The sequence below is a fragment of the Enterobacter cloacae complex sp. R_G8 genome (genome assembly GCF_024599795.1).
GTDB lineage: Bacteria > Pseudomonadota > Gammaproteobacteria > Enterobacterales > Enterobacteriaceae > Enterobacter > Enterobacter dissolvens.
The window spans coordinates 113,891-229,233 of sequence record NZ_CP102246.1 but is presented as its reverse complement, the minus strand read 5'-3'; the positions used below and the strand labels follow the sequence as shown (position 1 = coordinate 229,233).

106 protein-coding genes, 1 tRNA gene, 3 rRNA genes, 1 pseudogene and 1 other annotated feature (1 of these 112 cut by a window edge) are annotated in these 115,343 nt (G+C 54.9%); of the genes and pseudogenes, 67 read left to right on the top strand and 44 right to left on the bottom strand.

The window, feature by feature from the left end; genetic code table 11:
- The 3 genes from glnL to NQ842_RS01105 form a co-directional block, all read left to right on the top strand.
- Positions 1-110, top strand: partial view of a nitrogen regulation protein NR(II) gene (gene glnL, locus NQ842_RS01115; RefSeq protein WP_014833802.1) — the final stretch only. It extends 940 nt beyond the left edge of the window; 110 of the gene's 1,050 nt are visible here — the last part of the coding sequence; its start codon lies beyond the left edge, outside the window; its stop codon occupies positions 108-110.
- Between the two features lie 11 nt (positions 111-121).
- Positions 122-1,534, top strand: a complete 1,413-nt coding sequence (gene glnG, locus NQ842_RS01110; protein WP_013099377.1) for a nitrogen regulation protein NR(I) — start codon at positions 122-124, stop codon at positions 1,532-1,534.
- 110 nt (positions 1,535-1,644) lie between these two features.
- Positions 1,645-1,755 (top strand): YshB family small membrane protein, encoded by a 111-nt coding sequence (locus tag NQ842_RS01105; protein WP_032670298.1) that lies wholly within the window; start codon positions 1,645-1,647, stop codon positions 1,753-1,755.
- A gap of 67 nt (positions 1,756-1,822) precedes the next feature.
- On the opposite strand, the gene hemN is transcribed toward NQ842_RS01105, so the two are convergent.
- Both hemN and yihI read right to left on the bottom strand, forming a co-directional pair.
- Entirely contained in the window at positions 1,823-3,196 is a 1,374-nt protein-coding gene (gene hemN / locus NQ842_RS01100) for an oxygen-independent coproporphyrinogen III oxidase (protein WP_163281722.1), read from the bottom strand.
- Between the two features lie 188 nt (positions 3,197-3,384).
- On the bottom strand, positions 3,385-3,900 hold the full coding sequence (gene yihI, locus NQ842_RS01095) for a Der GTPase-activating protein YihI (RefSeq protein ID WP_046889542.1): 516 nt from the start codon (positions 3,898-3,900) through the stop codon (positions 3,385-3,387).
- A 578-nt stretch (positions 3,901-4,478) separates the two neighbouring features.
- Between yihI and yihA the strand changes: the two genes are divergently transcribed.
- On the top strand, positions 4,479-5,108 hold the full coding sequence (gene yihA, locus NQ842_RS01090) for a ribosome biogenesis GTP-binding protein YihA/YsxC (protein ID WP_014833806.1): 630 nt from the start codon (positions 4,479-4,481) through the stop codon (positions 5,106-5,108).
- A gap of 312 nt (positions 5,109-5,420) precedes the next feature.
- Here yihA and polA read toward each other — a convergent pair whose 3' ends face one another.
- Positions 5,421-8,213, bottom strand: a complete 2,793-nt coding sequence (gene polA / locus NQ842_RS01085) for a DNA polymerase I (protein WP_257256426.1) — start codon at positions 8,211-8,213, stop codon at positions 5,421-5,423.
- 439 nt (positions 8,214-8,652) lie between these two features.
- Here polA and NQ842_RS01080 point away from each other — a divergent pair, with 439 nt between their 5' ends.
- Positions 8,653-9,561 (top strand): acyltransferase, encoded by a 909-nt coding sequence (locus NQ842_RS01080; protein ID WP_014833808.1) that lies wholly within the window; start codon positions 8,653-8,655, stop codon positions 9,559-9,561.
- Positions 9,562-9,584: 23 nt separating this feature from the next.
- On the opposite strand, the gene dsbA is transcribed toward NQ842_RS01080, so the two are convergent.
- The 3 genes from dsbA to NQ842_RS01065 all read right to left on the bottom strand — a co-directional run bounded on the left by dsbA (position 9,585) and on the right by NQ842_RS01065 (position 11,567).
- Positions 9,585-10,208 (bottom strand): thiol:disulfide interchange protein DsbA, encoded by a 624-nt coding sequence (gene dsbA, locus NQ842_RS01075; protein ID WP_014833809.1) that lies wholly within the window; start codon positions 10,206-10,208, stop codon positions 9,585-9,587.
- A gap of 27 nt (positions 10,209-10,235) precedes the next feature.
- The gene (locus tag NQ842_RS01070) at positions 10,236-11,222 is read right to left on the bottom strand and encodes a serine/threonine protein kinase (protein WP_257256425.1); all 987 of its coding nucleotides are present in this window, start codon (positions 11,220-11,222) and stop codon (positions 10,236-10,238) included.
- Positions 11,223-11,297: 75 nt separating this feature from the next.
- Positions 11,298-11,567, bottom strand: coding sequence for a YihD family protein (locus NQ842_RS01065; protein WP_013099387.1), 270 nt, complete (start codon positions 11,565-11,567; stop codon positions 11,298-11,300).
- Between the two features lie 68 nt (positions 11,568-11,635).
- Between NQ842_RS01065 and mobA the strand changes: the two genes are divergently transcribed.
- Positions 11,636-12,220, top strand: coding sequence for a molybdenum cofactor guanylyltransferase MobA (gene mobA / locus NQ842_RS01060; RefSeq protein ID WP_182380903.1), 585 nt, complete (start codon positions 11,636-11,638; stop codon positions 12,218-12,220).
- Positions 12,217-12,720 carry a molybdopterin-guanine dinucleotide biosynthesis protein MobB gene (gene mobB, locus NQ842_RS01055; RefSeq protein ID WP_063411865.1) on the top strand — a complete coding sequence of 168 codons (504 nt, stop codon included), beginning with the start codon at positions 12,217-12,219 and terminating at the stop codon, positions 12,718-12,720. Before mobA ends, mobB begins: the two co-directional genes overlap by 4 nt.
- 79 nt (positions 12,721-12,799) lie before the next feature.
- Here the strand turns inward: mobB and rrf are convergent.
- From rrf to NQ842_RS01035, 4 genes are all read right to left on the bottom strand, one after another.
- Positions 12,800-12,915, bottom strand: a 5S ribosomal RNA gene (gene rrf / locus NQ842_RS01050).
- Between the two features lie 69 nt (positions 12,916-12,984).
- Positions 12,985-15,889 (bottom strand): 23S ribosomal RNA (locus NQ842_RS01045).
- A gap of 181 nt (positions 15,890-16,070) precedes the next feature.
- Positions 16,071-16,146: transfer RNA gene (locus NQ842_RS01040), tRNA-Glu, on the bottom strand.
- Between the two features lie 84 nt (positions 16,147-16,230).
- A 16S ribosomal RNA gene (locus NQ842_RS01035) occupies positions 16,231-17,770 on the bottom strand.
- The 16S, 23S and 5S rRNA genes sit together here with 1 tRNA gene alongside, the layout of an rRNA operon.
- 455 nt (positions 17,771-18,225) lie before the next feature.
- On the opposite strand from NQ842_RS01035, the gene NQ842_RS01030 reads away from it, so the two are divergent.
- Both NQ842_RS01030 and mdtD read left to right on the top strand, forming a co-directional pair.
- On the top strand, positions 18,226-18,933 hold the full coding sequence (locus NQ842_RS01030) for a FadR/GntR family transcriptional regulator (RefSeq protein ID WP_014833813.1): 708 nt from the start codon (positions 18,226-18,228) through the stop codon (positions 18,931-18,933).
- Complete coding sequence (gene mdtD, locus NQ842_RS01025; RefSeq protein WP_014833814.1) at positions 18,930-20,363, top strand: multidrug transporter subunit MdtD; 1,434 nt, start codon at positions 18,930-18,932, stop codon at positions 20,361-20,363. The genes NQ842_RS01030 and mdtD overlap by 4 nt, the downstream gene beginning before the upstream one ends.
- On the opposite strand, the gene rbsR is transcribed toward mdtD, so the two are convergent.
- The 7 genes from rbsR to kup form a co-directional block, all read right to left on the bottom strand.
- Positions 20,329-21,321 carry a ribose operon transcriptional repressor RbsR gene (rbsR, locus tag NQ842_RS01020; RefSeq protein ID WP_014833815.1) on the bottom strand — a complete coding sequence of 331 codons (993 nt, stop codon included), beginning with the start codon at positions 21,319-21,321 and terminating at the stop codon, positions 20,329-20,331. The genes mdtD and rbsR overlap by 35 nt on opposite strands.
- 3 nt (positions 21,322-21,324) lie before the next feature.
- The gene (rbsK, locus tag NQ842_RS01015; protein WP_257256950.1) at positions 21,325-22,254 is read right to left on the bottom strand and encodes a ribokinase; all 930 of its coding nucleotides are present in this window, start codon (positions 22,252-22,254) and stop codon (positions 21,325-21,327) included.
- Between the two features lie 107 nt (positions 22,255-22,361).
- Positions 22,362-23,252, bottom strand: coding sequence for a ribose ABC transporter substrate-binding protein RbsB (gene rbsB / locus NQ842_RS01010; RefSeq protein ID WP_013099394.1), 891 nt, complete (start codon positions 23,250-23,252; stop codon positions 22,362-22,364).
- A gap of 27 nt (positions 23,253-23,279) precedes the next feature.
- Complete coding sequence (rbsC, locus tag NQ842_RS01005; RefSeq protein WP_029883505.1) at positions 23,280-24,245, bottom strand: ribose ABC transporter permease; 966 nt, start codon at positions 24,243-24,245, stop codon at positions 23,280-23,282.
- Between the two features lie 4 nt (positions 24,246-24,249).
- Positions 24,250-25,755: a ribose ABC transporter ATP-binding protein RbsA gene (gene rbsA, locus NQ842_RS01000; protein ID WP_014833818.1), complete on the bottom strand. Its 1,506-nt coding sequence runs from the start codon at positions 25,753-25,755 to the stop codon at positions 24,250-24,252.
- Positions 25,756-25,762: 7 nt separating this feature from the next.
- Positions 25,763-26,182, bottom strand: a complete 420-nt coding sequence (gene rbsD / locus NQ842_RS00995; protein WP_257256424.1) for a D-ribose pyranase — start codon at positions 26,180-26,182, stop codon at positions 25,763-25,765.
- Between the two features lie 194 nt (positions 26,183-26,376).
- Positions 26,377-28,245 (bottom strand): low affinity potassium transporter Kup, encoded by a 1,869-nt coding sequence (gene kup, locus NQ842_RS00990; RefSeq protein ID WP_014833820.1) that lies wholly within the window; start codon positions 28,243-28,245, stop codon positions 26,377-26,379.
- A 223-nt stretch (positions 28,246-28,468) separates the two neighbouring features.
- On the opposite strand from kup, the gene ravA reads away from it, so the two are divergent.
- Positions 28,469-29,965, top strand: coding sequence for an ATPase RavA (gene ravA, locus NQ842_RS00985; protein WP_047360515.1), 1,497 nt, complete (start codon positions 28,469-28,471; stop codon positions 29,963-29,965).
- Positions 29,959-31,410, top strand: coding sequence for an ATPase RavA stimulator ViaA (gene viaA, locus NQ842_RS00980; protein WP_257256423.1), 1,452 nt, complete (start codon positions 29,959-29,961; stop codon positions 31,408-31,410). Before ravA ends, viaA begins: the two co-directional genes overlap by 7 nt.
- On the opposite strand, the gene asnA is transcribed toward viaA, so the two are convergent.
- Positions 31,411-32,403, bottom strand: a complete 993-nt coding sequence (gene asnA / locus NQ842_RS00975; RefSeq protein ID WP_257256422.1) for an aspartate--ammonia ligase — start codon at positions 32,401-32,403, stop codon at positions 31,411-31,413.
- 151 nt (positions 32,404-32,554) lie between these two features.
- On the opposite strand from asnA, the gene asnC reads away from it, so the two are divergent.
- The 20 genes from asnC (at position 32,555) to phoU (ending at position 52,509) form a co-directional block, all read left to right on the top strand.
- Positions 32,555-33,013, top strand: a complete 459-nt coding sequence (gene asnC / locus NQ842_RS00970) for a transcriptional regulator AsnC (RefSeq protein WP_008500198.1) — start codon at positions 32,555-32,557, stop codon at positions 33,011-33,013.
- A 90-nt stretch (positions 33,014-33,103) separates the two neighbouring features.
- On the top strand, positions 33,104-33,553 hold the full coding sequence (mioC, locus tag NQ842_RS00965) for an FMN-binding protein MioC (protein WP_257256421.1): 450 nt from the start codon (positions 33,104-33,106) through the stop codon (positions 33,551-33,553).
- 374 nt (positions 33,554-33,927) lie between these two features.
- A complete protein-coding gene (gene mnmG / locus NQ842_RS00960) occupies positions 33,928-35,817 on the top strand; it encodes a tRNA uridine-5-carboxymethylaminomethyl(34) synthesis enzyme MnmG (protein WP_046888855.1) in 1,890 nt (629 codons plus the stop codon).
- Between the two features lie 107 nt (positions 35,818-35,924).
- Entirely contained in the window at positions 35,925-36,548 is a 624-nt protein-coding gene (rsmG, locus tag NQ842_RS00955; protein ID WP_046888854.1) for a 16S rRNA (guanine(527)-N(7))-methyltransferase RsmG, read from the top strand.
- 616 nt (positions 36,549-37,164) lie between these two features.
- The gene (atpI, locus tag NQ842_RS00950) at positions 37,165-37,545 is read left to right on the top strand and encodes a F0F1 ATP synthase subunit I (RefSeq protein WP_008500194.1); all 381 of its coding nucleotides are present in this window, start codon (positions 37,165-37,167) and stop codon (positions 37,543-37,545) included.
- 8 nt (positions 37,546-37,553) lie between these two features.
- Positions 37,554-38,369 (top strand): F0F1 ATP synthase subunit A, encoded by an 816-nt coding sequence (gene atpB, locus NQ842_RS00945; protein WP_045285346.1) that lies wholly within the window; start codon positions 37,554-37,556, stop codon positions 38,367-38,369.
- Between the two features lie 49 nt (positions 38,370-38,418).
- Positions 38,419-38,658 carry a F0F1 ATP synthase subunit C gene (atpE, locus tag NQ842_RS00940; protein WP_000429386.1) on the top strand — a complete coding sequence of 80 codons (240 nt, stop codon included), beginning with the start codon at positions 38,419-38,421 and terminating at the stop codon, positions 38,656-38,658.
- A 48-nt stretch (positions 38,659-38,706) separates the two neighbouring features.
- A complete protein-coding gene (atpF, locus tag NQ842_RS00935) occupies positions 38,707-39,177 on the top strand; it encodes a F0F1 ATP synthase subunit B (protein ID WP_013099406.1) in 471 nt (156 codons plus the stop codon).
- A 14-nt stretch (positions 39,178-39,191) separates the two neighbouring features.
- Complete coding sequence (atpH, locus tag NQ842_RS00930) at positions 39,192-39,725, top strand: F0F1 ATP synthase subunit delta (protein ID WP_013099407.1); 534 nt, start codon at positions 39,192-39,194, stop codon at positions 39,723-39,725.
- Between the two features lie 12 nt (positions 39,726-39,737).
- Complete coding sequence (atpA, locus tag NQ842_RS00925; RefSeq protein ID WP_257256420.1) at positions 39,738-41,279, top strand: F0F1 ATP synthase subunit alpha; 1,542 nt, start codon at positions 39,738-39,740, stop codon at positions 41,277-41,279.
- Positions 41,280-41,330: 51 nt separating this feature from the next.
- Complete coding sequence (gene atpG, locus NQ842_RS00920; RefSeq protein ID WP_003862364.1) at positions 41,331-42,194, top strand: F0F1 ATP synthase subunit gamma; 864 nt, start codon at positions 41,331-41,333, stop codon at positions 42,192-42,194.
- A gap of 31 nt (positions 42,195-42,225) precedes the next feature.
- Positions 42,226-43,608, top strand: a complete 1,383-nt coding sequence (gene atpD, locus NQ842_RS00915) for a F0F1 ATP synthase subunit beta (protein WP_003862362.1) — start codon at positions 42,226-42,228, stop codon at positions 43,606-43,608.
- Positions 43,609-43,628: 20 nt separating this feature from the next.
- Positions 43,629-44,048 carry a F0F1 ATP synthase subunit epsilon gene (locus NQ842_RS00910; protein WP_006177560.1) on the top strand — a complete coding sequence of 140 codons (420 nt, stop codon included), beginning with the start codon at positions 43,629-43,631 and terminating at the stop codon, positions 44,046-44,048.
- 137 nt (positions 44,049-44,185) lie between these two features.
- Positions 44,186-45,556: a bifunctional UDP-N-acetylglucosamine diphosphorylase/glucosamine-1-phosphate N-acetyltransferase GlmU gene (glmU, locus tag NQ842_RS00905; protein ID WP_063412646.1), complete on the top strand. Its 1,371-nt coding sequence runs from the start codon at positions 44,186-44,188 to the stop codon at positions 45,554-45,556.
- A 223-nt stretch (positions 45,557-45,779) separates the two neighbouring features.
- Entirely contained in the window at positions 45,780-47,609 is a 1,830-nt protein-coding gene (glmS, locus tag NQ842_RS00900; protein WP_047360521.1) for a glutamine--fructose-6-phosphate transaminase (isomerizing), read from the top strand.
- Between the two features lie 320 nt (positions 47,610-47,929).
- Positions 47,930-48,970, top strand: a complete 1,041-nt coding sequence (pstS, locus tag NQ842_RS00895; protein WP_014833830.1) for a phosphate ABC transporter substrate-binding protein PstS — start codon at positions 47,930-47,932, stop codon at positions 48,968-48,970.
- A gap of 128 nt (positions 48,971-49,098) precedes the next feature.
- Complete coding sequence (gene pstC, locus NQ842_RS00890; RefSeq protein ID WP_013099411.1) at positions 49,099-50,058, top strand: phosphate ABC transporter permease PstC; 960 nt, start codon at positions 49,099-49,101, stop codon at positions 50,056-50,058.
- Entirely contained in the window at positions 50,058-50,948 is an 891-nt protein-coding gene (gene pstA, locus NQ842_RS00885; RefSeq protein ID WP_014833831.1) for a phosphate ABC transporter permease PstA, read from the top strand. Before pstC ends, pstA begins: the two co-directional genes overlap by 1 nt.
- Positions 50,949-50,995: 47 nt before the next feature.
- Positions 50,996-51,769, top strand: a complete 774-nt coding sequence (gene pstB, locus NQ842_RS00880; RefSeq protein ID WP_014833832.1) for a phosphate ABC transporter ATP-binding protein PstB — start codon at positions 50,996-50,998, stop codon at positions 51,767-51,769.
- Between the two features lie 14 nt (positions 51,770-51,783).
- The gene (gene phoU, locus NQ842_RS00875) at positions 51,784-52,509 is read left to right on the top strand and encodes a phosphate signaling complex protein PhoU (RefSeq protein WP_008500182.1); all 726 of its coding nucleotides are present in this window, start codon (positions 51,784-51,786) and stop codon (positions 52,507-52,509) included.
- 50 nt (positions 52,510-52,559) lie between these two features.
- Here the strand turns inward: phoU and yieH are convergent, their stop codons facing one another.
- Positions 52,560-53,225 (bottom strand): 6-phosphogluconate phosphatase, encoded by a 666-nt coding sequence (yieH, locus tag NQ842_RS00870; protein WP_063412647.1) that lies wholly within the window; start codon positions 53,223-53,225, stop codon positions 52,560-52,562.
- A gap of 165 nt (positions 53,226-53,390) precedes the next feature.
- Here yieH and adeP point away from each other — a divergent pair, with 165 nt between their 5' ends.
- Positions 53,391-54,728 carry an adenine permease AdeP gene (gene adeP, locus NQ842_RS00865; protein ID WP_014833834.1) on the top strand — a complete coding sequence of 446 codons (1,338 nt, stop codon included), beginning with the start codon at positions 53,391-53,393 and terminating at the stop codon, positions 54,726-54,728.
- Positions 54,729-54,818: 90 nt separating this feature from the next.
- On the opposite strand, the gene NQ842_RS00860 is transcribed toward adeP, so the two are convergent.
- The 9 genes from NQ842_RS00860 to rpmH all read right to left on the bottom strand — a co-directional run bounded on the left by NQ842_RS00860 (position 54,819) and on the right by rpmH (position 62,338).
- Positions 54,819-55,385 carry an NADPH-dependent FMN reductase gene (locus NQ842_RS00860; protein WP_047360522.1) on the bottom strand — a complete coding sequence of 189 codons (567 nt, stop codon included), beginning with the start codon at positions 55,383-55,385 and terminating at the stop codon, positions 54,819-54,821.
- A 36-nt stretch (positions 55,386-55,421) separates the two neighbouring features.
- Positions 55,422-56,168, bottom strand: a complete 747-nt coding sequence (locus NQ842_RS00855) for a 4'-phosphopantetheinyl transferase superfamily protein (protein ID WP_014833836.1) — start codon at positions 56,166-56,168, stop codon at positions 55,422-55,424.
- Between the two features lie 122 nt (positions 56,169-56,290).
- Complete coding sequence (gene yidZ, locus NQ842_RS00850) at positions 56,291-57,262, bottom strand: HTH-type transcriptional regulator YidZ (protein ID WP_014833837.1); 972 nt, start codon at positions 57,260-57,262, stop codon at positions 56,291-56,293.
- Positions 57,231-58,406, bottom strand: coding sequence for an MFS transporter (locus NQ842_RS00845; protein WP_014833838.1), 1,176 nt, complete (start codon positions 58,404-58,406; stop codon positions 57,231-57,233). Before NQ842_RS00845 ends, yidZ begins: the two co-directional genes overlap by 32 nt.
- Positions 58,407-58,517: 111 nt before the next feature.
- Positions 58,518-59,882 (bottom strand): tRNA uridine-5-carboxymethylaminomethyl(34) synthesis GTPase MnmE, encoded by a 1,365-nt coding sequence (gene mnmE, locus NQ842_RS00840; RefSeq protein WP_047360523.1) that lies wholly within the window; start codon positions 59,880-59,882, stop codon positions 58,518-58,520.
- 72 nt (positions 59,883-59,954) lie between these two features.
- Positions 59,955-61,598 (bottom strand): membrane protein insertase YidC, encoded by a 1,644-nt coding sequence (gene yidC, locus NQ842_RS00835; protein WP_014833840.1) that lies wholly within the window; start codon positions 61,596-61,598, stop codon positions 59,955-59,957.
- A gap of 2 nt (positions 61,599-61,600) precedes the next feature.
- Entirely contained in the window at positions 61,601-61,858 is a 258-nt protein-coding gene (gene yidD, locus NQ842_RS00830; RefSeq protein ID WP_001307474.1) for a membrane protein insertion efficiency factor YidD, read from the bottom strand.
- Positions 61,822-62,181 (bottom strand): ribonuclease P protein component, encoded by a 360-nt coding sequence (gene rnpA, locus NQ842_RS00825; protein WP_257256419.1) that lies wholly within the window; start codon positions 62,179-62,181, stop codon positions 61,822-61,824. Before rnpA ends, yidD begins: the two co-directional genes overlap by 37 nt.
- A 16-nt stretch (positions 62,182-62,197) precedes the next feature.
- Positions 62,198-62,338, bottom strand: coding sequence for a 50S ribosomal protein L34 (rpmH, locus tag NQ842_RS00820; protein WP_000831330.1), 141 nt, complete (start codon positions 62,336-62,338; stop codon positions 62,198-62,200).
- 637 nt (positions 62,339-62,975) lie between these two features.
- Between rpmH and dnaA the strand changes: the two genes are divergently transcribed.
- From dnaA to gyrB, 4 genes are read left to right on the top strand one after another with little or no spacing between them, the layout of a single operon-like run.
- The gene (gene dnaA, locus NQ842_RS00815) at positions 62,976-64,373 is read left to right on the top strand and encodes a chromosomal replication initiator protein DnaA (RefSeq protein WP_014830027.1); all 1,398 of its coding nucleotides are present in this window, start codon (positions 62,976-62,978) and stop codon (positions 64,371-64,373) included.
- Positions 64,374-64,377: 4 nt separating this feature from the next.
- The gene (gene dnaN, locus NQ842_RS00810; protein ID WP_014830028.1) at positions 64,378-65,478 is read left to right on the top strand and encodes a DNA polymerase III subunit beta; all 1,101 of its coding nucleotides are present in this window, start codon (positions 64,378-64,380) and stop codon (positions 65,476-65,478) included.
- Entirely contained in the window at positions 65,478-66,551 is a 1,074-nt protein-coding gene (gene recF, locus NQ842_RS00805) for a DNA replication/repair protein RecF (RefSeq protein ID WP_014830029.1), read from the top strand. The genes dnaN and recF overlap by 1 nt, the downstream gene beginning before the upstream one ends.
- 28 nt (positions 66,552-66,579) lie before the next feature.
- Complete coding sequence (gyrB, locus tag NQ842_RS00800; protein ID WP_014830030.1) at positions 66,580-68,991, top strand: DNA topoisomerase (ATP-hydrolyzing) subunit B; 2,412 nt, start codon at positions 66,580-66,582, stop codon at positions 68,989-68,991.
- 33 nt (positions 68,992-69,024) lie between these two features.
- Here gyrB and NQ842_RS00795 read toward each other — a convergent pair whose 3' ends face one another.
- Positions 69,025-69,960, bottom strand: a complete 936-nt coding sequence (locus tag NQ842_RS00795) for a LysR family transcriptional regulator (protein ID WP_257256418.1) — start codon at positions 69,958-69,960, stop codon at positions 69,025-69,027.
- Between the two features lie 110 nt (positions 69,961-70,070).
- Between NQ842_RS00795 and NQ842_RS00790 the strand changes: the two genes are divergently transcribed.
- The 8 genes from NQ842_RS00790 (at position 70,071) to NQ842_RS00755 (ending at position 78,358) form a co-directional block, all read left to right on the top strand.
- On the top strand, positions 70,071-71,096 hold the full coding sequence (locus NQ842_RS00790) for an NAD(P)-dependent alcohol dehydrogenase (protein ID WP_257256417.1): 1,026 nt from the start codon (positions 70,071-70,073) through the stop codon (positions 71,094-71,096).
- Positions 71,097-71,210: 114 nt separating this feature from the next.
- Entirely contained in the window at positions 71,211-72,023 is an 813-nt protein-coding gene (gene yidA, locus NQ842_RS00785) for a sugar-phosphatase (RefSeq protein WP_257256416.1), read from the top strand.
- A 226-nt stretch (positions 72,024-72,249) separates the two neighbouring features.
- Positions 72,250-72,939 carry a D-galactonate utilization transcriptional regulator DgoR gene (dgoR, locus tag NQ842_RS00780; protein WP_003861109.1) on the top strand — a complete coding sequence of 230 codons (690 nt, stop codon included), beginning with the start codon at positions 72,250-72,252 and terminating at the stop codon, positions 72,937-72,939.
- On the top strand, positions 72,936-73,814 hold the full coding sequence (locus tag NQ842_RS00775) for a 2-dehydro-3-deoxygalactonokinase (protein WP_257256415.1): 879 nt from the start codon (positions 72,936-72,938) through the stop codon (positions 73,812-73,814). The genes dgoR and NQ842_RS00775 overlap by 4 nt, the downstream gene beginning before the upstream one ends.
- A complete protein-coding gene (locus NQ842_RS00770) occupies positions 73,798-74,415 on the top strand; it encodes a 2-dehydro-3-deoxy-6-phosphogalactonate aldolase (protein WP_020685439.1) in 618 nt (205 codons plus the stop codon). The genes NQ842_RS00775 and NQ842_RS00770 overlap by 17 nt, the downstream gene beginning before the upstream one ends.
- Positions 74,412-75,560, top strand: coding sequence for a galactonate dehydratase (gene dgoD / locus NQ842_RS00765; RefSeq protein ID WP_014830036.1), 1,149 nt, complete (start codon positions 74,412-74,414; stop codon positions 75,558-75,560). The genes NQ842_RS00770 and dgoD overlap by 4 nt, the downstream gene beginning before the upstream one ends.
- A gap of 180 nt (positions 75,561-75,740) precedes the next feature.
- Entirely contained in the window at positions 75,741-77,078 is a 1,338-nt protein-coding gene (locus NQ842_RS00760) for an MFS transporter (protein ID WP_161496901.1), read from the top strand.
- Positions 77,079-77,128: 50 nt separating this feature from the next.
- Complete coding sequence (locus tag NQ842_RS00755; RefSeq protein ID WP_257256414.1) at positions 77,129-78,358, top strand: DUF3748 domain-containing protein; 1,230 nt, start codon at positions 77,129-77,131, stop codon at positions 78,356-78,358.
- Here NQ842_RS00755 and NQ842_RS00750 read toward each other — a convergent pair.
- Positions 78,355-78,687 carry a YceK/YidQ family lipoprotein gene (locus NQ842_RS00750; RefSeq protein WP_020685435.1) on the bottom strand — a complete coding sequence of 111 codons (333 nt, stop codon included), beginning with the start codon at positions 78,685-78,687 and terminating at the stop codon, positions 78,355-78,357. The two genes, NQ842_RS00755 and NQ842_RS00750, sit on opposite strands and share 4 nt — an antisense overlap.
- A 248-nt stretch (positions 78,688-78,935) precedes the next feature.
- Positions 78,936-79,008 (top strand) — a sequence feature (ROSE (Repression Of Heat Shock gene Expression) occurs in the 5'-region of heat shock genes and acts as an RNA thermometer to modulate expression.).
- Here NQ842_RS00750 and ibpA point away from each other — a divergent pair.
- The 3 genes from ibpA (at position 79,002) to NQ842_RS00735 (ending at position 81,804) form a co-directional block, all read left to right on the top strand.
- A complete protein-coding gene (gene ibpA, locus NQ842_RS00745) occupies positions 79,002-79,412 on the top strand; it encodes a small heat shock chaperone IbpA (protein ID WP_006177605.1) in 411 nt (136 codons plus the stop codon). It overlaps the preceding feature by 7 nt.
- 136 nt (positions 79,413-79,548) lie before the next feature.
- The gene (gene ibpB, locus NQ842_RS00740; RefSeq protein ID WP_013094790.1) at positions 79,549-79,977 is read left to right on the top strand and encodes a small heat shock chaperone IbpB; all 429 of its coding nucleotides are present in this window, start codon (positions 79,549-79,551) and stop codon (positions 79,975-79,977) included.
- 165 nt (positions 79,978-80,142) lie between these two features.
- Positions 80,143-81,804 (top strand): putative transporter, encoded by a 1,662-nt coding sequence (locus NQ842_RS00735; protein ID WP_013094791.1) that lies wholly within the window; start codon positions 80,143-80,145, stop codon positions 81,802-81,804.
- Here NQ842_RS00735 and NQ842_RS00730 read toward each other — a convergent pair.
- Positions 81,772-82,518 (bottom strand): GntR family transcriptional regulator, encoded by a 747-nt coding sequence (locus NQ842_RS00730; protein WP_013094792.1) that lies wholly within the window; start codon positions 82,516-82,518, stop codon positions 81,772-81,774. The two genes, NQ842_RS00735 and NQ842_RS00730, sit on opposite strands and share 33 nt — an antisense overlap.
- A gap of 222 nt (positions 82,519-82,740) precedes the next feature.
- Here NQ842_RS00730 and NQ842_RS00725 point away from each other — a divergent pair, with 222 nt between their 5' ends.
- The 4 genes from NQ842_RS00725 to NQ842_RS00710 all read left to right on the top strand — a co-directional run bounded on the left by NQ842_RS00725 (position 82,741) and on the right by NQ842_RS00710 (position 86,459).
- Positions 82,741-84,363: an alpha-glucoside-specific PTS transporter subunit IIBC gene (locus NQ842_RS00725; protein ID WP_014830043.1), complete on the top strand. Its 1,623-nt coding sequence runs from the start codon at positions 82,741-82,743 to the stop codon at positions 84,361-84,363.
- Complete coding sequence (locus NQ842_RS00720) at positions 84,360-85,682, top strand: 6-phospho-alpha-glucosidase (RefSeq protein WP_047360532.1); 1,323 nt, start codon at positions 84,360-84,362, stop codon at positions 85,680-85,682. Before NQ842_RS00725 ends, NQ842_RS00720 begins: the two co-directional genes overlap by 4 nt.
- Before the next feature lie 92 nt (positions 85,683-85,774).
- On the top strand, positions 85,775-86,122 hold the full coding sequence (locus NQ842_RS00715; RefSeq protein WP_014068263.1) for a YidH family protein: 348 nt from the start codon (positions 85,775-85,777) through the stop codon (positions 86,120-86,122).
- On the top strand, positions 86,112-86,459 hold the full coding sequence (locus NQ842_RS00710; protein WP_046888835.1) for a DUF202 domain-containing protein: 348 nt from the start codon (positions 86,112-86,114) through the stop codon (positions 86,457-86,459). The genes NQ842_RS00715 and NQ842_RS00710 overlap by 11 nt, the downstream gene beginning before the upstream one ends.
- A gap of 34 nt (positions 86,460-86,493) precedes the next feature.
- Here the strand turns inward: NQ842_RS00710 and dsdA are convergent.
- Both dsdA and dsdX read right to left on the bottom strand, forming a co-directional pair.
- A pseudogene (gene dsdA / locus NQ842_RS00705) lies at positions 86,494-87,781 on the bottom strand (D-serine ammonia-lyase).
- Positions 87,782-87,798: 17 nt separating this feature from the next.
- Positions 87,799-89,136 (bottom strand): D-serine transporter DsdX, encoded by a 1,338-nt coding sequence (gene dsdX, locus NQ842_RS00700; protein ID WP_046888833.1) that lies wholly within the window; start codon positions 89,134-89,136, stop codon positions 87,799-87,801.
- A gap of 204 nt (positions 89,137-89,340) precedes the next feature.
- Here dsdX and dsdC point away from each other — a divergent pair, with 204 nt between their 5' ends.
- Complete coding sequence (dsdC, locus tag NQ842_RS00695; RefSeq protein WP_257256949.1) at positions 89,341-90,267, top strand: DNA-binding transcriptional regulator DsdC; 927 nt, start codon at positions 89,341-89,343, stop codon at positions 90,265-90,267.
- Positions 90,268-90,351: 84 nt separating this feature from the next.
- On the top strand, positions 90,352-91,440 hold the full coding sequence (locus NQ842_RS00690) for a cellulase family glycosylhydrolase (protein WP_048338802.1): 1,089 nt from the start codon (positions 90,352-90,354) through the stop codon (positions 91,438-91,440).
- Here the strand turns inward: NQ842_RS00690 and emrD are convergent.
- The 4 genes from emrD to tisB all read right to left on the bottom strand — a co-directional run bounded on the left by emrD (position 91,343) and on the right by tisB (position 94,199).
- Positions 91,343-92,527: a multidrug efflux MFS transporter EmrD gene (emrD, locus tag NQ842_RS00685; protein WP_014830051.1), complete on the bottom strand. Its 1,185-nt coding sequence runs from the start codon at positions 92,525-92,527 to the stop codon at positions 91,343-91,345. The two genes, NQ842_RS00690 and emrD, sit on opposite strands and share 98 nt — an antisense overlap.
- A gap of 175 nt (positions 92,528-92,702) precedes the next feature.
- On the bottom strand, positions 92,703-93,536 hold the full coding sequence (locus NQ842_RS00680; protein WP_014830052.1) for an EamA family transporter: 834 nt from the start codon (positions 93,534-93,536) through the stop codon (positions 92,703-92,705).
- 62 nt (positions 93,537-93,598) lie between these two features.
- A complete protein-coding gene (locus tag NQ842_RS00675) occupies positions 93,599-94,045 on the bottom strand; it encodes a GNAT family N-acetyltransferase (RefSeq protein WP_047360536.1) in 447 nt (148 codons plus the stop codon).
- A gap of 64 nt (positions 94,046-94,109) precedes the next feature.
- Positions 94,110-94,199 carry a type I toxin-antitoxin system toxin TisB gene (gene tisB, locus NQ842_RS00670; RefSeq protein WP_020684667.1) on the bottom strand — a complete coding sequence of 30 codons (90 nt, stop codon included), beginning with the start codon at positions 94,197-94,199 and terminating at the stop codon, positions 94,110-94,112.
- Positions 94,200-94,824: 625 nt separating this feature from the next.
- Between tisB and NQ842_RS00665 the strand changes: the two genes are divergently transcribed.
- From NQ842_RS00665 to NQ842_RS00620, 10 genes are all read left to right on the top strand, one after another.
- Positions 94,825-95,529: a hypothetical protein gene (locus tag NQ842_RS00665; RefSeq protein WP_083021660.1), complete on the top strand. Its 705-nt coding sequence runs from the start codon at positions 94,825-94,827 to the stop codon at positions 95,527-95,529.
- 205 nt (positions 95,530-95,734) lie between these two features.
- Entirely contained in the window at positions 95,735-96,214 is a 480-nt protein-coding gene (locus NQ842_RS00660) for a type VI secretion system tube protein TssD (RefSeq protein WP_153908078.1), read from the top strand.
- Between the two features lie 107 nt (positions 96,215-96,321).
- The gene (gene ivbL / locus NQ842_RS00655; RefSeq protein WP_071830013.1) at positions 96,322-96,420 is read left to right on the top strand and encodes an ilvB operon leader peptide IvbL; all 99 of its coding nucleotides are present in this window, start codon (positions 96,322-96,324) and stop codon (positions 96,418-96,420) included.
- A gap of 163 nt (positions 96,421-96,583) precedes the next feature.
- Positions 96,584-98,272: an acetolactate synthase large subunit gene (gene ilvB / locus NQ842_RS00650; protein ID WP_014830055.1), complete on the top strand. Its 1,689-nt coding sequence runs from the start codon at positions 96,584-96,586 to the stop codon at positions 98,270-98,272.
- 3 nt (positions 98,273-98,275) lie between these two features.
- Entirely contained in the window at positions 98,276-98,563 is a 288-nt protein-coding gene (gene ilvN, locus NQ842_RS00645; protein WP_001171659.1) for an acetolactate synthase small subunit, read from the top strand.
- 82 nt (positions 98,564-98,645) lie between these two features.
- Positions 98,646-99,239, top strand: coding sequence for a transcriptional regulator UhpA (gene uhpA / locus NQ842_RS00640; RefSeq protein ID WP_118283565.1), 594 nt, complete (start codon positions 98,646-98,648; stop codon positions 99,237-99,239).
- Positions 99,236-100,741 (top strand): signal transduction histidine-protein kinase/phosphatase UhpB, encoded by a 1,506-nt coding sequence (gene uhpB, locus NQ842_RS00635; RefSeq protein ID WP_014830057.1) that lies wholly within the window; start codon positions 99,236-99,238, stop codon positions 100,739-100,741. The genes uhpA and uhpB overlap by 4 nt, the downstream gene beginning before the upstream one ends.
- Positions 100,734-102,053: an MFS transporter gene (locus NQ842_RS00630; protein ID WP_014830058.1), complete on the top strand. Its 1,320-nt coding sequence runs from the start codon at positions 100,734-100,736 to the stop codon at positions 102,051-102,053. The genes uhpB and NQ842_RS00630 overlap by 8 nt, the downstream gene beginning before the upstream one ends.
- 140 nt (positions 102,054-102,193) lie before the next feature.
- Positions 102,194-103,585: a hexose-6-phosphate:phosphate antiporter gene (gene uhpT / locus NQ842_RS00625; protein ID WP_257256413.1), complete on the top strand. Its 1,392-nt coding sequence runs from the start codon at positions 102,194-102,196 to the stop codon at positions 103,583-103,585.
- Positions 103,586-103,746: 161 nt separating this feature from the next.
- Positions 103,747-104,751: an alpha/beta fold hydrolase gene (locus NQ842_RS00620; protein ID WP_257256412.1), complete on the top strand. Its 1,005-nt coding sequence runs from the start codon at positions 103,747-103,749 to the stop codon at positions 104,749-104,751.
- Here the strand turns inward: NQ842_RS00620 and NQ842_RS00615 are convergent.
- Positions 104,739-105,641 (bottom strand): LysR family transcriptional regulator, encoded by a 903-nt coding sequence (locus tag NQ842_RS00615; protein ID WP_014830061.1) that lies wholly within the window; start codon positions 105,639-105,641, stop codon positions 104,739-104,741. The genes NQ842_RS00620 and NQ842_RS00615 overlap by 13 nt on opposite strands.
- 99 nt (positions 105,642-105,740) lie before the next feature.
- Between NQ842_RS00615 and NQ842_RS00610 the strand changes: the two genes are divergently transcribed.
- The 3 genes from NQ842_RS00610 to nepI all read left to right on the top strand — a co-directional run bounded on the left by NQ842_RS00610 (position 105,741) and on the right by nepI (position 108,073).
- Positions 105,741-106,193: a DUF1198 domain-containing protein gene (locus tag NQ842_RS00610; RefSeq protein ID WP_153908074.1), complete on the top strand. Its 453-nt coding sequence runs from the start codon at positions 105,741-105,743 to the stop codon at positions 106,191-106,193.
- Positions 106,194-106,289: 96 nt separating this feature from the next.
- Positions 106,290-106,817: an SRPBCC domain-containing protein gene (locus tag NQ842_RS00605; RefSeq protein ID WP_095453411.1), complete on the top strand. Its 528-nt coding sequence runs from the start codon at positions 106,290-106,292 to the stop codon at positions 106,815-106,817.
- Between the two features lie 65 nt (positions 106,818-106,882).
- Complete coding sequence (gene nepI, locus NQ842_RS00600; protein WP_063411750.1) at positions 106,883-108,073, top strand: purine ribonucleoside efflux pump NepI; 1,191 nt, start codon at positions 106,883-106,885, stop codon at positions 108,071-108,073.
- Positions 108,074-108,122: 49 nt separating this feature from the next.
- Here nepI and NQ842_RS00595 read toward each other — a convergent pair whose 3' ends face one another.
- The 6 genes from NQ842_RS00595 to NQ842_RS00570 form a co-directional block, all read right to left on the bottom strand.
- On the bottom strand, positions 108,123-109,028 hold the full coding sequence (locus tag NQ842_RS00595; RefSeq protein ID WP_257256411.1) for an EamA family transporter: 906 nt from the start codon (positions 109,026-109,028) through the stop codon (positions 108,123-108,125).
- Positions 109,029-109,172: 144 nt separating this feature from the next.
- Complete coding sequence (locus NQ842_RS00590) at positions 109,173-110,552, bottom strand: carbohydrate porin (RefSeq protein WP_014830068.1); 1,380 nt, start codon at positions 110,550-110,552, stop codon at positions 109,173-109,175.
- Positions 110,553-110,686: 134 nt separating this feature from the next.
- Positions 110,687-110,989 (bottom strand): PTS lactose/cellobiose transporter subunit IIA, encoded by a 303-nt coding sequence (locus NQ842_RS00585; protein WP_046888820.1) that lies wholly within the window; start codon positions 110,987-110,989, stop codon positions 110,687-110,689.
- A gap of 11 nt (positions 110,990-111,000) precedes the next feature.
- Positions 111,001-112,374: a glycoside hydrolase family 1 protein gene (locus tag NQ842_RS00580; RefSeq protein WP_257256410.1), complete on the bottom strand. Its 1,374-nt coding sequence runs from the start codon at positions 112,372-112,374 to the stop codon at positions 111,001-111,003.
- Positions 112,375-112,391: 17 nt separating this feature from the next.
- On the bottom strand, positions 112,392-113,717 hold the full coding sequence (locus NQ842_RS00575) for a PTS cellobiose transporter subunit IIC (RefSeq protein WP_014830071.1): 1,326 nt from the start codon (positions 113,715-113,717) through the stop codon (positions 112,392-112,394).
- A gap of 11 nt (positions 113,718-113,728) precedes the next feature.
- Positions 113,729-114,043 carry a PTS sugar transporter subunit IIB gene (locus NQ842_RS00570; protein ID WP_014830072.1) on the bottom strand — a complete coding sequence of 105 codons (315 nt, stop codon included), beginning with the start codon at positions 114,041-114,043 and terminating at the stop codon, positions 113,729-113,731.
- Between the two features lie 293 nt (positions 114,044-114,336).
- On the opposite strand from NQ842_RS00570, the gene NQ842_RS00565 reads away from it, so the two are divergent.
- Entirely contained in the window at positions 114,337-115,287 is a 951-nt protein-coding gene (locus NQ842_RS00565) for a LacI family DNA-binding transcriptional regulator (protein ID WP_013094823.1), read from the top strand.
- Positions 115,288-115,343: the final 56 nt, after the last annotated feature.

Sequence of the window (115,343 nt, the reverse complement as noted above, 5' to 3'; positions counted from 1 at the left end):
TGGGGTTATCCATTGCCCGCAGTTTGATCGATCAACACTCTGGAAAAATTGAATTTACCAGTTGGCCGGGACATACCGAGTTTTCGGTTTTCCTGCCGATTAAAAAATAAAGGTGACGTTTATGCAACGAGGGATAGTCTGGGTAGTCGATGACGATAGCTCCATCCGTTGGGTGCTTGAACGCGCGCTCACAGGAGCGGGATTAAGCTGCACGACGTTTGAGAGCGGCAGCGAAGTGCTCGACGCACTCACCACCAAAACGCCGGATGTTCTGCTGTCGGATATTCGTATGCCGGGTATGGACGGGCTGGCGCTTTTAAAGCAGATCAAACAACGCCACCCGATGCTTCCGGTCATCATAATGACGGCACACTCCGATCTGGATGCCGCCGTGAGCGCCTATCAGCAAGGGGCATTCGATTACCTGCCCAAACCGTTTGATATCGACGAAGCGGTCGCGCTGGTTGAGCGTGCCATTAGCCATTACCAGGAGCAGCAACAGCCCCGTAATGCCCCCGATTTCGGCCCTACCACGGACATCATTGGCGAAGCACCGGCCATGCAGGATGTGTTTCGCATTATTGGCCGTCTGTCGCGTTCGTCCATCAGCGTACTGATTAACGGTGAATCGGGAACCGGGAAAGAGTTGGTCGCGCACGCCTTACATCGCCACAGCCCGCGGGCAAAAGCGCCGTTTATCGCCCTCAATATGGCGGCGATCCCGAAGGATTTGATTGAATCCGAACTGTTCGGCCACGAGAAAGGGGCATTTACCGGTGCGAATACCATTCGTCAGGGCCGCTTCGAACAGGCAGATGGGGGAACGTTGTTCCTGGATGAAATTGGTGATATGCCTCTGGATGTTCAGACCCGCCTTCTGCGTGTGCTGGCCGACGGACAGTTTTATCGCGTAGGCGGTTATGCGCCAGTAAAAGTGGATGTGCGCATTATTGCCGCGACACACCAGAATCTGGAGCAGCGCGTGCAGGAGGGTAAATTCCGTGAGGATTTATTCCATCGCCTGAACGTTATTCGCGTCCATCTGCCGCCGTTACGTGAACGCCGTGAAGATATCCCTCGCCTGGCACGTCACTTCCTGCAGGTTGCCGCGCGTGAACTGGGTGTAGAAGCTAAACAGCTTCACCCGGAAACCGATGCCGCCCTCACCCGCCTGGCCTGGCCGGGGAACGTGCGTCAGCTGGAAAACACCTGTCGTTGGCTCACCGTCATGGCCGCCGGACAGGAGGTATTGATTCAGGATTTACCGGCTGAGCTTTTTGAAGCGACCGCGCCCGAAAGCAGCACAGGCCATGCGCTGCCGGACAGCTGGGCGACGCTGCTGGCACAGTGGGCCGACCGCGCGCTGCGTTCCGGTCATCAAAATTTGCTTTCTGAGGCGCAGCCGGAGATGGAACGCACGTTGTTAACCACCGCACTCCGTCATACGCAGGGCCATAAACAGGAAGCAGCCCGCCTGCTGGGATGGGGACGTAATACCCTGACACGCAAGCTTAAAGAGCTGGGAATGGAGTGATTTTCACCTCTGTGTAAAGATTATTAATTGAGCGCAAATTGCCGTTATTTTGCGCTTTACTGTGTCGATGAGTTTTGTATGATCGTGCCCGGAAATTGGGGGTGAACATCATGCTGGAAACATTAGTCAATATGCTCTCTAGCGGAGCAGCTGAAAGCCACACGCCGCAAACCGCAGTTGCTGCTGTGTTGTGTGCGGCGCTGGTTGGGCTGTTTAGCTAGCGGGTAAAAATGTAAAAGCCGGGTGGCGGCTTCGCCTTACCCGGCCTACGTTTCGCGCTTTTGCGGCTTAAATCACACGCGAGAACTGCTGCAGACGCGCTTTCTGGCGAAGGTAAGCGTCAAAGCACATGCAGATATTACGAATCAACAAACGCCCTTTCGGCGTGACCTCAATCGCACTCTCCGACACATCCACCAGCCCGTCTTTCGCCAGCGGCGCCAGGAGCTTCAGGTCTTCTGCAAAATAATCGCTGAAGTGCAGATCCCACAGCGACTCAACGTCGCTGAAATCGAGACGGAAGTTGCAGATAAGCGCCTTAATCACATCACGACGAATGCAGTCGTCACGTGTTAACGCGATGCCGCGCCACAGCGCGTTGCCCTTTTCATCCACCTGCTGATAGTAGAGCTTCAACTCTTTCTGGTTCTGCGCGTAGCAGTCACCAATCATGCTGATGGCGGAAACGCCCATCCCCAGCAAATCGGTATCGCCCTGGGTGGTGTAACCCTGGAAGTTACGATGCAGTACCCCTTCGCGCTGAGCAATGGCCAGCTCGTCATCCGGACGGGCAAAGTGATCCATGCCAATAAACTGATAGCCGGTTTCGGTCAGCGAGGTAATGGTTTCCTGCAGAATATCCAGCTTCTGTTGAGCAGAAGGCAGATCGGCATCTTTGATTTTGCGCTGCGCGGCAAAGAGCGTCGGCAGATGCGCATAATTAAATACGCTCAGGCGGTCCGGGTTGAGTTCGGCTACGCGTTTAAGCGTGAAAGCAAAGCTGTCCGGCGTCTGCTTTGGCAGGCCGTATATCAGGTCGATATTGGTTGAGGTGAAACCAATTTCACGCGCATGGTTGAGTAAGGCAAAGATAAATTCTTCGTCCTGCTCGCGGTTCACCAGACGCTGGACCTCTTTATTGAAGTCCTGCACGCCCATACTCAGGCGATTGAAGCCTTCGGCACGTAAATGATCCAGCACATCCAGCTCGATTTCTCGCGGATCGACCTCGATCGAGATTTCTGCATCTTCCTTAAAATTGAAGTTGCCGCGTAAAAGCGCCATCAAGCGGCTGATCTGTGCTTTATTCAGATAGGTTGGCGTACCGCCGCCCCAGTGAAGCTGGCTGACGTGACGACCAGTAAACAACGGCGCGCGGTGCAAAATTTCCTGCTCCAGCGCATCCAGATACTGATCGGCTTTATGCTGCTGACGGGTGACGATTTTATTGCAGCCACAGAAGTAGCAGAGTTTATGGCAGAACGGAATATGGACGTAGAGCGACAGCGGGCGCTCTGGATAGCGCGCGATAGCCTGCTGAAACTCACCCTCGCCGAAGGCATCAGAGAATTCCAGCGCGGTAGGGTATGACGTATAACGCGGCCCGGAATAGTTATACTTCTGGATCAGGGCCAAATCCCAGTCGATAGATGGTACAGACATGCTCACTCCTTCCGTTGGTGTCGCGTTCGTATACGGCGGCCCGTTCTGGCCCCATTGCGGACCATCATTCGGGTGCGCAGCCACTTCTGTCGCCGCGACAACCGCCGTAGTTTAACGAATAACCACACCAGATAACATATAACCGGAAGGGTTATAAGCAGGACTATCGTTCCTGCCGGGTGCAAATGTTAGTTTCCACCCTTCAGAAGACGCATCATATCTTCCTGCTTTTCGTCTTCTTCTTCGTCTTCGTCATCGTCGTATGACAGGCCCAGCTTCTGCATCAGTTCATCGATGCGATCCAGTTTGGCATCCACCCATGACTGCTCGTCGGCGGTCAGGGTTTCACCCTCTTCAAGACGTTCCAGCAGCGCGTCCAGGCGCTCATCGTTCTCCAGCAAATCCAGCTCAGCCTGCGGTGAAAGCATAGGTTTCTCGCTCTTTGGTTTGTGCTGCTTAGTGACCGGGGTGTCTGTCACGCCCAGTGGAATGGGAGTTTTACTGCCGATACGCGGATCTTTCTGCGGCTTATTTTTCGCAGAAGCGCCAGATGCACCGCCACCGTTTGCACGGCTACCCGCAGCATGACCGCGATGTTTTTTATCGCGTTTGCGATCGCGCGCTTCCTGGTTCAGTTCTTCGCGCGTTTTGCGGCGTGCTTTGGCAGGGCGTTTAGCGCCCGCTGCGGAGGTCGGTTTTTTCATGATATTTTATCTTTAAGTCGTTTTCTTCAGTATAGAATTGCGGCGAAATCTAGCAGAAAGCAAGCAAAGAAAAAAGGCGACAGAGCAATCTGTCGCCTTTTTTCCTGACTCACAACCCTTAACGGGTCAGACATTCCGTGTTTGCCTACAACAAACCCTGTTTATCCTTTGGCTGATACCGTCCGTGTACGGTTCCCTTTCCTGTTAAAACGCCTCCAGGCGCTGGTCATCCTGACAATCCTGCGTCTTCGCCTCCTGGCGCTCCTGACCCTTATCCCTAAGTCCTTATCCTGTTGGCACCCCCGCCTTGACGCACACTTTACCTTGTTCAGTTAAACTAACAAGCAACGAAAGAGTACAAAAACGGATTTTCAGATAATGACTCAATATTAATCCTATGATTTAAAACAGTTTGTATTTTTTTACACCTGCGATTTCTCTGAAATCTCCCATAGTATTAATAGCCGATCTCTCACATCGGCCAGGGCTTAAGCCTACAGGCCAGGCACAATGAAAAAAGCCTTTTGCCCGCATTCAGGTATAATCCCCCGCAGATTACGATTTTTGGAGACGACCACGTGACTACCTGGAACTACCAACAGACGCATTTTGTCACCAGTGCGCCCGATATTCGCCACCTGCCTTCTGATACCGGCATCGAAGTGGCCTTTGCTGGCCGCTCGAATGCGGGTAAATCCAGCGCTCTGAATACGCTGACCAATCAGAAGAGCCTGGCGCGTACCTCAAAAACACCTGGCCGAACTCAGCTCATTAACCTGTTTGAAGTGGCTGAAGGCAAACGCCTGGTCGACTTACCGGGGTACGGTTACGCGCAGGTACCGGAAGAGATGAAGATCAAGTGGCAGCGTGCGCTGGGTGAATACCTGGAAAAACGCATGTGCCTGAAAGGTCTGGTCGTGCTGATGGATATCCGTCACCCGCTGAAAGACCTTGATCAGCAGATGATCGACTGGGCTGTCGCAAGTGATATTGCTGTTCTGGTGCTGCTGACAAAAGCGGATAAGCTGGCGAGCGGCGCGCGTAAAGCGCAGGTGAATATGGTTCGCGAAGCAGTACTGGCCTTCAATGGTGACGTGCAGGTTGAGCCGTTCTCCTCGCTGAAAAAGCAGGGGGTGGATAAGCTGCGTCAGAAGCTCGATAGCTGGTTCAACGAGCTGGAACCCGCGACAGAAGCGGAAGAAGAGTAATACCCGGCGCGGAAATGTCCGCGCTTTTTTTTGTCTGTCATTTTCTTTGCCGCAATAAAAAACGCCCCAGTCATTACTGACTGGGGCGGCTAAAATATTCAGCCAAATCCGATTACGTGAAGTAAAAGGTCTGAAAGATAGAACATCTTACCTCTGTACCCTACGCCGCTAACTCTACCCCTTTTTTTGCTGTAGAAAAAGCACTTTTTGTAGTTTTTTTTCATTCTTTACATAGGGAATTCTAATGATCGTCACAAAACGCACGTCGTTATGTTGCTAACTTACATAAAAAGCGCGTTATTCGCCGAACCGTTAGTGAGCCTGATCCCAGTTTTCACCACTCCCCACTTCCACCAGCAACGGCACATCAAGTTTCATGCTGCTTTCCATCAGTTCGTGGATCTTCTTCGACACGCTATCGAGATCGTCTTTGTGCACTTCGAACACCAGTTCATCGTGTACCTGCATGATCATTTTCACACGCGGTTTCTCTTTTTCCAGCCAGGCATCCACGGCAATCATTGCGCGTTTGATAATGTCAGCAGCGGTTCCTTGCATCGGGGCGTTGATTGCGGCACGTTCTGCGCCCGCACGGCGCGCCGCATTGCTGGATTTGATGTCAGGTAGGTAGAGACGACGACCGTCCAGGGTTTCAACGTAGCCTTTCTCCTTCGCCTGAGCGCGGGTGCGTTCCATATACTCCAGTACACCCGGATAACGCTCGAAGTAGAGATCCATATACTTCTGCGACTCTTTACGCGGAATATTGAGCTGGCGTGAAAGACCGAAGGCGCTCATGCCGTAAATCAGGCCGAAGTTGATTGCTTTCGCGCTGCGGCGTTGTTCGTTTGTCACGCTGTCCAGCGGCAGACCGAAGACTTCAGCGGCGGTTGCCCGGTGGATATCCTTCCCTTCGGCAAATGCTGTCAGCAGCCCCTTATCACGCGAGAGGTGCGCCATAATGCGCAGCTCGATTTGCGAGTAGTCAGCAGAGACAATCAGATAGTCATCAGGCGCAATAAACGCCTGACGAATGCGTCGCCCTTCTTCATTTCGTACTGGGATGTTCTGCAAGTTTGGATCGGTCGAGGAGAGTCGACCAGTAGCCGCCACCGCCTGATGGTATGAGGTATGCACACGACCCGTTTTCGGGTTGATCATCAGCGGCAGCTTATCGGTGTAAGTCGATTTCAGCTTTGCCAGACCACGGTACTCCAGAATGACTTTTGGCAGTGGATAATCCAGCGCCAGCTCCTCCAGCACCTCTTCCGAGGTGGATGGTGCACCGCCTGGCGTTTTCTTCAGCGGTTTGATCCCCTGCTTTTCAAACAGGATGGTTTGCAGCTGTTTTGGCGATGAGAGGTTAAACGGCTCACCGGCAAGCTCATGCGCCTTTTGCTCAAGTTCGGTCAGACGCTGGGCAAGTTCACCCGAGTGGTTGTGCAGTACCGTCGGGTCGATTTTTACGCCGTTACGCTCGATGCGTGAAAGGACAGGTACCAGCGGCATCTCGATGTTCTGAAACACATTCAGCGGCCCTTCGTGCTTCTGCAGTTTTGGCCACATTTTCAGATGCAACTGCAGCGTGACGTCGGCATCTTCTGCCGCGTAGCGTCCTGCCTCTTCCAGCGCAATCTGGTTAAAGGTGAGCTGATTTTTGCCTTTTCCGGCAATCTCTTCGAAGGTGATGGTTTTGTGCTTCAGCCAGCGGTCAGACAGGGAGTCCATATCATGACGACCCGCTACACTGTCCAGAATGTAGGATTCCAGCATGGTATCAAACGCGATACCGCGCAGCTCAATACCATAGTTTTGCAGAATACCGCGGTCGTATTTGAGGTTTTGCCCTACCTTCAACGCCTTGTCGTCTTCCAGAATCGGCTTAAGCAGCTCAAGCACGCGTTCGCGAGAGAGTTGCTCCGGAGCGTCCAGGTAATCATGTGCAACGGGAACATAAGCAGCGATACCCGGCTCTGTCGCAAAGGACAGGCCCACCATATTGGCGATAATGTTATCCAGACTGTCGGTTTCCGTGTCGAAAGCAAACACCGGCGCTTTTTTCAGTTTCTCGATCCAGGCAACCAGCTGTGACTCTTCAAGAACGGTTTCGTAGTGCTCAAAAGAGAGCGCAGCGGCTTCCTCTTCTGCCTGATCGTCGGCATCGATGACAATCGTCTCTTTTGGCTTCGCTGCAGGTTTGGCGCCTTTTGCCTGCAGCCATTTACCGGCTTCCACGTCGGTGGTCCAGCGCTTAAATTCATATTTTTTAAACAAACCCAGCAGATCGTCTGCTGATGGCTGTTGCACTTCTAGCTGTTCACATCCCAGTTCCAGCTCAACATCGGTTTTAATCGTCGCCAGCTTATAGGAGAGATAAGCCACCTCTTTATTCTCTTCCAGCTTCCCGGCCATAGTTTTTGCGCCACGGAAGGAGAGCCCGGCGATTTTGTCAGACTCCGCATACAGCGTATCCAGCCCACCCAGTCCCTGAAGGAGCGCCTGTGCCGTTTTTTCGCCAACGCCCGGCACGCCCGGGATGTTATCTGATGAGTCGCCCATCAATGCGAGGAAGTCGATAATCAGCTCTGGCGGCACGCCATATTTTGCGACCACCTCTTCAGGGCCGAGGATGGTGTTGGTCATGGTGTTAATCAGGGTGATCCCTGGCGTCACCAGCTGCGCCATATCTTTATCACCAGTACTGATGAGAACCGGACGGCCCATTTTTTCGGCTTCACGGGCCAGAGTGCCAATGACGTCATCCGCTTCCACACCTGAAACCGCCAGCAGTGGCAGACCCATCGCTTTCACCATCGCATGCAGCGGCTCAATCTGCGCACGCAGATCGTCAGGCATTGGCGGACGGTGGGATTTGTAATGCTCAAACAGCTCATCGCGGAAGGTTTTGCCTTTCGCATCAAATACGACTGCCGCGTGGGTTGGCTGATACTGAAGGATCAGGCTGCGCAGCATGTTAAGCACACCGTACATCGCGCCGGTAGGTTCCCCTGCGCTATTGGTCAGAGGAGGAAACGCATGATACGCCCGATACAGGTAAGAAGAGCCGTCGACGAGAATAAGAGGGTTTTCTGGGATCTGAACCATAATGTCCGTGCCTTTAATCAATTTATGGGTAAAGGATGCCACAGAAGGATGAAAACATCAGTTATTAGCGCCTGATACAGGAAAAGATTTTGCGATCGTGAGGATCGCTCGCAAAAACAAATCTGTGGATAACTTTGTGAATACTTTCACTTCATATGAATAACAAACGCTACAATCTCACAGAGTTATATAATTTACACTTCATTATCATAAGGTTATATACAACCCCTGATTTATATTGCCTGATGATGAAAATATAGCATATGTGGATATATACCCCGTTTGCAGCGTAATTGTAGTGAAATCTTCTGCGGCGGGAGATAAGCCATCATGTCACAGTATGAAAGCGCCATTATTTTGTCTGATTTCTGATAAAATCAGCGCCCTGCACCGAATAATCGGTCGCTTAATTACAGCTAACTATTTGAAAAAGCTCATCATGTCGAGATTGCTCGCTGCAATAACATTACTGTTAAGCATCATTTTAACTATTCTGGTGACGATCGCTTGTTCTGTACCGATCATCATCGCCGGGATAATTAAATTGCTGTTACCTTTGCCTACGGTTTGGCGAGCCGTGTCGGCGTTTTGTAATTTCATGATGTACTGCTGGTGCGAAGGGTTAGCCACCCTGCTGTACCTGAACCCCCATCTTAAGTGGGACGTTGAGGGTCTCGAAAGACTCAATAAAAAGAACTGGTATCTGCTGATCTGCAATCACCACAGCTGGGCCGACATCGTGGTGCTATGCGTGCTGTTCCGTAAGCATATCCCGATGAATAAATACTTCCTGAAGCAACAGCTGGCCTGGGTACCTTTTATCGGCCTGGCCTGCTGGGCGCTGGATATGCCATTTATGAAACGCTATTCGCGCAGCTATTTGATTCGTCACCCGGAGCGTCGTGGTAAAGATGTGGAAACGACGCGACGTTCGTGCGAGAAATTTCGCGCTCATCCAACGACAATTGTGAACTTTGTCGAAGGCTCACGGTTTACAGACGAGAAGCGTCTCCAGACTCGCTCTCCATACCAGAACCTGCTGCCGCCCAAGGCGGCGGGAATTGCAATGGCGCTTAACGTGCTGGGGGCGCAGTTCGATAAATTACTGAACGTGACGCTCTGCTATCCGGAAAACGATAAGACGCCTTTCTTCGATATGCTCAGCGGCAAGCTGACGCGTATTGTTGTTCGTGTCGATCTGGTGCCAATTGATACCGAACTGCATGGGGATTACGTTAACGATAAGAACTTCAAACGTCGTTTCCAGCTTTGGCTTAATACGCTCTGGAAAGAGAAAGATGAGCAGATAGAGAACATCAAAGCTTCAAACAAAAACGCCGGTCAATGACCGGCGTTTTTATATCATTGGGTTTACTTCTTCTCGACCAGGTATTTCACGGTGTCTGCGTACTGCTGTACGAAGATATCCATGCTGCTGGTGTCCATGCCCTGCATGTTCAGCTGATATTTGCCGTTAACATACATCGCCGGAACGCCCTGCAGTTGCAGATCGGCAGCAGCTTTTTCCTGTTGAGCCACCAGAGATTTCACGACAAAGCTGTTCCACGCAGCGTCATAGTCTTCACCTTTCACACCAGCGTCAACGAACACTTTACGGATATCAGCCGTGGTCTGAACGGTCTGGGTTTTCTGCACGGCTTCAAACATTGGAGAAGTGATCTTATCTTCCACACCCAGTGCAATGGCAACAGCCCACGCCTGAGTCAGGTCTTTACCCAATGGACCCAGGAATTCTACGTGGTATTTGGTCATTTTGGTGCCTTCCGGCAGCTTTTTCTTCACGTTGTCAGAAACATGCAGCACCTGCTCGAACTGGTAGCAATGTGGGCAATAGAACGAAAAGAACTCCAGAACCTGTGGCTCGCCAGCAACGGGCTTTTCCAGTGTGATGTACTGTTTGCCGTCGGTAAACTGCGCAGCAGAAGCGCTAAATGCCAGAATCATACCTGCCAGCGCCAGCCAAATTTTTTTCATGATTAACTCTCTCCTGGGTGTGTCCAATTAATACATCGGCGTTAATTGCAGAGGGGGCTCCTGAAGAACCTTAACCTGCTCAGTAAATGTGGATATCTGGCTACGCCAGTAATCCTCTCCGGTAAGCCACGGGAAATTACGAGGAAATGCGGGGTCATCCCAACGCCTGATTAACCATGCGAGATAATAAACAAAACGCATCGCGCGTAAAGGCTCTATCAGGGCAATTTCGTCTGAATTAAAAGGGCTAAACTCTTCATAGGCTTCAATAATCGTTTCAAGCTGCATACGTTGCTCGGCTTTGTCGCCGTTGAGCAGCATCCACAAATCCTGCACGGCCGGCCCCATCCGCGCATCATCGAGGTCAACAAACAGTGGGCCATCGCGCCAGAGAATATTCCCGGCATGACAATCACCATGCAGACGCAGAACGGAAATATCATCGCGCCAGCAGGCTTTTACCGCCCCAATAAGTTTATCCGTCGCGCTGAGAAACGCGTCCTTCAACGCAGAGGGGATAAGCGCTGAGGTTTCGAAGACCTGACGGGGTTCAATAAGGTATTCCTGAGTACCTATAGTCGGGCGGGCAATAAACGGCGTTTTGCATCCCGTCTGATGCATGCGCCCCAGATAGCGGGCAACCCACTCCATTTGGTCGATATTGTCCGCTTCAAACTGGCGGCCCCCCAGACTGGGAAATACGGCGTAGTAAAACCCTTCGTGCATAAGCAACGTTTGGTTATTGAATTTTATCGGTGCGGCAACAGGAACTTCATCATTCAGCAGATCGTGAGCAAACTGATGCTCTTCCTGAATTTGTTCAGCGGACCAGCGCTTGGGACGATAGAACTTCACAACGAAGCGCTGACGATCCTCGTCCTGGAATTGATAGACGCGGTTTTCGTAGCTATTTAATGGGGTTAGCCCGGAATCCACCCGAATACCCTGCTCAAACAGCGCATCCATAATGGTATCCGGGTGTAATGTCTGGAAAGTGAAAGCCTGGTCGTTCATCCGATCATCCGGAAATTATACGAATGATTCAGGATATCATCTTGTGGCGATTTCGGTGCCGCCGCTTACAAGCTTTTACTCTTTAATTACGCCTCGGGCGCGCAGCAATGCGGTTTTAAAATCTTCCTCATAATCTTTCTGAATACCAGGAATAACAGCATCTTTGGCAGAGTCACGCATTTTGAGGTGATAGATCAGGATGTCGTCAGAAAGGTCTGTCAGTTCACCTTCAAAACCTGACTCTTTCGCCAGTTTCTGTAAAAATTGCATCAGATTCAGCTCTGGCTCTTTTTGCCAGGCTGGCTGGAGGAGTTCAATGACTTCATTCAGACGTTTACATTTCATGGTGGTGCTCCTTTCATTTAGAGTGACACGTTAGCAGGGTCAATCCCACAATAAAAGAGGCGATATTTGTGAATCCGGGTCAGGAAATCATCGGAGTGGTTCTGGCGGGTGGCAGAGCAACGCGCATGGGGGGACAAGATAAGGGGCTTCTGCACCTTAACGGTAAGCCATTATGGCAACATGTTGCTGATACGCTTGCAGATCAGGTTACGGCAATGGCTATCAGTGCCAACCGCCATATCGATATTTATCAACGCAGCGGATACCCCGTATATCAGGATACTCTTGGAAATTACCCCGGACCGTTGGCCGGCATGCTCTCGGTTATGCAGCAGTCTCTGGCAGAGTGGTTTGTTTTCTGCCCGTGCGATACGCCGTTTATTCCCTCTTGTCTTGTCGAGCGTCTGATGACGTTTCGTGGCGTAGCGCCGGTTGTGTGGGTACATGACGGTGAGCGTGACCATCCTGCTATTACGTTGATTCATCGATCATTAATTCCAGCGCTGCAGGATTATCTGACGGCTGGAGAGCGAAGAGTGATGGTGTTTATGCGTCAGTCAGGCGGCCATTCCGTTGATTTTAGCGACTGGAAATCTGCATTTGTGAACGTGAATACGACGGAAGATTTACAGACCATGCAGGAGAAAAAATGACGCCTGTTTTAGCTATTGCAGCCTGGAGTGGTACCGGGAAAACGACGCTGCTTAAAAAGCTGATACCCGCACTTTGTGCCAGAGGCATTCGCCCCGGACTGATCAAACATACCCACCACAATATGGATGTCGATAAACCGGGAAAAGACAGCTATGAACTGCGTAAGGCAGGTGCCGCGCAAACCATGGTGGCAAGTGATCAGCGCTGGGCATTGATGACGGAAACGCCTGATGAAGCACCGCTGGATCTCGCGTATCTGGTCAGTCGGATGGATCATTCCACGCTGGATCTGGTGCTGGTTGAGGGGTTTAAGCATGAAGCAGTTGCAAAGATCCTGCTGTTCAGAAGTGATGCCGGGCACGATGTTAGTGAGTTAACGCTGGATGAGCATGTTATTGCGGTGGCCAGCGATGTCGCTCTCGATGTTGAGGTTCCGGTGCTGGATTTAAATGATGAGGATAGGATTGCTGAGTTTATTGTGGGATGGTGTGCGGTCTGATGCCCTCTCCCGCAGAGTGAGGGAGAAAACAAATGCAAAAAACCCCGCACCTTACGGTACGGGGTTCTTCTTAATTAATGCCTGGCAGTTCCCTACTCTCACATGGGGAGACCCCACACTACCATCGGCGCTACGGCGTTTCACTTCTGAGTTCGGCATGGGGTCAGGTGGGACCACCGCGCTAAAGCCGCCAGGCAAATTCTGTTATCTGTATCAGGCTGAAAATCTTCTGTCTCTCGTCCGCCGAAACAGCTTCGGCGTTGTAAGGTTAAGCCTCACGGTTCATTAGTATCGGTTAGCTCAACGCATCGCTGCGCTTACACACCCGACCTATCAACGTCGTCGTCTTCAACGTTCCTTCAGGAGACTTTAAGTCTCAGGGAGAACTCATCTCGGGGCAAGTTTCGTGCTTAGATGCTTTCAGCACTTATCTCTTCCGCATTTAGCTACCGGGCAGTGCCATTGGCATGACAACCCGAACACCAGTGATGCGTCCACTCCGGTCCTCTCGTACTAGGAGCAGCCCCCCTCAATTCTCCAGCGCCCACGGCAGATAGGGACCGAACTGTCTCACGACGTTCTAAACCCAGCTCGCGTACCACTTTAAATGGCGAACAGCCATACCCTTGGGACCTACTTCAGCCCCAGGATGTGATGAGCCGACATCGAGGTGCCAAACACCGCCGTCGATATGAACTCTTGGGCGGTATCAGCCTGTTATCCCCGGAGTACCTTTTATCCGTTGAGCGATGGCCCTTCCATTCAGAACCACCGGATCACTATGACCTGCTTTCGCACCTGCTCGAGCCGTCACTCTCGCAGTCAAGCTAGCTTATGCCATTGCACTAACCTCCTGATGTCCGACCAGGATTAGCTAACCTTCGTGCTCCTCCGTTACTCTTTGGGAGGAGACCGCCCCAGTCAAACTACCCACCAGACACTGTCCGCAACCCGGATCACGGGTCTACGTTAGAACACCAGCCATTAAAGGGTGGTATTTCAAGGTTGGCTCCACGCAGACTGGCGTCCACGCTTCAAAGCCTCCCACCTATCCTACACATCAAGGACCAGTGTTCAGTGTCAAGCTATAGTAAAGGTTCACGGGGTCTTTCCGTCTTGCCGCGGGTACACTGCATCTTCACAGCGAGTTCAATTTCACTGAGTCTCGGGTGGAGACAGCCTGGCCATCATTACGCCATTCGTGCAGGTCGGAACTTACCCGACAAGGAATTTCGCTACCTTAGGACCGTTATAGTTACGGCCGCCGTTTACCGGGGCTTCGATCAAGAGCTTCGCGTTACCGCTAACCCCATCAATTAACCTTCCGGCACCGGGCAGGCGTCACACCGTATACGTCCACTTTCGTGTTTGCACAGTGCTGTGTTTTTAATAAACAGTTGCAGCCAGCTGGTATCTTCGACTGATTTCAGCTCCACCCGCAGGGGCTTCACCTACATATCAGCGTGCCTTCTCCCGAAGTTACGGCACCATTTTGCCTAGTTCCTTCACCCGAGTTCTCTCAAGCGCCTTGGTATTCTCTACCTGACCACCTGTGTCGGTTTGGGGTACGATTTCGTGTTACCTGATGCTTAGAGGCTTTTCCTGGAAGCAGGGCATTTGTTACTTCAGCACCGTAGTGCCTCGTCATCACACCTCAGCGTTAAAAAGGTACCGGATTTACCTGGAACCTCCGCCTACATGCTTAAACCGGGACAACCGTCGCCCGGCTAACATAGCCTTCTCCGTCCCCCCTTCGCAGTAACACCAAGTACAGGAATATTAACCTGTTTCCCATCGACTACGCCTTTCGGCCTCGCCTTAGGGGTCGACTCACCCTGCCCCGATTAACGTTGGACAGGAACCCTTGGTCTTCCGGCGAGCGGGCTTTTCACCCGCTTTATCGTTACTTATGTCAGCATTCGCACTTCTGATACCTCCAGCAACCCTCACAGGCCACCTTCAACGGCTTACAGAACGCTCCCCTACCCAACAACACATAGTGTCGCTGCCGCAGCTTCGGTGCATGGTTTAGCCCCGTTACATCTTCCGCGCAGGCCGACTCGACCAGTGAGCTATTACGCTTTCTTTAAATGATGGCTGCTTCTAAGCCAACATCCTGGCTGTCTGGGCCTTCCCACATCGTTTCCCACTTAACCATGACTTTGGGACCTTAGCTGGCGGTCTGGGTTGTTTCCCTCTTCACGACGGACGTTAGCACCCGCCGTGTGTCTCCCGTGATAACATTCTTCGGTATTCGTAGTTTGCATCGGGTTGGTAAGCCGGGATGGCCCCCTAGCCGAAACAGTGCTCTACCCCCGAAGATGAATTCACGAGGCGCTACCTAAATAGCTTTCGGGGAGAACCAGCTATCTCCCGGTTTGATTGGCCTTTCACCCCCAGCCACAAGTCATCCGCTAATTTTTCAACATTAGTCGGTTCGGTCCTCCAGTTAGTGTTACCCAACCTTCAACCTGCCCATGGCTAGATCACCGGGTTTCGGGTCTATACCCTGCAACTTAACGCCCAGTTAAGACTCGGTTTCCCTTCGGCTCCCCTATACGGTTAACCTTGCTACAGAATATAAGTCGCTGACCCATTATACAAAAGGTACGCAGTCACACCACGAAGGTGCTCCCACTGCTTGTACGTACACGGTTTCAGGTTCTTTTTCACTCCCCTCGCCGGGGTTCTTTTCGCCTTTCCCTCACGGTACTGGTTCACTATCGGTCAGTCAGGAGTATTTAGCCTTGGAGGATGGTCCCCCCATATTCAGACAGGATACCACGTGTCCCGCCCTACTCTTCGAGTTCACAACCTGTGCATTTTCGTGTACGGGACTGTCACCCTGTACCGTGCGACTTTCCAGACGCTTCCACTAACACACAAGCTGATTCAGACTCTGGGCTGCTCCCCGTTCGCTCGCCGCTACTGGGGGAATCTCGGTTGATTTCTTTTCCTCGGGGTACTTAGATGTTTCAGTTCCCCCGGTTCGCCTCGTTAACCTATGTATTCAGTTAACGATAGTGTGACGAATCACACTGGGTTTCCCCATTCGGACATCGCCGGGTCAAGGGTTCATATCACCTCGCCGGCGCTTTTCGCAGATTAGCACGTCCTTCATCGCCTCTGACTGCCAGGGCATCCACCGTGTACGCTTAGTCGCTTAACCTCACAACCCGAAGATGTTTCACTTCTGATTGCGAAAATTTGAGAGACTCGAACACACATAACTGTGTGTCGTTTCAATTTTCAGCTTGATCCAGATTTTTAAAGAGCAAATATCTCAAACATGACTCGCAAGTCAGTTTTGAGATATGACGGCAGGTGACTTTCACTCACGAACCAGCAAGTGGCGTCCCCTAGGGGATTCGAACCCCTGTTACCGCCGTGAAAGGGCGGTGTCCTGGGCCTCTAGACGAAGGGGACGTACAGTCTCAATCGCAAGACGCCTTGCTATTTACTTTTCATCAGACAATCTGTGTGAGCACTTCAAAGGCAGGTTCTTTAAGGTAAGGAGGTGATCCAACCGCAGGTTCCCCTACGGTTACCTTGTTACGACTTCACCCCAGTCATGAATCACAAAGTGGTAAGCGCCCTCCCGAAGGTTAAGCTACCTACTTCTTTTGCAACCCACTCCCATGGTGTGACGGGCGGTGTGTACAAGGCCCGGGAACGTATTCACCGTAGCATTCTGATCTACGATTACTAGCGATTCCGACTTCATGGAGTCGAGTTGCAGACTCCAATCCGGACTACGACGCACTTTATGAGGTCCGCTTGCTCTCGCGAGGTCGCTTCTCTTTGTATGCGCCATTGTAGCACGTGTGTAGCCCTGGTCGTAAGGGCCATGATGACTTGACGTCATCCCCACCTTCCTCCAGTTTATCACTGGCAGTCTCCTTTGAGTTCCCGGCCTAACCGCTGGCAACAAAGGATAAGGGTTGCGCTCGTTGCGGGACTTAACCCAACATTTCACAACACGAGCTGACGACAGCCATGCAGCACCTGTCTCACAGTTCCCGAAGGCACCAATCCATCTCTGGAAAGTTCTGTGGATGTCAAGACCAGGTAAGGTTCTTCGCGTTGCATCGAATTAAACCACATGCTCCACCGCTTGTGCGGGCCCCCGTCAATTCATTTGAGTTTTAACCTTGCGGCCGTACTCCCCAGGCGGTCGATTTAACGCGTTAGCTCCGGAAGCCACGCCTCAAGGGCACAACCTCCAAATCGACATCGTTTACGGCGTGGACTACCAGGGTATCTAATCCTGTTTGCTCCCCACGCTTTCGCACCTGAGCGTCAGTCTTTGTCCAGGGGGCCGCCTTCGCCACCGGTATTCCTCCAGATCTCTACGCATTTCACCGCTACACCTGGAATTCTACCCCCCTCTACAAGACTCTAGCCTGCCAGTTTCGAATGCAGTTCCCAGGTTGAGCCCGGGGATTTCACATCCGACTTGACAGACCGCCTGCGTGCGCTTTACGCCCAGTAATTCCGATTAACGCTTGCACCCTCCGTATTACCGCGGCTGCTGGCACGGAGTTAGCCGGTGCTTCTTCTGCGGGTAACGTCAATTGCTGCGGTTATTAACCACAACACCTTCCTCCCCGCTGAAAGTACTTTACAACCCGAAGGCCTTCTTCATACACGCGGCATGGCTGCATCAGGCTTGCGCCCATTGTGCAATATTCCCCACTGCTGCCTCCCGTAGGAGTCTGGACCGTGTCTCAGTTCCAGTGTGGCTGGTCATCCTCTCAGACCAGCTAGGGATCGTCGCCTAGGTGAGCCGTTACCCCACCTACTAGCTAATCCCATCTGGGCACATCTGATGGCAAGAGGCCCGAAGGTCCCCCTCTTTGGTCTTGCGACGTTATGCGGTATTAGCTACCGTTTCCAGTAGTTATCCCCCTCCATCAGGCAGTTTCCCAGACATTACTCACCCGTCCGCCACTCGTCACCCGAGAGCAAGCTCTCTGTGCTACCGTTCGACTTGCATGTGTTAGGCCTGCCGCCAGCGTTCAATCTGAGCCATGATCAAACTCTTCAATTTAAAAGTTTGATGCTCAATGAATTAAACTTCGTAATGAATTACGTGTTCACTCGTTGAGACTTGGTATTCATTTAGTGTCCGAGGACATTAAGAATCCATGTCACTTTGAGTGCCCACACAGATTGTCTGATAAATTGTTAAAGAGCAGTGCCGCTTCGTTTTCGCTGCGGCGCGGGGTGTGCATATTACGCTTTCCCGCTTCAGAGTCAAGCGTTTAATTTGCTTTTCTCTGCTGACCCGGCGGCGTGTGTGCCGTTGTTCCGTGTCAGTGGAGGCGCATTATAGGGAGTTATTCTGAAGTGACAAGAGGAAATTTAAAAAAAGTTTCCGTCCGTGTTTTTTTTCACCAACAGCGATGAAATCAAGCTACAAAGTGTTCTATTTGATGTCTCTGCAACCACAATCACATTCACGGTGGCATACTTATCAGCAAGAATCATTAAGGAATAAAAGCAATGCCATTGAGCGCACAACAGCTGGCAGCCCAAAAAAACCTGTCATATGTGCTGGCAGAAAAGCTGGCTCAGCTGATTTTAGCGGGTAAATATGCCCCGGGTAGCATCCTGCCGGGTGAAATGGAGCTGGGCGAGCAGTTTGGCGTAAGTCGTACCGCCGTTCGCGAAGCCGTCAAAACCTTAACAGCAAAAGGCATGGTGCTTCCGCGTCCGCGTATTGGTACGCGCGTGATGCCACAAAGCAACTGGAACTTCCTCGATCAGGAGCTTCTCTCCTGGTGGATGACAAAAGACAACTTCAATCAGGTCGTCGATCACTTTCTGATAATGCGCAGCAGTCTTGAGCCTCAGGCCTGCCTGCTCGCCGCCACGCTCGGGACAGCAGAACAAAAAGCGCAGCTCAACACCTTAATGGAAGAGATGGTATTCCTGAAAAAACATTTCAACCGCGAACGCTGGGTTGAGGTGGATATGGCCTGGCATGAACATATCTATATGATGAGCGCCAATCCGTTCCTGACCTCCTTTGCCTCTTTATTCCATTCGGTGTACCACACCTACTTTACCTCTATTACACAAGACGAAGTGGTGAAGCTGGATCTGCATCAGGCTATTGTCGATGCCATTCAGGAGAGCGACGGGCAACGAGCCCTGAGCGCGTGTCAGGCATTACTGGCCGCGCCAACCCACCAGCAGGTGAATAAATGACACAGAAAAAAGCACGCAGCATGGCCGGACTGCCATGGATTGCAGCCATGGCGTTCTTTATGCAGGCACTGGATGCCACCATTCTCAACACCGCGCTTCCCGCTATTGCGCAAAGCCTTAACCGGTCGCCGCTGGCGATGCAGTCCGCCATCATCAGTTATACCCTGACGGTTGCGATGCTGATCCCGGTGAGTGGCTGGCTCGCCGATCGCTTCGGCACCCGTCGCGTGTTTATGCTGGCCGTAACGCTCTTTACGCTCGGTTCGCTGGCCTGTGCATTATCAACCTCTCTGACCGAACTGGTTATCTTCCGCGTCCTGCAGGGGATTGGCGGTGCGATGATGATGCCCGTGGCGCGCCTGGCACTCTTGCGCGCCTATCCGCGCAGTGAATTGCTTCCCGTGCTCAACTTCGTCACCATGCCCGGACTGGTCGGCCCGATACTTGGCCCGGTGCTCGGCGGTGTGTTTGTCACCTGGGCCAGCTGGCACTGGATCTTCCTGATTAACATTCCAATTGGCGTAGCGGGACTGCTGTATGCCCGCAAATATATGCCGAACTTCACCACGCCAAGACGCAGTTTCGATATGGGTGGTTTTTTCTTGTTTGGTCTGAGCCTGGTATTGTTCTCCAGCGGGATGGAGTTGTTTGGTGAAAAGATTGTGGCGACATGGCTTGCGCTGTCCGTCATTCTCAGCGGTATTTTGCTGTTCCTTCTTTATATACGTCATGCACGCCGTCACCCGACACCGCTGATCTCGCTGTCTCTGTTTAATACGCGTACTTTCTCGGTAGGTATCGCCGGGAATATCGCCTCGCGCCTGGGGACGGGCTGCGTACCGTTTCTGATGCCACTGATGCTGCAGGTGGGTTTCGGCTATCCGGCGTTGATTGCCGGCTGCATGATGGCGCCCACCGCCATGGGATCGATACTGGCAAAATCGACCGTCACACAGGTGCTGCGCTGGTTTGGCTATCGGAAGACGCTGGTTGGCGTAACGGTCTTTATCGGACTGATGATTGCGCAGTTCTCCCTGCAATCGGCTTCACTGCCGGTCTGGATGCTAATTCTGCCGTTGTTTGTGCTGGGTATGGCAATGTCGACGCAATTCACGTCAATGAACACGATTACTCTCGCGGATCTGACTGACGACAACGCCAGTAGTGGCAACAGCGTGCTGGCGGTGACTCAACAGTTATCGATCAGTCTCGGGGTGGCCGTCAGTGCGGCGGTACTGCGGTTCTATGAAGGTTTTGACAGCGCGAACACCGTCGAGCAGTTCCACTATACGTTTATCACGATGGGCGTACTTACCGTGGTTTCAGCGCTGGTCTTTATGCTGTTAAAACCAAAAGATGGCCGGAACCTGATTAAAGAACGCCACAAAACAAAAGCTAAACCGAACCCCGTTCCATCAGAACAGGAGTAAGCTGCAGACGTTGCTGCTGCAGCGTGGGCTGCGCCATTCGGTGGATCAGTACATCAATGGCCAGCTCACCCAGTTCATCTTTTGGCTGATGGATCGTGGTCAGCGGCGGGGTCATGTAGCTGGCCAGTTCGATATCATCATAACCAATCACCGCCATATCGTCCGGAACACGCAATCCCGCCTGATACAACGCCTTATATGCTCCAAATGCCATGGCGTCGTTGCCAATAAAGACGGCCTGCGGACGCGGTGTCTGCGCCAGCAGCGTCTGCATCGCCTCAAAACCGCCATGAAACTCAAAATCACCGGTAATACGGTAACCCTCCGGAACCGCGAGTCCCGCCCGAGCCATCGCGGAAAGGTACCCTTCAAGACGCAGACGCGCCGGAGTTTTATCCAGCGGACCGGTAATACAGGCGATGCGGGTATGGCCTTTGTCGATCAGATACTGGGTTGCCATATCTCCGCCCAGCAGGGAGTTATCCTGAATCAGATCGCTGGTACCGTCGAACGGCGCCCAGTCCATCATCACCGTGGGGATAGACGGATAACGCTGAATGATCTCTTTCGAGGGCTGATGCGTTTCGGTACACAGCAGCAGTAACCCGTCGACGCGTTTTTGCATCAGCGTCTCCAGATTACGGTTCATGCGCTGCTCGTCCCCTTCGGTATTGCACAGCACCAGACTGTAGCCACGTTCGAAGCAGCTGCGTTCCACACCGCGAACAAGTTCAGAATAAAAGGGATTCGTACTGGCGGTGATCAGCATGCCAATGGTGCGCGTCTGGTTGAGCTTCAGGCTGCGGGCCAGCGCAGACGGCGCATAGTTGAGATCTTTAACTGCGGCTTCAACTTTCTCCCGAATCGCCTCGCTGACGAAGCGATCGTTATTAATGACGTGGGAGACTGTCGACGTAGAAACGCCCGCCAGGCGGGCGACATCTTTCATTGTGGCCAAGCGTTACCCCTGCTGACTTAAGAATTCATCGATCTCTTTACGCCATGGAACGGAGGGCTGGGCACCTTTGCGCGTGACGGCGATAGCCGCAGCAGCATGCGCAAAGCGGATAGCATCGTCCATTCCCTTTCCTTCCAGCAGCGCTGTCACCAATGCTCCGTTAAACGTATCGCCTGCCGCGATGGTGTCAATCGCCTTGACCTTAAAGCCAGGCACGCGACGGCCTTCGCCATTTACGCTTGACCACACGCCGCGGCTGCCGAGGGTAATGATAACGGTGCCGATACCTTTATCATGCAACGCTTTCGCGGCACGCGCTGCGTCATCATCATTTTCAACACGAATGCCCGTCAGTTTTTCCGCTTCGGTTTCGTTCGGCGTAATGATGTCCACCCGCGCCAGCAGTTCATCTGATAGTACACGGGCAGGCGCAGGATTAAGTACGACAGTGGTATGATTTTGATGCGCAATGTCAGCGGCCGCCAGTACGCTTTCCACGGGCGATTCCAGCTGCATCAGTAACGCGTCGGCACTGGCAATAAGCTCGCGCTGTGCTTCAACGCGTTCCGTCGTAAGACAGGCATTCGCACCAGCATGAATACCGATGACATTCTCACCTTCCGCGTTGACGAAAATCAGCGCCACGCCGGTCGATTCCCCTGCAACAACGCTGACTGGCGCAACATCGATGTTATCGCTGGCGAGCTGTTTACGCACGCGCTCGCCGGTATCGTCATCACCCGTGCAGGCGATAAACGCGATATTTGCCCCACTGCGTCCTGCTGCAACCGCCTGGTTGGCACCTTTACCGCCAAATGCCACCTGGTAATGGTTACCGGTGACGGTTTCGCCCGGCGTCGGGAAGGATTCAAGGTTAAGAATGTGATCGGCATTGATACTGCCAAGGACGACGAGGTTGCCTGCGGTTTTCATGGTTGAGCTGTCCATCTGAGAGCGCCACCGGTGTTACCCGGTGGCGTATGCCACACTTTTCTTTATTGGTGTCCCTCAGGCAGCCAGCGACTGCCTGAATCGCCTTTTTACTGCTTGATGACCAGTTTCAGGTCAACTGGATATTTAGCCTGAACTTTTTCGCCCTTCAGCACTTTGTCGGCAGTCTGCACGCCAGTCGCGCCGATCTGCTCAGGCAGCTGAGCGATGGTCGCCGCCAGTTTGCCATCATTTACCGCTTTTTCTCCATCTGGTGTGCCGTCAAATCCGACAACCATCACATCAGATTTACCTGCAGTCTGCAGGGCACGCAGCGCACCGAGCGCCATTTCGTCGTTCTGTGCGAACACCGCCTGCACGTCAGGGTGCGCGGTCAGCAGGTTCTGCATGACGTTCAGACCTTTAGTGCGGTCGAAGTCGGCAGGCTGGCTGGCCAGCACGTTAAATTTGTGAGCAGCAACCGCCTGCTGGAAACCTTCGCCACGCTCGCGGGCTGCAGACGTACCGGCAATCCCCTGCAGTTCGATAACTTTCGCGCCTTCGCCTGCTTTCTTCGCGATATAGTCACCCGCGATTTTTCCGCCCAGCACGTTATCAGACGCAATGTGGCTCACAACGTCGCCTTTCGTTGCCTGACGGTCCAGGGTGATCACCGGGATCTTCGCCTGGTTTGCCATCTTAACGGCGTTACCCACGGCGTCAGAATCGGTTGGATTGATCAGCAGGATTTTGGTGCCGCGAACGGTTAAGTCCTGCACGTTAGCCAGCTCTTTCGCCGGGTTGTTCTGCGAATCCAGCACCACCAGGTTGTAGCCCAGTTTGTCGGCTTCTTTCTGCGCACCATCCTTAAGGGAGACAAAGAACGGGTTGTTAAGCGTGGAGATAACCAGCGCGATGGTGTCTTTCGCCATAGCGTTAGCACTTACGGTTGCGCTCAGCGCGACAGCAGAAACCAGGGTAGCCAGTTTTTTCATGTTCATATCTAAGATGTCCTGTAGTGTCGTCAGTTACTGTTTTTTGTTGTCTACCAGCACCGCCAGCAAAATCACCACTGCTTTAACGATCATCTGGTAATAGGAGGAAACACCTAACAAATTCAAACCATTATTCAGGAAACCGAGAATCAGTGCGCCGATCAATGTCCCAACAATGCGACCTTTACCGCCCGCAAGACTCGTACCGCCCAGAACCACTGCCGCAATGGCATCCAGCTCATACCCCGTACCCGCCGTTGGCTGCGCGGAAGAGAGGCGCGCCACTTCGATGATGCCCGCCAGCGAGGCCAGCAAACCGCACAGTGAGTAAACGATAATTTTCACTTTATTGACGCTGATACCGGACAGACGCGTTGCCGCTTCGTTACCGCCCAGCGCATAGATGTAACGACCCAGACGCGTATGATGCAGCATGTACCACGCCGCCAGGAAGACGATTGCCATGATCCAGACCGGTGTCGGAATACCCAGCGGACGACCGATACCGAACCAGCCAAACAGATCGGCGTTGTCCGTAAAGCCGGTGTTAACCGGGCTTCCGTTGGTATACACCATGGTGACACCGCGCAGCAGCAGCATCATGACCAGTGTCGCAATGAACGCCTGAACACGACCTTTCGCCACAATAACCCCGGTGACAGCACCAATCGCCGCGCCCAGCGCCAGCGCAGCGGCAACAGCCACCAGCGCGTTAACCTCAATCCCGACAATTGAAGCAGCAACCGCACCGGTGAGCGCCAGCAGGGAACCGACGGACAGATCGATACCCGATGTCAAAATCACCAGCGTCATCCCGACCGCCATAATGGCGTTCACGGAGGTCTGCTGAAGGATGTTGAACAGGTTATTCACGGTGAAGAAATTGGGGCTCATGGTCGACACAATCGCGATCAGCACCAGCAGGGCAATCAGCGATTTTTGTTCCATCAGCCATGCCTTTGTGAAATAACGGCGACCAGAAACAGCCTGGGTAGTCATCTTCTTACTCCTGATTCACGCGATTAAGCTTGCCCACAGCGGCAGCCATCAGAACTTCCTGGGTGGCCTGCTCGCGAGTGAATTCACCGCCGAGATGCCCTTCATGCATGACGATAATGCGATCGCTCATGCCTAATACCTCTGGCATCTCGGAAGAGACCAGAATGATGCTCAGGCCGTCGGCCTTGAACTGGTTAATCAGCTGATAGATCTCTTTCTTGGCCCCCACATCCACGCCGCGGGTTGGTTCATCGAGGATCAACACTTTCGGGCGCGTCATCAGCCCACGTGCAATCGCCACTTTCTGTTGATTACCGCCGGACAGCAGGCCAATCGCCTGCTCCATTGAGGGGGTTTTCACGTTAAAGAGGCGGATAAAATCGCTGACTGCCTGCTGTTCATCTTTGTGTTTCAGGCTGCCGCCGCTGCGGCTGAAATAACGCAGGGCGGTAAGAGACATGTTCTCTTTTACCGACATGCCGAGCACTAAGCCGTCGCGCTTACGGTCTTCAGAAATATAGACAATGCCATTCGCCAGTCCATCCTGCGGGGAGCGCGTGACGACTTCATGGCCATCAAGGGTGACATAACCGCTGGTGCGCGGCAGCGCACCGTAGAGTACTTTCATCAACTCGGTACGGCCCGCGCCCATCAACCCCGCCACGCCAAGAATTTCTCCTTTGCGCAGGGTAAAGGAGACATCGTTCACGCCCGGGCCACAGAGGTTGTCCACCTTCAGGCGGATCTCACCCGGCGCTTTGTCGAGGTGCGGGTACTGGTCTTCGAGCTTGCGTCCCACCATCATTTCGATAAGCGTGTCTTCTGTCAGCGTCGCCACTTCGCGTTCGGCAATAAACTGCCCGTCGCGGAAGACGGTAACGTCGTCGCAAATCTCGAAAATCTCTTTCATACGGTGAGAGATATAGACAATCCCACGCCCCTGCGATTTCAGCTCGCGGATGACGCGGAACAGGGATTCGGTTTCGGTATCGGTCAGGGCGTCCGTCGGCTCATCCATAATGATGACCTTCGACTCAAAGCTCAGCACCTTCGCGATCTCCACCATCTGCTGGTCGCCAATGGAAAGTTCGCCCACCAGGCGGTCGCTTTTGAAGCGCAGGTTCAGCTTCGCCAGCAGTTTATCCGCTTCGGCATACATCGTTTTCCAGTCAATTTTGCCAAACCGGTTAACAAACTCGCGGCCAAGGAAGATGTTCTCCGCAATAGTGAGCTGCGGGATCAGGTTCAGTTCCTGGTGAATAATGCCGATCCCCGCTTCCTGCGAGGCTTTTGGGCCACTGAAGGTGGTTTCTTTACCCAGCCACAAAAGTGATCCGGCATCGCGTTGATAGATACCGGTCAACACTTTCATCATGGTGGATTTGCCGGCGCCATTCTCGCCCACCAGCGCCATCACGCGTCCGGCATAAACGTTCAGCGCCGCGCCAGAAAGGGCTTTTACGCCCGGGAACGATTTATCGATCCCTTTAAGTTGCAGTAATGCGTCCATGATGGCCTCAGAAGGTGACGCCAGCACAGAGAATAATATTCGCATACGGGGAACACTCCCCGCTGCGAATCACCGCCTGACTGTCTGCGGTTTGTTGTTTGAACTGTTCGTGTGTTGTGTAACGAATTTCTATGATGTTTCCCTGGTGTTGTTGCAGTTGCTCAATGTGATTGAGCAACGTTTCGTGGAGTTGCGGATTATGTTGTTTGATTTCCGCGGCGAGAATGGCCGACTCAACCTGCATCTCCGCGGTCACCACCTCCAGTACCTGCATAAACGAGGGCACGCCCTGCGTTAACGCCATATCAATACGGGTTGTGCTGCGCGGAACCGGTAAGCCTGCATCGCAAACCACCAGCGTATCGGTATGCCCAAGACGGGAAATAACCGACGAGATTTCTGAGTTGAGAACCGTGCCTTTCTTCATTTTCTTGCTCCACTAGCGAAACGTTTCGCTAACATCAGTTTAGTCTTAAGAGTGTTCAGAAAACCACCGTGACGTAACAGATTTGTGATCAGCGTCGAAACGTTTCGCTAAGTGAAATGAGAAGTAAATTTTGGCGGGAACAGTGAGTATGAGTAGGCCGGGTAAGCGAAGCGCCACCCGGCATTTTAAGGAGCTTAAATCTCGACCTGCGTCCCCAACTCGATCACGCGGTTAGGCGGGATCTCAAACTGGTCAGGCGCACGCAGGGCGTTACGCTGCAGGATAAGGTAAAGCTTGCCGCGCAGACGCAGATACCACGGGCGTTTGCCGATAATGAGCGACTCGTGCGACATAAAGAACGATGTCTCCATCATTCGACAGCTTAAGCCTTCCAGGCCGCAGCGGTGGAAGACCTCTTCCACGTTCGGCGTTTCACGCCAGCCGTAGCTTGCCACCACGCGCCAGAAGGTTGGCGACAGTTGCTCAATCTGCACACGGCGCACGTTGTGAACATAAGGCGCATCTTCGGTGCGCAGGGTCAGCAGGATGACCCGCTCATGCAGCACTTTGTTGTGCTTGAGGTTATGCATCAAGGCGAACGGAATAACGTTCAACGCACGAGACATATACACTGCCGTACCCGGCACACGAACCGGTGGTGATTTCTCCAGCGAGGCAATCATCGCCTCCAGGGAGTTACCGTGCTCATGCATACGACGCAGCAGACGGAAGCGCTCGCTTTTCCACGTGGTCATCACAATGAACATCACCAGACCCAGCGTCAGCGGCAGCCAGCCACCGGAGACAATCTTGTCGAGGTTGGCAGAGAACAGCGGTACGTCGATGCACAGGAAGCCCACCAGAATCATCGCCACGAGGAATTTGTTCCAGTGCCAGTTTCGGTACGCCACCGTAGTGGAAAGAAGCGATGTCAGCACCATCGTCCCCGTCACCGCAATACCGTACGCTGCCGCGAGGTTGCTGGAGTGCTCAAAACTGACGATCACAATCACCACAGCGAAATAGAGCAGCCAGTTAACAAACGGGATGTAGATCTGACCCGATTCCATCTCTGAGGTATGAATAATACGCATCGGAGAGAGATAGCCCAGACGCACAGCCTGGCGCGTCAGAGAGAACACGCCGGAAATCACCGCCTGAGAGGCAATAACCGTCGCCAGCGTGGCAAGGATCAGCATCGGTACTAACGCCCACTCCGGAGCCAGCAGGAAGAACGGGTTCTTAATCGCTTCCGGGTTTTTCAGCAGCAGCGCACCCTGACCAAAGTAGTTCAGCGCCAGAGAGGGCAATACCACGATAAACCACGCCAGGCGAATAGGCAGTTTGCCGAAGTGCCCCATATCCGCATACAGCGCCTCAACACCGGTGATAGAGAGCACAACGGCGCCGAGCGCCACGAAGGACACCACTTTGTATTCGAGGAAGAAATGGACAGCCCAGTACGGGTTCAGCGCCTGAAGCACTTCCGGGTTATCAATGATACCGCGCAAGCCAAGCGCCGCCAGGATCAGGAACCAGGCGAGCATAATCGGCGCGAAGAGTTTCCCCACCAGCCCGGTACCGTGCTTCTGGATCACAAACAGCAGCGTCAGGACGATTATCGCCAGCGGAACCACCCACGTATCGAGCTGCGGCGCGATAATCTCAAGCCCCTCTATCGCCGAGAGCACCGAGATAGCAGGCGTGATGACCACTTCCCCATAGAAGAAGCTGCCGCCAATCAGGCCAATGATGACCAGTACCGACGTCATTCTGGCAGAGGTGTTGCGCCCCGCAAGGGACATCAAGGTCAGGATCCCGCCTTCACCTGCGTTATCTGCACGCATCACAAAGGAGAGATATTTAACAGAAACCACCAGGATCAGCAGCCAGAAGATGAGGGACAGGAAGCCAAATACGGCATCGCGTTCAACACCAAAGCCAAACTGGCCGGACAGACATTCACGAAGCGTATAAAGCGGGCTGGTGCCGATATCACCGTAGACAACCCCGATCGCCGCAAGCGTAATTGCGGGTAATGATTGCTTATTATCAGTGCTCATAGACTAGTCTTTTCGTTTAAATAACAAATGTGTTCCTGGTCCCTTGGTCCACAAAAAGCGCACAGTATGCCTGATTCGTTGCAAAATCGAACCCCTAAATGCAACCGCTTTAATGTAGCGCAAAGAAAATTGCGCCGCACTTCAGTCTATTACCAGCCCTGACTGAAACGTCTATACTCGCTTCAATTGGCCGCCACGACGGCGAAAGGATGCAAAAACTATTATGGCTCACTCACATTTATTAGCAGAAAGAATTTCCCGTCTCAGCAGCGCGCTGGAGAAAGGCCTTTTCGAGCGTAGCCACGCCATCCGCCTCTGTTTACTGGCGGCGTTGAGCGGTGAAAGCGTATTTCTGCTTGGGCCTCCGGGCATTGCCAAAAGCCTGATTGCCCGCCGGCTCAAATTCGCCTTCCAGAATGCGCGCGCCTTCGAATACCTGATGACCCGCTTTTCCACCCCTGAAGAAGTTTTCGGCCCACTGTCCATTCAGGCGCTGAAAGATGAGGGGCGTTATCAGCGTCTGACTGAGGGATATCTACCGGAAGCGGAGATTGTTTTTCTTGATGAGATCTGGAAAGCGGGACCGGCAATTCTGAACACCCTGCTCACGGCGATTAACGAACGCCGGTTCCGCAACGGCGCCAGTGAAGAGAAAATCCCGATGCGCCTGCTGGTGGCCGCCTCGAACGAACTTCCCGAGGCTGACAGCAGCCTTGAAGCACTGTATGACCGCATGCTGATCCGCCTGTGGCTGGACAAAGTGCAGGATAAATCGAACTTCCGCTCCATGCTGACCAGCCTGCAGGATGAAAATGAAAACCCGGTAGCCGCGTCACTGCAGGTCACGGACGAGGAGTATCAGCAGTGGCAGGTGGATATCGGCAAGATCACACTGCCGGACGCGGTTTTTGAGCTGATCTACCAGCTCCGTCAGCAGCTCGATCTCCTTCCTTCTGCACCTTATGTTTCCGACCGTCGCTGGAAAAAAGCAATCCGTCTGCTGCAGGCCAGCGCCCTGTTCAGCGGGCGCGACGCGGTTGCCCCTATCGATCTGATCCTGCTGAAAGACTGCCTCTGGCACGATGCCGAAGGGATGAATCTGATGCAGCAGCAGCTTGAAATATTGATGACCGGACACGCCTGGGGCCAGCAATCAATGCTCAACCAGCTTGGGGCGATTGCCCAACGGCGCATTCAGCTACAGCAGCAGCAAAGTGATAAAACCGCGCTGAAGGTGAACCGTCTTGGCGGCATGTTCGCCCGTAAACCGCACTACGAACTGCCCGCTGAGCTGACCAGCCCAACGCTGACGCTGCTTCTCCAGCAGCCGCTTAAACTCCATGACATGCAGGTGGTGCACATTACGCTTGAGCGTGACGCGCTGGCCCAGTGGCTTGATAAGGGTGGAGAGATCCGCGGCAAGCTCAACGGTATTGGTTTTGCACAGCCTTTGAATATGGAAGTGGACAGCAGTCAGCACCTGGTGATCCGCGATGTAAGCCTGCAGGGATCGCGCCTTGCCCTTCCTGGAAGCGCCTCTGACAGCGTGCCGGAAGAGATCAAACAGCAACTGGAGGCGCTGGATACCGAATGGCATCAGCAACATACGCGCTTTAGCGAACAGCAAAAGTGCCTCTTTATTCACAGCGACTGGTTAGGTCGCATTGAAGCCAGCCTGCAGGATGTGAGCGCGCAGATCAAACAGGCTCGTCAATGCTAACGCTGGATACACTTAACGTCATGCTGGCCGTCAGCGAAGATGGGTTGATTGAAGAGGTGATCATTACTCTTCTGGCGTCTCCTCAACTGGCGGCGTTTTTTGAAAAATTCCCGAAGCTAAAAAAAGCGATGACGGACGATCTCCCGCGCTGGCGGGACAACCTGCGACAGCGGTTTAAAGAGACCGAAGTGCCACAGGAGTTAACCGAAGAGGTGGCCTGCTATCAGCAGTGCCAGCGGCTTACTACGTCGCAGTTTATCGTTCAGATCCCGCAAACCCTGACGTTACTCGATAAAGTCCACTCCCCGTTTGCCAGCCAGGCCCGGGCGCTGGTCACCGATAACGCCACCTTTACGCCCGCGCTACACACCCTCTTTTTACAGCGCTGGCGCCTCAGCCTTGTGGTGCAGGCCACGACGCTGAACCAGCAGCTGCTGGATGAAGAGCGTGAACAATTGCTCAGCGAAGTTCAGGAACGCATGACCTTAAGCGGTCAGCTGGAGCAGGTACTGGTAGAGAATGAAAACGCCGCCGGACGTCTCTGGGATATGAGTGCAGGCCAAATCAGGCGTGGGGATTATCAGCTGATTGTCCGGTATGGTGATTTCCTGGCGCAGCAGCCCGAGCTGATGAAGCTTGCGGAACAGCTGGGTCGCTCAAGGGAGGCTAAATCGGTCCCAAAGAAGGATGCCCCAATGGAAACCTTCCGCACCCTGGTGCGGGAACCGGCCACCGTGCCCGAACAGGTAGATGGGCTCCAGCAAAGCGATGATATTTTACGTCTGCTGCCTACGGAACTGAGCACGCTCGGGATGACCGAGCTGGAATATGAGTTTTATCGTCGGCTGGTGGAAAAACAGCTTCTGACCTATCGCCTGCATGGCGAAGCCTGGCGCGAAAAAATCAGCCAGCGTCCGGTAGTCCATCAGGATTTTGATGAGCAACCGCGCGGCCCATTTATCGTTTGTGTGGATACATCCGGATCGATGGGCGGTTTCAACGAACAGTGTGCAAAAGCGTTCTGCCTGGCGCTGATGCGGGTGGCGCTCGCCGATCGACGTCGCTGCTTTATCATGCTCTTTTCCAGCGAAGTGGTGAGCTACGAACTGACGAATCAACAGGGGCTTGAGCAGGCGATCCGCTTTTTAAGCCAGCGTTTTCGCGGCGGTACCGATCTGGCCAGCTGTTTTCGCAGCATTGTGGAACGTATGCAGGGCGGCGACTGGTACGACGCTGACGCGGTGGTGATTTCTGATTTTATTGCCCAGCGGCTGCCGGATGACGTGGTGAATAAAGTGAAGGAGCTGCAACGGGTGCATCAGCACCGTTTCCACGCAGTGGCGATGTCCGCCCATGGAAAACCCGGCATCATGCGCATCTTCGATCATATCTGGCGCTTTGATACCGGGTTACGTAGCCGCCTGCTCAGACGCTGGCAGCGTTAATTACAGCAGCGAGCTGACGCTTTCGCGTACCTGCTGCGGCCAGACACCACACTGAACCTGACCAATATGCGAGAGTTGCAGCAGAAGCATGGTCAGACGGGACTGGCCGATGCCGCCACCAATGGTCTGCGGCATCTCACCGCGCAGCAGCGCCTGATGCCATTCCAGCGTGAGACGATCTTCATCACCGGTCACCGCCAGCTGGCGTTTCAGCGCATCAGCATCCACGCGGATCCCCATTGAAGAGAGCTCAAACGCATCTTCCAGCACCGGGTTCCAGACCAGAATATCGCCGTTGAGACCGGCAAATTCGCCCTCGCTCATGGTGCTCCAGTCATCATAATCCGGTGCACGAACATCATGACGTTTACCATCCGACAGCTTACCGCCGATCCCCATCAGGAAGACGGCACCCAGTTCTTTGACGATCGCACGTTCACGACCTTTAGCATCCAGATCCGGGAAACGACTCAGCAACTCCTGGCTGTGAACAAAGTGGATCGATTCCGGCAGGAACGGTGCCAGACCAAACTCTTTGCTTACGGCCGCTTCGGTCGCTTTGATCCCGGCGTAGATCGCTTCAACGGTGGATTTCAGCGTGCCGACATGGCGCTCGCCATCACCCATTACGCGCTCCCAGTCCCACTGGTCAACGTAAACGGAGTGAATGGCAGACAGGCGGTCTTCATCGGGGCGGAGGGCTTTCATGTGCGTGTAAAGCCCTTCACCCGCGCTGAAGTCGTGCTGTCCCAGGGTTTGACGCTTCCACTTCGCGAGGGAATGAACCACTTCGAACTGGGCGTCTGGCAGTGTTTTCACTTTAACCTGCACCGCTTTTTCGCATCCGGACAAGTTATCCTGCGTCCCATCACCCACGCGGCTGAGAATCGGTGCCTGAACTTCAATCAGACCCAGCTTCTCTTCCAGCTGGCGGGAAAAATGAGATTTAACGAAACTGATCTGGCGTTGTTTTGCGATATAAGCGGTTTTCATTATTTATACTCCTGCGTCCTGTTGGTGTTGATTAAGCAACAGAAAAGGCATTCAATTCAATAATCAAACAACAAAAAGCCTCATTCACTTTTGATTCGTCAAAATTTAACGCTAGAATAGAGTGATTCATTAATCTTCATAAGAAAAAGCTATGGAAAATTATCAGATCGATAATCTGGACCGCGGCATCCTGGAGGCGTTAATGGCCAATGCCCGTACCGCCTATGCCGAACTGGCGAAGCAGTTTGGCGTCAGCCCGGGGACGATTCATGTTCGTGTAGAGAAGATGAAACAGGCAGGGATCATTACCGGGGCACGTATCGATGTCAGTCCAAAACAGCTGGGTTATGACGTCTGCTGCTTTATTGGCATTATTCTTAAAAGCGCAAAAGATTATCCTTCCGCGCTGGCGAAGCTGAACGCGCTCGATGAAGTGACGGAGGCGTACTACACCACCGGCCACTACAGCATCTTTATCAAGGTGATGTGTCGATCCATCGACGCCCTCCAGCAGGTACTTATCAACAAGATCCAAACAATCGATGAAATTCAGTCCACCGAGACGTTGATCTCCCTGCAAAACCCGATCATGCGTACCATCCGCCCCTGATCGGGCAAATCCATACCCACATTTTCCACAGGTAGATCCCAACCCGTTCACAGCGTACAATGGCCCTCTCTTTATCTGAGCGAGCGATCAATGGCGGACATTACCCTTATCAGCGGCAGCACCCTTGGCGGCGCGGAATATGTAGCGGAACATCTGGCTGAGAAGCTGGAGGATGCGGGATTTTCCACACAAACGCTGCACGGGCCTTTGCTTGAAGATCTCCCGACTGATGGGGTCTGGCTGGTGATCACCTCCACGCATGGCGCAGGCGATCTTCCGGATAACCTCCAGCCTTTATATGACGAACTGCAGGAACAGCAGCCAGACCTGTCAAACGTCCGTTTTGGCGCGGTGGGTATTGGCAGTCGCGAATATGACACCTTCTGCGGTGCTATTGAGAAAGTTAAAGCGGCAGTAACCGCCTGTGGAGCAAAACAGGTGGGTGAAACGCTGAAGATCAACATCCTCGATCATGATATTCCGGAGGATCCGGCCGAGATCTGGCTGGGTGAATGGAAAAAATTACTCAAAAACGATTAAAGATCGCGCGAACAGATGTGGATAACTCTGGTTAAAAGCTCGTATTAAGCAGTAGTTATCCAAAGGACAACGGCGAAGTCGTTTTTGGCCTGTGCATAAAGTCGCGATCTGATCCCAGCTTATACGGGCCAGGATCACCGATCATTCACAGCAAACGATCCTTTCTAACTTCATGATCTTCTTTATGAGATCGGACTTATCCACAAAGGTCGTCGATCCTAATAAGAGATCACAATAGAACAGATCTCTAAATAAAAAGATCTTCTTTTTAATAGCCCAGGATCCCAATGCTTTCTCGAAAGACTAAAGTTGAGTAGAATCCACGGCCCGGGCTTCAATCCATTTTCATACCGCTTTACGCGAGGCAGACCACCATGTTTTATCAGGATCCTTTTGACGTCATTATCATTGGCGGGGGTCATGCAGGCACTGAGGCCGCAATGGCCGCAGCGCGAATGGGTCAGCAGACCCTGCTTTTGACACACAATATCGACACGCTGGGACAAATGTCCTGTAATCCGGCGATTGGCGGCATTGGGAAAGGACACCTGGTAAAAGAAGTGGATGCACTTGGCGGCCTGATGGCGAAAGCGATCGATCAGGCAGGCATCCAGTTTAGGATACTAAACGCGAGCAAAGGCCCCGCCGTACGTGCGACCCGTGCTCAGGCAGACCGCGTGCTTTACCGTCAGGCAGTGCGTACCGCCCTGGAGAATCAGCCTAACCTGATGATCTTCCAGCAGGCGGTGGAAGATCTTATTGTTGAGAACGATCGTGTCGTGGGCGCTGTCACCCAGATGGGGCTTAAATTCCGCGCGAAAGCGGTTGTCCTTACCGTTGGGACATTCCTGGACGGTAAGATCCATATCGGTCTGGATAACTACAGCGGTGGCCGTGCTGGCGATCCGCCCTCTATCCCGTTGTCACGCCGCCTGCGTGAACTGCCGCTGCGTGTGAGCCGTCTGAAAACCGGTACGCCACCCCGTATTGACGCGCGCACCATTGATTTCAGCGTGCTGGCACAACAGCACGGTGATAACCCAATGCCGGTCTTCTCGTTCATGGGCAATGCGGCACAACATCCGCAGCAGGTACCGTGCTATATCACGCATACCAACGAAAAAACCCATGACGTGATCCGCAATAACCTCGATCGCAGCCCAATGTACGCTGGCGTGATCGAAGGGATCGGCCCGCGTTACTGCCCGTCGATCGAAGACAAAGTGATGCGCTTTGCCGATCGTAACCAGCACCAGATCTTCCTGGAGCCTGAAGGGCTGACCTCCAACGAAATTTATCCGAACGGCATCTCCACCAGCCTGCCGTTCGATGTGCAGATGCAGATTGTTCGCTCAATGCAGGGGATGGAGAACGCGAAAATCGTTCGCCCTGGCTACGCCATTGAGTACGATTTCTTCGATCCACGAGACCTGAAACCGACCCTGGAGAGCAAATTCATCCACGGTCTGTTCTTCGCGGGTCAGATTAACGGCACGACCGGTTACGAAGAAGCGGCTGCGCAGGGTCTGCTGGCGGGTCTGAACGCCGCCCGCTTCTCTGCCGAGAAAGAGGGCTGGGCTCCGGCGCGCTCTCAGGCCTATCTGGGTGTGCTGGTCGACGATCTCTGCACGCTGGGTACCAAAGAGCCGTACCGTATGTTTACCTCTCGTGCGGAATATCGCCTGATGCTGCGCGAAGATAACGCCGACCTGCGTCTGACCGAAATGGGTCGTGAGCTGGGTCTGGTGGATGACGAACGCTGGGCGCGCTTCAACGAGAAGCTGGAGCGCATTGAGCAGGAACGTCAGCGCCTGAAAACGACCTGGGTCAATCCGCAGGCCGAAACCGCTGCCGAAGTGAACGCTCACTTGACTGCGCCGCTCTCCCGCGAAGCCAGTGGTGAAGACCTGCTGCGTCGTCCGGAAGTGACCTATGAGAATCTGGTGAAACTTACCGCCTTTGCTCCGGGTCTTGAAGACGCTGAAGCGGCTGAGCAGGTTGAAATCCAGGTGAAATACGAAGGTTACATCGCGCGTCAGCAGGATGAGATCGAAAAACAGCAGCGTAACGAAAACACGCTGCTGCCGGAAATGCTGGACTATCGTCAGGTGACGGGCCTTTCCAATGAGGTGATCGCTAAACTGAACGATCATAAACCCGTGTCGATTGGCCAGGCCTCCCGTATTTCCGGTGTCACGCCCGCCGCGATTTCGATTCTGCTGGTGTGGCTGAAAAAGCAGGGCATGCTGCGCCGTAGCGCGTAACATGTGTAATTCGCCCGGTGGCGCTGCGCTTACCGGGCCTACAGAACTCCGTAGGGCGGGTTAGCGAAGCGCCACCCGCCACTTAAGTCTCTCAACAGGTATTCACCGTGCTCAATAAACTCTCTCGTCTGCTGGATCAGGCAGGTATTTCGCTCACCGATCACCAGAAAAATCAGCTGGTGGCCTATGTCGATATGCTGAACAAATGGAATAAAGCGTACAACCTCACCTCCGTACGCGACCCCAACGAGATGCTGATTCGCCATATTCTCGATAGCATTGTGGTGGCGCCGTACCTGAACGGTGAGCGCTTTATCGATGTGGGCACGGGTCCTGGCCTGCCGGGTATTCCCCTGTCGATTGTCCGCCCGGAAAGCCATTTCACGCTGCTGGATAGCCTTGGCAAGCGCGTGCGTTTTTTGCGCCAGGTACAGCATGAGCTGAAGCTTGAGAACATCACGCCAGTACAAAGCAGGGTAGAGGAGTTCCCGGCAGAGCCACCGTTTGACGGTGTCATCAGCCGTGCCTTCGCTTCGCTTAATGACATGGTGAGCTGGTGTAAGCACTTACCGGCAGAGAATGGCCGTTTTTATGCGCTGAAAGGTCAGTTGCCTGGCGAGGAAATTGAACAGCTTCCGGAGGGTTTTGTGGTCGAATCCATTGAGAAGTTACAGATCCCTCAGCTCGAAGGTGAACGTCATCTGGTGATAATTAAGCCAAACAATTTTTAAAAAATTAATAAAAAATGTGGAATTTGTGCTGTTCTGTCCGTGTTAAAAAACAGCACAACACAGCGGATTTTGCCGGAGATAATTTAACCTTGTTTTTACTAAGGGTTTTCTAACGGTTAACTTCATGACCATTGTTCACCCTGAAGATAATCAACCACGAAAATATCAGCCTGCTAAAAGTGGAAAGCAGCAACCAGAATGCAATGTTAAATATTTATTAAGAATGTCAATAAAAGGTTTTTATTGTATACGGGGCTGTTTTGAAAATAGTTGCGACATTTTGTCTTTAATTTCAGAAAGATGAAATAAGGCGATTTACGTGTTTGATAAATACAACCTTATCGCAAATGTGTGTTTTGTGATCTCGTGCACGCTTTGTAGCCAACGTTTTCGCGCTGTTTGCAGTTTTGGCCGAAGGTCGGGGCTTTCATCAAAAGTTAAAAAATAGCGGTGGGGAAAAATATTTAAACATTTATTCACCTTTTCGCTACTTAATGTTTGAAATCACGGGTGCGCACCGTATAATTTGACCGCTTTTTGATGCTTGACTCTGAGCCTTAAAGGACGTTTTATACGACACGCGGCATACCTCGAAGGGAGCAGGAGTAAAAACGTGATGTCTGTGTCGCTCTTGAGTAGAAACGTTGCTCGTAAGCTTCTGTTCATTCAGTTTCTGGCTGTGATAGCAAGTGGACTGCTGTTTAGCCTCAAAGACCCCTTCTGGGGCATCTCCGCCGTGTGCGGGGGTTTGGCGGTGGTTCTGCCAAACGTGTTGTTTATGATTTTTGCCTGGCGTCATCAGGCGCATACACCCGCCAAAGGCCGCGTGGCCTGGTCCTTCGCCCTCGGCGAAGTGTGTAAGGTGTTGCTGACCTTTGCTCTACTGGTGATGGCGCTGGCGGTTTTGAAAGTGGTATTCATGCCGCTGATAGCTACGTGGGTTTTGGTGCTGGTGGTACAAGTTCTGGCTCCAGCTGTAATCAATAACAAAGGGTAAAAGGCATCATGGCTTCAGAAAATATGACGCCGCAGGATTACATAGGTCACCATCTGAATAACCTTCAGCTGGACCTGCGTACATTCTCGCTGGTGGATCCGCATAACCCCCCGGCCACCTTCTGGACGATCAACATCGACTCCATGTTCTTCTCGGTGGTTTTGGGTCTTCTGTTCCTGGCCATGTTCCGCGGTGTTGCTAAAAGAGCGACCAGCGGTGTTCCAGGGAAATTCCAGACGTTCATCGAAATGATCATTGGCTTCGTCCATGGCAGCGTGAAAGACATGTACCATGGTAAGAGCAAGCTGATTGCTCCGCTGGCCCTGACCGTGTTCGTTTGGGTGTTCCTGATGAACCTGATGGACCTTCTGCCTATCGATTTCCTGCCGTGGATTGGCGAGCATGTCTTCGGTCTGCCTGCTCTGCGCGTGGTTCCGTCTGCTGACGTGAACATCACCCTGTCGATGGCGCTGGGCGTGTTTATCCTGATTCTTTTCTACAGCATCAAAATGAAAGGCGTAAGCGGCTTTGTGAAAGAGCTTACCTTGCAGCCGTTCAACCACTGGGCGTTTATTCCGGTCAACCTGATCCTGGAAGGCGTTAGCCTGCTGTCCAAACCTGTTTCACTGGGTCTGCGACTGTTCGGCAACATGTATGCGGGTGAGCTGATTTTCATTCTGATCGCGGGTCTTCTGCCGTGGTGGTCACAGTGGGTTCTGAATGTGCCGTGGGCCATTTTCCACATCCTGATCATTACGCTGCAAGCCTTTATCTTCATGGTTCTGACGATCGTCTATCTGTCGATGGCGTCTGAAGAGCACTGATTTTTTACCAACACTACTACGTTTTAATTGAAACAAACTGGAGACTGTCATGGAAAACCTGAATATGGATCTGCTGTACATGGCTGCCGCTGTGATGATGGGTCTGGCGGCTATCGGTGCTGCGATCGGTATCGGCATCCTCGGGGGCAAATTCCTGGAAGGCGCTGCGCGTCAACCTGATCTGATTCCTCTGCTGCGTACTCAGTTCTTTATCGTTATGGGTCTGGTGGATGCTATCCCAATGATCGCTGTAGGTCTGGGTCTGTACGTGATGTTTGCTGTCGCGTAGTAGTTGTTTTAAAACCCCAAGCCACAGAAATTTAAGAGGTATTGTGCTGTGAACATGAACGCAACAATCCTCGGCCAGGCCATCGCGTTTATTATCTTTGTCTGGTTCTGCATGAAGTATGTATGGCCGCCTTTAATGGCTGCCATCGAAAAACGTCAGAAAGAAATTGCTGACGGTCTGGCTTCTGCAGAACGCGCAAAGAAAGATTTGGACCTTGCACAGGCCAACGCGACAGACCAGCTGAAAAAAGCGAAAGCGGAAGCTCAGGTAATCATTGAACAGGCTAACAAACGCCGTTCTCAGATCCTGGACGAAGCCAAAGCTGAAGCAGAACAGGAACGTACTAAGATCGTGACACAGGCTCAGGCTGAAATTGAAGCTGAGCGTAAACGTGCTCGTGAAGAACTGCGTAAGCAGGTTGCGATTCTGGCTGTTGCTGGCGCCGAGAAGATCATCGAACGTTCCGTGGATGAAGCTGCTAACAGCGACATCGTGGACAAACTTGTCGCTGAACTGTAAGGAGGGAGGGGCTGATGTCTGAATTTGTTACGGTAGCTCGCCCCTACGCCAAAGCAGCTTTTGACTTTGCTGTCGAACACCAAAATGTCGATCGCTGGCAGAATATGCTGGCGTTTGCCGCTGAGGTGACGAAAAACGAACAAATGGCCGAGTTGCTTTCTGGTGCATTAGCACCTGAAACCCTCGCCGCGTCGTTCATCGCCGTGTGCGGAGAGCAACTGGATGCCAACGGCCAGAACCTGATTAAGGTAATGGCAGAAAATGGTCGTCTCCGTGTGCTCCCGGATGTTCTCGAGCAGTTTGAGCACTTACGTGCCCTTAGTGAAGCTACTGCTGAAGTTGAAGTAACTTCTGCGACTGAACTGAGTCATGAACAGCTTGCGAAAATTACCGCCGCGATGGAAAAACGTCTGTCACGCAAAGTTAAGCTGAATTGCAAAATCGATAAGTCTGTAATGGCAGGCGTAATCATCCGCTCGGGTGATATGGTCATTGATGGCAGCGTACGCGGCCGTCTTGAACGCCTTGCAGACGTCTTGCAGTCTTAAGGGGACTGGAGCATGCAACTGAATTCCACCGAAATCAGCGAACTGATCAAGCAGCGCATTGCTCAGTTCAATGTTGTGAGCGAAGCTCATAACGAAGGTACTATTGTTTCTGTAAGTGACGGTGTTATCCGCATCCACGGCCTGGCCGATTGTATGCAGGGTGAGATGATTTCCCTGCCGGGTAACCGTTACGCTATCGCACTGAACCTGGAGCGCGACTCCGTAGGTGCCGTTGTGATGGGTCCATACGCTGACCTCGCCGAAGGCATGAAGGTGAAGTGTACTGGCCGTATTCTGGAAGTTCCGGTTGGCCGTGGCCTGCTGGGTCGTGTTGTTAACACCCTGGGTGCACCAATCGACGGTAAAGGTCCGGTTGAGCACGATGGCTTCTCTCCAATCGAAGTTATCGCACCGGGCGTTATCGACCGTCAGTCCGTAGATCAGCCTGTTCAGACGGGTTATAAGTCCGTTGATGCCATGATCCCAATCGGTCGTGGTCAGCGTGAACTGATCATCGGTGACCGTCAGACCGGTAAAACCGCGATGGCTATCGATGCCATCATCAACCAGCGTAACTCCGGCATCAAATGTGTGTACGTGGCTATCGGCCAGAAAGCGTCCACCATTTCTAACGTGGTTCGTAAACTGGAAGAGCACGGCGCGCTGTCTAACACCATCGTTGTTGTGGCAACCGCTTCTGAATCTGCTGCACTGCAATACCTGGCGCCATACGCCGGTTGTGCAATGGGTGAATACTTCCGTGACCGCGGTGAAGATGCACTGATCGTATACGATGACCTGTCTAAACAGGCTGTTGCTTATCGTCAGGTTTCCCTGCTGCTCCGTCGTCCACCAGGACGTGAAGCGTTCCCTGGCGACGTATTCTACCTCCACTCTCGTCTGCTGGAGCGTGCTTCCCGCGTTAACGCGGAATACGTCGAGAACTTCACCAAAGGTGAAGTGAAGGGTAAAACGGGCTCTCTGACCGCGCTGCCGATCATTGAAACCCAGGCGGGTGACGTTTCTGCGTTCGTTCCGACCAACGTAATCTCCATTACCGATGGTCAGATCTTCCTGGAAACCAACCTGTTTAACTCCGGTATTCGTCCGGCGGTTAACCCGGGTATTTCCGTATCCCGTGTAGGTGGTGCTGCTCAGACCAAGATCATCAAGAAACTGTCCGGTGGTATCCGTACCGCGCTGGCACAGTATCGTGAACTGGCTGCGTTCTCTCAGTTCGCATCCGATCTGGACGAAGCAACCCGTAAACAGCTGAGCCACGGTCAGAAAGTGACCGAGCTGCTGAAGCAGAAACAGTACGCACCAATGTCTGTTGCTCAGCAGGGCCTGGTACTGTTCGCGGCTGAACGCGGTTACCTCGAAGATGTGGAACTGGCGAAAATCGGTAGCTTCGAAGCCGCTCTGCTGGCTTACGTCGACCGTGATCACGCTCCGCTGATGCAAGAGATCAACCAGACCGGTGGCTATAACGACGAAATCGAAGGCAAGCTGAAAGCTATCCTCGATTCCTTCAAAGCAACCCAATCCTGGTAATCGTCCGGCGGCTTGTCTCAGGACAAGCCGCCTGGCATTGAGGAGAAGCTCATGGCCGGCGCAAAAGAGATACGTAGTAAGATCGCAAGCGTCCAGAACACGCAAAAGATCACTAAAGCGATGGAGATGGTCGCCGCTTCCAAAATGCGTAAATCGCAGGATCGCATGGCGGCCAGCCGTCCTTATGCAGAAACCATGCGCAAAGTGATTGGTCACCTTGCAAACGGTAATCTGGAATATAAGCACCCTTACCTGGAAGAACGCGACGTTAAGCGCGTGGGCTACCTGGTGGTGTCGACCGACCGTGGTCTGTGTGGCGGCTTGAACATTAACCTGTTCAAAAAACTGCTGGCGGATATGAAAGGCTGGTCTGATAAAGGCGTTCAGTGCGATCTCGCATTGATCGGCTCTAAAGGCGTCTCTTTCTTTAACTCCGTTGGTGGCAACATTGTCGCTCAGGTGACCGGTATGGGTGATAACCCGTCCCTGTCCGAACTGATCGGCCCGGTTAAAGTGATGTTGCAGGCCTATGATGAAGGCCGTCTGGACAGACTGTACGTTGTCAGCAACAAATTTATTAACACCATGTCTCAGGTGCCAACGCTCACTCAGATGTTGCCTTTGCCGGCTTCAGAAGATGACGAGCTGAAACAGAAAGCCTGGGATTACCTGTATGAACCCGATCCGAAACCGCTGCTGGATACCCTGCTGCGTCGTTACGTTGAATCTCAGGTTTATCAGGGCGTTGTAGAAAACCTGGCCAGCGAGCAGGCCGCACGAATGGTGGCGATGAAAGCCGCGACCGATAATGGCGGCAGCCTGATTAAAGAGCTGCAGTTGGTTTACAACAAAGCTCGTCAGGCCAGCATTACTCAGGAACTCACCGAGATCGTCTCGGGGGCCGCCGCGGTTTAACCAGGTTTACGAATTACGTAGAGGATTCAAGATGGCTACTGGAAAGATTGTCCAGGTAATCGGCGCCGTGGTGGACGTCGAGTTCCCTCAGGACGCCGTACCACGCGTGTACGACGCGCTTGAGGTACAGAATGGTAACGAGAGCCTGGTGCTGGAAGTTCAGCAGCAGCTCGGCGGCGGTATCGTGCGTACCATCGCGATGGGTTCTTCCGACGGTCTGCGTCGTGGTCTGGAAGTAAAAGACCTTGAGCACCCGATCGAAGTCCCGGTAGGTAAAGCAACACTGGGTCGTATCATGAACGTATTGGGTCAGCCAATCGACATGAAAGGCGACATCGGTGAAGAAGAGCGTTGGGCTATCCACCGCGCGGCACCTTCCTACGAAGAGCTGTCCAGCTCTCAGGAACTGCTGGAAACCGGTATCAAAGTTATCGACCTGATGTGTCCGTTTGCGAAGGGCGGTAAAGTTGGTCTGTTCGGTGGTGCGGGTGTAGGTAAAACCGTAAACATGATGGAGCTGATCCGTAACATCGCGATCGAGCACTCCGGTTACTCCGTATTTGCGGGCGTAGGTGAACGTACTCGTGAGGGTAACGACTTCTACCACGAAATGACCGACTCCAACGTTCTGGACAAAGTATCCCTGGTTTATGGCCAGATGAACGAGCCACCAGGAAACCGTCTGCGCGTTGCGCTGACTGGCCTGACAATGGCTGAGAAGTTCCGTGACGAAGGCCGTGACGTTCTGCTGTTCGTTGATAACATCTACCGTTACACCCTGGCCGGTACTGAAGTATCTGCACTGCTGGGTCGTATGCCTTCAGCGGTAGGTTACCAGCCAACGCTGGCGGAAGAGATGGGTGTCCTTCAGGAACGTATCACCTCTACCAAAACCGGTTCTATCACTTCCGTTCAGGCGGTATACGTACCTGCGGATGACTTGACTGACCCATCACCAGCAACCACCTTTGCGCACTTAGATGCAACCGTGGTACTGAGCCGTCAGATCGCGTCTCTGGGTATCTACCCGGCCGTTGACCCGCTGGACTCCACCAGCCGTCAGCTGGATCCACTGGTTGTTGGTCAGGAACACTACGACACCGCGCGTGGCGTACAGTCCCTGCTGCAGCGTTACCAGGAACTGAAAGACATCATCGCCATCCTGGGTATGGATGAACTGTCTGAAGAAGACAAACTGGTGGTAGCACGTGCGCGTAAGATCCAGCGCTTCCTGTCCCAGCCGTTCTTCGTTGCGGAAGTATTCACCGGTTCTCCAGGTAAATACGTTTCCCTGAAAGACACCATCCGTGGCTTTAAAGGCATCATGGAAGGCGAATACGATCACCTGCCGGAGCAGGCGTTCTACATGGTTGGTTCCATCGAAGAAGCTGTGGAAAAAGCCAAAAAACTTTAACGCCTTAATCGGAGGGTGATATGGCAATGACTTACCACCTGGACGTCGTCAGCGCAGAGCAACAAATGTTCTCTGGTCTGGTCGAGAAAATCCAGGTAACGGGTAGTGAAGGTGAACTGGGTATTTTCCCGGGTCACGCACCGCTGCTCACCGCCATTAAGCCTGGTATGATCCGCATCGTTAAACAGTTCGGTCACGAAGAGTTTATCTATCTGTCCGGCGGCATTCTTGAAGTGCAGCCTGGCAGTGTGACCGTTCTGGCCGATACCGCTATTCGTGGCCAGGATCTCGACGAAGCGCGAGCCCTGGAATCGAAGCGTAAGGCTGAAGAGCACATTAGCAGCTCTCATGGTGACGTGGATTACGCTCAGGCGTCTGCGGAGCTGGCCAAAGCGATCGCCAAACTGCGCGTTATCGAGTTGACCAAAAAAGCGATGTAACACCGGCTTGAAAAGCACAAAAGCCAGTCTGGATACCAGGCTGGCTTTTTTTTCGTCCTTAATTCATGACGAAAAAGATGTAGAATTTTAAGCACCAAACGTTTTTACTTCTCACTCAAACTACCGTCAGGATGCGTATGTCAAACAGTGCGATGAGCGTGGTGATCCTTGCCGCAGGCAAAGGTACCCGCATGTATTCCGATCTGCCTAAAGTGCTTCATACACTGGCAGGAAAGCCAATGGTGCAGCATGTCATTGATGCAGCAAATGAATTGGGCGCTCGCCAGGTTCACCTGGTCTATGGCCACGGCGGCGATCTGCTTAAAAAGACGCTGAGCGATGACAAGCTCAACTGGGTGCTTCAGGCTGAACAGCTGGGAACCGGTCACGCAATGCAGCAGGCAGCACCGTTCTTTGCCGATGACGAAGACATTCTGATGCTCTACGGCGATGTTCCGCTGATCTCCATCGACACACTGACTCGCCTGCGTGAAGCCAAACCGCAGGGCGGTATCGGTTTATTAACCGTCGTGCTGGACGATCCAACCGGCTACGGTCGCATTACTCGTGAAAACGGCAACGTAACGGGTATCGTTGAACACAAAGACGCCAGTGAAGCACAGCGCCAGATTCAGGAGATCAACACCGGTATCCTGATTGCGAATGGCGCCGATTTAAAGCGCTGGCTGTCGAAGCTCAACAACAACAATGCGCAGGGTGAATACTACATCACCGATATCATTGCGATGGCATACCTGGAAGGGCGCGAGATTGCGGCGGTTCATCCGGCACGTATCAGTGAAACGGAAGGGGTGAATAACCGTCTGCAGCTTTCCCGTCTGGAGCGCGTTTATCAGTCCGAACAGGCCGAAAAGCTGCTGCTGGCCGGCGTGATGCTACGCGATCCGGCGCGTTTCGATCTGCGTGGAACGTTAGCGCACGGGCGCGACGTTGAAATTGATACTAACGTTATCCTGGAAGGTAACGTCACGCTGGGCAACCGCGTCAAAATTGGTGCGGGCTGTGTGATCACAAACAGCGTCATCGGTGATGATTGCGAAATTAGCCCATACAGCGTGGTGGAAGATGCCCATCTTGACGCGGCATGCACCATTGGGCCGTTCGCGCGTCTGCGCCCGGGGGCTGAGCTGCTGGAAGGCGCTCACGTGGGCAACTTCGTTGAGATGAAAAAAGCGCGTCTGGGTAAAGGCTCTAAAGCCGGTCATTTGACCTATCTGGGCGATGCGGAAATTGGTGATAACGTCAATATTGGTGCAGGCACAATCACCTGCAACTATGACGGTGCCAACAAGTTCAAAACCATTATCGGTGATGATGTGTTTGTCGGTTCTGATACACAGCTGGTGGCACCGGTTACCGTGGGTAATGGGGTAACGATTGCCGCCGGGACAACCGTTACGCGCGATATCGCCGATAACGAGCTGGTATTAAGCCGTGTGCCGCAGGTGCACAAGCAGGGCTGGAAACGCCCGGTGAAGAAGAAGTAACAACAAGGCGGGTGGTGCTACGCTTACCCGCCCTACGATTAAGTTTGTCTGATAAGGCGTAGCCGTCGTCAGGCAAACCCGGAGAGGAGATAAAGATATATCTCCCCCACAAGCAGTACCCATAACAATAACCCCACTCTCTACAAGGCTCGGGGTGCCCGGAAAGGGCAAATACAGGTCAGCGACAACGCATGGCATAACGCCATAATCAGGAAATCTAACTATGTGTGGAATTGTTGGCGCAGTTGCGCAGCGTGATATTGCTGAAATCCTTCTCGAAGGTTTACGTCGTCTGGAATACCGTGGCTACGACTCTGCCGGTCTGGCAGTAGTGGATGCAGAAGGTCATATGACCCGTCTTCGCCGCCTCGGTAAAGTGCAGATGCTGGCCCAGGCCGCGGAAGAACACCCGCTGCACGGTGGCACCGGTATTGCGCATACCCGCTGGGCGACGCACGGCGAACCGTCTGAAGGCAACGCGCACCCGCATGTGTCTGAACACATCGTGGTCGTGCATAACGGCATTATCGAAAACCACGAACCGCTGCGCGAAGAACTGAAAGCGCGCGGCTATACCTTCGTTTCAGAAACCGATACCGAAGTGATTGCGCACCTGGTGCACTGGGAGCTGGCAAAGGGCGGCACGCTACGCGACGCGGTGCTGCGCGCGATCCCACAGCTGCGCGGTGCGTATGGCACGGTAATCATGGACTCCCGTGACCCGTCCACGCTGCTGGCTGCGCGTTCCGGTAGCCCGATGGTTATTGGTATGGGCATGGGCGAAAACTTTATCGCTTCTGACCAGCTGGCGCTCCTGCCGGTCACCCGCCGCTTTATCTTCCTGGAAGAGGGGGATATCGCAGAAGTGACTCGCCGCAGCGTGACGGTATTCGATACCACAGGCGAGCAGGTGAAGCGCCCTGAGATTGAATCCAATCTGCAGTACGACGCGGGCGACAAAGGCGCTTACCGTCACTACATGCAGAAAGAGATTTACGAGCAGCCAAATGCCATCAAAAACACCCTGACCGGTCGTATCAGCCACGGAGAAGTGGATCTGAGCGAACTGGGTGCGAACGCAAACGAGCTCCTCAGCAAGGTTGAGCACATTCAGATTGTGGCCTGCGGTACCTCCTACAACTCCGGGATGGTCTCTCGCTACTGGTTTGAATCGCTGGCTGGCGTGCCGTGCGATGTGGAAATCGCCTCTGAATTCCGCTACCGCAAATCTGCGGTGCGTCGTAACAGCCTGATGATCACCCTTTCTCAGTCTGGCGAAACGGCTGATACCCTGGCGGCGCTGCGTCTCTCGAAAGAGCTCGGCTACCTGGGATCGCTGGCTATCTGTAACGTGCCGGGATCTTCACTGGTACGTGAGTCCGATCTGGCGCTGATGACCAAAGCGGGCACCGAAATCGGTGTGGCTTCTACCAAAGCGTTTACCACTCAGTTGACGGTTCTGCTGATGCTGGTGGCGAAACTGGCGCGCCTGAAAGGGCTGGATGCTTCTGTTGAGCATGACATTGTTCATGGTCTGCAGGCTCTGCCGAGCCGCATTGAGCAGATGCTGTCTCAGGACAAGCGGATTGAAGCTCTGGCTGAAGATTTCTCCGACAAACATCACGCCCTGTTCCTGGGTCGTGGCGATCAGTATCCGATTGCGCTGGAAGGCGCGCTGAAGCTGAAAGAGATCTCTTACATCCACGCTGAAGCCTACGCGGCAGGCGAGCTGAAACATGGCCCGCTGGCGCTGATTGATGCAGATATGCCGGTTATCGTTGTGGCACCTAACAACGAACTGCTGGAGAAACTGAAATCCAACATCGAAGAAGTTCGCGCCCGTGGTGGTGTACTGTACGTCTTCGCCGATAAGGACGCCGGTTTTGCCAGCAGCGACAACATGCACATCATCGAGATGCCGCATGTGGAAGAGGTTATTGCCCCCATCTTCTACACCGTTCCGCTGCAGTTACTGGCTTACCACGTTGCGCTGATCAAAGGCACCGACGTCGACCAGCCGCGTAATCTGGCGAAATCTGTCACCGTAGAATAATCCCTCCAGGCTCCACCTTCGGGTGGAGCTTTTACCCTTCCTGGTTTGTTTTTAATCAACGCATTCGCGTTTTTATTTATGACAATCTGTCATCTTCAGCTACTTTTTTCAGTGTCACATAAAGAAAATATTACTGAAAACTTGTTGTCATGCTTGTGGCTAACATGATGATAATTAAAGAATGTTTCGCTTAAATTTAAGCTAGACTTTCACTGTCATAAAACTGTCATAATTCGTACATTTATCTGTCACCTGTTTGTCCTATTTTGCTCATCGTAGCCACTTAAACAATGATTTACGAAATCCTTGCAGGAGACATTATGAAAGTTATGCGTACCACTGTCGCAACTGTTGTCGCCGCGACCTTATCTCTGAGCGCTTTCTCTGTATTTGCAGAAGCAAGCCTGACTGGCGCTGGTGCAACCTTCCCTGCGCCGGTGTATGCCAAATGGGCGGATACCTACCAGAAAGAAACCGGTAATAAGGTTAACTATCAGGGTATCGGCTCCTCCGGTGGCGTAAAACAAATTACCGCAAATACCGTTGATTTCGGCGCATCCGACGCTCCGCTGTCTGATGACAAACTGGCTCAGGAAGGCCTGTTCCAGTTCCCGACCGTTATCGGCGGTGTGGTTCTGGCGATCAACCTGCCGGGCGTGAAGTCAGGTGAGCTGGTGCTGGACGGCAAAACCTTGGGTGATATCTACCTGGGCAAAATTAAAAAATGGGATGACGAAGCCATCGCTAAACTCAACCCTGGCCTGAAACTGCCTTCTCAGAACATCGCCGTGGTTCGTCGCGCGGATGGTTCTGGTACCTCTTTCGTCTTCACCAGCTACCTGGCGAAAGTGAACGAAGAGTGGAAATCTAAAGTCGGTTCCGGCTCTACCGTTAACTGGCCAACCGGTCTGGGCGGTAAAGGCAACGACGGTATCGCTGCGTTCGTACAGCGTCTGCCAGGCTCTATCGGTTACGTAGAATATGCGTACGCCAAGCAGAACAACCTGTCCTACACCAAACTGGTTTCTGCTGATGGCAAGCCAGTCAGCCCGACCGAAGAGAACTTCGCCAACGCTGCAAAAGGCGCTGACTGGAGCAAATCCTTCGCTCAGGATCTGACTAACCAGAAAGGTGAAGGCGCGTGGCCAATCACGTCCACTACCTTCATTCTGGTTCACAAAGAACAGAAGAAACCTGAGCAGGGCGCTGAAGTGCTGAAGTTCTTCGACTGGGCTTACAAAAACGGCGGCAAACAGGCTAATGACCTGGATTACGCCAGCCTGCCAGACAGCGTGGTTGAGCAGATTCGTGCTGCATGGAAAACCAACGTGAAAGACAGCAGCGGTAAAGCGCTGTACTAACAGGATATATTTAACGAAGATGGCGGGTGGCGCTGCGCTTACCCGCCCTACGGCTAACGCTGTAGGCCCGGAAAGCGTCAGCGCCACCGGGCATATTCGTAAAAACGTCTCAAACAGAAGAGTATTTTATGGCTGCAACCAAGCCTGCATTTAACCCTCCGGGTAAAAAAGGTGACATGATTTTCAGCGCGCTGGTGAAACTGGCTGCGCTGATTGTGCTATTGCTGCTGGGCGGCATTATCGTGTCTCTGATTTTCTCCTCCTGGCCGAGCATTCAGAAATTTGGTTTCTCCTTCCTGTGGACCAAAGAGTGGGACGCGCCAAACGATATCTATGGTGCGCTGGTGCCGATTTACGGCACGCTGGTGACCTCGTTCATCGCCCTGCTGATTGCGGTTCCGGTAAGCTTTGGTATTGCTTTGTTCCTGACGGAACTGGCACCGGGCTGGCTGCGACGCCCGCTGGGTATCGCCATTGAACTGCTGGCGGCCATTCCAAGTATCGTGTACGGCATGTGGGGCCTGTTTATCTTTGCGCCACTGTTTGCCACGTATTTCCAGGAGCCGGTGGGTAATGTTCTCTCCGCTATTCCGTTTGTGGGGGCGCTCTTCTCCGGCCCGGCATTCGGTATCGGTATTCTGGCGGCAGGGGTGATCCTCGCCATCATGATTATTCCGTACATTGCGGCTGTCATGCGCGATGTCTTCGAACAAACCCCGGTGATGATGAAAGAGTCGGCCTACGGTATTGGCTGCACCACCTGGGAAGTCATCTGGCGTATCGTCCTTCCGTTCACCAAAAATGGGGTGATCGGTGGCGTGATGCTGGGCTTAGGGCGCGCTTTGGGTGAGACCATGGCGGTGACCTTTATCATCGGTAACACCTACCAGCTCGACAGTGCCTCGCTTTATATGCCGGGTAACAGTATTACCTCCGCGCTGGCGAACGAATTTGCCGAAGCGGAATCCGGGCTGCACGTGGCAGCGCTGATGGAGCTGGGTCTGATCCTGTTCGTGATTACCTTCATCGTGCTGGCGATCTCCAAGCTGATGATCCTGCGTCTCGCGAAAAATGAGGGGGCACGCTAATGGCAACTCTCGAAATGCAAAGCACCACTCAGCTTGCGGAATCACGCCGCAAAATGCAGGCGAAGCGTCGCTTCAAGAACCGTATTGCGCTGACGCTCTCGATGGCGACGATGGCCTTCGGTCTGTTCTGGCTGATCTGGATCCTCTTCTCGACCGTGGTTCGCGGTATCGACGGCATGTCTCTGGCGCTGTTCACTGAAATGACGCCGCCACCGAACACCGCGGGTGGAGGACTGGCGAACGCCCTGGCAGGCAGCGGATTGCTGATCCTGTGGGCGACAGTATTCGGTACGCCGCTGGGCATTATGGCGGGTATCTATCTGGCAGAATATGGCCGTAAATCCTGGCTGGCGGAAGTGATTCGTTTCATTAACGACATCCTGCTCTCTGCCCCGTCTATTGTGGTGGGTCTGTTTGTTTACACCATTGTGGTGGCACAGATGGAACACTTCTCTGGCTGGGCGGGTGTGATTGCGCTGGCGCTGCTGCAGGTGCCAATCGTCATTCGTACCACCGAGAACATGCTGAAACTGGTGCCGGACAGCCTGCGTGAAGCGGCGTATGCGCTGGGAACACCGAAATGGAAAATGATCTCCGCGATTACGCTGAAAGCCTCTGTCTCCGGGATCATGACCGGTATTCTGCTGGCCATTGCTCGTATCGCGGGTGAAACGGCACCGCTGCTGTTTACCGCGCTCTCCAACCAGTTCTGGAGCACGGACATGATGCAGCCGATCGCCAACCTGCCGGTGACGATCTTTAAATTTGCGATGAGCCCATTCGCGGAATGGCAGCAGCTGGCCTGGGCCGGGGTGCTGATCATCACCCTTTGCGTACTGTTGCTGAACATTCTGGCGCGCGTGATTTTCGCGAAGAAGAAACACGGTTAATTTTTTACGGCGCGGCAGCTCGCGGCGCCGAATGAGGAAATGAGTCAATGAGTATGGTTGATACTGCCCCGGGTAAGATTCAGGTTCGTGATTTGAACTTCTACTACGGCAAATTCCATGCCCTGAAGAATATCAACCTGGATATCGCGAAAAACCAGGTAACGGCATTCATCGGTCCGTCCGGCTGTGGTAAATCCACACTGCTGCGCACCTTTAACAAAATGTACTCGCTCTATCCGGAGCAGCGTGCCGAAGGCGAAATCATCCTGGATGGTGACAACATTCTGACCAATAGTCAGGATATCGCCCTGCTGCGTGCGAAAGTGGGGATGGTGTTCCAGAAACCGACCCCGTTCCCGATGTCGATTTACGACAACATCGCGTTTGGCGTACGCCTGTTTGAAAAGCTCTCCCGTGCCGATATGGACGAGCGCGTACAGTGGGCGTTGACCAAGGCCGCATTATGGAACGAAACCAAAGATAAGTTGCACCAGAGCGGTTACTCTCTCTCCGGTGGTCAGCAGCAGCGTCTGTGCATTGCGCGCGGTATCGCCATTCGCCCGGAAGTGTTGCTGCTGGATGAGCCGTGTTCAGCGCTGGACCCGATCTCAACCGGTCGTATTGAAGAGCTGATCACCGAGCTGAAACAGGATTACACCGTGGTTATCGTGACTCACAACATGCAGCAGGCTGCGCGTTGCTCCGATCACACGGCGTTTATGTACCTGGGCGAGTTGATTGAGTTCAGTAACACGGACGATCTGTTCACCAAGCCCGCTAAAAAGCAAACAGAAGACTATATCACCGGCCGTTACGGTTGATTCAGGAGCGCGCTATGGACAATCTCAATCTTAATAAACACATTTCCGGCCAGTTCAACGCAGAGCTGGAAAGTATTCGTACTCAGGTCATGACTATGGGTGGCATGGTCGAGCAGCAGCTTTCTGATGCGATCACGGCGATGCATAACCAGGACAGCGAACTGGCGAAGCGCGTTATCGAAGGCGATAAAAACGTCAACATGATGGAAGTGGCGATTGACGAAGCGTGCGTGCGCATCATCGCCAAGCGTCAGCCGACAGCGAGCGACCTGCGTCTGGTGATGGCCATCATTAAAACCATCGCCGAGCTGGAACGTATTGGTGACGTGGCGGATAAAATCTGCCGCACCGCGCTGGAGAAATTCTCTCAGCAGCACCAGCCGCTGCTGGTGAGCCTGGAGTCGCTGGGTCGTCACACCGTGCAGATGCTGCACGACGTGCTGGATGCTTTTGCACGTATGGATCTGGACGAAGCGGTGCGTATCTACCGTGAAGACAAGAAAGTCGACCAGGAGTATGAAGGTATCGTGCGTCAGCTGATGACCTACATGATGGAGGATTCACGTACGATCCCGAGCGTACTGACCGCCCTGTTCTGCGCGCGCTCTATCGAGCGTATCGGCGACCGCTGCCAGAACATTTGCGAATACATTTTCTACTTCGTGAAAGGTCAGGACTTCCGTCACGTGGGCGGCGACGAGCTGGACAAGCTGCTGGCGGGTAAAGATCCGAAAGAGTAATCAGTCGTTAAAATGCCCGGTAGCGCTGCGCTTACCGGGCCTACAAAAATCTACCGCGTAATATCCCACCCGCGCGCCTTCCACAACGCTGGCAGCTGCGCCAGATCGGTAAAGGTCGTCACTTTGGGATGATCGATCGGCTTGTTGTGCGTGTCGGCACAGAAATAAAACACTTCCATTCCTGCATCAATGCCCGACTGCGCGCCCGCAGAGGAATCATCCACCAGAATGCAGTTCTCCACGTTAACGTTCATCGCCTTTGCCGCATGGAACATCAGCGCAGGGTCTGGCTTCCAGCGCTGGATATCGTAGCCGCTGAACAGTTTTTCGGGGAAGTGGTGCAGCATCTCAAGCTTACCCAGCGAGTGCTGCATTTTGCTGACCGGACCGTTGGAGACCACACAGATCGGTACCGTCATGGCATCCAGCAGCGCGTTTGCGCCGGCAATGACCTCCAGCTCAGAATCGAACAGGCGTGCGACCTCGGCGCGGTACACCGGTTCCAGATCCGTTTTCGCCAGATCCACACCGTGTTCGTCGTTAATGATGTCGATGATCTCGTACAGCTTCACGCCCTTAAAGCGTTTGAACACCTCGTCGAGATCGAGCGTAATGCCAAATTCCTGGAACATGGCGACATACGCGCGGGAACAAATGACCTCACTGTCGACCAGCGTACCGTCGCAGTCGAAAAATACCGCTTCAATTCCGGACATGCCTTTCCCTTTTAACAAGTTTAACGTTTACGTATAGCAGTTAAACGAGACGCAATCGTTGCCGTATAAGCAAAATCAATGAAAAAAGTATCTCGTAACCGCCACTATTGTCGCATTTTGGTATAGGATAGCGACGAATTTTCCCTCCTTGTTCGGAAATTGATGATGAGTCAACAACACACAACCCAGACATCTGGTCAGGGTCTGCTTGAGCGCGTGTTTAAACTGCGCGAGCACGGCACAACGGCACGCACCGAAGTGATCGCCGGTTTCACCACCTTCCTGACGATGGTCTATATCGTTTTTGTTAACCCACAAATTCTGGGCGTTGCTGGCATGGATACCAGCGCCGTCTTCGTTACGACCTGTCTGATCGCTGCACTTGGCAGCATTCTGATGGGGGTGTTTGCTAACCTGCCGGTTGCACTGGCTCCGGCGATGGGGCTTAACGCATTCTTTGCGTTCGTAGTGGTTCAGGCGATGGGGCTGCCGTGGCAAGTCGGCATGGGCGCTATCTTCTGGGGCGCGGTTGGCCTGCTGCTGCTGACTGTTTTCCGCGTGCGCTACTGGATGATTGCGAACATTCCTGTCAGCCTGCGCGTGGGTATCACCAGCGGTATCGGTCTGTTCATCGGTATGATGGGGCTGAAAAATGCCGGTGTTATCGTCGCTAACCCGGATACGCTGGTGAGCATCGGTCACCTGACCTCCCATAATGTGCTGCTGGGCGTACTGGGCTTCTTTATCATCGCGATCCTCGCTTCCCGCAATATTCATGCGGCGGTGCTGGTGTCCATCGTGGTAACCACCCTGCTGGGCTGGATGCTGGGTGACGTTCACTACAACGGCATCGTCTCCGCACCACCGAGCGTCTCTACCGTCGTTGGCCATGTAGATCTGGCGGGTTCCCTGAATCTGGGCCTGGCGGGGGTGATTTTCTCCTTCATGCTGGTGAACCTGTTTGACTCGTCCGGCACGCTGATCGGTGTGACCGACAAAGCGGGTCTGGCGGATGAGAAAGGCAAATTCCCGCGTATGAAGCAGGCGCTGTTTGTGGACAGTATCTCTTCTGTCAGCGGTGCTTTTATCGGGACCTCTTCTGTTACCGCTTACATTGAGTCTTCTTCCGGTGTCTCTGTGGGTGGCCGTACCGGTCTGACCGCGGTAGTGGTGGGGATTCTGTTCCTGCTGGTGATCTTCCTTTCTCCCCTGGCTGGCATGGTTCCACCGTATGCGGCTGCCGGTGCGCTGATCTACGTGGGGGTACTGATGACCTCCAGCCTGTCGCGCGTGAAGTGGGATGATTTAACCGAAGCAGTACCAGCGTTTATTACCGCGGTAATGATGCCGTTCAGTTTCTCCATTACTGAAGGTATCGCGCTGGGCTTTATCTCCTACTGCGTGATGAAGATTGGTACCGGTCGTTTCCGTGACCTCAGCCCGTGCGTCATCATTGTGGCACTGCTGTTTGTGCTGAAGATTGTGTTTATCGACGCCAAATAAACAGCAAGCCCTTTTCGAAGAAAAGGGCTTTAGTGTTTGCACCCTCTCTAGTGGGAGAGGGCTGGGGTGAGGGCATCAGGCCGCTCCGGCTTACGCCTTCAGCCGCTTGATATAATCACCAAACGCCGTCAGCTGGCCAGAGAGATGGTCACGCGTGCTCTGATCCACCACTTCACCCGTCTGCGGGTCGACCTTATTCTGAATCACACCGCCCATAAATTCTGGCTTGTTCATGACCATTGCATCCAGAAATACCAGGATCTGGCGCAGATGATACTGGCAGCGCGCACCGCCAATGGCACCCATTGAGCTTGTCTGGATCAGCACCGGCTTACCTGAAAGCGGCTGCTCGGGCAGACGGGATAACCAGTCAATCGCGTTTTTCAGACCACCCGGAACCGAGTAGTTATACTCCGGCGTCACAATCACCACCCCGTCAGCCTGACGAATCTGCTCAGCCAGGGCTTCAACGCTCTGCGGGAACCCTTCTTCCTGCTGCACATCCGCATCGTAAAGCGGGATGTCACCAATGGAAGGCAGGGCACTAATCTCCATACCCGCCGGTGCCAGCTGTGGCAGCGTGCGGGCAACCATCCCGTTAAATGAACCTTTGCGCAGGCTTCCCAGTAATGTAACGACTTTCAACGTATCAGACATGATTACTCCTGTTTCATCATGATGACCCTGAATGGATCAGCTAAGGGTATATGCTTTTTCTGCCGGTAAACTGGTTAATCTCATCAGGCGCGCGGCAGGTTCGTTGGCACGCTCGGGCACATCCGGAAGGCTACTCCATCCCTGTTTACTGTCAAATTCCCAGATTTTCAGCCGCTCAATGGCGGGAGTCACCGCGACAGACCAGATCAACACGTCCTCGACATCGCTGAGCGCTTCTACCAGCGCGGCTTGCGTGGAGCGCAGGCGACCGGAACCCGGCAACAGCTGCAACTGACGGGCGTCGTCTGACGCGCAGCCACAGAGCTTGCGAATGCTCTGGCGCAAGGTGATAAGCTGGGCCCGGGCCTCAGTGGGATCGTTCTGGTTGCGCACCCACAGCTGCTCATTACTGGAGAGCGGGTAGTCGTCATGTGGGTTAGTGCCGTGGAAACCACGTGTCGCGCGCTGAAGCTCCATATCCAGCCCGCAATCTCCTTCGGTGGTGAGTGCTACGCCAATAATATTGCCCGTATAGGCAATGGAAAAACGCGGCAGTTCCGGGTCGGCAAAGACCGGGCGACCTTCTGGCTGGTTGATGATGTCTGGAAGCTCACTGGTGCCGTACAGCATAAAGAGCAGTTCAGCAAGCAGCGCCCGGGAAGCCAGAAAACGCGTCCTGCGGTGCTCCGGAAGTTTGAGCGCTTCACTGTGACACGCTGACGAAATTCTGGCCGATACGAGACGACCTTCTGTCAGTATCCCTCTTGCAAAGTGCGTAGCCATTTTTCGCTCCTTGATAATGGTCGTAGTCGGTTAAACGGTTACATTATTATCGCCTAACTCAGCTCCTGTTTTAATCAGTAAATGGTCGTAAGAAAAGGCTGAGGACCCAACTTTACATTTTCTTAGGCGAAAATTGGATCGCTGGCACCATATAACGCCTTGATGGTCTCGCGCAGCCAGAGGATTTTCGGATTATGGCTGTTCCGTTTATGCCAGATGAGCGTGAAGGGAACGTTCAGTTTTTCAGCCTGCGCTTCATCAATGGGAATCGGAAGGGCAATCAGCTTCCGCTGGTGGAGTTGATTATAGTGATGGCAGTAGTGTGGCGCAGTGGCGATGTAGTTATGTCCGGGTTGTGCCGCCATAAACATCGACTGTTCAAAACCGGGCAGACTCATGGCAATGTTTCGCTCGCGCCCCATCTCTTTTAGTACCTCATCCAGCGCCCAGGTGTCACTGCGCTCCCAGAAGATGCTGATATGCGGATAGCGCAGGAAGGTCTCGAGGTTCCACTCCTCCTGAAGCGCGGGATGGTCCTCGCGCAGATAGACACAAGGACGGTCACTGAACAGGATCTCGTAATCGATAAACCACGGCATCAGCTTCAGCAGCTCGCGCGAACGCGGGTGCGTCTCTCGTCCGGTGAAGCCAACATCCACTTCACCGCGCGTGATGGCATCCAGCGAGTCGTAGTCCCAGTGACGCATCTTTACCGTAGCCTGCGGATAGCGCTGGTTCACCTGCTCAAGCAGGGCGTTAAAGCGGATCAGCATCAGCGGTGTTTCGGCTGCCAGCACGAACGTCAGCCCGCCCGGCGCGTCATGGTGGAATTTGTCGAGGATCTGGTTGCCTATTTGCATCCAGTCAGCCAGATCCTGTTCCAGGCTCATGGTCAGCGGCGTCGGCAGGAGTCCTAACGGCGTTTTGACAAACAGCGGGTCGTCGAACCAGTCGCGCAGTTTCGCCAGCGATTTACTCACCGCCGACGGCGTCACATTCATCCGCTTCGCGGCTTTGGTGACGCTGCGTTCCTGCAGTAAAAGCTGCAGGCACAACAACAGGTTAAGATCGAGACTGCTGATTGGCTTCTTCATAATGCGCCGCGGGCTGGATGACCATAAGTAAAATGATGCAGAGCATGCTACAGCCAATCAGAATCCCGATCAGCATATTGAGCGCATTAAGGCCCATTATGGCCGCAAGCCATATCCACAGAGACGAACCGCATACCTGGGCGATACCCAGCGCGGAGCTTGCCACGCCAGCCCGAAGCGAGAACGGACCAAGTGCCTGGCTCATCGCCACGCCAAAGCCAACGGAGAATCCGGCGCAAATCAGGGTGATCCCCACCAGCATTACCGCATGAGAGCTGGTAGCCGCCAGGATCACACCCGCGACGAGAAACAGTCCCTGTGAGGTGAGCATCAGCGTGCGCTGGCGGAAGATATTCAGCGCAAACGGCGTCGAGAACGAGACCGCCATACTGACCATCGCGGTTAACGCCATAACCGTGGAATACTGCCCGCGATCGAAGCCCATGGTTTCCATCAGCAGCACCGGGGAAACGTTTACATAGGTGAGGATCACGGCCACGCTCAGGGTGGTGATCGTTAACCGGCTGATGAAAAAGCGGTTAAGGAGCTTTTCGGCCGGATGGAGGGTGGCGGTATGTCCCGTACTTTGCGAACCCGGATGGCTCTCTTTCAGTACGGCAATCGACAGAACAAATACCAGCGCGCCCATGGCCGCCATGGTCCAGAAGAGACTCTGCCACGGGAATTTCAGCATGATCAAATAACCCACGACCGGTGCCAGCACCGGAATGATGCAGGTGATGCCGTTCAGCATCGAGAGGACTTTGGCGCGCCGCTGGGCACTTAGGGTATCGCGCAGGATCGCGAAGGCCACCACGTAACAGCCACCTGCACCAATCCCCTGGATAAAGCGCCCCGTAAGAAACAGGGTGCTGTCCTGCGCAACTGAGCAGAGCAGGGAAGCCAGAGCAAAAATCACCGCACCGGCGATGGCGACAGGCTGACGACCGGCCCTGTCCGCGATTTTTCCGGCAAACACCATCGACGACGCCATCCCCGCCAGATAGGCCGAAAACGCGATGTGCAGTTGCGCTTCGCTGGCCCCGAGATCATGGGCGATGTGTGGCAACCCAACCAGATACATATCAATGCCAGACGGATAAAGCAGTACCAGCGCAAAACTACAGAACAGAAAACGAGCCATAAAACCCCCATGAATGCAGGCAAGCAGAATAGGGGGAGAAAGGGAAAGAGGCGAGTTGCCATTTGGACAATGGTGATTTCCTGAGGGGAAACCACCATTCAGTAGCAGGGTTCACTTACCAATGCAGAAGCTTGAGAAGATCCGCCCTAACAGATCATCCGACGTAAACTCCCCGGTGATCTCACTCAGATTCTGCTGCGCCAGGCGCAGCTCTTCTGCCAGCAGTTCACCCGCCCATGCGCCAATCAGCTGGGCTTTGCCCTGCTCGAGGTGACGTGCCGCCTCTTCCAGCGCCTGGAGGTGGCGACGGCGCGCCAGGAAGCCGCCTTCCATGCTGGTGTCAAAGCCCATGCTCTGCTTGAGATGGTTACGCAGGTCATCAACGCCCTCGCCGGTGCGGGCCGACAGACGGATAAGTGAGTGACCATTCACATCGCTGATGCCCAGCGTTTCGCCGGTAACGTCTGCTTTGTTACGCACCACGGTGATCGGCAGTTTAGCCGGCAGACGGGCGATAAAGTCCGGCCAGATCTCCGCCGGGTCAACGGCGTCGGTCGTGGTGCCATCTACCATAAACAGCACTCGGTCGGCCTGCTCAATCTCCTGCCAGGCTCTCTCGATACCAATACGCTCCACTTCGTCGCTGGCATCACGCAGACCCGCGGTGTCGATGATATGCAACGGCATGCCATCAATGTGAATATGCTCGCGCAGCACGTCACGGGTGGTCCCGGCAATGTCGGTCACGATCGCCGCTTCGCGGCCCGCCAGGGCGTTCAGCAGGCTCGATTTCCCGGCATTCGGACGACCCGCGATGACCACCTTCATCCCTTCACGCAGCAGGCTCCCCTGACGCGCTTCAGCGCGAACGGCATCGAGATCGGCCATCACATCATTGAGCTGGGCTTCAATTTTGCCGTCAGAGAGAAAGTCGATTTCCTCATCCGGGAAGTCAATCGCTGCTTCGACGTAGATCCTGAGGTGAGTAAGTGCTTCCACCAGGTGATTTACGCGTGCGGAAAACGCGCCCTGCAACGAGTTCAGGGCAGAGCGAGCCGCCTGTTCAGAGCTGGCGTCGATCAGGTCTGCAATCGCCTCGGCTTGTGCCAGGTCGAGCTTGTCGTTGAGGAAGGCACGTTCGGAGAACTCACCCGGCTTTGCAATGCGCAGGCCCGGCAATGTCAGAATGCGTTTTAACAGCAGGTCGAGGATGACCGGGCCACCGTGACCCTGCAGCTCCAGCACGTCTTCACCGGTAAAGGAGTTCGGGCCGGGGAACCACAGCGCAATGCCCTGATCCAGTGGGGTACCGTCGGTATCTTTAAACGGCAGATAATCAGCGTAGCGCGGCTTTGGCAGTTTACCCAGCACCGCTTCAGCGACCTCGCGCGCCTTCAGGCCGGAGATACGCAAAATGCCTACACCACCGCGTCCCGGTGGGGTTGCCTGGGCGACGATAGTGTCGTTATGGCTCATGGTTGCTCTCGTTCAAAACAAATAAAAAAGGCGGTCAATCGACCGCCCTTATTTTAGCGTTAACTCACCGAATCAGGACTTTTTCTTTTCGCGGCTATGCAGGCCACGTTTTTCCAGACCACGGTAAATCAGCTGCTGCTGGATGATGGTCACCAGGTTGCTGACGATATAGTACAGCACCAGACCTGACGGGAACCACAGGAAGAACACGGTGAAGATGACCGGCATGAAGGTCATGATCTTCTGCTGCATCGGGTCGGTCACCGTGGTCGGAGACATCTTCTGGATGAAGAACATCGTCACGCCCATCAGGATCGGCAGGATGTAGTATGGGTCCTGTGCGGACAGGTCATGGATCCACAGTGCGAACGGCGCATGGCGCAGCTCAACGGAACCCATCAGCATGTAGTACAGCGCAAGGAAGATAGGCATCTGAATCAGCAGCGGGAAGCAGCCACCCAGTGGGTTCACTTTCTCTGCTTTATACAGGGCCATCATCTCCTGGCTCTGACGCTGTTTGTCATCGCCCAGACGCTCGCGCATTGCCTGAATCTTCGGCTGCAGCATACGCATCTTCGCCATGGAGGTGTACTGCGCTTTAGTCAGCGGGTACATGATGCCACGCACGATGAAGGTGATAACGATGATGGAGAAGCCCCAGTTACCCAGGAAGCTGTGGATGAACTTCAGCAGCTTAAACAGAGGCTGAGAGATGAACCACAACCAGCCGTAATCGACGGTCAGATCCAGGTGTGGCGCAACTGCGGCCATCTTGTCCTGGATTTCAGGGCCCACCCACAGGGTGCTTGCCAGCTTACCGGTTTGACCCGGCTGAACCAGAACCGGCTGAGATTTGTAGCCGATGGCTGCAATACCGTTGCCCAGGTTCGCGGTGTAGAAGTTGTTGGTACCGTCGTTATTTGGCACCCATGCCGTCGCGAAATACTGCTGCAGCATGGCCACCCAACCGCCTTTAGCGCTGACGTTCAGGTTTTCGTTATCGGCAATGGTGTCGAATTTGTATTTCTCATACTTCGCATCAGGCGTGGAGTACGCCGCGCCACGGAAGGTATGCAGCGCAAAGTTGCTGCTTCCGGTGTCACGGTGAGACGGCAGATTGATGGACTGCTTCAGCTGACCAAAGGTCGATACTTCCAGCGGTTTCGCACCGGCGTTCTGTACGCTGTAGCCCACGTTCACTGCGTATTCACCGCGTTTCAGGGTGAAGGTTTTGGTGAACGTGTTGCCTGCCGCGTCGGTGTAGGTCATCGGGATAACGAGTTCGTTCTGACCATCAGCCAGTACAAAAGTGTCGTTCTCGACGTTGTACAGTGGACGCGCACCGTTAGCCGGGTTATCCGGGCCATCACGACCGGTCAGGCCGCTCTGCGCCTGATAGATAAACTCAGGCGTGGTTTCCAGTAACTGGAACGGTTCGGTAGACTTCAGCTCTTTCGGGTAGGTCAACAGCAGCGCCTGCTCAACATCACCACCACGGGTGTTGATAGTCAGCTCAAGCACATCGGTCTTAACCGTAATCTGTTTCCCCTGGCCACTGGCCGGTACGCCCTGGTCGGCGGCGCTACCCGCTGCGGTGGTCGTGGTCTGCGTGGTCTGCTGCTGGGGTTGAGGATTTTTATCCTGCTCCCATGCCTGCCAGATCATGAAAGACACGAACAACAAAGCGATGATAAGAAGATTGCGTTGCGAATCCATCGTTAGTGTTCTCTGGTATCAAAGGGTCCTGGGGGGACGGGGTCGTCTCCACCTGGGTGTAAAGGGTGGCATTTTAATACGCGTTTCACCGTCAACCAACTGCCTTTTATCACTCCAAACCTGCGCAATGCCTCAATTCCGTAGCTTGAGCATGTTGGCGTGAAACGGCAGTGCGGCCCGAGTAGCGGACTAATCAGGCGTTGATAGACCCGAATGAGGGCTATCAGGACCCGAGAGCCAGGCGACAGTGGCGGCGCCATAATTTTTCCAACGCTTCCGAGAGAGCACGGTTATCGAGGTCGGCAATCCCTTTTTTCGCCACCACCACGAAATCCATAGAAGGCAGTTCGTGCTGACGTAAACGGAAGCTTTCACGCGTCAGACGTTTAATCCGGTTGCGTTCATGCGCACGCTTAACGTTTTTCTTGGCGACAGTAAGACCGATGCGGGGATGCCCCAGCGAATTCAGGCGGCCGAGGATGGTGATTTGCGGCGTGCCAGCCCGTTGTGGCTGCTGGAAGACGAAAGTGAATTGAGTGGGAGTTAACAAACGTAACTCCCTGGGAAATGCTAGCTTAACCACTCAGGGGTTAGCTTTATTACTTGGAAACGGTCAGACGAGCGCGGCCTTTAGCACGACGACGTGCCAGAACCTGACGACCATTTTTAGTAGCCATACGAGCACGGAAGCCGTGAGAACGGTTGCGCTTCAGTACAGACGGTTGAAAAGTGCGTTTCATGGCGATTTCTACCTAAACTTGAATAAATTCACTGACTTTTGCGTATACCCGAACGAGATTCGAACGACTAACGCCTCAGCGTGGGTGATTAAAGAGGCCGGATTGTAATAATTGTACACTCCGGAGTCAATTCTCTTTCCTTATTTCCCGCGTATTTCCGCACGATTTCGCGTGGAAAATGAGCAGCGGACGACGCAGGAAGATGAGCATCACGCGCCGGGTCGAGGATTATACGGTCTCATCAACAAAGCGCAAGGATCGTCCTGGATCTTCGTTAGATCATTTAAGCAAAAAATTGTCTGTTCTCATTAAATTTTCCAATATGCGGGCTAAATCGTGGGGCACTCCTGCCAGGATCGTTTACACTTACCCGGTTTCGGATCTTCCTGTGGATAAATCGGGAAGAATCTGTGAGAAACAGAAGATCTCTGGCTCAGTTTAGGCTATGATCCGCGGTCCCGATCGGGATCCAACGATCCTGGCCGGGCATAAACACAACATCGTTCAGGTTGTCTCAACGATGGCGTGTATAACCGCAGATAGCGGTTCGCACATCACCCTGATGGGGTCATGTCGGTGTGCGCCAACAATCATGAATATTCAATAGTTTTCTTTTATTGTTCGAGTGGAGTCCGCCGTGTCACTTTCGCTTTGGCAGCAGTGTCTTGCCCGATTGCAGGATGAGTTACCAGCCACAGAATTCAGTATGTGGATCCGCCCGTTGCAGGCGGAACTGAGCGATAACACGCTGGCTTTGTATGCGCCAAACCGTTTTGTGCTCGATTGGGTAAGGGACAAGTACCTTAATAACATCAACGGACTGCTGAATGATTTCTGCGGGTCAGACGCCCCGCAACTGCGCTTTGAAGTGGGCACAAAGCCGGTCACCCAGACGGTGCGTGAAACCGTAAACGTGGCGGCGCCTGCTCAGGCCGCACCCGCGCCGGCTCCTCGCGTTGCCCCTGCCGCTCGTCCAGGTTGGGATAACGTTCCTGCCCCGGCAGAACCGACCTACCGCTCTAACGTTAACGTCAAACACACCTTCGATAACTTCGTGGAAGGTAAATCGAACCAGCTGGCACGCGCGGCGGCTCGGCAGGTGGCAGATAACCCTGGTGGTGCCTATAACCCGTTGTTCCTCTATGGCGGCACGGGTCTGGGTAAAACGCACCTTCTGCACGCGGTGGGTAACGGCATTATGGCGCGCAAGCCCAATGCGAAAGTGGTGTATATGCACTCCGAGCGCTTCGTTCAGGACATGGTAAAGGCCCTGCAAAACAATGCGATCGAAGAGTTTAAACGCTATTATCGTTCTGTTGATGCGCTGCTGATCGATGACATTCAGTTCTTTGCGAATAAAGAACGATCGCAGGAGGAGTTTTTCCACACCTTCAATGCGCTGCTGGAAGGTAACCAGCAGATCATTTTGACCTCGGATCGTTATCCCAAAGAGATCAACGGTGTGGAAGATCGTCTGAAATCCCGCTTCGGCTGGGGCCTGACCGTGGCGATCGAGCCGCCGGAGCTGGAAACCCGCGTCGCGATCCTGATGAAAAAAGCCGATGAGAATGACATTCGCCTGCCGGGTGAAGTGGCATTCTTCATTGCCAAGCGCCTGCGCTCAAATGTACGTGAGCTGGAAGGGGCGCTGAACCGCGTCATCGCCAATGCCAACTTTACCGGCCGCGCGATCACCATCGACTTTGTGCGTGAAGCGCTGCGCGATTTGCTGGCACTGCAGGAAAAACTGGTCACTATCGACAATATTCAGAAGACGGTGGCTGAGTACTACAAAATCAAAGTGGCAGATTTACTGTCTAAACGTCGTTCCCGCTCGGTGGCGCGCCCGCGTCAGATGGCGATGGCGCTGGCAAAGGAGTTAACCAACCACAGTCTGCCGGAGATCGGCGATGCGTTTGGTGGCCGTGACCATACGACCGTGCTGCACGCTTGTCGCAAGATTGAGCAGTTACGCGAAGAAAGCCACGACATAAAAGAAGATTTTTCCAATTTAATCAGAACATTATCATCGTGACGCTATGAAATTTACCGTTGAACGTGAACATTTATTAAAACCGCTGCAACAGGTGAGTGGCCCATTAGGTGGCCGCCCAACGCTGCCTATCCTCGGAAACCTGCTGCTTCAGGTCGCGGACGGTACGCTGTCGCTGACCGGCACAGACCTGGAAATGGAAATGATCGCGCGCGTTACGCTGACTCAGCCGCACGACGCAGGCGCGACCACGGTTCCGGCACGTAAATTCTTTGATATCTGCCGTGGGCTGCCGGAAGGCGCTGAGATCGCGGTGCAGCTGGAAGGCGACCGTATGCTGGTGCGCTCTGGCCGCAGCCGTTTCTCCCTCTCTACGCTGCCTGCTGCTGACTTCCCGAACCTGGATGACTGGCAAAGTGAAGTTGAATTCACCCTGCCGCAGGCGACGATGAAGCGTCTGATTGAAGCCACGCAGTTCTCTATGGCGCACCAGGACGTTCGTTACTATTTAAACGGCATGCTGTTCGAAACCGAAGGTGAAGAGCTGCGTACCGTGGCCACCGACGGTCACCGTCTGGCGGTTTGTTCTATGCCGATTGGTGACGCGCTGCCAAACCATTCGGTGATCGTGCCGCGTAAAGGCGTGATTGAGCTGATGCGTATGCTCGACGGTGGCGACACGCCGCTGCGCGTGCAGATTGGCAGCAACAACATCCGCGCACACGTGGGCGATTTCGTCTTCACATCCAAGCTGGTTGATGGTCGTTTCCCGGATTATCGCCGCGTATTGCCGAAGAATCCGGACAAAACGCTGGAAGCGGGTTGCGATAGCCTTAAGCAGGCATTTGCCCGTGCGGCGATTCTCTCTAACGAGAAATTCCGTGGGGTGCGCCTGTATGTGAGCGAAAACCAGATCAAAATCACCGCCAACAACCCGGAGCAGGAAGAGGCAGAAGAGATTCTGGATGTCACCTACGCCGGGGCTGAGATGGAAATCGGCTTCAACGTCAGCTACGTGCTGGATGTGCTGAATGCACTGAAATGCGAGAACGTTCGCATTCTGCTGACTGACTCCGTTTCGAGCGTACAGATTGAAGATGCGGCCAGCCAAAGCGCGGCTTATGTTGTCATGCCAATGAGACTGTAATGTCGCTCACCCGTCTGTTGATCCGCGACTTTCGCAATATCGAAAGCGCGGATCTCGCTTTATCCCCTGGCTTTAACTTCCTGGTTGGCGCGAACGGCAGCGGCAAAACCAGCGTGCTTGAAGCCATCTATACGCTCGGCCACGGCCGGGCGTTTCGCAGTTTGCAGATTGGGCGCGTGATTCGCCACGAGCAGGAATCCTTTGTCCTGCACGGGCGTTTGCAGGGGGCGGAGCGGGAAACCGCCATTGGCCTGACCAAGGACAAGCAGGGCGACAGCAAGGTGCGCATCGACGGTACCGACGGCCACAAAGTGGCGGAGCTGGCGCTGCTGATGCCGATGCAGCTGATCACGCCGGAGGGGTTTACTTTACTCAACGGCGGCCCCAAATACAGAAGAGCGTTCCTCGACTGGGGATGCTTTCACAACGAAGCCGGTTTCTTTAACGCCTGGAGCAATCTGAAGCGTCTGCTTAAGCAGCGTAACGCCGCATTGCGCCAGGTGACGCGTTACGCCCAGCTGCGTCCGTGGGATATGGAACTCATTCCCCTTGCGGAACAAATCAGCCGCTGGCGTGCCGAATACAGCGCGGGTATTGCCGAAGATATGGCCGACACCTGCAAACAGTTTTTACCTGAATTTTCTCTCACCTTCTCCTTCCAGCGTGGCTGGGAAAAAGAGACGGATTATGCCGACGTGCTGGAGAGAAACTTCGAGCGCGACCGTATGTTGACCTACACCGCGCACGGCCCGCACAAGGCGGATTTCCGCATTCGTGCTGACGGTGCGCCGGTGGAAGACACACTGTCGCGTGGGCAGCTCAAGCTCCTGATGTGCGCGCTGCGCCTGGCGCAGGGGGAGTTTTTAACCCGTGAGAGCGGGCGACGCTGCCTGTACCTGATAGATGATTTTGCCTCGGAACTTGACGACGCGCGGCGCGGACTGCTTGCCAGCCGCTTAAAAGCCACGCAGTCGCAGGTTTTCGTCAGCGCCATTAGCGCTGAACACGTTATGGACATGTCGGACGAAAATTCGAAGATGTTTACCGTGGAAAAGGGTAAAATAACGGATTAACCCAAGTTGAAATGAGCGAGAAACGTTGATGTCGAATTCTTATGACTCCTCCAGTATCAAAGTCCTGAAAGGGCTGGATGCGGTGCGTAAGCGCCCGGGTATGTATATCGGCGATACGGATGACGGCACCGGTCTGCACCACATGGTATTCGAGGTGGTAGATAACGCTATCGACGAAGCGCTCGCGGGTCACTGTAAAGACATTATCGTCACCATCCACGCCGATAACTCCGTTTCCGTACAGGATGACGGCCGTGGTATCCCGACCGGTATCCACCCGGAAGAGGGCGTGTCTGCTGCAGAAGTGATCATGACCGTTCTGCACGCAGGCGGTAAATTTGACGATAACTCCTATAAAGTCTCCGGCGGCCTGCACGGCGTAGGTGTTTCCGTGGTAAACGCCCTGTCGCAGAAACTGGAACTGGTTATCCAGCGCGAAGGCAAAATTCACCGTCAGATCTATCAGCACGGCGTGCCTGAAGCGCCACTGGCGGTGACCGGCGATACCGAAAAAACCGGTACCATGGTGCGTTTCTGGCCGAGCCTCGAAACCTTCACCAACGTCACCGAATTCGAGTACGACATCCTGGCAAAACGCCTGCGTGAACTGTCGTTCCTGAACTCCGGCGTCTCAATTCGTCTGCGTGACAAACGCGACAACAAAGAAGACCACTTCCACTATGAAGGTGGTATCAAAGCGTTCGTTGAATACCTGAACAAGAACAAAACGCCAATTCACCCAAATATCTTCTATTTCTCCACCGAAAAAGACGGTATCGGCGTGGAAGTGGCCCTGCAGTGGAACGATGGTTTCCAGGAAAACATCTACTGCTTCACTAACAACATTCCACAGCGTGACGGTGGTACGCACCTTGCAGGCTTCCGTGCGGCGATGACCCGTACCCTGAACGCCTATATGGACAAAGAAGGCTACAGCAAGAAAGCGAAAGTCAGCGCCACCGGTGATGACGCCCGTGAAGGCCTGATTGCCGTGGTTTCCGTGAAGGTGCCGGATCCGAAGTTCTCCTCACAGACCAAAGACAAGCTGGTCTCCTCTGAGGTGAAATCGGCGGTTGAACAGCAGATGAACGAACTGCTGAGCGACTACCTGCAGGAAAACCCTAACGACGCGAAAATTGTTGTTGGTAAAATTATCGATGCAGCGCGTGCCCGTGAAGCGGCGCGTAAAGCCCGTGAAATGACCCGTCGTAAAGGCGCGCTGGACTTAGCTGGCCTGCCGGGCAAACTGGCTGACTGCCAGGAACGTGACCCGGCGCTGTCCGAACTGTACCTTGTGGAAGGGGACTCCGCGGGCGGTTCTGCGAAGCAGGGCCGTAACCGTAAGAACCAGGCTATCCTGCCTTTGAAAGGTAAAATCCTCAACGTTGAGAAAGCGCGTTTCGACAAAATGCTCTCTTCACAGGAAGTAGCGACGCTGATCACCGCGCTGGGTTGCGGCATTGGCCGTGACGAATACAACCCGGACAAGCTGCGCTATCACAGCATCATCATCATGACCGATGCGGACGTCGATGGCTCGCATATCCGTACGCTGCTGTTGACCTTCTTCTACCGTCAGATGCCGGAAATCGTTGAACGTGGCCACGTCTACATTGCACAGCCGCCGCTGTACAAAGTGAAGAAAGGCAAACAGGAACAGTACATTAAAGATGACGACGCGATGGATCAGTACCAAATCGCGATCGCACTTGATGGCGCGACCCTGCACGCAAACTCCAGCGCCCCGGCACTGGCAGGTGAGCCGCTGGAGCGTCTGGTGTCTGAGTTCAACGCCACGCAGAAAATGATTGGTCGTATGGAGCGTCGCTATCCAAAAGCGCTGCTGAAGGAGCTGGTCTATCAGCCAACCCTGACTGAAGCCGATCTGAGCAACGAGCAGGCTGTGACCCGCTGGGTAAACGCTCTGGTGAGCGAGCTGAACGAGAAAGAGCAGCACGGTAGCCAGTGGAAGTTCGACGTTCAGCAGAATGCTGCTCAGCAGTTTGAGCCGATTATTCGCGTGCGTACCCACGGCGTCGATACCGATTACCCGCTGGAGCACGAGTTTGTGACCGGCCCGGAATACCGTCGTATCTGTACCCTCGGCGAGAAATTGCGCGGTCTGATTGAAGACGATGCATTCATCGAACGTGGCGAACGTCGTCAGCCGGTAGCCAGCTTCGAGCAGGCGCTGGACTGGCTGGTGAAAGAGTCCCGTCGCGGCCTTTCTATCCAGCGTTATAAAGGTCTGGGCGAAATGAACCCGGATCAGCTGTGGGAAACCACCATGGATCCGGAAAGCCGTCGCATGCTGCGCGTTACCGTTAAAGACGCGATTGCTGCCGACCAGCTGTTCACCACCCTGATGGGTGATGCGGTTGAACCACGTCGTGCCTTCATCGAAGAGAACGCGCTGAAAGCGGCGAATATTGATATTTAATCGTTGTTACACAGCACGACTCAGGCCGCGCATTTAGCGCGGCTTTTTTTTGGGCGGAGGCATTTCCAGCGACAGCACTGATGGTAGTCGGCTGGCAAGCGTATCGACGGCAATTCTGACTCTGAGTGGCAGATGCGGCGTCTGTTGCCAGACCGCGTGAACGTCGAAGCGCACATCCGGCGCCTGCTTTAAAAGCGGGATGAGTTTTCCCTGATGAATTTCTCTGCTGGCCATCCAGCAGGGCAACCATGCAATGCCGTGGCCTGCCAGCGCTGCGTCGCAAATCGCCTGCAAATCATCCATATTGAGGGATGAGCGGGGAGTAAAGGTGTGCGACGTTCCTTCGTTATCCATCAGTTGCCAGGGTAACACTCTGCCTGCGCGCAGATAGTTAATGGCCGTATGGCGAGGTAAATCCGCAACGGTTTCTGGCAGACCGCTTTTCTGCAGATAATCTGGTGCGGCGCACAGCACCATGCGATGTTCTCCCAGTCTTCTGGCCACCAGAACGCTACTGTCCTGCAGCGTGCCGTTGCGCACCGCCATATCAAACCCTTCCTCTACGAGATCCACCACGCGGTCGCTGAATGACATTTCCAGCTCAAGACCGGGATGTTCCTGCGCCAGTTCTATCAGCAGTGGGGCGACACACTGGCGACCAAACAGCACCGGCATGGCCACACGCAGGCGGCCTCTGACCTGCTGCTTCCCCGTTTCCAGCAGGGTTTCTGCGCCCCGAATCTCCTCCAGTGCGCGCAGGCAGCGCTCATAAAAAAGCGCCCCGTTATCGGTCAGGCTTTGGCTGCGGGTGGTGCGGTGAAACAGACGGACTCCGAGCCGCTCTTCCAGGCGAGCAATGCTTTTTCCCACCGCGGAGCGTGACAAATGCAGGCGGATCGCGGCCTGCGCAAAACTGCCCGCCTCCACGGCGGCCACAAAAACGGGAATATCCTTCAGCGAACTGGTCATGGATTGTTTCCATTATGGCGTCAATAGTGGGAAAAGTTATCGCTACTGGCAATCTGGAGTCAACGGTAGACTGTCGATACTGAAGCTCATTTAACGGCAGGAGAAAAACGATGGCAGAGACAATGCAACGCTGGTCAATGGACGCTCTCGGGCGCGAGAATCTCAAACTCACCCAGGAGCCCATTCCTGCGCCAGGTCCAGGCGAAGTGCGCGTGCGGGTGAATGCCGTTGCGCTCAACTATCGCGATAAAATGGTTATTGAAGGCATTATGCCGATCCCGCTCTCCTTCCCGTTCACACCGGCGTCTGATATGGCCGGCGTGGTGGACAGCATTGGTGAAGGCGTGACGCGTTTCAAACCCGGTGCCCGTGTTATCTCGACGTTCTTCCCGGAGTGGATGGACGGCAAGCCGCAGGCGGATGCCCGCGATTTGCCTTATAAAACGAGCGGAGGGTACTTCCCGGGGATGCTGGCTGAGTACGTGATCGTGAATGAAAACGGGCTTGTGGCCGCTCCGGAAACCCTGGATGACGTTGAGGCCAGCACATTACCGTGTGCAGGGCTAACCGCCTGGTTTGCGCTGGTGGAGCGCGGGAACTTGCGAGCCGGACAATCGGTGCTGGTACAAGGCACCGGCGGGGTGGCGATTTTCGCACTGCAAATTGCAAAAGCACTCGGTGCAGAGGTTTACGTGACCTCGGGGAGTGATGAAAAGCTGGCGCGGGCCAAAAAACTGGGAGCCGATCGGGGTATCAACCGGCTGAAAGGTGACTGGGCTGAAGCGCTTTTAACGCTGACTCAGGATCGCGGCATTGACCACATTATTGAAACCGTGGGGGGAGAAAACCTGCAGCACTCCCTGCGTGCCGTCGCCGTTCATGGACGCATCTCGGTGATTGGCGTGCTGGCCGGGAGCGAGATTACGCTATCAGCGGGTGAGTTGTTGCTGAAATCCCCGGTTATCCAGGGGATTGGTGTCGGGCATCGCCGTGCGCTGGAAGAGTTTGTCCGCGCCGTGGAGGTGACAGGGCTGAAACCGGTCATTGAGCAGCGCTACCGTTTTGACCAGCTGGAGCAGGCGCTGGAACACCTCGATCGCGGCGCGTTTGGTAAAATCGTCCTCACCCGCGAGTGAGCCAACGTTCCCCGGGATTGCGGAAAAAGGGGTTTTCTGTTGCGCAATGTAGCTCTATTTTTGTGTGCTTAATCGCGTTAGCATGAGGTAGCACTCATTTATCCCGGGGACCTCATGGCTATCAAACTCATTGCAATCGATATGGACGGCACGCTGCTGCTGCCAGACCACACTATCTCTCCAGCCGTTAAAAACGCAATCGCCGCGGCGCGCGCAAAGGGCGTGAATGTGGTACTGACCACCGGGCGTCCGTATGCGGGCGTGCACAGCTACCTCAAAGAGCTACACATGAATCAGCCGGGCGATTACTGCATCACCTATAACGGCGCGCTGGTGCAGAAAGCGGCGGACGGCAGCACGGTTGCGCAAACCGCGCTGAATTATGATGACTATCTGTTCCTGGAAAAACTGTCCCGTGAAGTCGGGTCTCACTTCCACGCGCTCGATCGTACAACGCTCTACACCGCTAACCGCGACATCAGCTATTACACCGTGCACGAATCGTATGTCGCCACCATTCCGCTGGTGTTCTGTGAAGCAGAAAAAATGGATCCGAACACTCAGTTCCTGAAAGTGATGATGATCGATGAGCCTGAGATCCTCGATAAAGCCATTGCGCGCATCCCGGCGGAGGTCAAAGAGAAATACACCGTGCTGAAAAGCGCACCGTACTTCCTCGAAATCCTCGATAAACGCGTCAATAAGGGCACCGGCGTGAAGTCGCTTGCCGACGCGCTGGGCATTAAGCCTGAAGAGATCATGGCCCTGGGCGATCAGGAAAACGACATCGCAATGATTGAATACGCGGGTATGGGCGTGGCGATGGAAAACGCCATCCCGTCAGTGAAAGAAGTGGCGAAATTCGTCACCAAATCTAACCTGGAAGACGGCGTGGCTTACGCGATTGAGAAATTTGTCCTGTCTTAGCAGTCGCCCTTAATCATCAGCCTCGGTTATCAACCGGGGCTTTTTTTGGCCCTGAGTTTATTGAATTGTTCTTTTTGTGATCTTGATTGTAGTACAACATTAACTGATTGTACTACATTGTCGCCAAGGCAAAGGCGAAAGGCCTCACGTTTGTACTGCAAAAGTGAGGCGAAATTCAGCGGTCGCGGTAAAGTAGTGATGGACTTACAGAGCACAAGGACTCTCCATGACTCTCAATAAAACCGATCGCATTGTCATCACGCTGGGTACACAGATTGTGGGTGGCAAATATGTTCCCGGCTCGCCGCTGCCGGCAGAGGCAGAACTGTGTGAGGAGTTTGAAACCTCCCGCAACATCATCCGGGAAGTGTTCCGCTCGCTGATGGCGAAGCGGCTGATTGAAATGAAACGCTATCGCGGCGCGTTTGTTGCCCCGCGTAACCAGTGGAACTACCTCGATACCGATGTTCTGCAGTGGGTACTGGAAAACGATTACGACCCGCGGCTGATTGGCGCCATGAGCGAGGTACGAAACCTGGTAGAACCGGCTATCGCCCGCTGGGCGGCAGAGCGCGCCACCTCAGGTGACCTGGCGCAGATTGAGTCGGCGCTGAACGACATGATCGCCAATAACCAGAACCGTGAGGCATTTAACGAGGCGGATATTCGCTACCACGAGGCGGTACTGCAGTCGGTGCATAACCCGGTGTTACAGCAGCTTAGCGTGGCGATCAGCTCGCTACAGCGAGCAGTATTTGAACGTACCTGGATGGGTGATGAGGCCAATATGCCAAAAACGCTCCAGGAACATAAAGCGCTGTTCGATGCGATACGGCATCAGGACGGCGATGCGGCAGAGCAGGCGGCGCTCACCATGATTGCCAGCTCAACACGAAGGCTGAAGGAAATCACATGACATCACGCTACATCGCAATTGACTGGGGATCGACCAATCTGCGCGCCTGGCTGTACCAGGGCGAGCAGTGCCTGGAGAGCAGGCAATCAGAAGCAGGCGTGACGCGTCTGAACGGAAAAACCCCCGAGGCGGTGTTAGCAGAGGTGACACAAAACTGGCGCGACAGCGCCACGCCCGTGGTGATGGCGGGGATGGTGGGCAGCAACGTGGGCTGGAAAATCGCGCCTTATCTGCCTGTTCCTGTCTCTTTCTCCGCCATTGGCGAGCAGTTAACGTCCGTTGGCGACAATATCTGGATTGTTCCCGGTTTGTGCGTCTCGCGCGACGATAACCATAACGTGATGCGCGGCGAAGAGACACAGCTGCTCGGTGCGCGCACGCTTTCTCCTTCTTCTGTCTACGTCATGCCCGGCACGCACTGCAAGTGGGTCCGGGCAGATGCAGAGCATATCCACGATTTTCGCACCGTGATGACCGGCGAATTGCACCATTTGCTGCTTAATCATTCGCTGTTGGGGGCCGGTTTACCGGAGCAGGTTCCGTCGCCGGAGGCGTTTGCTGCTGGCCTTGATCGTGGGATCGCTTCTCCTGATGTTTTGCCGCAACTTTTTGAGGTTCGCGCCTCGCACGTGCTGGGAAATCTCCCGCGCGAGCAGGTCAGCGAGTTTCTTTCTGGCCTGCTGATTGGCGCAGAAGTCGCCAGCATGCGTGAGTTCGTCGGGCGCGAGCAGGCTGTCACGATTGTCGCTGGTGCAGCGCTGACGTCGCGCTACGAGCAGGCGTTTCGCGCGATTGGCCGTGAAGTATCAACGGTATCCGGTGACACGGCATTTCAGGCAGGAATAAGGAGCATCGCTCATGCAGTGGCAAACTAGTCTTCCCCTTATCGCAATCTTGCGCGGCATTACCCCCGACGAGGCGCTGGCGCACGTCGGTGCCGTGATCGACGCTGGATTCGACGCGGTGGAAATCCCGCTCAACTCCCCCGAATGGGAAAAAAGTATTCCGACAGTGGTGGAGGCCTTTGGTGATAAAGCGCTGATTGGCGCAGGAACCGTCTTGCAGCCGGAGCAGGTGGAGAGGCTGGCAAAGATGGGCTGCAAGCTCATCGTCACCCCCAACATCAACCCCGAGGTGATCCGCCGCGCGGTGAGCTATGGAATGACCGTGTGTCCAGGATGCGCGACGGCAACCGAAGCCTTTACCGCCCTCGATGCGGGTGCGCAGTCGCTCAAAATTTTCCCCTCTTCAGCCTTTGGTCCTGACTATATCAAAGCACTGAAAGCGGTCTTGCCCGCCAGCGTGCCGGTCTTTGCCGTGGGCGGCGTGACGCCAGAAAACCTGGCGCAGTGGATTAACGCCGGTTGTGTGGGCGCGGGGCTGGGCAGCGATCTCTATCGCGCCGGACAGTCCGTTGAGCGTACTGCGCAGCAGGCGGCAGCATTTGTGAAAGCGTATCGAGAGGCAGTGCAATGAAAATAACCAAACTCACCACGTACCGTTTACCCCCGCGCTGGATGTTCCTGAAAATTGAAACCGATGAAGGCGTGGTTGGCTGGGGCGAACCGGTGATAGAAGGGCGCGCGCGCACCGTGGAGGCCGCGGTGCATGAGCTGGGGGAATACCTGATTGGACAGGATCCGGCACGCATTAACGACCTGTGGCAGGTGATGTACCGGGCGGGCTTTTATCGCGGCGGTCCAATCCTGATGAGCGCCATCGCCGGTATTGACCAGGCGCTGTGGGATATCAAAGGCAAAGTGCTGAATGCCCCGGTCTGGCAGCTGATGGGCGGCCTGGTACGCGACAAAATCAAAGCCTACAGCTGGGTGGGTGGCGACCGTCCTGCGGAAGTGATCGACGGCATTACGCAGCTGCGCAATATCGGCTTCGATACTTTTAAGCTCAACGGCTGTGAAGAGATGGGCGTGATCGACAACTCGCGCGCGGTGGACCGGGCGGTGAATACCGTGGCGCAAATCCGTGAAGCTTTCGGTAATGAGATAGAGTTTGGTCTGGATTTCCACGGACGCGTCAGTGCGCCAATGGCCAAAGTGCTGATTAAAGAGCTGGAGCCCTATCGTCCGCTGTTTATTGAAGAGCCCGTGCTGGCCGAGCAGGCGGAATACTATCCGAAACTGGCTGAACAGACCCATATTCCTATCGCCGCGGGTGAACGCATGTTCTCGCGCTTCGAGTTTAAACGCGTGCTGGAAGCAGGCGGTATTGCGATCCTGCAACCGGATCTCTCCCATGCGGGCGGCATCACTGAATGCTACAAAATTGCCGGGATGGCGGAAGCCTATGATGTGGCGCTGGCACCGCACTGTCCGCTGGGACCTGTTGCACTTGCGGCCTGCCTGCACGTGGATTTTGTCTCCCGCAACGCCGTGTTCCAGGAGCAGAGCATGGGCATTCACTATAACAAGGGCGCGGAACTGCTCGACTTTGTGAAAAACAAAGAAGACTTCAGCATGGATGGCGGTTTCTTCAAACCATTAATGAAGCCGGGCCTTGGCGTGGACATTGACGAAGCCAAAGTCATTGAGCTCAGTAAAAATGCGCCGGACTGGCGTAACCCGCTGTGGCGTCATGAAGATGGCAGCGTAGCGGAATGGTAAATGCGCGTCATACTTCGCGCTGGTGATGCGTTGGCTGCGTTTTCTTACCCCGGTCACATACTATTGTATGCTCCCGGGGATGCGAAAACTTGCCGCCTTCCCCCAGCACGAATTATTTAGCGCATTCTGTTTACGTTTTTAATTAAAAAAACCAAATACACCCTCTGTAAATTACAGGGCATGGTGAGCGGCTTCGCTATGCCCAAAATCTGGAGACAGATTGCGATGGATATTCCAGTTACTGCTACCAAGACCGGGCGTCGCCGCTACCTGACGCTAATCATGATCTTTATTACTGTGGTCATTTGCTACGTTGACCGCGCCAACCTTGCCGTGGCATCGGCCCATATTCAGGAAGAGTTTGGGATCACCAAAGCGGAAATGGGCTATGTCTTCTCGGCGTTTGCCTGGCTTTATACGCTATGCCAGATCCCCGGCGGCTGGTTCCTCGACCGCGTGGGGTCGCGTCTGACCTACTTCATCGCCATTTTAGGCTGGTCTGTGGCGACCCTGTTCCAGGGCTTCGCGACCGGGCTGATGTCGCTGATTGGCCTGCGTGCTATCACCGGCGTTTTCGAGGCACCCGCGTTCCCCACCAACAACCGTATGGTCACCAGTTGGTTCCCGGAGCATGAACGTGCCTCTGCGGTGGGCTTTTACACCTCCGGGCAGTTTGTCGGCCTGGCGTTCCTGACCCCGCTGTTAATCTGGATCCAGGAGCTGCTAAGCTGGCACTGGGTGTTTATCGTCACCGGTGGGATCGGCATTATCTGGTCCCTGATCTGGTTCAAGGTCTATCAACCGCCGCGTCTGACAAAAAATATCACCAAAGCGGAACTGGACTACATCCGCGACGGTGGCGGCCTGGTAGACGGCGATGCGCCAGTGAAAAAAGAGGCGCGTCAGCCGCTGACCCGCGCGGACTGGAAGCTGGTCTTCCATCGTAAGCTGGTGGGGGTTTATCTCGGTCAGTTTGCGGTTACGTCGACGCTGTGGTTCTTCCTGACCTGGTTCCCGAATTACCTCACTCAGGAAAAGGGGATTACCGCGCTGAAGGCGGGCTTTATGACCACCGTGCCGTTCCTTGCCGCATTCTTTGGCGTGCTGCTCTCGGGCTGGCTGGCGGATAAGCTGGTCAAAAAAGGCGTCTCATTAGGTGTTGCGCGTAAAACGCCGATTATCTGCGGGCTGCTGATCTCAACCTGTATCATGGGCGCCAACTACACCAACGATCCGGTGTGGATTATGACCCTGATGGCGCTCGCGTTCTTCGGCAACGGTTTTGCCTCTATCACCTGGTCGCTGGTGTCATCTCTGGCGCCGATGCGTCTGATTGGCCTCACCGGTGGTGTGTTTAACTTCGTCGGTGGACTCGGCGGGATCACTGTGCCGCTGGTCATCGGCTACCTGGCGCAGGACTACGGCTTTGGCCCGGCTCTGGTCTACATCTCCGCCGTGGCGTTGATTGGCGCGCTCTCCTACATCCTGCTGGTCGGCGACGTGAAACGAGTAGGCTAATCCCTTCGGATGTTTTACCCTGATGCGATAACTGCGCATCAGGGTATCCCATGAAACAAATCACCTTCGCTTCCCGCAACCATCAGCTCACCAATATCAATACCTGGACACCGGACAGCCAGTGGCTGGTCTATGATGTGCGCCCGTCCGGGGCATCGTTCACTGGCGAAACCATTGAGCGGGTAAACGTCAGGACGGGCGAGGTTGAGGTGATTTATCGTGCCACGCACGGCGCGCATGTTGGCGTGGTGACCGTTCATCCTGCACAAGACAAATACGTCTTTATCCACGGCCCGAAAAACCCGGATGCAGACTGGCAATACGATTTTCATCATCGTCAGGGCGTGATTGTCCATAACGGCCAGGCGAGCAACCTCGATGCCATGGATATCACCGCGCCCTATACCGCAGGCGCACTCCGTGGCGGCAGCCATGTCCACGTCTTTAGCCCGAACGGGCAGTTCGTCAGCTTTACCTATAACGACCATGTGTTGCATGAACGCGATCCAAAGCGCGATTTACGTAACGTTGGCGTCGCCGCACCTTTTGGCCCGGTCATCCCGCAGGGCAACCATCCTCATGAATATCCGGGCACCTTCTGGAGCGTGCTGGTAAGCCGCACGACGCTGAACCCACAGCCGGGCAGCGATGAGATCAACCGCGCCTATGAAGAGGGCTGGGTGGGCAACGGCAGGCTGGCGTTTATTGGCGATACCCTGTCTGTGAAAGGCGAAAAAGTGCCTGAACTGTTTATTGTCGATCTGCCCAAAGACGAGCAGGGCTGGAAACAAGCAGGCGATGCGCCATTGCAGGGCACGCCAGAGACGATGCCAGCACCGCCTGCTGGCGTGCTGCAGCGCCGTCTGACCTTTACCCATCAAAAGGCGTATCCGGGGCTGGTGAACGTGCCGCGCCACTGGGTGCGCAGCAACCCGCAGGGTACGCAGATTGCTTTTCTGATGCGTGATGACAACGGCATTGTCCAGCTGTGGCTGATCTCACCGGAGGGGGGCGAGCCGCGTCAGTTAACGCATACCGAAAGCGGTATCCAGTCGGCATTCAACTGGCATCCTTCGGGCGACAGTCTGGGATTTGTGCTGGAAAATCGTATCGCCTGCTGCGATGCGCAGACCGGAGAAGTCACGTTTTTGACGTCCGATCACGGCAATCCGCCGTCTGCCGATGCGGTCGTCTTTTCCCCGAACGGGCGCGCTATTGCATGGATGGAGGAGAAAGAGGGTTTCCGCCAGCTGTGGCTAACGGAAACCGCACAGGATTAGCGTCGCGGCATCTCGGCGGGCGGGATAACGGCGTTGGTTGCCAGATTTTGCTGCTCGCTTTTCTCAACGCGCGAGCGTACGGAACTGTCCGTGCGGAACATATCCCAGGGCAGCAAAAGCGTATCGGCCACTGCCGTGAACGGCATATCGAGGATCACCAGGGATTTGGTGCCCCAGTTCGTGTCATCATCGGAGATCATCGCCGCGCTGGCGCGCGTCCCCGGATATGTTCCTTCTTTACCGCCGGTGTGAGACATCACGCTCGAACACCCGCAAAGTAAAACCACCCCGCTGAACATCGTCAGCTTAATCAGAACATTTTTCATCATCACTCAGTCATCGTTAATGGCACTGCATAGACCTGCAACTCTGGGTTATAGCGAGCCTTGTTGAAAATGAATAGCCCAATAACCCCGCACTGTGGCAGCCATCGCAATTTAACCCTTTGTGCTGTTGTCCCAGTCTAAGCGAGAAGCACAAAAGTGCAAAAAAAAGTGCGAACGTCGCGGTTGAAAACACCGGTTCCAGACCCATTTTAAGAATGTAACCCGATAACGAGCACGCCTGATGGGTGTTCGGGGGCGCAATGGCCTGTCCATGGTGGAAGGCTAAAATTTCTCGCTGATTTCAGGAGCTTTTATTTATGCGTAACTTCGATCTTTCCCCGCTATACCGTTCTGCAATTGGTTTTGACCGCCTGTTTAACCATTTAGAAAATAACCAAAGCCAGAGCAACGGCTACCCTCCATACAATGTTGAGCTGGTTGATGAAAACCACTACCGCATTGCCATTGCTGTCGCCGGTTTTGCAGAGAGCGAACTGGAGATCACCGCGCAGGACAACCTGCTGGTGGTGAAAGGTTCACATACGGCTGAGCAGAAAGAACGTACCTACCTTTACCAGGGCATCGCCGAGCGCAACTTTGAACGCAAGTTCCAGTTAGCGGAGAACATTCACGTTAAAGGCGCGAACCTGGTCAACGGTCTGCTGTTTATCGAGCTGGAACGTGTGATTCCGGAAGAGAAAAAACCGCGCCGTATCGAAATTAATTAATGCCGCGGGTCGCGTCAGCGGCCCACTCAGAATTGCTTGCCGAACCGGGAGCATATGCGAATCCACAAGGATTTGCAGGAACAACTGTGCACAAAAATAAACTGTGCCGAACTCGCTTCTCAGAAGGAGATTTAGTATGCGTAACTACGATTTATCCCCCCTGCTGCGTCAGTGGATTGGTTTTGACAAACTGGCTAACGCCCTGCAAAGCACCACTGAGCACCAGACGTTTCCGCCGTATAACATCGAAAAAAGCGACGATAACCACTATCGCATCACGCTGGCGCTGGCCGGGTTCCGCCAGGACGATCTGGATATCCAGCTCGAAGGCACGCGTCTGACCGTGAAAGGGTCGCCGGAAAAACAAGAAACCGAGACCAAATGGCTGCATCAGGGGCTGGTGACTCAGCCGTTTAGCCTGAGCTTTACCCTGGCAGATCATATGGAAGTCTCCGGCGCGACCTTTACCAACGGGTTGCTGCATATTGACCTGGTCCGTAACGTGCCGGAAGCCATCGCGCCACAGCGTATCGCCATTAGCGAGCGGCCGGCGCTGAATAGCTAATGCTGTGCGGGCTGGTGCCCTCACCCCCAGCCCTCTCCCACAGGGAGAGGGTGAAAAGTTAAAGCCCTGCCCCGGCAGGGCTTTTTTGTGCGCCATCACCCATACAACGCCCTTTACCTCTGAGAGAATCCTTAACATAACTAAGGTTATGCAAGGAAGTGGATCATGAGTGATATCGCGTTAACCGTCAGCGTGTTGGCCCTGGTCGCTGTTGTTGGATTATGGATTGGCAACATCAAAATCCGTGGCGTCGGGTTTGGGATCGGTGGGGTGCTGTTTGGCGGCATTTTTGTCGGGCACTTTGCTGACAAACTCGGGCTGGTTCTCAGCGCCGATATGCTTCACTTTACGCAGGAATTCGGCCTGATCCTCTTCGTCTATACCATCGGCATTCAGGTCGGGCCGGGCTTTTTTGCTTCCCTGCGGGTTTCCGGATTACGCCTCAATCTGTTTGCCCTCGGCATCGTCGTAATGGGCGGGCTGGTCACCGCTATCCTGCATAAACTCTTCGCAATTCCGCTGCCCGTGGTGCTGGGCATTTTCTCCGGGGCCGTGACTAACACGCCCGCGTTGGGTGCGGGCCAGCAAATCCTGCGCGATTTAGGTATCGAACCCGGCATTGTCGACCAGATGGGGATGAGCTATGCCATGGCCTATCCGTTCGGGATTTGCGGCATTCTGCTCTCCATGTGGCTGGTTCGGGTGCTCTTTCGCATTAACGTCGACAAAGAGGCGAAGGACCACGAAACCACGCTTACCAACGGCCATATGCCGATCAAAACCATCAACATTCGCGTCGATAACCCCAATCTGAACAACATGGCGATTCAGGACGTGCCGATCCTGAACAGCGCCAATATCATCTGCTCGCGCCTGAAACGTGACGAAATGCTGATGGTGCCCGCGCCTGGCACCATTATCCGGCAAGGCGATCTGCTGCACCTTGTCGGGCAGCCCGGGGATTTAAACAACGCGCGGCTGGTGATTGGTCAGGAAGTGGATACCTCGCTCTCTACCCGCGGCACCGACATGCGCGTGGAGCGTGTGGTGGTAACTAACGAGCACGTTCTGGGCAAGAAAATACGCGATCTGCAGGTAAAAGAACGTTACGACGTGGTTATCTCTCGTCTCAATCGCGCCGGTGTTGAACTGGTCGCCAGCCCGGAAGCCAGCCTGCAGTTCGGCGATATTCTTAACCTGGTCGGGCGTCCGTCGTCCATTGACGCCGTGGCGGATATGGTCGGTAACGCTCAGCAAAAACTGCAGCAGGTACAAATGCTGCCGGTGTTTATCGGTATCGGGCTGGGCGTGCTGCTTGGCTCCATTCCGCTGTATATACCGGGGTTCCCGGTGGCCCTCAAGCTGGGTCTGGCGGGTGGGCCGCTGATTATGGCGCTGATCCTTGGGCGAATCGGCTGTGTCGGTAAGCTCTACTGGTTTATGCCGCCGAGCGCCAACCTGGCGCTGCGCGAGCTGGGCATTGTGCTGTTTCTGGCGGTCGTCGGGCTAAAATCCGGTGGCGATTTTGTCGATACCCTGGTCAGGGGGGAAGGGATGAGTTGGGTCGGCTACGGCATCTTCATCACCGCGATCCCGCTGCTGACGGTCGGCATACTGGCGCGAATGTTCGCTAAAATGAACTATCTGACGCTCTGCGGCATGCTGGCGGGGTCAATGACGGATCCACCGGCGCTGGCCTTTGCCAATAGCCTGCACGCCACCAGCGGCGCGGCGGCGCTGTCGTACGCTACGGTCTATCCGCTGGTCATGTTCCTGCGCATCATCACCCCGCAGCTACTGGCGGTGCTGTTCTGGGGGATGAGTTAGCAGGTCGTCCGGGTGGATGCGCCGCAGATGGTAGTCCACCTGGTAATCACTGGTATTTCGGAACATCACGGAATAGTTAAGGAACTCGCCGCTGTCGCTGTAGGAGAGAGAGGTAATGCGCAGCAGCGGCGTTTGCTCCGGCAGGTTCATGTAACCAGCGAGTTGTTTATCGGCCAGTACCGGCGTCAGGCTCTCGTAATTGCCGCTGATTGTAATTCCGCACTCCTTCTCGATGTAATCAAACTTTGACCCTTCCAGATGCGCCAGCGAGAGGTTGCGAAACAGCTTCACGGGCATAAAGCTGTCCTCCAGCATCAGCGGTTTTCCGTCCACGTAGCGCACCCGGCGGGAAAAGTAGATCCGCTCATCCACCTGGATCCGCAGCTGGCTGGCGATGGCGGGCGGGGCGGGCATCACTTCAAACTGCAACACCTTGCTCTGTACCTCTTTGCCCTGCTGACGCAGTACCTCCACCAGCCCGGTGAGGTTGGTGGTTTCATGGTGCACATCTTTGCGTGCTACAAACGTCCCGCTGCCGTGCCGCCGCTCAACCAGCCCCCAGCTCACCAGCAGATCCAGCGCCTTGCGAATGGTCATGCGCGCCACGCCAAACTCCTGCGCCAGCGCTTTCTCACCCGGAATGGGGCTGCCGATGTTGTAGTCCGATGAATTCAGCCGTAGCCGTAATCGATCGGCAATGGATTTGTAGATCACCAGTAGACCTCTCTGCCAGTATCAGGGTGTGGATTGCATCCTGACATGTCCATATTTACATCGAAAAGTAGACCTGATTGGTCAAAATAAAACCATGAATGCGATCACGAATCGCAGCGGCACGCCATGTTCGCGCATCAGTAAGTTCTTATGCTCACCTCAGGCCAGCACAAAACCATAAAGGCCTCTCTCCCCTACAGGTTGTTACGTGAGGATTTAAAAATGCTCAGTCAAATACAACGTTTTGGTGGTGCCATGTTTACCCCGGTGTTGCTGTTTCCCTTTGCCGGGATCGTGGTGGGAATCGCCATCATGCTTCGCAATCCGCTTTTCGTGGGCGAAGCCTTAACGGCTCCTGATAATCTGTTCGCGCAGATCGTGCACATCATTGAAGAGGGCGGCTGGGCGGTGTTCCGCAATATGCCGCTGATTTTTGCCGTTGGCTTACCGATTGGTCTGGCGAAGCAGGCGCAGGGCCGCGCCTGTCTGGCGGTGCTGATAAGCTTCCTGACCTGGAACTACTTCATCAACGCGATGGGGATGACCTGGGGCCACTTCTTTGGCGTCGACTTTTCCGCCGAACCGACGGCGGGAAGCGGGCTGGCGATGATTGCCGGGATCAAAACCCTTGATACCAGCATTATTGGGGCCATTGCGATTTCAGGTATTGTCACTGCGATCCATAACCGTTTTTTCGAGAAACCGCTGCCGGTTTTCCTGGGCATTTTCCAGGGCACCTCGTTTGTGGTGATAATCGCGTTTTTCGTCATGATCCCCTGCGCCTGGCTCACGCTGCTGGGCTGGCCGAAAGTGCAGATGGGCATTGAGTCCCTGCAGGCGTTCTTACGCTCCGCCGGTGCGCTTGGGGTATGGGTATATACCTTCCTGGAACGCATTTTGATCCCAACCGGGCTGCACCACTTCGTCTACGGTCCGTTTATCTTTGGCCCGGCCGCTGTTGAGGGTGGGATTCAGGTCTACTGGGCGCAGCATCTTCAGGCGTTCAGCCAGAGCACGCTGCCGCTGAAAACCCTGTTCCCGGAAGGCGGTTTCGCGCTGCACGGCAATTCAAAAGTGTTTGGCTCGGTCGGGATTGCGCTGGCGATCTGGTACACCGCATCAGCGGAAAATCGCGTCAAGGTCGCGGGCCTGCTGATCCCGGCCACGCTTACCGCCGTGCTGGTGGGGATTACCGAACCGCTGGAATTTACTTTCCTGTTTATCTCGCCGTTGCTGTTTGCCATTCACGCCGTGCTGGCGGCCACCATGGCGACGGTGATGTACACCTTTGGCGTGGTGGGCAACATGGGCGGTGGCCTGCTGGACCAGTTCCTGCCGCAAAACTGGATCCCCATGTTCCATAACCACGCTTCAACGGTATTCACCCAGATTGGCATCGGCGTCTGCTTCACCGGCCTTTACTTCGTGGTCTTCAAAACGCTGATTGAGCGTCTGAACCTCAAAACGCCGGGCCGTGAAGAGAGTGAAATCAAACTCTACAGCAAGGCGGACTATAAGGCGGCGCGCGGACAAACCACCGCCCCGGCTGCCGCCAGCCAGCAGGTCGGGCAAGCCGCCGGATTTCTGCAGGCGCTGGGCGGCGCGGCCAACATCGAAAGCATCAACAACTGCGCCACCCGCTTGCGTATCGCGCTGGTCGACATGGCGCAAACCCAAAGCGATGAGGTCTTCAAAGCCCTGGGTGCACATGGCGTGGTGCGACGCGGCAACGGCATACAGGTGATCGTTGGCCTGCACGTTCCCCAGGTGCGCGACCAGCTGGAATCGCTGATGAAAACCCCTTTAACGAATGAACAAACCACCCTGACAGAGGCTATATCATGAAAAAATTCTCAGTTGTCATTGCAGGCGGCGGCAGCACCTTTACGCCTGGTATCGTCCTGATGCTGTTAGCCAACCGTGACCGTTTCCCGCTGCGAGCCCTGAAGTTCTATGACAACGACGGCGCACGTCAGGAGACTATCGCCGAGGCGTGCAAAATTATCCTTAAGGAACAGGCACCGGAGATTGAGTTTAGCTACACCACCGATCCAAAAGCGGCGTTTACCGATGTGGATTTCGTGATGGCGCACATTCGTGTGGGCAAATACCCGATGCGTGAAAAAGATGAAAAAATCCCGCTGCGTCACGGTGTGCTGGGGCAGGAAACCTGCGGCCCGGGTGGGATCTCTTACGGCATGCGCTCCATCGGCGGCGTGCTGGAACTGGTGGATTACATGGAGCAGTACTCACCGAATGCGTGGATGCTGAACTACTCCAACCCGGCGGCGATTGTGGCGGAAGCGACCCGTCGCCTGCGCCCGAATGCCAGGATTCTTAACATCTGCGATATGCCGATCGGCATAGAAGGGCGCATGGCGCAGATTGTCGGCCTGAAAGACCGCAAGGAGATGCGCGTGCGCTACTACGGTCTGAACCACTTCGGCTGGTGGACATCGATTGAAGATCTGAACGGTAACGATCTGATGCCGAAACTGCGCGAATATGTGGCGAAAAACGGCTATGTACCGCCTTCTGACAATGCTCATACCGAAGCGAGCTGGAACGATACCTTCGCCAAAGCCAAAGACGTGCAGGCGCTGGATCCGGACACCATGCCAAACACCTATCTGAAGTATTACCTGTTCCCGGACTATGTGGTCGCGCACTCAAATCCTGAACGGACCCGTGCCAATGAAGTCATGGATCACCGTGAGAAGCACGTGTTCAGTTCGTGCCGGGCGATTATTGAAGCCGGAAAATCTTCTGCCGGTGAGCTGGAGATTGACGAACATGCGTCGTACATCGTCGATCTGGCGACGGCGATTGCCTTTAATACCCAGGAGCGGATGCTGCTGATTGTGCCAAACAACGGGGCCATTCATAACTTTGATGCCGACGCGATGGTGGAAATTCCGTGTCTGGTGGGCCATAACGGGCCGGAGCCGCTCACCGTGGGCGATATCCCTCACTTCCAGAAAGGGCTGATGAGCCAGCAGGTGGCGGTGGAAAAACTGGTGGTGGATGCCTGGGAGCAACGCTCGTACCAGAAACTCTGGCAGGCGATCACCCTGTCGAAAACCGTACCAAGCGCGTCTGTTGCCAAAGCCATTCTGGATGATCTGATCGAGGCCAATAAGGATTACTGGCCAGAGCTGCATTAACCCTCCTGACCGGCATCGCCTGATGCCGGTCTCCTTGTCCTGGCCGATTTACGCTATGCTGAAGCCTGCCTGCAGCATGACAAGGAGCCTTCATGAAAATTTCCCGCCTCGGTGAAGCCCCGGACTACCGCTTCTCGCTGGCCAATGAACGTACATTTCTGGCGTGGATCCGTACCGCGCTGGGCTTTCTGGCCGCCGGCGTCGGTCTTGATCAGCTCGCGCCTGATTTCGCCACGCCGTTGATTCGTGAAGTGCTGGCGCTGCTGCTGTGCCTGTTTGCGGGCGTACTGGCGATTTACGGCTATCTGCGCTGGCTGCGTAACGAAAAGGCGATGCGCCTGAAGCAGGATCTGCCCTATACGCGCGGGTTGCTGATTATCAGTGCGATTTTGCTGACGGTGGCGGGCGTGGTGATGGTACTGGTGTTCTATGGCGGATAGCCGCAAAGCGCGACGCGAAGCGGACCCCGGCCTGCAGCCGGAGCGGACGTCGCTGGCGTGGCTGCGTACGCTGCTGGGGTATGGCGCGCTGATTGCCCTGGCGATTAAGCACAACTGGCACCGCACGGGAGTGCCCTTCTGGATCTCACTGGTTGTGCTGGCGATGGTGGCCATCATTTTATGGCGCTATACCCGCAGCCGTAACGTGATGGACGTGGCGCAGGACGATTTTGTGCAGCCGAAGGCGGTGCGGGATAAGTTCCTGATTGCGTTGGCTGTACTGTCTCTGTCTTTACTCTTTGCAATTACACACATTCAGCAAATTGTGAGCTTATAAGCCCGGTGGCGGCTGCGCCTTACCGGGCCTACGGTTAACGGCCTTTTGCTAAATACTTCGCCATCTCGTCTTCCGGCACCATGCCGCCGCCGGTCGCCCACACCAGATGGGTGACGTTGGCATCAGCCTGAACACGCAGCGGCCCGGCCATGCCCGCCAGCGCCGATGGCTCCAGACGGATCCCTTCCTCCTGCGCCAGCCAGCCGAGCATGTCGTACATGCTTTGATCGGACAGGGTATAGAACCCGTCGAGCAGACGTTCCATCGCACGGCCCACAAAGCCTGACGCGCGTCCTACCGCCAGCCCGTCCGCCGCCGTCACGTTGTCGATACCCAACTCCTGCACGGCAATCTCATCGTGCAGGCCGGTATAAACCCCCAGCAGCATGCACGGGGAGTGCGTTGGCTCGGCAAAGAAGCAGTGGACGTTGTCGCCAAACGCCAGCTTCAGACCAAATGCCACGCCGCCAGGACCACCGCCGACGCCGCACGGCAGGTAGACATACAGCGGATGCTCTGCATCCACCACGCGGCCCTGTTCGGCAAACTGCGCCTTCAGGCGCTCACCAGCAACTGCATAGCCCAGGAACAGGGTGCGGGAGTTTTCGTCGTCGATAAAGAAGCAGTTCGGGTCGCTTTCCGCTGCTTTTCGTCCTTGTTCCACCGCCACGCCGTAATCCTGCTCATATTCCACAACGGTGACGCCATGGCTGCGCAGTTTGGCTTTCTTCCACTCGCGGGCGTCGGCGGACATATGCACCGTCACCGTAAAGCCAATGCGTGCGCTCATGATGCCGATGGACATCCCGAGGTTGCCGGTTGAACCCACCGCAATACTGTACTGGCTAAAGAAGTCTTTAAAGCGCGGTTCCAGCAGGATGCTGTAGTCATCTTCAGTGCTCAGCAATCCCGCTTCCAGCGCCAGCTTTTCTGCGTGGGTCAGTACCTCATAGATGCCGCCGCGCGCTTTAATCGAGCCGGAGATGGGCAGATGGCTGTCTTTTTTCAACAGCAGCGTGCCGGGAATGGCCTTGCCAGATTCCTTCTCCAGCCGTTTTTTTCATTGCCGGAATAGCAACCAGCTCAGACTCGATAATCCCGCCCGTTGCCGCGGTTTCCGGGAAGGCTTTCGCCAGATACGGCGCGAAGCGGTTGAGGCGCGCACGCGCGTCATCCACGTCGGCTTTGGTCAGCCCGACGTAAGGCAACCCTTCGGCAAGCGAGGTGGTGCGCGGGTTAAGCCAGGTGGTCTCTTTCAGGGCAATCAGATCCTCAACCAGAGGAAACTGTGCGGTTAAAGCAGTGATAGTTGCGTTTTCCATAATACGTCTCGTCGTGCTCAGATAATGAAAGAAAGCAGGAATGTGCCGCCAAGTGCAAGCACCGAGGCGATAAACGTCGCCGTCGTATAGTATTTGAAGGTCTCATTAAGGGTCGCGCCGCAGTATTGCTTTACCAGCCAGAAGAGCGAATCGGTCACGATCGTGCAGCCAATAGCGCCGGAACCGATGGCAATCGTGATGATCTCCGGGCTTACGTTCGGGTAGAGCGGCAGCATCGGCGCCACTATCGCCGTCGCACCCATCATCGCGACCGTAGCGGAGCCTACAGCGGCATGCAGCACCAGCGCCACCAGCCAGGCGAGCAGGATCGGATGCATGTGCAGGTTCGAGAGAATATGTGCCAGCGAATCTGCCAGCCCGCTGGTTTTGAGAATAGCGTTGAACGCGCCACCGGCACCAATAATCAACAATATGTTCGCGATAGAGCCAAAGCCGTGCTCCGTATGGGTCAGCATTGCGCCCATGCCCATATGCTGGCGGATCCCCAGCAGGTAGTAGGCGACAAATACAGCGATAAACATTGCGGTGATCGGGTTGCCGATAAACTCCAGCAGGGTATACAGCGTGCCATCCTTCGCCATATTGAGCTCAGCGAGGGTCTTCACCAGCATCAGAACAATCGGCAGCAGCACCGTAAACAGCGTTGCACCCAGCGACGGCAGGGTTTGCTCCTCCCGCACCTTCAGGTCGGAAAATTCTGCCGGAACCGGTTTATATGGCAGACGGTTGCCGAGCAGTTTCAGGAACAGCGGGCCACCGACCAGAGATGCCACCAGACCCACCAGCAGACCGTAGACAATCACCGTCCCGACGTCCGCACCTAATTTGTTGGTGACAAACAGCGCAGCCGGATGCGGCGGTACCACGCAGTGCACCGCCATCAGTGCGGTACAGAGCGGAATGGCAAGCTTAAGCAGCGACGTATTCGTCTTTTTGGCGATGGAAAACGCCAGCGGGATCAGCAGTACCACGCCCACTTCCACGAACAGCGTAATACCGCAGATAAGACCCACAAGCACCATAATGACGTCCGCTGACAGCCAGCGGCAGCGCTGTAGCGTGATCCCGATGCGCTCCGCCGCACCGGAGACTTCCATCATCTTACCCAGAATGGTACCCAGGCCGATGACGGCTGCCAGGAAGCCCAGCGTACCGCCAATCCCGCTTTCAATGGCGTTCACCATATCCAGCGGGCTCATCCCCATCATCGCGCCGACGAAAAAGCTCGCCAGCAGCAGTGCGAGGAACGGGTGAAACTTCAGTTTTACGATGGTTAAAACAATCAACACAATGCTGACAAGCAGCGTTACCACAACCCAGACCGGCGATCCCATATCTCACCTCACCCTTATGTCATCTGTGGGTATTGGACGAAAAAACGGCATGAGCTGACAAACGATAAAAATTGCCGTTCAGATGAGCCAGATTGGATCAACTGAGTGACTGAACTCAAAAAAGCGCACTTATTTCGCTGTTGGTTCACATAAATTCATGCCTGGGCGGTATGCTGAGCGCAGAAATAACGTGTGAGAATTGTGATGACCGATGCGAATGAAGTCAGAAACCGGCTGCTAAATGGCTGGCAACTGTCAAAAATGTACACTTTTGAAGTGGCTGCCCGGCATGAATCCTTCGCGCTGGCGGCGGCGGAACTGTCGCTCAGCCCCAGCGCGTTGAGCCACCGCATCAACCTGCTGGAAGAGGAGTTGGGCATTCAGCTGTTTGTCCGCTCGCACCGTAAAGTTGAACTGACGCAGGAGGGAAAGCGCGTTTACTGGACCCTAAAATCATCCCTCGACACCCTGAATCAGGAGATCCTGGATATTAAAAACCAGGCGCTGTCCGGTACGCTGACGGTGTATTCCCGGCCGTCAATCGCCCAGTGCTGGCTTGTCCCCATGCTGGGGGATTTTACCCGCCGTTATCCGTCGATATCTCTCACCATTCTCACCGGCAATGAGTTCATCAATATGCAGCGAACCGGCATCGATCTGGCCATCTATTTCGACGATACGCCGCCAAACTACCTTTCTCATCACTTCTTGATGGACGAGGAGATTTTGCCCGTCTGCTCGCCCGCGTATGCCCGCGAGCATGCGCTGTTGAAAAATCCCGATAACCTCAGCCACTGCACGTTACTGCACGACCGTCAGGCCTGGAGCAATGATTCCGGTACGGATGAGTGGCTCAGCTGGGCGCAGCATTTTGCGATGAATATGCCGTCATCATCGGGTATTGGCTTCGATCGTTCCGATTTAGCGATAGTTGCAGCCATGAATCATGTGGGCGTGGCGATGGGGAGAAAGCGGTTGGTGCAAAAGCGCCTTGAGCGGGGCGAGCTTATCGCCCCGTTTGGCAACAAGACCCTCAAATGCCATCAGCACTATTACATCTCAACGCTTCCCGGCCGTCAGTGGCCGAAAATTGACGCCTTTATTGGCTGGCTAAGAGAACTGGCAGGCTGAAGAATTATTACGCTTTGACGCTACACCAAATGCGAGAAAGCGTGCTAAATACAGGTAATCCTTTTGATTTATCCAGGGTAAAACGTGTTAAAGCCTCTTATTGCGACCGCGTTGCTTCTCTCTTCCGGCTGGGCGATAGCCGCCGAGCCGCCGCTGACGGCTGCGCTTTATGCACAAAAGCTGGGCGTGGGTATGGACGTGGACTGGGCGCGCACCGAGCGCGGCATACGCGAATTCGACCCGCTGGTGGTCCGCGACTTTCGCGCGAAAGGCATCAGCCATGTGCGTATTCGCGTGGCCGATGAGCCGACCGAAGCACGGCTGATCCACCTGCGTAAGCTGGTGGAAGCCTGCGAGCAGTACGGCGTGATCCCGATTATCGCGTATCAGGCGGACAGCTATAAAAACGATCCGAAAGCCGATAACGAAAAAGAGGTTACCGACTGGTGGATTGCCGTGGCGCACTATTTCGGCAAACGTTCGCCGCTGCTGGGCTTTGACCTGATTTATGAGCCTGCGGACAAGCTCAACCACAACGCGGCCTCGCTTAACCGGGTGTATGAGAAAACCATCAAGGTCATCCACAGCATTGATGCGGACCGGATGATCTTCATCGCTCCCCGCCTGCGTGCGGCACCCGAAGATCTCACCAGCCTGAAGCTGCCTGCGCACAGCCAAAACTTCCTGCTGGCGGAGTGGCATATCTTCCCGTGGGGGCCGCTGAAAAATAACGGCAAATACCCGTGGACCTCCGGTACGGCGGCGGAGAAAGCGGTGATTCACAATCGCATTACGACGGCGCTGCACTGGCAGCAAAAAACCGGACACGTCAGCTGGGTCGGGGGCTGGGGCGTGGGGGAGTCAAACCGCGTTACACCCACCGCGTCGCAAATGGCTTTCGCGACCTTTATGGCCTGCGAGCTGCAAAAGGCGAACATTCCCTATGCGATTAACGCCGATTTCCAGTTTTATGACGGAGAAGAGGGGGCCTGGCGGCCAGCGCCAGAGCCGCTGCTGGAGGCGATGATTGCCCCGGTATGTGAAAAGCCCGGCGAGAAGCCGGGCCATCATGCGGTTAAACAGGCTGCTCGTGATGCGGAACACGCGACGCCAGCGGCAGCCAGCACAGTAAAATCAGCAGCCCCATCAGCGTCATCAGCAAACCCAAACTAGCCTGCCCGGTTTGCGGCATCATGGCGGAGAGCCAGGCCAGCGCGCCGGAGCCAATATTCTGTAAACCGCCCACCAGCGCACCCGCCGTACCCGCGAGGAACGGGAACGGCTCCATGGCGCCGCTGGTGGCAAGCGGGAACAGCATCCCCGCACCGAAGAAGAACAGTGCCGCCGGGATCAGCAGCGTCCAGACAGTCATCACGCCAAACAGACCCGGGATCCACATCATCAGGCCAGCCAGCAGGCAGCTGATTACGGACTGCCACATCAGCGTCGAGAAACGTTTGTTCTGACGTCCGGCGAACCATGCGCCAAAGAACGCCGCCGGGATCGGCAGAATAAACAGAATGCTCACCACCATACTGCTCAGGCCAAGCCCTGCACCCAGCAGCACGCCGGAGCAGGCTTCAAATACCGCGATACCCGCCAGACCGCCGATCAGCATCAGCAGGTAACAGGTAAAGGCTCCATTGCCGAACAGCGTTCTGTAACTGGCGATAAGCTTCGTGCGTGGTGCGTCCTGCGGGCGGGTTTCCGGCATCCAGCGCGCCATGCTGAAGGTGACAATCACGCACAGCACCAGCAGGAAGGCATAGCAGGCGCGCCAGGACCACATCGTATCCAGCAGGCCGCCAATCAGCGGTGCCAGCAGCGGGCTGACCAGAATGCCCATATTCAGCAGGCTATTGGCGTGACGCAGCTGCGTGCCCTGGTACATATCACGCGGTAAGGTACGCGCCATCACCCCGCCAACGCCGGTGCCAACCCCCTGCAGCGCGCTGGCGGCAATCAGTACGGTCAAGCTATGTGTGGTAATGGCGATCACCGTCGCGACCATGAAAATACACATGCCTGTCAGAATGACCGGACGGCGGCCAATGCGATCGGACAGCGGCCCGTAGAATAACTGCGAAACGCCATAGGTGAGCAGGTAGGCGGCCATCACGCTTTGTACCGCGCCCTCACGGACGTTGAGTTCCTTTGCCATGTCGGCAATCGCCGGGATGTAGATGGTTTGCGCCATCTGACCGACGGCCACCAGTAACACCAGCATCAACAATAAGTTAACGTTCCTTTGTTTTTTCATGTCGCTGAATACTTTTGCCAAAAGAGAAGAATGAAGAATAAGTGACTACGCATTCCCATAAATGCGCGAGGAATCTACCACAATGAGATGACAAATTAAGCATTGTCATGATGAATGCAGAAGGGGGGTAAGGCAGGTTTTGTAAACAAGATTGGCAACAAATGTTGCCAGTGAATCACGCCAGGCGCAGCAGGATCGCCCCGCCCGCAATACCCAGCGCGGCTGCGATACGCAGTCCGGCAACCTTTTCTTTTAAAAGCACAAATGCGATCAACGCGCCGAAGAGAATCGACGTTTCTCGCAGCGCAGCGACAACCGCCAGCGGCGCCTGCGTCATTGCCCATAAGGCCAGGCCATACGAGCCCATGGTGCCAACCCCGCCGAGCAATCCCTTTTTCCAGTGCAAACGCAGGTAGCTGGAGGCTTCGCGGCGTCGCGCTACCATTGCCCAGCACAGCAGGCAGAAGCCGTTCATAAAGAAGGTCCACAGCGTATAGCCCAGAGCGGTATCCGATAAACGTACGCCCGTTCCGTCCACCAGCGTATAGCCGGCGATAAAGCAGGCGTTCAGCAGTGCCAGCCAGATCCCCTTCCGTGACTGCAGCCGGCCATTCATCGCCATTGCCAGAATCGACAGGCAGATCACCCCGATGCCCGCCCAGGCGAGCCAGGAGAGGCTATCCCCGAGCACCAGCACGCTGATCAGCGCCACCAGCAGTGGGGCTGTCCCGCGCATCAGCGGATAGGTCTGGCTCATGTCTGAGACCTGATACGTCTTCGCCACCAGTACCGTATACACCACCTGCAGCGCGCAGGAGACCACTAAAAAGGGCCAGCTGGCTGGCGACGGTTGCGGGGAAAAAGGCAGTAAAACCAGAGCAATGAGTGTGGCGGAGCCGCTAACGCTGATCGCCGAGTAGAGCTTATCCGTTCCGGCTTTAACGATGGCGTTCCAGCTGGCGTGCAGCAGCGCGGCAAACAGCAAAATACAGAAAACGGTGATGGTCATGGCGTCTCTGGCGGTGAATTGTCATTCAACTGTAACATTCACGACTTCATGCCGCCAGCCAGCTACACCGCGCAAAAAAGACGGTGAGTGACCCGTGGTTCATCTGACACCAGTCTGAAGCCCGCACGACGGTAGAACCCGCAGGCCGTATCCGGTGCATGGGTATTGAGGAAATCAAACCAGATGCTGGCATCGGCCATCACCACCGTTAACAGCTGTTTACCAATCCCCAGACCGCGGCACTTCTCGCTGACATAAAGATGGCGAATGCGTCCGGCACGCGGTTGCTGGCTGAAGGGATCGCGGTTAAGGCTGCAGACGCCCACCAGCTTGCCGTTTAAAAAGGCACCCAGCAGCTTTTCACCCGGCGCGTTAAAGCGGTTTTCACCGCGCAGCCAGTTCTCTTCCAGCCTGCGCAGCATATTGAAATTCGCCGCGATGCTCTCGGCTTTAAGCGCGATGTACCCGGGCTCTTCAGGCGTAATGGGTTCAATTAACAGACGCGACATAGCATTCCCTCATTATTAAAGAGGGGCGGTTGCCCGCCCCTCTCAGGTGCGACTTGAACCTGAATCACCGAAGGTATTTCAGGACAGCATCAAGCAGTTGCAGTACAGCAACAATGAGTTTGAGGATAAGAATCACCATATCCACGACGCTCATACGCGTCTCCTTTTGGTAAAAAGGAGCACGATGCTGGCGTACCTTTCCGCCGCCTGTTGCCAGCACCTGGATTGACGTAACACAGTGTGCTCACTTCAGGGGTTAAGGCACTGACGGCACCACCCGTTTCAGCCAGGACTTCGTTGCGCCGGTAGAACTGCGGCCCCCTCGCTCACTGCGAACATCCTCATTATAGATAAATACTGTATATATGAACAGTATTTTGTGGACAAAATTCGAAACCCGTTCCATACTCAAAAACGTCAAAATCCGTGCCGGAATTGCGCGTTCGTCTTCGATCGCGTATACTTCGTGCGTTGACGTAACACAGTGTGTTCTGCGGCGACCAACCGCAAAACCCTGATAAAAACCTCGCTCCGGCGGGGTTTTTTGTTTTCTGCTTTCTGTACAGAACGGGATGCCAGTTGACTTATTGGCAACGTACCCGGCAGAAATAAGGTACATATTAATGTTTCATTTAATAATCCTTAAATATAGATTATTTAAATAAAACTAAGTCTGTTTATTTTTAAGATGAATATGTATTTAAATAAAACCCACAGATTTGAATTACCCGGTTTTTCAACGTATATTCACATAGCCATAAAAACAGTATGGATAGTTTATGCAAGCATCTGATTACTTGAAGATGAAGTTCCAGAGCGACAGGCAGTTAGCTATTTATGGACAACAAGGCGTTGCTGGGACATGGAAAGCATTAAAGGGGATCGGTTCTGATATCTACTCAGGAATGGAGCGTGTTAGTTGGTATTCATCATGCTTAATCCCCAGCTATCACGATGTGTGTGAAGAGTTACTCTCAGAAGAAAAAAGGATGTACCTCTCAATTGTGTCTATTTACCATTATCGCAATGTAATAGCACACATGCTCTATCTTTATTTTGAAAGCATTATGACCGATTCTGAAAATGGGAATGAAAAAAATCGCGTTCGCAAGACGGATTCAAAAGTAACGGGCCTTGTTAAAAACATCCCGGCAAGCAAGGCAGCGCGTTTAGCGATAGCATGGGCGCTGGCTAAATCCCTATCGGAATCCGGCTTGCTTTCAGAAATCGTCGTCGAACGGCTTGCGCGCCGTGTACCTAATGTTGTTATGGCTCTGCAGCTGATGGGTACGGACCAGAAGTGCGCTCTTGCTGCCCGTCGTCTGAAAATGTTGGATCCTAAGTATTACGCCACCCTCTATGCCGCACAACTGGAGATGCTTTACTACTTTTTTGAACCATTCCTGGCTGAAATCATTAAGAAAGTGCAAACGGGATTCTACAAGGATTTTGATGCGATCTATAACGACTTAAAGGATAGGTAGCATGTTTAAGAGTCTGTTATCCATTCTTTTTACAGATGTTTTATTCCCTGTTTATATTTTTGCTTGCGCCTCTTTGTTTCTCTGGCTGGTGCCCAATCACTGGGTATTATTAACATTCATTGCTATCGTTTTATTTATTATTGTTCATCCGATAATTTTCGGGCGCTTTGATAAGTACGATTGAGTTTTATAAAAAGGAGTTTGTATGTCAAATCCGGCTTATTTGTTTCTGACAGATGAAAATGGTTCGCCAATGGTAGGTTCCTGCCTGGTGTCAGGGCGTGAAGGCGCAATTGAACTCAAATCGTTCACTCATAATGTCAATATCCCGGTCGACGGGAATACCGGGAAATTGACGGGCACGCGCATACATATGCCCGTCATGTTCCAGAAGGATTTTGATCGTGTCACTCCGTTTTTATTTCGGGCGTTGAGTACGGGGAGAACGCTTCAGTCAGCCACCATAAAGATGTATCAGATTAATGAGGCTGGTTTAGAGCAGGAGTATTTTAATATCATCATGGAGAATGTAAAAATAACTTCTATTACACCCGATTTGTATCCAGGTGCCAACACCGGAACACACCTCGAAACGGTTCTCATACGCTATGAGAAAATCACCTGGAAGCATTGCGACGGAAATGTCATCTATAGTGACGCCTGGAATGAGCGAGCAACATACTAAAACGTGATCCCTGACGCATTTTTGCGCAGATGAAAATATTTCCATTGTCACGCCCGAAAACCTGTGTTTGTATAAATTCAATCAATGATTCCAAACACAGGTCCCCCATGACTGCATCCATGAACACCGCGACCCTACTAAAAACTGCGCAACCAGCCGCAGTGGTCGTCGTGCGTGTGGTGGTGGTCGTCGGCAATGCGCCGTAGGGACTGGATCAACACACGAATCCAAAACCCCGCCGGCGCAAACCGGGCGGGGTTTTTCGTTTAGGACCCCTCCCGGATACGCTAAGTAGTTCGGGTTGCAGCCAACGCATCTGCAACCTGAAATACGACGCTTAAAGCTGGCTCAGAAGAAAAGGACTGGAGCATGGCAAGTTCGGGCACAACATCCACCAAGACGCGTTTTACGGGCGCGCAGCTGATTGTTCATTTACTGGAACGACAGGGTATTACCACGGTTGCGGGCATCCCGGGCGGTACGGTACTGCCGTTGTACGATGCATTAAGCCAAAGCACGCAGATCCGCCACGTGCTGGCGCGTCACGAGCAGGGAGCGGGGTTTATCGCTCAGGGCATGGCGCGTACGCAGGGTAAACCGGCAGTCTGTATGGCCTGTAGCGGTCCGGGGGCGACCAACCTGGTGACCGCCATCGCCGACGCGCGTCTCGATTCCATTCCGCTGATTTGCATTACCGGCCAGGTGCCGTCCTCAATGATCGGTACCGATGCGTTCCAGGAAGTGGATACCTACGGTATTTCTATCCCCATCACCAAACATAACTATTTAGTTCGCGACATCGCCGAGCTTCCTCAGGTTATCAGCGATGCGTTCCGCATTGCGCAGTCCGGTCGTCCAGGCCCGGTGTGGATAGACATTCCTAAGGATGTCCAGACCGCAGAAATTGAGATCGACATACTGCCGGAGCCGGGCGAGCGGGCACCTGCGCCAGAATTCAGCGCTGAGAGCGTGCGCGATGCCGCGGCCATGATCAATGCCGCTAAACGTCCGGTGCTCTATCTGGGCGGCGGGGCAATCAACGCCGCAGATGAAATCCGTCAGTTCGCTGAAAAAGCCAACCTGCCCACCACCATGACCCTGATGGCGCTCGGCATGCTGCCTAAAGCGCATCCGCTGTCATTAGGAATGCTGGGCATGCACGGCGCGCGCAGCACCAATTACATCCTGCAAGAGGCGGATTTGCTGATTGTGATGGGCGCACGTTTTGATGACCGGGCGATTGGTAAAACCGAGCAGTTCTGCCCGAACGCAAAAATCATTCACGTGGATATCGACCGCGCCGAGCTGGGTAAAATCAAACAGCCGCACGTGGCGATTCAGGGGGACGTGGCCGACGTGCTGGCGCAGTTGATCCCGCAGACGGACGCAACTGACCGCGCCGACTGGCGTCAGATGGTGGCGGATCTGCAACGCGAGTTCCCGGGTGCGATCCCAACCGAAGGCGACCCGCTGAGCCACTACGGGCTGATTAACGCTGTGGCCGCCTGCGTGGACGACAGCGCAATCATCACCACCGACGTGGGCCAGCACCAGATGTGGACCGCCCAGGCCTATCCGTTGAACCGTCCGCGTCAGTGGCTGACCTCCGGCGGCCTGGGAACCATGGGCTTTGGTCTGCCTGCGGCAGTTGGTGCGGCGCTGGCGAACCCGGACCGCAAGGTGATCTGCTTCTCCGGTGACGGCAGCCTGATGATGAACATTCAGGAGATGGCCACCGCGGCTGAAAATCAGTTAGACGTGAAAATCATCCTGATGAACAACGAGGCGCTGGGGCTGGTACACCAGCAGCAGAGCCTGTTCTACAAGCAGGGGGTGTTTGCGGCGACCTATCCGGGGATGATTAACTTCATGCAAATTGCCGCCGGTTTTGGCCTGCATACCTGCGATCTGAACGCAGAAGAAGACGCCCACGCAGCGCTGCAGGCGGCGATCTCTCGCCCGGGCCCGGCGCTGATCCACGTCCGTATCGACCCTGAGCAAAAAGTGTATCCGATGGTGCCGCCTGGTGCGGCAAATACTGAGATGGTGGGGGAATAAGCCATGCAGAAACAACATGAAAACGTCATTCTGGAACTCACCGTCCGCAACCACCCTGGCGTCATGACCCATGTCTGCGGGCTGTTTGCCCGCCGGGCGTTTAACGTGGAAGGCATTCTTTGTCTGCCGATTCAGGGCAGCGAGCACAGCCGAATCTGGCTACTGGTCAACGATGACCAGCGTCTGGAGCAGATGATGGCCCAGATCGACAAGCTGGAAGACGTTACCAGAGTGGCGCGCAACCAGTCCGACCCCACCATGTTTAACAAAATTGCGGTGTTCTTCGAATAAATCGCTTAAGGTAAGCGTCTTTCGCTCTTGTAGGCCGGATAAGCGCAGCGCCATCCGGCGTTTTCAGACCGCAGGAACAGACATGACCACCATCGCCCTTATCGACGACCACCTTATCGTCCGCTCCGGATTTGCCCAGCTTCTCAACCTCGAACCGGATTTTCAGGTGGTGGCCGAGTTCGGCTCCGGGCGCGAGGCGCTGGCGGGCCTGCCGGGGCGTGGGGTACAGGTCTGTATCTGCGATATCTCCATGCCGGATCTCTCCGGACTGGAGCTGCTGAGCCAGTTACCGAAAGGGATGGCGATTATCATGCTCTCGGTTCACGACAGCCCGGCGCTGGTGGAGCAGGCGCTCAACGCCGGCGCGCGTGGGTTCCTGTCAAAACGCTGCAGCCCGGATGAGCTTATAGCCGCGGTGCGCACCGTCGCGACGGGCGGCTGCTACCTGACGCCGGACATCGCCCTCAAGCTGGCCGCCGGACGTCAGGATCCGCTTACCCGGCGTGAGCGTCAGGTGGCGGAAAAACTCGCTCAGGGGATGGCGGTGAAAGAGATTGCCGCCGAACTGGGTTTGTCGCCCAAAACCGTGCACGTTCACCGCGCCAACCTGATGGAAAAACTCAACGTCAGTAATGACGTCGAGCTGGCGCGCAGCATGTTCGATAGCTGGCAATGAGCCCCGTCTTTTCGCGGCTGATCGCCGTTGTTGCCAGCTTTTTTATCTTCTCTGCCGCCTGGTTCTGTCTGTGGAGCATCAGCCTTCATCTGGTGGAGCGCCCGGCGCTGGCGGTGCTGCTGTTTCCCTTTGGCCTGCGTCTGGGGCTGATGTTGCAATGCCCGCGCGGCTACTGGCCGGTTTTGTTGGGCGCAGAGTGGCTGATGCTGATCTGGTTGTCGCAGGAAGTCGCCCTCGCGCATCTGCCCTTATTGATGACCGGAAGCCTGCTCACGCTCCTCCCGGTTGCGTTGATTTCCCGCTATCGTCACCAGCGCGACTGGCGCACGCTGCTGCGTCAGGGAGCGGCGCTGATTGCCGCCGCGCTGCTGCAATCCCTGCCGTGGGTAGGCGAAAAGGAGATGCTTAACGCCCTGCTGCTGACCCTGACCGGCGGCCTGACGCTGGCCCCCACCTGTCTGGTTTTCTGGCACTATCTCACCAGCACCGTCTGGCAGCCGCTCGGTCCGTCGCTGGTCTCTCAGCCGGTAAACTGGCGCGCCCGGCATCTTATCTGGTACTTGCTTCTGTTTGTGGTGAGCCTGTGGCTACAGCTTGGCCTGCCTGCCGAGCTTTCCCGTTTTACCCCGTTTTGTCTCGCGCTGCCGATCATTGCGCTCGCCTGGCACTACGGCTGGCAGGGGGCGCTTATCGCCACGTTGATGAACGCCATTGCGCTGATTGCCAGCCAGACCTGGCACGATCATCCGGTGGATTTGCTGCTCTCCCTGCTGGCGCAGAGCCTGACCGGGCTGCTGCTCGGCGCGGGCATTCAGCGCCTGCGTGAGCTGAACCAGTCCCTGCAAACCGAGCTGTCGCGCAATCGCCGTCTGGCAGAGCGTCTGCTGGAGACTGAAGAGAATGTACGCCAGGAAGTGGCGCGCGAGCTGCACGACGACATCGGCCAGACCATCACCGCCATCCGCACCCAGGCGGGTATCGTCCAGCGTCTGGCGGCGGATAACGCCGGGGTGAAGCAGGGCGGGGCGCATATCGAACAGCTCTCCCTTGGCGTGTACGATTCGGTGCGTCGCCTGCTGGGCAGGCTGCGTCCGCGCCAGCTGGACGATCTCTCTCTGGAACAGGCGGTGCGCTCCCTGATGCGCGAGATGGAGCTGGAAAGCCGCGGGATTGTCAGCCATCTCGACTGGCAGATTAACGAATCTGCATTGAGTGAAGGCCAGCGCGTCACGCTGTTCCGCGTCTGTCAGGAAGGACTGAATAATATCGTTAAGCACGCCAACGCCAGCGCGGTGACGCTGCAGGGCTGGCAGCAGGATGAAAGCCTCAGGCTGGTGATTGAAGACGACGGCTGCGGTCTGCCGCCCGGCTCCGGGCAGCAGGGCTTTGGTCTGGCGGGCATGCGCGAGCGGGTGAAGGCGCTGGGCGGCACGCTGAGTATCTCCTGCACCCACGGGACACGCGTCAGCGTCAGCCTGCCGCTAAGGAGTCACCATGTTTAAAACCCCCGCTAACGCCGCGCCGATAGGCGACAAAGCGGAGATCGATGCCCGCTACCGCTACTGGCGTCGCCATATCCTGATCACCATCTGGCTCGGCTACGCGTTGTTTTACTTCACCCGCAAAAGCTTCAACGCCGCCGCGCCGGAAATCCTTGCCAGCGGCGTGATGACCCGCACCGATATCGGTCTGCTGGCGACGCTGTTCTACATCACCTACGGCCTGTCGAAGTTTTTCTCCGGCATCGTCAGCGACCGCTCCAACGCCCGCTACTTTATGGGCTTTGGGCTGATCGCCACCGGCGTGGTGAACATTCTGTTTGGCTTTTCCACCTCGCTCTGGGCCTTTGCCCTGCTGTGGGCGCTGAACGCCTTTTTCCAGGGCTGGGGCGCGCCGGTCTGCGCCCGCCTGCTCACGGCGTGGTATTCGCGCAACGAGCGCGGCGGCTGGTGGGCTATCTGGAATACCGCGCATAATGTCGGCGGAGCGCTGATCCCGATGGTGGTGGGCGCAGCGGCGCTGCACTACGGCTGGCGCGCGGGGATGATGATTGCCGGTGGTCTGGCGATCCTGGCCGGGTTGTTCCTCTGCTGGCGGCTGCGCGACAGGCCACAAACTGTGGGGCTTCCGCCGGTAGGCGACTGGCGGCACGACGAGATGGAGATTGCCCAGCAGCAGGAGGGGGCGGGGCTGTCCCGCAAAGAGATCCTTACCAAATACGTGCTGAAAAACCCGTACATTTGGCTGCTGTCGCTCTGCTACGTGCTGGTCTACGTGGTACGCGCGGCCATCAACGACTGGGGTAACCTGTACATGTCCGAGACGCTGGGGGTGGATCTGGTGACCGCCAACTCGGCGGTGACCATGTTCGAGCTGGGCGGGTTTATCGGCGCGCTGGTGGCGGGCTGGGGCTCGGATAAGCTCTTCAACGGCAACCGTGGCCCGATGAACCTCATCTTTGCGGCAGGAATCTTACTCTCCGTCGGCTCGCTGTGGTTGATGCCTTTCGCCAGCTACGTGATGCAGGCGGCGTGCTTCTTTACCATCGGCTTCTTCGTGTTTGGTCCGCAGATGCTGATCGGCATGGCGGCGGCAGAATGCTCGCATAAAGAGGCGGCCGGTGCGGCGACGGGCTTCGTCGGGCTGTTTGCCTACCTTGGCGCGTCCCTCTCCGGCTGGCCGCTGGCGCGGGTGATCGACATCTGGCACTGGAGCGGTTTCTTTGCCGTGATCGCCATCGCGGCGGGGATATCGGCCCTGCTGCTGCTGCCGTTTTTGCATGCGCAGGCGCCGCGTGAAGCCAGGGTGATGTGATGCGCCTCACCTTTTCACCCCGAGTGGCGCAAAACTAAGAAATTTTCCCGGTTTTACCTGGACGCTGTCTCAGGCATCTCTCCTGGCTGATTTTTACAATGCCTGCCATTCGCAGGTAAAAATCAGCTCAGGAGCAAACCATGCTGGCCTTCCTCAATCAGGTGCGCAAGCCGACCCTGGATCTGCCGCTCGACGTGCGGCGCAAAATGTGGTTCAAACCGTTCATGCAGTCCTATCTGGTGGTCTTTATCGGCTACCTGACCATGTACCTGATCCGCAAAAACTTTAACATCGCGCAGAACGACATGATCTCCACCTACGGGCTGAGCATGACGCAGCTGGGGATGATTGGCCTGGGCTTCTCCATCACTTACGGCGTGGGCAAAACCGTTGTCTCGTACTATGCAGACGGCAAAAACACCAAGCAATTCCTGCCGTTTATGCTGATCCTCTCCGCCATCTGTATGCTCGGCTTCAGCGCCAGCATGGGCGCGGGCTCCGTCAGCCTGTTCCTGATGATCGCTTTCTACGCCCTGAGCGGTTTCTTCCAGAGTACCGGTGGGTCGTGCAGCTACTCCACCATCACCAAATGGACCCCGCGCCGTAAGCGTGGTTCATACCTTGGCATGTGGAACATTTCCCACAACCTCGGCGGGGCGGGTGCAGCAGGTGTGGCGCTGTTCGGTGCGAACTACCTGTTTGACGGTCACGTGATCGGCATGTTTATCTTCCCGTCGATTATCGCCCTGATTGTCGGTTTTATCGGTCTGCGTTTCGGCAGCGACTCTCCGGAATCTTACGGCCTCGGCAAAGCCGAAGAGCTGTTCGGCGAGACGATCAGCGAAGAGGACAAAGAGACCGATGAGAACGAGATGACAAAATGGCAGATCTTTGTTGAGTACGTGCTGAAAAACAAAGTGATTTGGCTGCTCTGCTTCTCCAACATTTTCCTGTACGTGGTGCGCATCGGTATTGACCAGTGGTCGACCGTGTATGCCTTCCAGGAGCTGAAGCTCTCTAAAGAAGTGGCGATTCAGGGCTTCACCCTGTTTGAAGTGGGCGCGCTGGTCGGCACCCTGCTGTGGGGCTGGCTCTCTGACCTCGCCAATGGTCGTCGTGCGCTGGTGGCCTGCGTCGCGCTGGCGCTGATTATCGCTACCCTGGGCGTCTACCAGCACGCCAGTAACCAGTACGTTTACCTGGCATCCCTGTTTGCGCTCGGCTTCCTCGTGTTTGGTCCGCAGCTGTTGATCGGCGTAGCGGCGGTAGGTTTTGTACCGAAAAAAGCGATCGGCGCCGCCGATGGGATTAAAGGCACCTTCGCCTACCTGATCGGCGACAGCTTCGCCAAGCTGGGTCTGGGGATGATTGCCGACGGCACACCGATTTTCGGCCTCACCGGCTGGGCTGGCACCTTTGCGGCGCTGGATGCCGCCGCCATTGGCTGTATCGTCCTGATGGCGATGGTTGCGGTGCTCGAAGAACGTAAAATTCGCCGTGAAAATCGTGTGCAGAAATTAAAAGCAGCCTGAGTGTGCAGGTGACTTCGTTGCCCGGTGTGTGATGCCGGGCTTTTTTGTTTTAATTTCCAGTTTTTACCCCGCTTTACACACTCGCCCCTCTCCTTGCTCTACAGTTTTTTTTGCTGCCGCCTTTCGCGCAGCCTTATTCCTTTTGCTATGGGAGAGCTTGCATGTTGACCCGACGATTATCTTGCCTGGCGCTGTTGATGGCGCTGGCAACCCCCGCAATAGCCACGGATGCGCCCACCTACGGCGAGAAGCTGGAAGGTTTCGACTACGGCTGGCCGGTACAACACTTTACGTTTACCTCCCAGGAACAGTCTCTGGATATGGCTTATCTGGACGTGAAGCCGGAAAAACCCAACGGCCGCAACGTGGTGCTGATGCACGGCAAAAACTTTTGCGCCGGTACCTGGGACGGCACTATCCGTGCGCTCTCAGCCAGCGGTTATCGGGTGATCGCTCCCGACCAGATTGGCTTTTGTAAATCCACCAAGCCGGAGCATTATCAGTACACCTTCCAGCAGCTGGCAGATAACACCCACGCCTTGCTGAAAACGCTCGGCGTCGATCGCGTGACGGTTATCGGCCACTCGACCGGCGGCATGCTGGCGACCCGCTATGCGCTGATGTGGCCGCAGCAGGTGGAGCAGCTGGTGATGGTCAACCCAATTGGTCTGGAAGACTGGAAAGCGCGCGGCGTGCCGCATATTACGGTCGACCAGTGGTACCAGCGCGAGCTGAAGGTCAGCGCCGACGGCATTCGTCAGTACGAGAAAAATACCTACTACGCCGGAGAGTGGAAGCCGGAGTACGAGCGTTGGGTCACCATGCTCGCCGGGCTGAACAGCGGGCCGGGAAAAGAACGTGTGGCCTGGAACTCGGCGCTGCTCTACGACATGATTTACACCCAGCCGGTGATCTACGAATTTAGTGAACTGAAGATGCCGGTATTATTGATGATCGGCACGAAGGACAACACCGCCATCGGGAAAGATCTCGCCCCGCCTGAGATCCGCAAAACGCTCGGCAACTATGCGGTGCTGGGGAAGGAGACGGCGAAACGCATCCCGCACGCAACGCTGGTTGAGTTCAACGACATGGGGCACGCGCCGCAGATGCAGGATCCTGCACGCTTCCACGAGGCACTGCTGAAAGGGCTTCAGGCTCGCTGACTGGTTTCCAGCAACAACCCGCGCAGCCACATTTGCGCGGGGTTACGGTGTGTTCTGGCGTGCCAGGCCATGCACTTGGTGAAACCCGGCACCGGAACCGGTGTGTTGCAGACAAACATTCCCGTCTGGTTTTCCGCTATCCGTGACGGTACCACGGCGATCATATCGCTTATCGCCAGTACATCCGGCAGTACCAGGAAGTTGCTCACCGATAACCCCACGTGCCGCGTCCGGCCCATTTTTTCCAGCGCGCCATCCGTCACGCCGCGAAAACTATCACCTTCATAAGAGACCAGCACGTGTTCAAGGGCGCAAAAGCGTGCCAGAGAGAGCGGTTTGCCCGCGTCCGGGTGGTCGGCACGCATCATGCAAACGTACCGTTCATCATAAAGCGCCCGGCTGTGCAGGTCGTCTGGCGTGGTATGGGGTGTGATCAGCGCCACGTCAACATTCCCGCGTTCAAGCTGGTTCATCATGCGCTCGGAATCGACAGGTATAACCCGCACGCGTATTGCCGGTGCCCGCACCTTCAGTGCCGCGATAAACGGCACCGCGATCGCGCGGAGCGCGTAATCGGTGGCGGCAAGCGTGAAGGTGAGGGTGGCCTGCAGTGGGTCAAACGCCACCGGCTGCAGCAGGAGGTCGATATCTGCCAGGATGCGCTTCACCGGCGCGGCCAGCTCTTCCGCACGGGTCGTGGGTACGATGCCGTGGGGCGCTCGGATAAACAGCGGGTCGTCGAAGTAATCCCGCAGGCGGTTCAGCATGCCGCTGACCGCCGGCTGGGTCAGGGCCAGACGCGCCGCCGCGCGGGTGACGCTGCGTTCATCCAGCAGGGCGTCGAGCGTTTTCAGCAGGTTAAGATCCAGCGTGCGCAGATCCGTTTTCATGACGATATTCTACCTTTTTTCAGTTCACTATTATGGCCGTGCCCGCTGTCGATACCCTGAGTTTCCCGCTATGATGAGCGGCTATTCAAAGGAGAACGCATGGTCTGGATAATGCTGGCAACGCTTGCCGTGGTGTTTGTGGTTGGGTTTCGTGTCCTGACCTCGGATTCCCGCCGCGCCATCAAACGCTTAAGCGAACGGCTGGGTATCACCCCGATGCCGGTCGAGTCGATGATCGATCAGTTCGGTAAAACGCCCGGCAATGAGTTTATCCGCTACCTTGAACGCCCGGACGAGGCGCATCTGCAAAACGCCGCCCAGGTGCTGCTCATCTGGCAGGTGTGTATCGTCGACGGTAGCGAAGAGAATCTGCACACCTGGCACCGCATGCTGCGTAAAGCCCGTCTGGCCGCGCCGATCACCGATGCGCAAATCCGCCTCGCCCTCGGCTTTATGCGCGAGATGGAGCCGGATCCGCAGGAGTTGAACGTTTTCCAGCTGCGTTACAACCAGCTCTTTCTGCCGGAAGAGGGCGTCTTTTACCTGCACTGATATCACGAACCGTGATGATGAGTATAAGGCATCATCATTAGATTTATACCACTCACGGGCGCACCATCACCTTATCCACTCACGATGAGGTGAACCATGAAACAATCCGCCATTATCTGGCCAGACGATTACCTGCCAGGCACCACCGATAACTTTGCGTCCAATGAAATCATTGTCGCCGGACTGAGCGCGAAAGCGATCTGGGCGCAGCTTAACGACACTACACTGTGGCCGAACTACTACAGCAACGCCGAAGATATTCGTTTTCACGACGGCAGCGGTCCGGAACTGAGCGCCAACGCCCGCTTCCGCTTCACGACCTTTGGCTTTCCGGTTGAGGCGCAGGTTACGGAGTATGTTCCGCCGGTCGATGGCGAGGCGGCGCGTATCGCCTGGCACGGCTGGGTGGAGGGCGATGCCAGCTCGCGTCTGGATGTGATCCACGCCTGGCTGTTTGAAGACTTACCGGGTAACCGCGTCCGTATTTTGACTCAGGAGTCGCAGAAAGGCGTTCCGGCACAGGAATTAGCACGTACCCTACCGAACCCGATGATCAACGCGCATCAGGAGTGGATCGTCGGGCTGGCGAAGGCGGCGATGCAAGAAAAGTTGTCGAAACGTTAAATTCGTCACACTTTTGATGATAAACTGCGCGACTTTCCCGCACATTTTTATCTTCAGGTGACGCCATGACAGAACATATCCAGCCCACGATCAGACCGCAGACCAAAGAGGTTTCTCGCCCCAACTGGTCGGCGGTTTTTTCCGTGGCGTTCTGCGTCGCCTGTCTTATTACCGTTGAGTTTTTACCGGTCAGCCTGCTGACGCCGATGGCGCAGGATCTGGGTATTTCCGAGGGCGTGGCAGGGCAGTCCGTTACCGTGACCGCGTTTGTGGCGATGTTTGCCAGCCTGTTTATCACGCAGGTGATTGGCGCGATTGATCGCCGCAAAGTGGTCATTCTCTTCAGCGTGCTCCTGACGCTCTCCTGCCTGCTGGTCTCTTTCGCGGAGAGCTTCACCCTGTTGCTGCTCGGCCGCGCCTGTCTGGGTCTGGGGTTGGGCGGTTTCTGGGCAATGTCGGCCTCGCTCACCATGCGACTGGTGCCGACGCGCACCGTGCCGAAAGCCCTCTCCGTTATCTTTGGCGCGGTTTCCATCGCGCTGGTGATTGCCGCGCCGCTGGGGAGTTTCCTTGGGGGAATCATCGGCTGGCGTAACGTCTTTAACGCCGCAGCGGTGATGGGTTTTCTCTGCATTCTGTGGGTGTGGAAAGCGCTGCCGCCCCTGCCGGGCGAAGCGGCGCACCACAAACAGAACATGTTCAGTCTGCTTAAGCGCCCCGGCGTGCTGGCGGGGATGACCGCCATCTTCATGGCCTTTGCCGGGCAGTTTGCCTTCTTTACCTATATCCGCCCGGTCTTTATGACCATGGCGGGCTTTGACGTGGATGGCCTGACGCTGGTGCTGCTCAGCTTCGGTATTGCCAGTTTTGTCGGCACCTCGCTGTCGTCTCAGTTCCTGAAGCGCTCCCTGAAAGTGGCGCTTGCTGGTGCCCCGCTGGTACTGGCTGTCAGTGCCGTCGTGCTGATTCTGTGGGGCAGCGACAAATGGGTGGCCTCGGCGATTGCAATTATCTGGGGCTTTGCCTTTGCGCTGGTGCCGGTGGGCTGGTCGACGTGGATCACCCGCTCGCTGGCCGATCAGGCTGAAAAAGCCGGGTCGATTCAGGTGGCGGTGATCCAGCTGGCGAACACCTGCGGCGCGGCGGTGGGCGGCGTGGCGCTCGACCACCTTGGGCTGACGTCGCCGCTGGTCATCTCCGGCACGCTGATGTTGCTGACGGCGCTGCTGGTGGCAGGGAAAGTGAAGGTAAAGTAATGCTTTTTCTCCCTCTCCCGTGGGAGAGGGTTGGGGTGAGGGCATCAGGCTACGCCGGGGCTTTCACCCGTTTTCTCGAATCCATCGAAATCAACACCACCGACGACACAATCAGCAGCGTGCCCAGCCAGTCCGGCAGAGTAAACGCCACGCCCAGCAAAATCACCGACAGTAACGCGCTGCTTAGCGGCTCGGCGCAGCTCAGAATGCTTGCCTTCGGCCCGCCGATCATCTGCGCGCCTTTCAGGTACAGGCTGAACGTCAGCGCCGTGCCGATCACCACCAGGTAGAAAAACGCCAGCAGCAGGCTGCCGTCAATGACAAACGCGGTGCCGCGTCCGGCGTAGAACGGCGTCAGCATTAACCCGGCAATCAACATACTCCAGCCGACAATCGGCAAGGTGCCGTAGCGGGCGATCAGGGTTGACGGATACGTCGTGTAAAACGCCGCGGCAAAGGCCGAGGCAATGCCGAAGAACAGCGCGGCAGGTGAGATGGAGAGCGAGGTAGGGTCGCCATGGGTCACCAGCAAAAATGTCCCCACCAGTGAGGTCAGGATCGCGGAAAGCACAAACAGACCCGGCCGCTTTTTCCGCGCCAGCGCAAACCACGCCACGATAATCGTCGGCGACAGAAACTGCAGCACGGTGGCCGTAGCCGCGTTGGATTTCTCGATTGTCACCAGGAAGGTGAGCTGTACAGTGAGCGCGCCAGCCAGGGAGAAAAACAGCAGGCTGAGGGCGTCTTTGCGATGTTTGATGACCGAGAAAATCTTGTCGCCGTGAACGAAGGACAAGGTCAGCAGGATCAGGCCGGTAAACAGCAGGCGAACCATGGTCAGATAGGGTGAAGCGATCTGGCTTTTCTCCATGATGTACTGCGCGCAAACCCCTGAGCTGCCCCATAAAACGGCGGCGATCAGGACGTTCAGCATCCCTTTACGTGTGGAACCCATGTTCTCCCCTGTGATGTTGTCGTTAATTCGGTCAACAGCATAGCATGGTTGTGTGCGGCCTGATGCCCTCACCCCGGCCCTCTCCCACGGGGAGAGGGAGCAAACACTAAAAACGGCAACGCTCGTTGCCGTTTTGCTTTTACCTTAGAACCACGCCTCCCACATTGCGCCGACGTTGAAGTCGTCCAGCGTTTCGTCCTTGGTATTGTTCACGCGGGCGGTGCGTTCGTTATCCACTTTGCCGCCGGTGACGTAGAAGCGCAGCATCGGACGGAACTCCGGCCCCATGGCGATAGACATGTTCTGCGACAGGGTCAGTTTCCAGCCCTTGTTGTCGCCGCCGTTGTCGTAGTCCACATGCTGCCAGCCCGCTTCCAGCCAGGTGGAGTGAACGTCGTTCCACCAGTGCATCGGACGCACAATGGCGTTGTAGTTCTTACGGTTGTCCGTTTTATCACGGCTGTTGTCGTAGTCGTGGAAGGCGAGGATGTACTCCACCTGCGTGGCCGGAGTGAATTTATACAGCCCTTCGAAGCTGGCATAGACCGTGGTCAGATCCTCGGTTTTATTGAACACGCTGTTGTCCGCGTTATCAGAGTAACGGGCAATCACCTTGTTCACGCCGCTGTCGTTGGTGTGGCTCAGCACCACGCCGCCCTGCCAGGCGTTCAGACGCTCGTCACTTTCAACCGCTTTTGAGTCAAAGCCGTAGTTGGCGTACAGCTCCAGATCCAGCGGACCGACCTTCATGCCGTGAATTTTTGACGTCGCGGCGTAGTTGCCTTTGTCGCCCGTGCCGGACCCGCCGGTACAGGTGATGCGCGACGGGTTGGCTTCGTCTTCCATGACTTCCGGGCTACAGGATTCCACCGCCGCCACGGCGGCCACGTCAAACTGCACGCCGCCGATGTCGAAGTTCTTCACCCCGGCGCCCTGGCCGTCGTGGTTCATCCAGAAGTAATCGTTAATGCCCTGCTGCGGACGCTGGTGGAAGTCACGACCGGCCCAGAAGTAGGCGTTCGGGTTGGAGGCCATAATATTGGTCACCCCGGCGTAGGCTTTTTTCAGGTTAACTTCATCGCCCCAGTGATCGATCATCACGTTGATGTCCCAGATGGCGCCGTTGTCGCCCTTGAAGGCCTTGGAGAGCTGGAATTCACCGCCGTTGCCTTCGTTACCCAGACGACCGATGGCTGATGCCCCGTTATAGGAACCGTCCACCGCCACGTATTTCTGGTCGGCGGCCTGGAAGTGCGCGCCGTAGCGGGCGTAGCCAGTAAATTTAATGCCGAACGGAATAGCCATATCCGGGGATTGCGCCGCGCTTTGCGGCTCCGTCACCACGTCGGCTTTTTTCGCGACCGCGGCATCCATTTTGGCCTGACGTTCCGCGAGGGCTTTATCCACCGCTTTTGCCACAATGGCGTCGATTTGTTCCTGTGTAAATTCCTGTGCGAGTACAGAAATTGGGCAAAGCGCGGCGATAACCGCCATGGTTAATGGTAGTTTTTTTAGGGTAGTCATGGTTATCTCAATATAGTTTAATTTTATTCAGACAATAACCATCCCGCTCCGATCTGACAGAGTATGTCGCTATCATCAGAACAAGTGGATTTCTATTTAAGGTACAGAGGTATTACTCGTTATTTCGCCATAGATTATCTCTGATATAAATGAATAATTTCTTCGGATAATTCACGCGCCAGTAATGAATTCATTAAATGATCCTGCGCGTGTACCATAATTAACGTCATCGGCTGACGGGCTTCACCCGCATCCTGCTCAATGAGTTTGGTCTGCATCTTGTGCGCCTGGCGCGCGTAGCCATCCGCTTCGCGCAGCAGGTTTTTGGCTTCGTCAATGTTGCCCTGCCGCGCAGCGTGCAGTGCTTCAAAGCACAGGCTGCGCGACTGACCCGCATTGACGATGATTTCCATCACGGCTTCTTCTAAGGCAACCATCGTCTTTCTCTCTATTTATCGAAACTATTATGTAAAGAGGTGGCGGCAAACCACTCTCCGCTCTTTTTAATGGTGCGCTGTTGCGTAGTTAAATCGAGCTGGACAAAGCCATAGCGGTTTTTATACGCATTACACCACGACCAGTTATCAATAAAGGTCCACATATGGTAGCCAAGGCAATTGCACCCTTCGCTAATACCTTTATGCAGCCAGGTTAAATGTCCGGAAATAAAATCGATACGGTATTGATCGTTTATCTGGCCATTTTCAATAAAGCGCTGTTCATTTTCGACGCCCATTCCGTTTTCAGAAATAAAACAGCGTGGGTTGCCGTAATTGTCGCGCAGGTTAACCAGAATATCGTAAATACCCGGCTCGTAGATTTCCCAGCCACGGTACGGGTTCATCTTGCGGCCCGGCATCTCGTAGTTATCAAAGAACCACTCCGGCATAAACGGCGCCTGCGGGTTCACCGCGCTGTCGCGACACTTCACGCGACGCGGCTGGTAATAGTTAATGCCGAGCAGGTCGATTTTCCCTTCCGCAATCAGGAAGCTGTCCTCCGGTTTACAGGCGGGAAGCTGGTCGTAAGATTTCAGCAGTGCCACCAGATCGGCCGGGTATTCACCGCGCAGAACCGGGTCGAGGAAGCTGCGGTTAAACATCAGATCCGCGATGTGCGCCGCCTTCACGTCCGCCGGGTTTTGCGAGCGCGGGTAGGACGGTGTCAGGTTGAGCACGATGCCGATCTCACCCGCGTAATGTCCGGCGCGGTAGGCCTGGACGGCCTTCGCGTGGGCCAGCACGGTGTGATACGCCACGGTAGCCGCCCGACGGAAATCCACCACGTTCGGGTAGTGGAAATCGTACAGATAACCGCCTTCAACCGGGACAATCGGCTCGTTGAAGGTAAACCAGTGCAGCACGCGGTCGCCAAACAGGTCGAAGCAAATCTGCGCATAGCGGGCGTAAGCGTCCACCACCTCCCGGTTTTCCCAGCCGCCAATCTCCTGCATCGTCATCGGCATGTCGAAATGGAACAGGGTGATAAACGGCGTAATGCCCTGCGCGATCAGCTCATCAATGACCTGGTTATAAAATTCGACCGCCTTTGGATTCACTTCACCGATACCGTCGGGGATCAGGCGCGCCCAGCTTATAGAAGTGCGAAAGCTGTTGTGGTTCAGCTGTTTTAACAGCTGAATGTCCGTTTTCCAGTGCTGATAAAACGTGGAGGTATGCTGCGGTCCCACGCCGTTGTGAAAACGGTTCGGCTCGCGGGCAAACCAGTAATCCCATGTGGTTTCACCCTCTCGTGTCCCTTCGGTCTGGAGAGCAGAGCTTGCGCTGCCCCACCAGAAATTATCGGGAAAGGTATATTTCATGACGCTTCCTCTTTGACTTAATGGCTTGCGGTCTCAGCGGCACCGACGGTTGCCTGAGCTTTTTGCTCTTCGTTTTTCATCAACGTACGCTCGTAAGCCCGCAGGAACGGCAGGTACATCAGCGCTGACATCACCATACAAACGAGACACATCACCACCGGGCTCAGCGCCCAGTTGGCGGCCCATGAGGCGCCAATGGGTGCGGGCGTGGTCCACGGCGTTAACGACACCACCTGCGCCAGCCAGCCCAGTTTGGTTGCCGCGTACGCCAGACACGCATTCACCAGCGGCACACACACGAACGGGATAAACAGCATCGGGTTCATGATGATGGGCGCGCCGAACAGGATCGGTTCGTTGATGTTAAAGAAGCTTGGCACAACGCCCATTTTGCCGATGGTGCGTAAGTGCGTTACCCGACTACGCAGCAGCAGGAAGGCCAGCGGCAGCGTGGAGCCTACGCCGCCAATCAGCAGGTAGTGATCCCAGAAGCCCTGCAGGTAGACGTGTGGCAGTGCCGCACCGGCCGCCAGCGCCGCCTGGTTTGCCGACAGGTTTGCCATCCAGAACGGGTTCATGATGCCGGTGACAATCAGCGAACCGTGGATACCGGCGAACCAGAAGATCTGGCACAGCAGTACGGAGAGCAGAATGGCGGGCAGCGAGTCAGACGCAGAGACCAGCGGTTCCAGCAGGTGCATAATCGCCTGCGGGATGATCATGCCGGTCTGCGCCTCGATAAACAGGTTCAGCGGATGCAGGGTGCCAATCACCACCATCACCGGGATCAGGATCTCAAACGAACGCGCCACGCCGGTCGGGACTTCCTTCGGCAGGCGGATGGTCACGTTGTTCTGCTTCAGCCACGCATAGACGCGGGTGGCGTAGATGGCGGTGATCAGCGCGGTGAAAATCCCCTGACCGGACAGATACTGGGTGGAGATCTTACCGTCCGCATACGGCGCGGCCACCAGCAGGAAGGCCATAAAGGCCAGCAGGCCGGACATCACCGGGTCGAGGTTAAACTGACGCCCCAGGCTCGCCCCAATTCCTACCGAGATGAAGAAGGTCATCACGCCCATGCTGAGGTTAAACGGCAGCATCAGCTGTTCGCGATAGGTCTGGGAGAAATCCAGCCAGCCGCGGGCAAAGCTGTTGGTGGTATCCGCCGAGAACGGCGGGAAGATGAACACCAGCATAAACGAGCCGATGATCATAAACGGCAGCGCGGCGGTAAAGCCGTCGCGGATGGCAATCACATACTTCTGCTGACCGAGCTTCGCGGCCAGCGGGGTAATTGACTGCTCAATCACCGCGACCATGGATTGATATAACGAACTCATGTGAACACCTTTTAGTGTGCCGCTTCGATGAGCGACAGAGCATAGTCCAGTACTTTATCGCCACGTTGCATGCCGTAGTCCATCATATCGATGGGCTGGACCGGAATGCCTTTCGTGGCCGCCTTGTCTGAGAGTGTCTGTAACATGTATTTCACTTGCGGTCCGAGAAGCACCACCTGATATTGCGGAAACTGCGTATCAAATTCGGAAACGCCGTACGCATCAATCTTCACCGGCAAACCGCGTTCTTTCGCCACATCGACCATTTTGCTGACCAGCAGGCTGGTGGACATCCCGGCAGAGCAGCAGAGCATAATCTTGAACATCGACAACCATCCTCAAAATGTAAATAGATATTGCGATGATGATTGGATATCAGATGGAAACCGGTTTCCATTTATAAAAGACAGAAGTGTGACAACCATCAAGATCCCTTATATATGAGGCTAATTAACCCGATGCGCGTCACAAAATTTGGCTGTTTTGACATCATTTTGAGTGGAAACGGAAAATCGGTTTCCATGGAAAACGGAAACGGATATACTCCCTTCTGGCTATAATGTGAGCCGTAGCGGTAATGGATTTTGCAGGCGCGAGGTAAGCCTGTCAGGGGAAAAAGATGTCGACAATCAATGATGTATCACGTCTTGCCGGGGTGTCGAAAGCCACGGTATCGCGAGTGTTGAGTGGGTCGCGTGGCGTAAAGGAAGCCAGCCGTCAGGCCGTTCTGAAAGCGGTAGATGAACTGAACTACCGGCCCAATGTGATTGCGCAGTCGCTGCTGAGCCAGTCGACGGGGTGTATCGGGGTGATTTGCGCGCAGGAGAATATTAACCAGACGACCGGTTATCTCTACGCGCTGGAAAAACAGCTCAGCCAGCATCAAAAACACCTGCTGCTGCGCTTCGCCCATAGCAAAGCGGATGTGCTGCATGCCCTGGAAGAGCTCTCCTGTGGGCTTTGCGATGACATTCTGGTGATTGGCGCGCGTTTTCCACTGGATATCGACATGGATAACGTCATCCTGGTTGACTGTATGGGCTCAGAAAATCCCAACAGCATCCAGTTCGATCACGCCTTCGCCGCCGAGACCGCCTGTAACTACCTTACCAGCCAGGGACGCCGCCAGATTGCCCTTATCCATCCGCACGGTAGCGGCTTTGCCGATCAGGTGCTGCTGGGCTACAAACATGCGCTGGAGAAAAATTTCCTGCCCTTCAACCGCAACCTCGTGTTTATGGACGCGACCTCCTCGTCCGTGGCGCTGCAGGAGCTGCTGAATAACGCCAGCACGCTGAATTTCAACGCGTTACTGGTGGCGGACGAACAGGAAGCGCAGCGGGTGATCCCGCAGTTGCAGGCGTTTAATAAATCGGTGCCGGAGGACATCATGGTCTTCAGCCTTGCCGGATCGCTGCATCTGCCGGGCATTCCGGTGATCCCGGCCATTGAGTATTCCATGGACGCCATGGCGGCGCGCATCGTGAGCTGGTTGACGGAAAAAACACAAATGCTCGGGTCGTACGTGCTGCGCGGGGATTTGATCATTCCGGATGTGCGTAAGCGTTAAAAATGTTGTGCAGGCCGGGTAAGGCGTAGCCGCCACCCGGCGAGAAGCACGTTTCC

Excerpts from the sequence above, each read along its gene's own strand:
- glnG (WP_013099377.1), top strand. The coding sequence starts at position 122 with ATGCAACGAGGGATAGTCTGGGTAGTCGATGACGATAGCTCCATCCGT.
- NQ842_RS01105 (WP_032670298.1), top strand. The coding sequence starts at position 1,645 with ATGCTGGAAACATTAGTCAATATGCTCTCTAGCGGAGCAGCTGAAAGC.
- hemN (WP_163281722.1), bottom strand. The coding sequence starts at position 3,196 with ATGTCTGTACCATCTATCGACTGGGATTTGGCCCTGATCCAGAAGTAT.
- yihI (WP_046889542.1), bottom strand. The coding sequence starts at position 3,900 with ATGAAAAAACCGACCTCCGCAGCGGGCGCTAAACGCCCTGCCAAAGCA.
- polA (WP_257256426.1), bottom strand. The coding sequence starts at position 8,213 with ATGGTTCAGATCCCAGAAAACCCTCTTATTCTCGTCGACGGCTCTTCT.
- NQ842_RS01080 (WP_014833808.1), top strand. The coding sequence starts at position 8,653 with ATGTCGAGATTGCTCGCTGCAATAACATTACTGTTAAGCATCATTTTA.
- dsbA (WP_014833809.1), bottom strand. The coding sequence starts at position 10,208 with ATGAAAAAAATTTGGCTGGCGCTGGCAGGTATGATTCTGGCATTTAGC.
- NQ842_RS01070 (WP_257256425.1), bottom strand. The coding sequence starts at position 11,222 with ATGAACGACCAGGCTTTCACTTTCCAGACATTACACCCGGATACCATT.
- NQ842_RS01065 (WP_013099387.1), bottom strand. The coding sequence starts at position 11,567 with ATGAAATGTAAACGTCTGAATGAAGTCATTGAACTCCTCCAGCCAGCC.
- mobB (WP_063411865.1), top strand. The coding sequence starts at position 12,217 with ATGACGCCTGTTTTAGCTATTGCAGCCTGGAGTGGTACCGGGAAAACG.
- NQ842_RS01030 (WP_014833813.1), top strand. The coding sequence starts at position 18,226 with ATGCCATTGAGCGCACAACAGCTGGCAGCCCAAAAAAACCTGTCATAT.
- mdtD (WP_014833814.1), top strand. The coding sequence starts at position 18,930 with ATGACACAGAAAAAAGCACGCAGCATGGCCGGACTGCCATGGATTGCA.
- rbsK (WP_257256950.1), bottom strand. The coding sequence starts at position 22,254 with ATGAAAACCGCAGGCAACCTCGTCGTCCTTGGCAGTATCAATGCCGAT.
- rbsB (WP_013099394.1), bottom strand. The coding sequence starts at position 23,252 with ATGAACATGAAAAAACTGGCTACCCTGGTTTCTGCTGTCGCGCTGAGC.
- rbsC (WP_029883505.1), bottom strand. The coding sequence starts at position 24,245 with ATGACTACCCAGGCTGTTTCTGGTCGCCGTTATTTCACAAAGGCATGG.
- rbsA (WP_014833818.1), bottom strand. The coding sequence starts at position 25,755 with ATGGACGCATTACTGCAACTTAAAGGGATCGATAAATCGTTCCCGGGC.
- rbsD (WP_257256424.1), bottom strand. The coding sequence starts at position 26,182 with ATGAAGAAAGGCACGGTTCTCAACTCAGAAATCTCGTCGGTTATTTCC.
- kup (WP_014833820.1), bottom strand. The coding sequence starts at position 28,245 with ATGAGCACTGATAATAAGCAATCATTACCCGCAATTACGCTTGCGGCG.
- ravA (WP_047360515.1), top strand. The coding sequence starts at position 28,469 with ATGGCTCACTCACATTTATTAGCAGAAAGAATTTCCCGTCTCAGCAGC.
- viaA (WP_257256423.1), top strand. The coding sequence starts at position 29,959 with ATGCTAACGCTGGATACACTTAACGTCATGCTGGCCGTCAGCGAAGAT.
- asnA (WP_257256422.1), bottom strand. The coding sequence starts at position 32,403 with ATGAAAACCGCTTATATCGCAAAACAACGCCAGATCAGTTTCGTTAAA.
- asnC (WP_008500198.1), top strand. The coding sequence starts at position 32,555 with ATGGAAAATTATCAGATCGATAATCTGGACCGCGGCATCCTGGAGGCG.
- mioC (WP_257256421.1), top strand. The coding sequence starts at position 33,104 with ATGGCGGACATTACCCTTATCAGCGGCAGCACCCTTGGCGGCGCGGAA.
- mnmG (WP_046888855.1), top strand. The coding sequence starts at position 33,928 with ATGTTTTATCAGGATCCTTTTGACGTCATTATCATTGGCGGGGGTCAT.
- atpI (WP_008500194.1), top strand. The coding sequence starts at position 37,165 with ATGTCTGTGTCGCTCTTGAGTAGAAACGTTGCTCGTAAGCTTCTGTTC.
- atpB (WP_045285346.1), top strand. The coding sequence starts at position 37,554 with ATGGCTTCAGAAAATATGACGCCGCAGGATTACATAGGTCACCATCTG.
- atpE (WP_000429386.1), top strand. The coding sequence starts at position 38,419 with ATGGAAAACCTGAATATGGATCTGCTGTACATGGCTGCCGCTGTGATG.
- atpH (WP_013099407.1), top strand. The coding sequence starts at position 39,192 with ATGTCTGAATTTGTTACGGTAGCTCGCCCCTACGCCAAAGCAGCTTTT.
- atpA (WP_257256420.1), top strand. The coding sequence starts at position 39,738 with ATGCAACTGAATTCCACCGAAATCAGCGAACTGATCAAGCAGCGCATT.
- atpG (WP_003862364.1), top strand. The coding sequence starts at position 41,331 with ATGGCCGGCGCAAAAGAGATACGTAGTAAGATCGCAAGCGTCCAGAAC.
- atpD (WP_003862362.1), top strand. The coding sequence starts at position 42,226 with ATGGCTACTGGAAAGATTGTCCAGGTAATCGGCGCCGTGGTGGACGTC.
- NQ842_RS00910 (WP_006177560.1), top strand. The coding sequence starts at position 43,629 with ATGGCAATGACTTACCACCTGGACGTCGTCAGCGCAGAGCAACAAATG.
- glmU (WP_063412646.1), top strand. The coding sequence starts at position 44,186 with ATGTCAAACAGTGCGATGAGCGTGGTGATCCTTGCCGCAGGCAAAGGT.
- glmS (WP_047360521.1), top strand. The coding sequence starts at position 45,780 with ATGTGTGGAATTGTTGGCGCAGTTGCGCAGCGTGATATTGCTGAAATC.
- pstS (WP_014833830.1), top strand. The coding sequence starts at position 47,930 with ATGAAAGTTATGCGTACCACTGTCGCAACTGTTGTCGCCGCGACCTTA.
- pstC (WP_013099411.1), top strand. The coding sequence starts at position 49,099 with ATGGCTGCAACCAAGCCTGCATTTAACCCTCCGGGTAAAAAAGGTGAC.
- pstA (WP_014833831.1), top strand. The coding sequence starts at position 50,058 with ATGGCAACTCTCGAAATGCAAAGCACCACTCAGCTTGCGGAATCACGC.
- pstB (WP_014833832.1), top strand. The coding sequence starts at position 50,996 with ATGAGTATGGTTGATACTGCCCCGGGTAAGATTCAGGTTCGTGATTTG.
- phoU (WP_008500182.1), top strand. The coding sequence starts at position 51,784 with ATGGACAATCTCAATCTTAATAAACACATTTCCGGCCAGTTCAACGCA.
- yieH (WP_063412647.1), bottom strand. The coding sequence starts at position 53,225 with ATGTCCGGAATTGAAGCGGTATTTTTCGACTGCGACGGTACGCTGGTC.
- adeP (WP_014833834.1), top strand. The coding sequence starts at position 53,391 with ATGAGTCAACAACACACAACCCAGACATCTGGTCAGGGTCTGCTTGAG.
- NQ842_RS00860 (WP_047360522.1), bottom strand. The coding sequence starts at position 55,385 with ATGTCTGATACGTTGAAAGTCGTTACATTACTGGGAAGCCTGCGCAAA.
- NQ842_RS00855 (WP_014833836.1), bottom strand. The coding sequence starts at position 56,168 with ATGGCTACGCACTTTGCAAGAGGGATACTGACAGAAGGTCGTCTCGTA.
- yidZ (WP_014833837.1), bottom strand. The coding sequence starts at position 57,262 with ATGAAGAAGCCAATCAGCAGTCTCGATCTTAACCTGTTGTTGTGCCTG.
- NQ842_RS00845 (WP_014833838.1), bottom strand. The coding sequence starts at position 58,406 with ATGGCTCGTTTTCTGTTCTGTAGTTTTGCGCTGGTACTGCTTTATCCG.
- mnmE (WP_047360523.1), bottom strand. The coding sequence starts at position 59,882 with ATGAGCCATAACGACACTATCGTCGCCCAGGCAACCCCACCGGGACGC.
- yidC (WP_014833840.1), bottom strand. The coding sequence starts at position 61,598 with ATGGATTCGCAACGCAATCTTCTTATCATCGCTTTGTTGTTCGTGTCT.
- yidD (WP_001307474.1), bottom strand. The coding sequence starts at position 61,858 with ATGGCGCCGCCACTGTCGCCTGGCTCTCGGGTCCTGATAGCCCTCATT.
- rpmH (WP_000831330.1), bottom strand. The coding sequence starts at position 62,338 with ATGAAACGCACTTTTCAACCGTCTGTACTGAAGCGCAACCGTTCTCAC.
- dnaN (WP_014830028.1), top strand. The coding sequence starts at position 64,378 with ATGAAATTTACCGTTGAACGTGAACATTTATTAAAACCGCTGCAACAG.
- recF (WP_014830029.1), top strand. The coding sequence starts at position 65,478 with ATGTCGCTCACCCGTCTGTTGATCCGCGACTTTCGCAATATCGAAAGC.
- gyrB (WP_014830030.1), top strand. The coding sequence starts at position 66,580 with ATGTCGAATTCTTATGACTCCTCCAGTATCAAAGTCCTGAAAGGGCTG.
- NQ842_RS00795 (WP_257256418.1), bottom strand. The coding sequence starts at position 69,960 with ATGACCAGTTCGCTGAAGGATATTCCCGTTTTTGTGGCCGCCGTGGAG.
- NQ842_RS00790 (WP_257256417.1), top strand. The coding sequence starts at position 70,071 with ATGGCAGAGACAATGCAACGCTGGTCAATGGACGCTCTCGGGCGCGAG.
- yidA (WP_257256416.1), top strand. The coding sequence starts at position 71,211 with ATGGCTATCAAACTCATTGCAATCGATATGGACGGCACGCTGCTGCTG.
- dgoR (WP_003861109.1), top strand. The coding sequence starts at position 72,250 with ATGACTCTCAATAAAACCGATCGCATTGTCATCACGCTGGGTACACAG.
- NQ842_RS00775 (WP_257256415.1), top strand. The coding sequence starts at position 72,936 with ATGACATCACGCTACATCGCAATTGACTGGGGATCGACCAATCTGCGC.
- NQ842_RS00770 (WP_020685439.1), top strand. The coding sequence starts at position 73,798 with ATGCAGTGGCAAACTAGTCTTCCCCTTATCGCAATCTTGCGCGGCATT.
- dgoD (WP_014830036.1), top strand. The coding sequence starts at position 74,412 with ATGAAAATAACCAAACTCACCACGTACCGTTTACCCCCGCGCTGGATG.
- NQ842_RS00760 (WP_161496901.1), top strand. The coding sequence starts at position 75,741 with ATGGTGAGCGGCTTCGCTATGCCCAAAATCTGGAGACAGATTGCGATG.
- NQ842_RS00755 (WP_257256414.1), top strand. The coding sequence starts at position 77,129 with ATGAAACAAATCACCTTCGCTTCCCGCAACCATCAGCTCACCAATATC.
- NQ842_RS00750 (WP_020685435.1), bottom strand. The coding sequence starts at position 78,687 with ATGATGAAAAATGTTCTGATTAAGCTGACGATGTTCAGCGGGGTGGTT.
- ibpA (WP_006177605.1), top strand. The coding sequence starts at position 79,002 with ATGCGTAACTTCGATCTTTCCCCGCTATACCGTTCTGCAATTGGTTTT.
- ibpB (WP_013094790.1), top strand. The coding sequence starts at position 79,549 with ATGCGTAACTACGATTTATCCCCCCTGCTGCGTCAGTGGATTGGTTTT.
- NQ842_RS00735 (WP_013094791.1), top strand. The coding sequence starts at position 80,143 with ATGAGTGATATCGCGTTAACCGTCAGCGTGTTGGCCCTGGTCGCTGTT.
- NQ842_RS00725 (WP_014830043.1), top strand. The coding sequence starts at position 82,741 with ATGCTCAGTCAAATACAACGTTTTGGTGGTGCCATGTTTACCCCGGTG.
- NQ842_RS00720 (WP_047360532.1), top strand. The coding sequence starts at position 84,360 with ATGAAAAAATTCTCAGTTGTCATTGCAGGCGGCGGCAGCACCTTTACG.
- NQ842_RS00715 (WP_014068263.1), top strand. The coding sequence starts at position 85,775 with ATGAAAATTTCCCGCCTCGGTGAAGCCCCGGACTACCGCTTCTCGCTG.
- NQ842_RS00710 (WP_046888835.1), top strand. The coding sequence starts at position 86,112 with ATGGCGGATAGCCGCAAAGCGCGACGCGAAGCGGACCCCGGCCTGCAG.
- dsdX (WP_046888833.1), bottom strand. The coding sequence starts at position 89,136 with ATGGGATCGCCGGTCTGGGTTGTGGTAACGCTGCTTGTCAGCATTGTG.
- dsdC (WP_257256949.1), top strand. The coding sequence starts at position 89,341 with ATGACCGATGCGAATGAAGTCAGAAACCGGCTGCTAAATGGCTGGCAA.
- emrD (WP_014830051.1), bottom strand. The coding sequence starts at position 92,527 with ATGAAAAAACAAAGGAACGTTAACTTATTGTTGATGCTGGTGTTACTG.
- NQ842_RS00680 (WP_014830052.1), bottom strand. The coding sequence starts at position 93,536 with ATGACCATCACCGTTTTCTGTATTTTGCTGTTTGCCGCGCTGCTGCAC.
- NQ842_RS00675 (WP_047360536.1), bottom strand. The coding sequence starts at position 94,045 with ATGTCGCGTCTGTTAATTGAACCCATTACGCCTGAAGAGCCCGGGTAC.
- tisB (WP_020684667.1), bottom strand. The coding sequence starts at position 94,199 with ATGAGCGTCGTGGATATGGTGATTCTTATCCTCAAACTCATTGTTGCT.
- NQ842_RS00665 (WP_083021660.1), top strand. The coding sequence starts at position 94,825 with ATGCAAGCATCTGATTACTTGAAGATGAAGTTCCAGAGCGACAGGCAG.
- NQ842_RS00660 (WP_153908078.1), top strand. The coding sequence starts at position 95,735 with ATGTCAAATCCGGCTTATTTGTTTCTGACAGATGAAAATGGTTCGCCA.
- ivbL (WP_071830013.1), top strand. The coding sequence starts at position 96,322 with ATGACTGCATCCATGAACACCGCGACCCTACTAAAAACTGCGCAACCA.
- ilvB (WP_014830055.1), top strand. The coding sequence starts at position 96,584 with ATGGCAAGTTCGGGCACAACATCCACCAAGACGCGTTTTACGGGCGCG.
- ilvN (WP_001171659.1), top strand. The coding sequence starts at position 98,276 with ATGCAGAAACAACATGAAAACGTCATTCTGGAACTCACCGTCCGCAAC.
- uhpA (WP_118283565.1), top strand. The coding sequence starts at position 98,646 with ATGACCACCATCGCCCTTATCGACGACCACCTTATCGTCCGCTCCGGA.
- uhpB (WP_014830057.1), top strand. The coding sequence starts at position 99,236 with ATGAGCCCCGTCTTTTCGCGGCTGATCGCCGTTGTTGCCAGCTTTTTT.
- NQ842_RS00630 (WP_014830058.1), top strand. The coding sequence starts at position 100,734 with ATGTTTAAAACCCCCGCTAACGCCGCGCCGATAGGCGACAAAGCGGAG.
- uhpT (WP_257256413.1), top strand. The coding sequence starts at position 102,194 with ATGCTGGCCTTCCTCAATCAGGTGCGCAAGCCGACCCTGGATCTGCCG.
- NQ842_RS00620 (WP_257256412.1), top strand. The coding sequence starts at position 103,747 with ATGTTGACCCGACGATTATCTTGCCTGGCGCTGTTGATGGCGCTGGCA.
- NQ842_RS00615 (WP_014830061.1), bottom strand. The coding sequence starts at position 105,641 with ATGAAAACGGATCTGCGCACGCTGGATCTTAACCTGCTGAAAACGCTC.
- NQ842_RS00610 (WP_153908074.1), top strand. The coding sequence starts at position 105,741 with ATGGTCTGGATAATGCTGGCAACGCTTGCCGTGGTGTTTGTGGTTGGG.
- NQ842_RS00605 (WP_095453411.1), top strand. The coding sequence starts at position 106,290 with ATGAAACAATCCGCCATTATCTGGCCAGACGATTACCTGCCAGGCACC.
- nepI (WP_063411750.1), top strand. The coding sequence starts at position 106,883 with ATGACAGAACATATCCAGCCCACGATCAGACCGCAGACCAAAGAGGTT.
- NQ842_RS00595 (WP_257256411.1), bottom strand. The coding sequence starts at position 109,028 with ATGGGTTCCACACGTAAAGGGATGCTGAACGTCCTGATCGCCGCCGTT.
- NQ842_RS00590 (WP_014830068.1), bottom strand. The coding sequence starts at position 110,552 with ATGACTACCCTAAAAAAACTACCATTAACCATGGCGGTTATCGCCGCG.
- NQ842_RS00585 (WP_046888820.1), bottom strand. The coding sequence starts at position 110,989 with ATGGTTGCCTTAGAAGAAGCCGTGATGGAAATCATCGTCAATGCGGGT.
- NQ842_RS00580 (WP_257256410.1), bottom strand. The coding sequence starts at position 112,374 with ATGAAATATACCTTTCCCGATAATTTCTGGTGGGGCAGCGCAAGCTCT.
- NQ842_RS00575 (WP_014830071.1), bottom strand. The coding sequence starts at position 113,717 with ATGAGTTCGTTATATCAATCCATGGTCGCGGTGATTGAGCAGTCAATT.
- NQ842_RS00570 (WP_014830072.1), bottom strand. The coding sequence starts at position 114,043 with ATGTTCAAGATTATGCTCTGCTGCTCTGCCGGGATGTCCACCAGCCTG.
- NQ842_RS00565 (WP_013094823.1), top strand. The coding sequence starts at position 114,337 with ATGTCGACAATCAATGATGTATCACGTCTTGCCGGGGTGTCGAAAGCC.